The sequence below is a fragment of the Paenibacillus phoenicis genome, assembly GCF_034718895.1.
In the GTDB taxonomy this organism is placed as follows: Bacteria; Bacillota; Bacilli; order Paenibacillales; family Paenibacillaceae; genus Fontibacillus; species Fontibacillus phoenicis.
The window spans coordinates 3655817-3760000 of the sequence record NZ_JAYERP010000001.1; the positions used below are offsets into that span (position 1 = coordinate 3655817).

At 51.9% G+C, this 104184-nt stretch carries 101 protein-coding genes, 1 tRNA gene and 1 pseudogene (2 of these 103 only partly in view); 22 read left to right on the top strand and 81 right to left on the bottom strand.

Annotation, left to right across the window (positions count from 1 at the left end; genetic code table 11):
- The 7 genes from U9M73_RS17365 to U9M73_RS17395 all read right to left on the bottom strand — a co-directional run.
- A protein-coding gene (locus U9M73_RS17365; protein WP_260070433.1) for an ABC transporter permease crosses the window boundary here: on the bottom strand, positions 1 to 951 show its 5' portion. It extends 765 nt beyond the left edge of the window; only the first 951 of its 1716 coding nucleotides appear in the window; it begins with the start codon at positions 949 to 951; the stop codon falls past the left edge of the window.
- On the bottom strand, positions 948 to 1976 hold the full coding sequence (locus tag U9M73_RS17370) for an ABC transporter ATP-binding protein (RefSeq protein ID WP_036644087.1): 1029 nt from the start codon (positions 1974 to 1976) through the stop codon (positions 948 to 950). The genes U9M73_RS17365 and U9M73_RS17370 overlap by 4 nt, the downstream gene beginning before the upstream one ends.
- 83 nt (positions 1977 to 2059) lie before the next feature.
- A complete protein-coding gene (locus U9M73_RS17375; RefSeq protein ID WP_009223404.1) occupies positions 2060 to 3151 on the bottom strand; it encodes an extracellular solute-binding protein in 1092 nt (363 codons plus the stop codon).
- Positions 3111 to 4331, bottom strand: coding sequence for a GntR family transcriptional regulator (locus U9M73_RS17380; RefSeq protein WP_009223403.1), 1221 nt, complete (start codon positions 4329 to 4331; stop codon positions 3111 to 3113). The genes U9M73_RS17375 and U9M73_RS17380 overlap by 41 nt, the downstream gene beginning before the upstream one ends.
- A gap of 385 nt (positions 4332 to 4716) precedes the next feature.
- On the bottom strand, positions 4717 to 5304 hold the full coding sequence (locus U9M73_RS17385; RefSeq protein WP_323078282.1) for an MFS transporter: 588 nt from the start codon (positions 5302 to 5304) through the stop codon (positions 4717 to 4719).
- A 725-nt stretch (positions 5305 to 6029) separates the two neighbouring features.
- On the bottom strand, positions 6030 to 6902 hold the full coding sequence (locus tag U9M73_RS17390; RefSeq protein WP_323078283.1) for an aminoglycoside phosphotransferase family protein: 873 nt from the start codon (positions 6900 to 6902) through the stop codon (positions 6030 to 6032).
- A 103-nt stretch (positions 6903 to 7005) separates the two neighbouring features.
- A complete protein-coding gene (locus U9M73_RS17395; protein ID WP_415837177.1) occupies positions 7006 to 7299 on the bottom strand; it encodes a winged helix-turn-helix transcriptional regulator in 294 nt (97 codons plus the stop codon).
- A 170-nt stretch (positions 7300 to 7469) separates the two neighbouring features.
- Between U9M73_RS17395 and U9M73_RS17400 the strand changes: the two genes are divergently transcribed.
- Complete coding sequence (locus tag U9M73_RS17400; RefSeq protein ID WP_323078284.1) at positions 7470 to 7880, top strand: Rossmann-fold NAD(P)-binding domain-containing protein; 411 nt, start codon at positions 7470 to 7472, stop codon at positions 7878 to 7880.
- A gap of 263 nt (positions 7881 to 8143) precedes the next feature.
- On the opposite strand, the gene U9M73_RS17405 is transcribed toward U9M73_RS17400, so the two are convergent.
- The 7 genes from U9M73_RS17405 to U9M73_RS17435 all read right to left on the bottom strand — a co-directional run bounded on the left by U9M73_RS17405 (position 8144) and on the right by U9M73_RS17435 (position 15967).
- Positions 8144 to 8779 carry a TetR/AcrR family transcriptional regulator C-terminal domain-containing protein gene (locus U9M73_RS17405; RefSeq protein ID WP_009223398.1) on the bottom strand — a complete coding sequence of 212 codons (636 nt, stop codon included), beginning with the start codon at positions 8777 to 8779 and terminating at the stop codon, positions 8144 to 8146.
- Positions 8780 to 8875: 96 nt separating this feature from the next.
- Complete coding sequence (locus U9M73_RS17410) at positions 8876 to 10108, bottom strand: FAD-dependent oxidoreductase (RefSeq protein WP_323078286.1); 1233 nt, start codon at positions 10106 to 10108, stop codon at positions 8876 to 8878.
- A 281-nt stretch (positions 10109 to 10389) separates the two neighbouring features.
- Positions 10390 to 10869: a 23S rRNA (pseudouridine(1915)-N(3))-methyltransferase RlmH gene (rlmH, locus tag U9M73_RS17415; RefSeq protein ID WP_009223396.1), complete on the bottom strand. Its 480-nt coding sequence runs from the start codon at positions 10867 to 10869 to the stop codon at positions 10390 to 10392.
- Positions 10870 to 11008: 139 nt separating this feature from the next.
- A complete protein-coding gene (locus U9M73_RS17420) occupies positions 11009 to 11176 on the bottom strand; it encodes a CxxH/CxxC protein (RefSeq protein WP_009223395.1) in 168 nt (55 codons plus the stop codon).
- A gap of 201 nt (positions 11177 to 11377) precedes the next feature.
- On the bottom strand, positions 11378 to 12799 hold the full coding sequence (locus tag U9M73_RS17425; RefSeq protein WP_323078289.1) for a CAP-associated domain-containing protein: 1422 nt from the start codon (positions 12797 to 12799) through the stop codon (positions 11378 to 11380).
- A 98-nt stretch (positions 12800 to 12897) separates the two neighbouring features.
- The gene (locus U9M73_RS17430) at positions 12898 to 14595 is read right to left on the bottom strand and encodes a glycerol-3-phosphate dehydrogenase/oxidase (RefSeq protein WP_311202298.1); all 1698 of its coding nucleotides are present in this window, start codon (positions 14593 to 14595) and stop codon (positions 12898 to 12900) included.
- 103 nt (positions 14596 to 14698) lie between these two features.
- Positions 14699 to 15967 (bottom strand): S1C family serine protease, encoded by a 1269-nt coding sequence (locus tag U9M73_RS17435; protein ID WP_028539280.1) that lies wholly within the window; start codon positions 15965 to 15967, stop codon positions 14699 to 14701.
- A 404-nt stretch (positions 15968 to 16371) separates the two neighbouring features.
- On the opposite strand from U9M73_RS17435, the gene U9M73_RS17440 reads away from it, so the two are divergent.
- Together U9M73_RS17440 and U9M73_RS17445 are read left to right on the top strand one after the other, a co-directional pair.
- Positions 16372 to 16581, top strand: a complete 210-nt coding sequence (locus U9M73_RS17440) for a hypothetical protein (RefSeq protein WP_016314543.1) — start codon at positions 16372 to 16374, stop codon at positions 16579 to 16581.
- 173 nt (positions 16582 to 16754) lie between these two features.
- Positions 16755 to 17276 (top strand): annotated as a pseudogene (locus U9M73_RS17445) (family 4 glycosyl hydrolase); the annotation flags it as partial.
- Between the two features lie 42 nt (positions 17277 to 17318).
- On the opposite strand, the gene U9M73_RS17450 reads toward U9M73_RS17445, so the two are convergent.
- Genes U9M73_RS17450 through U9M73_RS17460 form a run of 3 tightly spaced genes read right to left on the bottom strand, consistent with a single transcriptional unit; the run spans position 17319 to position 20456 of the window.
- Positions 17319 to 18164 carry a carbohydrate ABC transporter permease gene (locus U9M73_RS17450; protein ID WP_050769681.1) on the bottom strand — a complete coding sequence of 282 codons (846 nt, stop codon included), beginning with the start codon at positions 18162 to 18164 and terminating at the stop codon, positions 17319 to 17321.
- Between the two features lies 1 nt (position 18165).
- Positions 18166 to 19056: a carbohydrate ABC transporter permease gene (locus tag U9M73_RS17455; RefSeq protein ID WP_009223388.1), complete on the bottom strand. Its 891-nt coding sequence runs from the start codon at positions 19054 to 19056 to the stop codon at positions 18166 to 18168.
- A gap of 35 nt (positions 19057 to 19091) precedes the next feature.
- Positions 19092 to 20456: an ABC transporter substrate-binding protein gene (locus tag U9M73_RS17460; protein WP_232228347.1), complete on the bottom strand. Its 1365-nt coding sequence runs from the start codon at positions 20454 to 20456 to the stop codon at positions 19092 to 19094.
- Positions 20457 to 20720: 264 nt separating this feature from the next.
- Here U9M73_RS17460 and U9M73_RS17465 point away from each other — a divergent pair, with 264 nt between their 5' ends.
- Complete coding sequence (locus tag U9M73_RS17465) at positions 20721 to 21482, top strand: response regulator transcription factor (protein ID WP_009223386.1); 762 nt, start codon at positions 20721 to 20723, stop codon at positions 21480 to 21482.
- The gene (locus U9M73_RS17470; RefSeq protein ID WP_323078293.1) at positions 21479 to 23251 is read left to right on the top strand and encodes a sensor histidine kinase; all 1773 of its coding nucleotides are present in this window, start codon (positions 21479 to 21481) and stop codon (positions 23249 to 23251) included. The genes U9M73_RS17465 and U9M73_RS17470 overlap by 4 nt, the downstream gene beginning before the upstream one ends.
- Positions 23252 to 23305: 54 nt before the next feature.
- Here the strand turns inward: U9M73_RS17470 and U9M73_RS17475 are convergent, their stop codons facing one another.
- Complete coding sequence (locus U9M73_RS17475) at positions 23306 to 24187, bottom strand: AraC family transcriptional regulator (RefSeq protein WP_051417006.1); 882 nt, start codon at positions 24185 to 24187, stop codon at positions 23306 to 23308.
- Positions 24188 to 24323: 136 nt separating this feature from the next.
- Here U9M73_RS17475 and U9M73_RS17480 point away from each other — a divergent pair, with 136 nt between their 5' ends.
- Positions 24324 to 25721 (top strand): family 4 glycosyl hydrolase, encoded by a 1398-nt coding sequence (locus tag U9M73_RS17480; protein WP_323078295.1) that lies wholly within the window; start codon positions 24324 to 24326, stop codon positions 25719 to 25721.
- Positions 25722 to 25965: 244 nt separating this feature from the next.
- On the opposite strand, the gene U9M73_RS17485 is transcribed toward U9M73_RS17480, so the two are convergent.
- The 25 genes from U9M73_RS17485 to rpsF all read right to left on the bottom strand — a co-directional run bounded on the left by U9M73_RS17485 (position 25966) and on the right by rpsF (position 54740).
- On the bottom strand, positions 25966 to 26772 hold the full coding sequence (locus U9M73_RS17485; protein WP_009223382.1) for an MBL fold metallo-hydrolase: 807 nt from the start codon (positions 26770 to 26772) through the stop codon (positions 25966 to 25968).
- Between the two features lie 9 nt (positions 26773 to 26781).
- Positions 26782 to 27531: a two-component system regulatory protein YycI gene (gene yycI / locus U9M73_RS17490; protein ID WP_260071655.1), complete on the bottom strand. Its 750-nt coding sequence runs from the start codon at positions 27529 to 27531 to the stop codon at positions 26782 to 26784.
- 109 nt (positions 27532 to 27640) lie between these two features.
- On the bottom strand, positions 27641 to 29002 hold the full coding sequence (locus U9M73_RS17495) for a YycH family regulatory protein (protein ID WP_323078297.1): 1362 nt from the start codon (positions 29000 to 29002) through the stop codon (positions 27641 to 27643).
- Positions 28999 to 30822, bottom strand: coding sequence for a cell wall metabolism sensor histidine kinase WalK (gene walK, locus U9M73_RS17500; protein ID WP_036644081.1), 1824 nt, complete (start codon positions 30820 to 30822; stop codon positions 28999 to 29001). The genes U9M73_RS17495 and walK overlap by 4 nt, the downstream gene beginning before the upstream one ends.
- 1 nt (position 30823) lies before the next feature.
- Positions 30824 to 31543 (bottom strand): response regulator YycF, encoded by a 720-nt coding sequence (yycF, locus tag U9M73_RS17505; protein ID WP_009223378.1) that lies wholly within the window; start codon positions 31541 to 31543, stop codon positions 30824 to 30826.
- A gap of 304 nt (positions 31544 to 31847) precedes the next feature.
- Positions 31848 to 33395, bottom strand: a complete 1548-nt coding sequence (locus U9M73_RS17510) for a peptidoglycan DD-metalloendopeptidase family protein (protein WP_009223377.1) — start codon at positions 33393 to 33395, stop codon at positions 31848 to 31850.
- 243 nt (positions 33396 to 33638) lie between these two features.
- Positions 33639 to 34331, bottom strand: a complete 693-nt coding sequence (locus U9M73_RS17515; protein ID WP_260071653.1) for a hypothetical protein — start codon at positions 34329 to 34331, stop codon at positions 33639 to 33641.
- A 176-nt stretch (positions 34332 to 34507) separates the two neighbouring features.
- The gene (locus U9M73_RS17520; RefSeq protein ID WP_009223375.1) at positions 34508 to 35794 is read right to left on the bottom strand and encodes an adenylosuccinate synthase; all 1287 of its coding nucleotides are present in this window, start codon (positions 35792 to 35794) and stop codon (positions 34508 to 34510) included.
- Positions 35795 to 36146: 352 nt separating this feature from the next.
- Complete coding sequence (locus U9M73_RS17525) at positions 36147 to 37814, bottom strand: methyl-accepting chemotaxis protein (protein WP_050769694.1); 1668 nt, start codon at positions 37812 to 37814, stop codon at positions 36147 to 36149.
- A 107-nt stretch (positions 37815 to 37921) separates the two neighbouring features.
- Positions 37922 to 39583 carry a pyridoxal phosphate-dependent decarboxylase family protein gene (locus U9M73_RS17530; RefSeq protein WP_009223373.1) on the bottom strand — a complete coding sequence of 554 codons (1662 nt, stop codon included), beginning with the start codon at positions 39581 to 39583 and terminating at the stop codon, positions 37922 to 37924.
- A gap of 461 nt (positions 39584 to 40044) precedes the next feature.
- The gene (dnaB, locus tag U9M73_RS17535) at positions 40045 to 41406 is read right to left on the bottom strand and encodes a replicative DNA helicase (protein ID WP_009223372.1); all 1362 of its coding nucleotides are present in this window, start codon (positions 41404 to 41406) and stop codon (positions 40045 to 40047) included.
- A 1-nt stretch (position 41407) separates the two neighbouring features.
- A complete protein-coding gene (rplI, locus tag U9M73_RS17540; protein ID WP_323078303.1) occupies positions 41408 to 41851 on the bottom strand; it encodes a 50S ribosomal protein L9 in 444 nt (147 codons plus the stop codon).
- Positions 41848 to 43830, bottom strand: a complete 1983-nt coding sequence (locus tag U9M73_RS17545; protein ID WP_036644078.1) for a DHH family phosphoesterase — start codon at positions 43828 to 43830, stop codon at positions 41848 to 41850. The genes rplI and U9M73_RS17545 overlap by 4 nt, the downstream gene beginning before the upstream one ends.
- A gap of 11 nt (positions 43831 to 43841) precedes the next feature.
- A complete protein-coding gene (locus tag U9M73_RS17550) occupies positions 43842 to 44762 on the bottom strand; it encodes a DUF2232 domain-containing protein (RefSeq protein ID WP_009223369.1) in 921 nt (306 codons plus the stop codon).
- Between the two features lie 6 nt (positions 44763 to 44768).
- Positions 44769 to 45071 (bottom strand): MazG-like family protein, encoded by a 303-nt coding sequence (locus U9M73_RS17555; protein ID WP_028539295.1) that lies wholly within the window; start codon positions 45069 to 45071, stop codon positions 44769 to 44771.
- An 88-nt stretch (positions 45072 to 45159) separates the two neighbouring features.
- Positions 45160 to 45585 carry a CBS domain-containing protein gene (locus U9M73_RS17560; RefSeq protein ID WP_009223367.1) on the bottom strand — a complete coding sequence of 142 codons (426 nt, stop codon included), beginning with the start codon at positions 45583 to 45585 and terminating at the stop codon, positions 45160 to 45162.
- Positions 45586 to 45754: 169 nt separating this feature from the next.
- Complete coding sequence (locus U9M73_RS17565; RefSeq protein ID WP_009223366.1) at positions 45755 to 46843, bottom strand: LCP family protein; 1089 nt, start codon at positions 46841 to 46843, stop codon at positions 45755 to 45757.
- A gap of 284 nt (positions 46844 to 47127) precedes the next feature.
- Complete coding sequence (locus U9M73_RS17570; RefSeq protein ID WP_323078308.1) at positions 47128 to 48168, bottom strand: ABC transporter ATP-binding protein; 1041 nt, start codon at positions 48166 to 48168, stop codon at positions 47128 to 47130.
- Entirely contained in the window at positions 48165 to 49193 is a 1029-nt protein-coding gene (locus U9M73_RS17575) for an ABC transporter ATP-binding protein (protein ID WP_323078311.1), read from the bottom strand. The genes U9M73_RS17570 and U9M73_RS17575 overlap by 4 nt, the downstream gene beginning before the upstream one ends.
- Positions 49160 to 50176: an ABC transporter permease gene (locus U9M73_RS17580; protein WP_323078312.1), complete on the bottom strand. Its 1017-nt coding sequence runs from the start codon at positions 50174 to 50176 to the stop codon at positions 49160 to 49162. Before U9M73_RS17580 ends, U9M73_RS17575 begins: the two co-directional genes overlap by 34 nt.
- Positions 50173 to 51144, bottom strand: coding sequence for an ABC transporter permease (locus tag U9M73_RS17585; protein ID WP_260071869.1), 972 nt, complete (start codon positions 51142 to 51144; stop codon positions 50173 to 50175). The genes U9M73_RS17580 and U9M73_RS17585 overlap by 4 nt, the downstream gene beginning before the upstream one ends.
- A gap of 128 nt (positions 51145 to 51272) precedes the next feature.
- Positions 51273 to 53012 (bottom strand): peptide-binding protein, encoded by a 1740-nt coding sequence (locus tag U9M73_RS17590; protein ID WP_323078313.1) that lies wholly within the window; start codon positions 53010 to 53012, stop codon positions 51273 to 51275.
- A 638-nt stretch (positions 53013 to 53650) separates the two neighbouring features.
- On the bottom strand, positions 53651 to 53920 hold the full coding sequence (gene rpsR / locus U9M73_RS17595) for a 30S ribosomal protein S18 (RefSeq protein WP_009223360.1): 270 nt from the start codon (positions 53918 to 53920) through the stop codon (positions 53651 to 53653).
- Between the two features lie 21 nt (positions 53921 to 53941).
- A complete protein-coding gene (gene ssb / locus U9M73_RS17600; protein ID WP_009223359.1) occupies positions 53942 to 54415 on the bottom strand; it encodes a single-stranded DNA-binding protein in 474 nt (157 codons plus the stop codon).
- A 40-nt stretch (positions 54416 to 54455) separates the two neighbouring features.
- On the bottom strand, positions 54456 to 54740 hold the full coding sequence (rpsF, locus tag U9M73_RS17605) for a 30S ribosomal protein S6 (RefSeq protein ID WP_009223358.1): 285 nt from the start codon (positions 54738 to 54740) through the stop codon (positions 54456 to 54458).
- Positions 54741 to 55053: 313 nt separating this feature from the next.
- Between rpsF and U9M73_RS17610 the strand changes: the two genes are divergently transcribed.
- Positions 55054 to 55251 carry a YjzC family protein gene (locus tag U9M73_RS17610; RefSeq protein ID WP_009223357.1) on the top strand — a complete coding sequence of 66 codons (198 nt, stop codon included), beginning with the start codon at positions 55054 to 55056 and terminating at the stop codon, positions 55249 to 55251.
- A gap of 1035 nt (positions 55252 to 56286) precedes the next feature.
- On the opposite strand, the gene U9M73_RS17615 is transcribed toward U9M73_RS17610, so the two are convergent.
- The 20 genes from U9M73_RS17615 to U9M73_RS17710 all read right to left on the bottom strand — a co-directional run bounded on the left by U9M73_RS17615 (position 56287) and on the right by U9M73_RS17710 (position 70109).
- Positions 56287 to 56577 carry a phBC6A51 family helix-turn-helix protein gene (locus U9M73_RS17615; protein ID WP_323078318.1) on the bottom strand — a complete coding sequence of 97 codons (291 nt, stop codon included), beginning with the start codon at positions 56575 to 56577 and terminating at the stop codon, positions 56287 to 56289.
- Positions 56578 to 56632: 55 nt separating this feature from the next.
- Positions 56633 to 57205: a hypothetical protein gene (locus tag U9M73_RS17620; protein ID WP_323078319.1), complete on the bottom strand. Its 573-nt coding sequence runs from the start codon at positions 57203 to 57205 to the stop codon at positions 56633 to 56635.
- Positions 57206 to 57275: 70 nt separating this feature from the next.
- Positions 57276 to 58484 carry a hypothetical protein gene (locus U9M73_RS17625; RefSeq protein ID WP_323078320.1) on the bottom strand — a complete coding sequence of 403 codons (1209 nt, stop codon included), beginning with the start codon at positions 58482 to 58484 and terminating at the stop codon, positions 57276 to 57278.
- 56 nt (positions 58485 to 58540) lie between these two features.
- Complete coding sequence (locus U9M73_RS17630; protein WP_323078321.1) at positions 58541 to 62596, bottom strand: phage tail tape measure protein; 4056 nt, start codon at positions 62594 to 62596, stop codon at positions 58541 to 58543.
- Positions 62593 to 62847 (bottom strand): hypothetical protein, encoded by a 255-nt coding sequence (locus U9M73_RS17635; RefSeq protein ID WP_240270381.1) that lies wholly within the window; start codon positions 62845 to 62847, stop codon positions 62593 to 62595. The genes U9M73_RS17630 and U9M73_RS17635 overlap by 4 nt, the downstream gene beginning before the upstream one ends.
- Positions 62848 to 62887: 40 nt before the next feature.
- Entirely contained in the window at positions 62888 to 63502 is a 615-nt protein-coding gene (locus U9M73_RS17640) for a hypothetical protein (RefSeq protein ID WP_323078326.1), read from the bottom strand.
- Positions 63502 to 64119, bottom strand: coding sequence for a hypothetical protein (locus tag U9M73_RS17645; RefSeq protein WP_323078329.1), 618 nt, complete (start codon positions 64117 to 64119; stop codon positions 63502 to 63504). The genes U9M73_RS17640 and U9M73_RS17645 overlap by 1 nt, the downstream gene beginning before the upstream one ends.
- Positions 64116 to 64574: a hypothetical protein gene (locus U9M73_RS17650; protein WP_323078330.1), complete on the bottom strand. Its 459-nt coding sequence runs from the start codon at positions 64572 to 64574 to the stop codon at positions 64116 to 64118. Before U9M73_RS17650 ends, U9M73_RS17645 begins: the two co-directional genes overlap by 4 nt.
- The gene (locus U9M73_RS17655; RefSeq protein WP_323078332.1) at positions 64571 to 64861 is read right to left on the bottom strand and encodes a hypothetical protein; all 291 of its coding nucleotides are present in this window, start codon (positions 64859 to 64861) and stop codon (positions 64571 to 64573) included. The genes U9M73_RS17650 and U9M73_RS17655 overlap by 4 nt, the downstream gene beginning before the upstream one ends.
- Positions 64858 to 65175, bottom strand: a complete 318-nt coding sequence (locus U9M73_RS17660; protein ID WP_323078333.1) for a cold-shock protein — start codon at positions 65173 to 65175, stop codon at positions 64858 to 64860. Before U9M73_RS17660 ends, U9M73_RS17655 begins: the two co-directional genes overlap by 4 nt.
- Before the next feature lie 2 nt (positions 65176 to 65177).
- Positions 65178 to 65384 (bottom strand): hypothetical protein, encoded by a 207-nt coding sequence (locus U9M73_RS17665; protein WP_323078335.1) that lies wholly within the window; start codon positions 65382 to 65384, stop codon positions 65178 to 65180.
- Between the two features lie 155 nt (positions 65385 to 65539).
- Positions 65540 to 65914: a hypothetical protein gene (locus tag U9M73_RS17670; RefSeq protein WP_323078337.1), complete on the bottom strand. Its 375-nt coding sequence runs from the start codon at positions 65912 to 65914 to the stop codon at positions 65540 to 65542.
- A 119-nt stretch (positions 65915 to 66033) separates the two neighbouring features.
- Positions 66034 to 66951: a hypothetical protein gene (locus U9M73_RS17675; protein ID WP_323078338.1), complete on the bottom strand. Its 918-nt coding sequence runs from the start codon at positions 66949 to 66951 to the stop codon at positions 66034 to 66036.
- 502 nt (positions 66952 to 67453) lie between these two features.
- The gene (locus tag U9M73_RS17680) at positions 67454 to 67684 is read right to left on the bottom strand and encodes a helix-turn-helix transcriptional regulator (protein ID WP_323078340.1); all 231 of its coding nucleotides are present in this window, start codon (positions 67682 to 67684) and stop codon (positions 67454 to 67456) included.
- A 375-nt stretch (positions 67685 to 68059) separates the two neighbouring features.
- On the bottom strand, positions 68060 to 68482 hold the full coding sequence (locus U9M73_RS17685) for a hypothetical protein (protein ID WP_323078341.1): 423 nt from the start codon (positions 68480 to 68482) through the stop codon (positions 68060 to 68062).
- A gap of 130 nt (positions 68483 to 68612) precedes the next feature.
- Positions 68613 to 68816, bottom strand: a complete 204-nt coding sequence (locus U9M73_RS17690; protein ID WP_323078342.1) for a hypothetical protein — start codon at positions 68814 to 68816, stop codon at positions 68613 to 68615.
- Between the two features lie 75 nt (positions 68817 to 68891).
- Positions 68892 to 69236: a hypothetical protein gene (locus U9M73_RS17695; RefSeq protein WP_323078344.1), complete on the bottom strand. Its 345-nt coding sequence runs from the start codon at positions 69234 to 69236 to the stop codon at positions 68892 to 68894.
- Positions 69229 to 69423 carry a hypothetical protein gene (locus U9M73_RS17700; RefSeq protein WP_323078347.1) on the bottom strand — a complete coding sequence of 65 codons (195 nt, stop codon included), beginning with the start codon at positions 69421 to 69423 and terminating at the stop codon, positions 69229 to 69231. Before U9M73_RS17700 ends, U9M73_RS17695 begins: the two co-directional genes overlap by 8 nt.
- On the bottom strand, positions 69401 to 69643 hold the full coding sequence (locus U9M73_RS17705; RefSeq protein WP_323078349.1) for a hypothetical protein: 243 nt from the start codon (positions 69641 to 69643) through the stop codon (positions 69401 to 69403). Before U9M73_RS17705 ends, U9M73_RS17700 begins: the two co-directional genes overlap by 23 nt.
- Complete coding sequence (locus U9M73_RS17710) at positions 69627 to 70109, bottom strand: hypothetical protein (protein WP_323078351.1); 483 nt, start codon at positions 70107 to 70109, stop codon at positions 69627 to 69629. The genes U9M73_RS17705 and U9M73_RS17710 overlap by 17 nt, the downstream gene beginning before the upstream one ends.
- Positions 70110 to 70280: 171 nt before the next feature.
- On the opposite strand from U9M73_RS17710, the gene U9M73_RS17715 reads away from it, so the two are divergent.
- Together U9M73_RS17715 and U9M73_RS17720 are read left to right on the top strand one after the other, a co-directional pair.
- Positions 70281 to 70490: a helix-turn-helix domain-containing protein gene (locus tag U9M73_RS17715; RefSeq protein ID WP_323078352.1), complete on the top strand. Its 210-nt coding sequence runs from the start codon at positions 70281 to 70283 to the stop codon at positions 70488 to 70490.
- The gene (locus U9M73_RS17720) at positions 70480 to 70977 is read left to right on the top strand and encodes a DUF3102 domain-containing protein (protein ID WP_323078354.1); all 498 of its coding nucleotides are present in this window, start codon (positions 70480 to 70482) and stop codon (positions 70975 to 70977) included. Before U9M73_RS17715 ends, U9M73_RS17720 begins: the two co-directional genes overlap by 11 nt.
- A 650-nt stretch (positions 70978 to 71627) precedes the next feature.
- Here the strand turns inward: U9M73_RS17720 and U9M73_RS17725 are convergent.
- The 5 genes from U9M73_RS17725 to U9M73_RS17745 all read right to left on the bottom strand — a co-directional run bounded on the left by U9M73_RS17725 (position 71628) and on the right by U9M73_RS17745 (position 74459).
- Positions 71628 to 72665 (bottom strand): tyrosine-type recombinase/integrase, encoded by a 1038-nt coding sequence (locus U9M73_RS17725; protein ID WP_323078356.1) that lies wholly within the window; start codon positions 72663 to 72665, stop codon positions 71628 to 71630.
- Positions 72666 to 72805: 140 nt separating this feature from the next.
- Positions 72806 to 72896: transfer RNA gene (locus U9M73_RS17730), tRNA-Ser, on the bottom strand.
- A gap of 70 nt (positions 72897 to 72966) precedes the next feature.
- Entirely contained in the window at positions 72967 to 73209 is a 243-nt protein-coding gene (locus U9M73_RS17735) for a DUF951 domain-containing protein (RefSeq protein ID WP_036644074.1), read from the bottom strand.
- A gap of 56 nt (positions 73210 to 73265) precedes the next feature.
- Positions 73266 to 74150, bottom strand: coding sequence for a mechanosensitive ion channel family protein (locus U9M73_RS17740; protein WP_009223355.1), 885 nt, complete (start codon positions 74148 to 74150; stop codon positions 73266 to 73268).
- Positions 74151 to 74204: 54 nt separating this feature from the next.
- Positions 74205 to 74459: a putative Se/S carrier protein gene (locus U9M73_RS17745; RefSeq protein WP_009223354.1), complete on the bottom strand. Its 255-nt coding sequence runs from the start codon at positions 74457 to 74459 to the stop codon at positions 74205 to 74207.
- Between the two features lie 129 nt (positions 74460 to 74588).
- Between U9M73_RS17745 and yyaC the strand changes: the two genes are divergently transcribed.
- Entirely contained in the window at positions 74589 to 75197 is a 609-nt protein-coding gene (yyaC, locus tag U9M73_RS17750) for a spore protease YyaC (protein ID WP_009223353.1), read from the top strand.
- On the opposite strand, the gene U9M73_RS17755 is transcribed toward yyaC, so the two are convergent.
- From U9M73_RS17755 to rpmH, 12 genes are all read right to left on the bottom strand, one after another.
- Positions 75169 to 75669 carry a DUF4446 family protein gene (locus tag U9M73_RS17755; RefSeq protein WP_009223352.1) on the bottom strand — a complete coding sequence of 167 codons (501 nt, stop codon included), beginning with the start codon at positions 75667 to 75669 and terminating at the stop codon, positions 75169 to 75171. The genes yyaC and U9M73_RS17755 overlap by 29 nt on opposite strands.
- A gap of 28 nt (positions 75670 to 75697) precedes the next feature.
- Complete coding sequence (locus U9M73_RS17760; protein ID WP_009223351.1) at positions 75698 to 76858, bottom strand: aminotransferase class V-fold PLP-dependent enzyme; 1161 nt, start codon at positions 76856 to 76858, stop codon at positions 75698 to 75700.
- 154 nt (positions 76859 to 77012) lie between these two features.
- Positions 77013 to 77858: a ParB/RepB/Spo0J family partition protein gene (locus U9M73_RS17765; protein WP_009223350.1), complete on the bottom strand. Its 846-nt coding sequence runs from the start codon at positions 77856 to 77858 to the stop codon at positions 77013 to 77015.
- Entirely contained in the window at positions 77851 to 78612 is a 762-nt protein-coding gene (locus U9M73_RS17770; protein WP_009223349.1) for a ParA family protein, read from the bottom strand. The genes U9M73_RS17765 and U9M73_RS17770 overlap by 8 nt, the downstream gene beginning before the upstream one ends.
- A gap of 281 nt (positions 78613 to 78893) precedes the next feature.
- Positions 78894 to 79718, bottom strand: a complete 825-nt coding sequence (gene noc / locus U9M73_RS17775) for a nucleoid occlusion protein (RefSeq protein WP_036644069.1) — start codon at positions 79716 to 79718, stop codon at positions 78894 to 78896.
- 314 nt (positions 79719 to 80032) lie between these two features.
- A complete protein-coding gene (rsmG, locus tag U9M73_RS17780) occupies positions 80033 to 80755 on the bottom strand; it encodes a 16S rRNA (guanine(527)-N(7))-methyltransferase RsmG (RefSeq protein WP_323078360.1) in 723 nt (240 codons plus the stop codon).
- Between the two features lie 3 nt (positions 80756 to 80758).
- Positions 80759 to 82645 carry a tRNA uridine-5-carboxymethylaminomethyl(34) synthesis enzyme MnmG gene (gene mnmG, locus U9M73_RS17785; RefSeq protein ID WP_009223346.1) on the bottom strand — a complete coding sequence of 629 codons (1887 nt, stop codon included), beginning with the start codon at positions 82643 to 82645 and terminating at the stop codon, positions 80759 to 80761.
- Between the two features lie 87 nt (positions 82646 to 82732).
- On the bottom strand, positions 82733 to 84112 hold the full coding sequence (gene mnmE, locus U9M73_RS17790; RefSeq protein ID WP_009223345.1) for a tRNA uridine-5-carboxymethylaminomethyl(34) synthesis GTPase MnmE: 1380 nt from the start codon (positions 84110 to 84112) through the stop codon (positions 82733 to 82735).
- 730 nt (positions 84113 to 84842) lie between these two features.
- Positions 84843 to 85580 (bottom strand): RNA-binding cell elongation regulator Jag/EloR, encoded by a 738-nt coding sequence (gene jag / locus U9M73_RS17795; protein WP_323078363.1) that lies wholly within the window; start codon positions 85578 to 85580, stop codon positions 84843 to 84845.
- On the bottom strand, positions 85577 to 86476 hold the full coding sequence (locus tag U9M73_RS17800; protein ID WP_036644066.1) for a YidC/Oxa1 family membrane protein insertase: 900 nt from the start codon (positions 86474 to 86476) through the stop codon (positions 85577 to 85579). The genes jag and U9M73_RS17800 overlap by 4 nt, the downstream gene beginning before the upstream one ends.
- 75 nt (positions 86477 to 86551) lie before the next feature.
- On the bottom strand, positions 86552 to 86902 hold the full coding sequence (rnpA, locus tag U9M73_RS17805) for a ribonuclease P protein component (protein ID WP_009223342.1): 351 nt from the start codon (positions 86900 to 86902) through the stop codon (positions 86552 to 86554).
- 171 nt (positions 86903 to 87073) lie between these two features.
- Entirely contained in the window at positions 87074 to 87208 is a 135-nt protein-coding gene (gene rpmH / locus U9M73_RS17810) for a 50S ribosomal protein L34 (RefSeq protein WP_009223341.1), read from the bottom strand.
- A gap of 379 nt (positions 87209 to 87587) precedes the next feature.
- On the opposite strand from rpmH, the gene gnd reads away from it, so the two are divergent.
- The 10 genes from gnd to gyrB all read left to right on the top strand — a co-directional run bounded on the left by gnd (position 87588) and on the right by gyrB (position 99464).
- Positions 87588 to 88487, top strand: a complete 900-nt coding sequence (gene gnd / locus U9M73_RS17815) for a phosphogluconate dehydrogenase (NAD(+)-dependent, decarboxylating) (protein WP_009223340.1) — start codon at positions 87588 to 87590, stop codon at positions 88485 to 88487.
- A gap of 128 nt (positions 88488 to 88615) precedes the next feature.
- Positions 88616 to 89287, top strand: a complete 672-nt coding sequence (locus U9M73_RS17820) for a GntR family transcriptional regulator (RefSeq protein WP_009223339.1) — start codon at positions 88616 to 88618, stop codon at positions 89285 to 89287.
- A gap of 166 nt (positions 89288 to 89453) precedes the next feature.
- On the top strand, positions 89454 to 90815 hold the full coding sequence (locus U9M73_RS17825) for a GntP family permease (protein ID WP_009223338.1): 1362 nt from the start codon (positions 89454 to 89456) through the stop codon (positions 90813 to 90815).
- 55 nt (positions 90816 to 90870) lie between these two features.
- The gene (gene gntK, locus U9M73_RS17830) at positions 90871 to 92421 is read left to right on the top strand and encodes a gluconokinase (protein WP_323078371.1); all 1551 of its coding nucleotides are present in this window, start codon (positions 90871 to 90873) and stop codon (positions 92419 to 92421) included.
- Positions 92422 to 92940: 519 nt separating this feature from the next.
- Positions 92941 to 94287, top strand: a complete 1347-nt coding sequence (gene dnaA / locus U9M73_RS17835; RefSeq protein ID WP_009223336.1) for a chromosomal replication initiator protein DnaA — start codon at positions 92941 to 92943, stop codon at positions 94285 to 94287.
- A gap of 355 nt (positions 94288 to 94642) precedes the next feature.
- Complete coding sequence (dnaN, locus tag U9M73_RS17840; RefSeq protein WP_009223335.1) at positions 94643 to 95785, top strand: DNA polymerase III subunit beta; 1143 nt, start codon at positions 94643 to 94645, stop codon at positions 95783 to 95785.
- Positions 95786 to 95857: 72 nt separating this feature from the next.
- Complete coding sequence (gene yaaA, locus U9M73_RS17845) at positions 95858 to 96082, top strand: S4 domain-containing protein YaaA (RefSeq protein WP_009223334.1); 225 nt, start codon at positions 95858 to 95860, stop codon at positions 96080 to 96082.
- 58 nt (positions 96083 to 96140) lie between these two features.
- The gene (gene recF / locus U9M73_RS17850; protein WP_009223333.1) at positions 96141 to 97253 is read left to right on the top strand and encodes a DNA replication/repair protein RecF; all 1113 of its coding nucleotides are present in this window, start codon (positions 96141 to 96143) and stop codon (positions 97251 to 97253) included.
- Positions 97254 to 97269: 16 nt separating this feature from the next.
- Entirely contained in the window at positions 97270 to 97518 is a 249-nt protein-coding gene (gene remB / locus U9M73_RS17855; protein WP_009223332.1) for an extracellular matrix regulator RemB, read from the top strand.
- A 41-nt stretch (positions 97519 to 97559) separates the two neighbouring features.
- Complete coding sequence (gyrB, locus tag U9M73_RS17860) at positions 97560 to 99464, top strand: DNA topoisomerase (ATP-hydrolyzing) subunit B (RefSeq protein ID WP_036644062.1); 1905 nt, start codon at positions 97560 to 97562, stop codon at positions 99462 to 99464.
- 78 nt (positions 99465 to 99542) lie between these two features.
- Here the strand turns inward: gyrB and U9M73_RS17865 are convergent, their stop codons facing one another.
- A complete protein-coding gene (locus U9M73_RS17865; RefSeq protein ID WP_323078379.1) occupies positions 99543 to 100334 on the bottom strand; it encodes a YheC/YheD family protein in 792 nt (263 codons plus the stop codon).
- A gap of 345 nt (positions 100335 to 100679) precedes the next feature.
- Here U9M73_RS17865 and gyrA point away from each other — a divergent pair, with 345 nt between their 5' ends.
- Positions 100680 to 103202: a DNA gyrase subunit A gene (gene gyrA, locus U9M73_RS17870; protein ID WP_323078380.1), complete on the top strand. Its 2523-nt coding sequence runs from the start codon at positions 100680 to 100682 to the stop codon at positions 103200 to 103202.
- 326 nt (positions 103203 to 103528) lie between these two features.
- Positions 103529 to 104184 carry the 5' portion of an HD-GYP domain-containing protein gene (locus tag U9M73_RS17875; protein ID WP_323078381.1) on the top strand. It continues 430 nt past the right edge of the window, so the window shows 656 of its 1086 coding nt (coding positions 1-656); it begins with the start codon at positions 103529 to 103531; its stop codon lies off the right edge, out of view.

Consider the following 104184-nt stretch of genomic DNA (forward strand, 5'->3'; position numbering starts at 1 on the left):
GTAAATCACAAATAACACATACCCGATCAAGTGAGTGATGAAGTTACCGAACTTATGATTAATCTTTTGTTTGACCAATACGGATTTGACTTTAGACACGGACATATAATTGCCTTGTTTCTCAAACCGGATCATGATCGATAGCAAGATAATCGTTGCTAGGCCTAGAACAAGGGCCAGTAATGCGGCCAGATCCTTAGACGTTGAACTCTTCGAGAACGTCAAGATCATAGGCGTAATCGTCTGGAATTCCGTACCGCCGAGAATAAGCGGAGCCGACATCGCCCCAAGTCCTGTAAGGAAGGTGAGGATCGTCAGAGCAAAGATCGTTGGCTTTAATACGGGCAGCACAACCCGCCGCAAAATATAAAAGGTAGACGCCCCCATGCCTCTAGCGGCTTCAATGGTTTGAAAATCCACCTTGCGGATGGCGTTCCCCAAAAACAAGATGTGATTCGAGGTACAGGCGAACGTCATTACAAAGAGAACAGCCCAGTACCCATGAAACCAGCCTGTGTTAAAAGCCGGAAAGAGAGCGGATAACACTTTCGTGATAAATCCATTTTCGCCATAAGCAAACTTGTAACTCGATGCTACAACAACCCCGTGGTACAACAAGGTGGTAAAGAAACCTAGCTTTAAAATTTTCGCTCCCTTAATCTGAAAATACTCCGTTAGCAGGACTAACGTAATCCCAACAACATTCACCGTAATCACTAGGGAGATCGCTAATATAAAACTGTTGGATAAGCTGGACATTGCACGTTTCGATGACAAGAGCTTGTGAACGGCATCCAGCGAGAAGCTTCCATTTTTGAAGAAGATCTCATAATAAATGTTCAGGTTCGGGTAAATGAGAAAAGCGATAATGAACCAGGCCAGCAGGACATATAATAGAAGCTGTCCATAATGAATGGATCGGAATCTGTGCTTTAACGTTTGTACGCTCAATTCCCTCCCTCCGTCCGATCATATTGCATAATATCCGCAAGTCGAATGTACACTTCGGTTTCCGTTCCGACCTCATGCCCCACATGACCGCTTTCCTTTTCGATCGTCTTTAGCAAACTGCCGCCCGCCATTTCCAGCACATACTTGCTATAGAGTCCGTAAAATTCACGATCCACGACCTTCGCCTTCAGGCGCACAACATCGCTGCCTGACACGGGCGATAGATTCACCTTCTCATTGCGGATATAGGCAACTTTGTTCCGTGGAACGAACTCCTTTAAGGGGCTGTTAGCGATCAATCCCGGATCCAACTTATTAATGTCGCCGATGAAATTACATACAAACTCGGTTTTAGATGAATTGTAGATCTCATAAGGCGTACCCACTTGTTCCAGAATCCCATTATTGAAAACGGCGATCCGGTCGGATAACGTTAACGCTTCCTCCTGATCATGGGTCACATAGATGGTTGTGATGCCAAACTGCTTTTGCAATTCCTTCAATTCATTTCTGAGCTGGACGCGCAGCTTCGCATCCAGATTCGACAACGGCTCATCCAAGGCCAAAATCGACGGCTTTAATACGAGTGCTCTGGCAATCGCTACACGCTGCTGCTGCCCGCCCGACAAATCCGAGACTCGCTTGTGCAACTGTTCTTCCTTTAGGTCGACCTTACGAGCAATGTCTCGGACCTCCTGATCGATTTCGGCCTTTGATGCTTTCTTGACGCGCTTACCAAATGCAATATTTTCGTACACCGTCATCGTCGGAAATAACGCATAGCTTTGGAACACCATACCGATTCCGCGTTTTTCAATAGGAGCATGTGTAATATCTTTGTCGTTTAATAGAATTCTGCCGCCAGATGGGGATATGAAACCTGCTAGACTTCGAAGAATGGTTGTTTTACCACAGCCTGAAGGGCCTAAAAAGGTGAAAAATTCCCCCTCGTTGATTTTCAGATTAAAGTTCTTAATGGCATGGAAATCTCCAAAATGAATTTGTATATCTTGAAATGTGATCATCACGTTCACCTTTTCTATTAGGTTGTTGTAAGAAAGAACTGCATAGCCTAAACTAGCGCTATGCAGTTCCCCATCCATGCTGTCTAGTTCATGATTTGCAATTCAATTTTCTCTGCCCAGGCATCCAGATGTTCTGCAATGAAGCTCCAATCCAACGGCTGCGCCTTCAACTGGGCAAACATTTCTTTAGCTGAATCAGGAGCTTGTTCGGCTGCTTCTGCGATAACGGGCATCGCATTAAATTCCTTCGCGAAGGCCCCTTGCATTTCTGCGCTGCCAAACCACTCCACAAACCGTTCTGCCGTATCCTGCTTCTTCGTGCCATTAACAATGGCGATATGTTCGACAACCATAGGGACACCAATTTCAGGAATCACATAACCTGTTTTGACGCCGTATTCTTGTTCTCGCTTGGCACGCTCGCCTGAAACGATCGTTCCAATTGGAACTTTTCCGCTGGCCATATTCGCATAAAGCTCCTCCCCTTCAATGACCGGAATCCCATTATCGTAGAGTTGCTTCAACGCGTCCCAACCTGCATCGGAAATGCCCAGGTCTCCACTGGCATCTTGATAGGGCGACAAAATCCCTGCGACAACCAGACGCATCGTGGCTCTATCAAGTCGTGTTGGCGCTTCATATTTCCCTTTAAACGCTTCGTTGGTATACAAGTCTGTCCAATCCTTCGGAGCCGTCTCCGGCGTATACATGTCCGCATTATAGCCAATCAAAATCGCTTGTTTTACGAGACCATGATAGTAGCCTTCCAAATCGTTTAAGCCCTCGTCAACTTGCGAAGCCCACTGCGGGACGTATTTCGTTAGAACTCCTTCTTTCTTCAGATTTTCGTAGAATATATTATTTAAGCCGAATACTACGTCCGCAATCGGATTATTCTTCTCCGCAATCAAGCGATTCGTTAGATCCGCGCCGCCTGCTCCCACGATTTCAATGTCAAATCCTGCTTTTTTCGCTTGCTCCGTCCACCACTCGCCGCGGCCGTCAGAATTTGAATTGGTGTATACGATCAATTTTTCATTTTTGACTTGGCTCCCCTGGTTTTCACTGGATGCCGCCGAGTTTCCACCAGCATTTCCACTGTTATTGCTTCCACAGGCAGTGATAACTAAACAGCTAAGCACCACCATTGCCAACGCTTTCATCATTTTCGACATCTCGTGCTCGCTCCTTATCAAGTGATAATAAATGACTTCGATCGAATACCGATTTTCTTTCAACAATGTTCGTTTTTATTTTGACAGTGAGATGTTGTTCCTTCGAATGATTGATACGCTTCATGAGCAGGTCTACGGCTGCCGCGGCAAGCCGATCCGTATCTTGGCGAACCGTAGTTAGTGGGATGGGCGTTAATGCTGAAAGATAAGTATTCGAAAACCCAACAATAGACAACTTCTCCGGAACGGATATGTTCATATGAAGTGCAGAAAACAATGTAGAAATCGCCACTTGGTCATCCGCACACATGATAGCTGTCATTTGCGGATTACTTCTAATAAATTCCCCTTGTTCGGCATCATACTCATGAAAGCGCCCCGGTTCACAGCGTTCTGTTCTAAAATGAATATATTCGCTCTTCACCGGAATCCCATGATCAAGCAAAGCTTGAATGTACCCCTGATATCTTTCCTCTCGACTTGTGATGTTCTCAATAATGTTAGACGAATATCCAATGTCCCGATGCCCCTTCGCAATCAAATACTGCGCCATTTCATAGGAGCCTTGAAAATGGTCGTGATAGACGCAATCGAACGGAATCTCACGAAAAATCCGATCGATGATCACACTGGGGATTTGTTCCATTTTTAATCGGAGCACCTGATCGCTGCAGGTTCGGCTTCCCCACGGAAATAAAATGATGCCGCTGATCCCCGCCGCCACAAGCTCCTGTAAACATCGGTCTTGGTCGTCTTGATCACTGCTAATTTTTAAAATGAGTTCAAATTGATGTTTACGTAACTCATGCTCGACTGCCGAAATGATTCTTGACGTATAATCGGACATGTGGGGAATGATGAGCGCAACTTGTTGATTGACTTTCTTCTCAACCGCAGGTTGTACCGGTTCCTGCAGTCTTTCACTGCTCCCTTCATACCGATTGCCTGAGAGGAACGTGCCTCGTCTCGGCAGACGATAAACTACCCCCTGCTCCACCAGTTGTTCCAAGGCCAATTTACTCGTCATTCGGCTGACGCCAAACAACTTGGCCAGTTCACCCTCTGAGGGTACAGGATCATGCGCTTGAAGTCCCCGGGTCTCGATGATCTCCAGTACTTTCTCCGCGACCTGCAAATACAGCTGTTGTTTCTCTTTCTTGGAAGTGCTTTCAGAACTCATGTCCGGACATTCCTTTATTATTTTTTAGTTGGTAAACCGCGCGTGATCTACCAAGCCATTAGCTTAAGCTGACATAACCATACAATATGTCACTGACACATTCAATGATATTGAGCAAAAGAATTTTGCGGGAAATTATTGCCATTTTGCAAAAATACAACTCTACTATTGTTCGAAAGCCTAGTTTGTTGAAATATGCTAGGGACAAAGTTTTACGATCAGTGACATATTTCAAGGGTAAAAAAAGTACCCTGCACAAAACACTTTGGTTTAAGTGTCCCGTGCAGGGTACCCGGTAATGTGGGATCCCCTTCACTTTTACTGTACGGGTTTACTTAGCGGCGCAGGAGTTCCCTTCTCCGGCTTCTCACTTTCATGACTGGTATCATAATAAGTTTTCATATTCCGCAGCACCGGGAACAGGTGCATCCAGAGCGCGGCCACAACGAGCGTCCCGATTCCGCCGATGACGGTGGCAACCACTGCACCAAGCCAATTGGCCATGGTGCCCGGATTCGAATTCGCCGAGCTGGTTCGACGTTCCGATAAACAGCATGTTGACAGCGTTGACACGCCCCTGCATTTCACGAGGCGTATTTAACTGAACCAGCGTAGAACGAATGACGGCACTGACCACATCCGATGCGCCGATCAGGAACAGGGCTACCAAAGATAATACGAGATTTTTGGAGACGGCGAACAGCACGGTAGCCAAGCCAAAGATCGCCAGCGAGCTGAACAAATACTTGCTGATCGAATTCTGAATCGAATACCGCGTAAGAACAAGTGACATCAGCAAAGCGCCAACTGCCGGAGCTGTCCGAAGCAATCCGAGTCCCCATGACCCTGTATGCAGGATGTCTTCGGCGAAGATTGGCAGCAGCGCCGTAGCCCCGCCGAGCAGAACGGTGAACAGATCAAGCGAGATCGTGCCTAGAAATCGCTTGATGGGTGTATCATAACCATGAATCATGTCAAAAGAGCCCAAATTGCGTTAACGAACTGTAAAAGCTACCGTTAATTTTGGACAATTTCATGGTTTTGTCCAAATTAGCGGTAAATCCTGCTGTTATTTTGATCGAAATCAGCAATTTGGCGAGGAAACATAAAATTTAACGGTAGGTTTTACTTGTAATTGGTGCGGAGAGATCTAACTTGCGAAATTAACGGTAGGTTTTGGAGCTAAATTTAGTTTATCGGAGGTTCGCGGCGGGCTTGCGGAGGAAAAAAGCGACAGAAAAGAGGGGATAAAGAAGTACCACTTCATTCGGCTATTACTACTGTTGGCGAAAAAGTAAAATTATATCTTCGAGGAATTGTAGGTTTAGGTGATGTAATTCTTCGAATTATTACTACTCGTGACTCAGAATTATTGAAATCTCAACTTGCTGAACAAGACTTTTTAAATAGATGGAAAAGTAAGCATACAACTACTCCGACGTTGAAATCAAAATATGTACATGAACGTAATGCCCATTTGAAAAGACTAATTCATCAAGTATATTAGTACAGTAGCCTTGCATGAGTTAAATGCTAACATATTCTGATAAAAATTTATCCCTATTTTGTGATACGGTTCGCCACGGCTTCTACGAGGGCAAGTTTTCGGCCATCCCATGTGGGATGGCCTTTTTCATCATACAACTATCAGATTCGCTCTCCATGACACACTTATACTTAACAGTAAATAATCAATCATCATTCCGACAATACGAGGTCAAGCCAGGATTGGGCCTCACGGTACAGAACGGGGTTGTTTTCTGGCGTATAGTAAGCCAGTATGGCCACTGCCTGGGATACAACCCATCCGCGGGCTCTCGCCCAGGTCGCGTCATCCGTCGGAAGATATTTGCGGAATGCGTCACGTGCCTCCGGCGAGTGTAACTTCCATGCGATCATGACATCGCATGCAGGATCACCCACGCCCATCGTATCCCAATCGATCACACCGGTAATTCGTTGATTACGCACGAGCCAGTTGCGCATATCAAGGTCGCCGTGATGCCAAACTGGCGGGCCGCTCCACGGAGGCGCAGCAAGCGCGGATTCCCACACCTTAGACACCGCCGCAACGTCGCCATCAAACCGTGCCAACCAGTATCGGAACCCCTCATCCCGCTCCGCCAAAGGAACACCGCGTCCCAGCGGCCCACCCGATGAATCGATTTGCTGCAGCGCTGCAACGAACCCCGCAAGATCACGCGCTGCCTGCATCGCGTCAATCTCCTCAATCGGCACCGACTCGCCCTCAACCCAGGTGTAAATATACCAATACCAAGGATATTCGCTGCTCGGATGCCCTAGAGCGATGGGTACAGGGACTTCTAGCGGAACCAACGGAGCAAGCTTGGGCAGCCAAGTAAACTCGCGGCTTTCTGGTGTCGCAGGCCCTTCCCGCCGCGCGAGCCGAACCGAATATTGGTTACCTAATCGAAAGATGGCGTTCACGGTGCCAGCTGGCTCGACCCGCCGCAGGGATAGATCTGACCATTGGGGAAACTGGGCAACCAGCAGACGGCGAACCAGCGCCTCATCCATTTCTATTTCGTCAACATGCATTTTTTCAGCCATGCGTCCCTACCTCCTTGGGGTTTTCCAAGAATTAAGGTATCAAAGAAATCACGAAATAAACAGATCATATCCAGTTATAGTTAAAAACCACCGCGTATTCTAATCAAAAAAAAGCCAGCCTCATCATGTGAGACCAGCTACACTTTCTTGATGATATTCCCCCCCACTTGACCATCATCTCTAAAACAGGGAGGAACGTCTTACCATGTTCGCTAAGTGAGTACTCCACTTTCGGGGGAACATGATTATAGACTGTTCGAATAACCAGTTTATCTCGTTCCAGGTCTCTTAGTTGTTCTGTAAGCATCTTACGCGTAATTTTAGAAATGGAGCGCTCGAGTTCATTAAATCGCTTGGGTCCTCTGAAACCGTCCGCCTGCTTGCAAAGCAACAACACCCTGCACGCACACTAGTTCGAGACTTATCTCGTACGCCGCGTGAGTTCTCCGAGAATGGGATTGATATCGCCGTTGGCAACTTCGATCGTCCTGAAACTCTTGATGCAGCCATGCATGGCATTGAGACGGTCGTTTTAATTAGTCCTGCTGTCCGGACCAGGAAATCGCCGTGATTGACAGTGCTGTTCGCAACGGAATAAAACATATTATAAAGATCACGAATCATAAGGCTACGGCAGATTCCCCTGTTGATCGACGGCGTGGCCATACGCGAGTTGAGGCGCATCTGAAGGCGACGGGGATCGACTATACTTTGCTTGCGCCGAATCTCTACATGCAGAATCTCTTCGCTGTCGCGCAGATGATTAAACAAACGAGAGGCTTCGTAATGTCTGCCGGTGATGGCAAGTTCGCCATGATCGACGCTCGCTACGTGGCCGCCACGGCCGCAACTATTGCCGTATCACGATCCACGCATGCAGGTCGTACTTATCTGCTCACCGGACCCGAATTGATTACTTATCACGATGTCGCACGTAAACTGTCTGACGCTCTGGGGTATACCGTCGAATACCGGTGAATCTCTCCCGCCGAGCATCAGAAAGCGATGATTCAGGCAGGGATTCCCGAGCCTGTTGCCACATCCAACGCCCAATTATTCGGTTTGATTGCCGAAGATGACGCCGCATGGATATCCGATGATGTGAAACGAGTTACGGGGATGTCCCCTCGTAATCTGGACCTCTTTCTCGCCGAGAACCTTCCCGCCTTCAAATAAGCGCAAAAACAGCACCAACTTAAAAGAAAAAAGGAGCGATCACCACGCGATCCGCTCCTAAAAACCTAGGGAGTTATTCTCTGCTCGATCCCATCGAGTAATAAGAGAATTCCCGAGTCAAAGAGTTCATCAGAACCAATTAAATTAAACATCCCTTCTTCGTACATCCGACGAAGCAGGTTGAATTGCGAGAAATCCCCGTGAATATCCTCCTTATTCCCTAACGATATCTGTACCATCCGTTGTTCATATTCTTCAACGACGAAGTTGATGACATAGTTAAGCAAATGGGTGATATATGAAAATTTTTGTTTATCCGTCAAGGAAGTAGGTTCGATCATCTGCAAGAGGCATTCGAGCAGTTCCATAAAATCAGCCTCTGGCTTCGACTTCATCAGAAGTTGACCCGAGCAGGGATACTGCTGGAGTTTCTTCCGAATCACCATGGCGCTGGTTTGAAGCCTCTCCCGCCAGTCACCTTGCTTGGGAAGATCACCTATGATCTCTCTTGAAACCAGGTTGGCTAAGGTTTGAATAAGGACCTGCTTACTCTCGAAGTACCAATAGATCGTAGGGGCTTGAACATTTAGCTCTTTACAAAGGCTTCTTATGGTAAAGTTTTCGATTCCTTGGTCGGAGAGAAGCCGCCACGAAGCTGCGATGATCTTCTCCTCGCTGATATGTGGCCTGCGTTGAGGCATAACAGACAATCCAACTCCATTCCATAGATTCTTATACAACTTATTATACTCGATTTAGAAAGGAGCCTAGTCAAGGATAAACGTAAAAACAAACCCCTATTCCTCCAACTCTACATCTTCCTCAGGCAACGGCTTCTGGTTGAACATGCTTTCCCCTGCTTTCGAGGAGAGGCGAACATCCCGCATCCCACGTTCAATCGCAGCCACCTCATAATCACGTAACGCTGACAAAAGTTCCTTTTTCCCGTCTTTGACGTTGATTAATTCTTTCGATAGCTCATAGGCATCAAAAAGTGCCGCGTTCCCGCCAATTCCAGCCGGTGTCATCGGATGCAAGGCGTCCCCCAGCAATACCAAAGAGGTGGTTTCTTTCCAAGGCTTATATGGCAAAACATTACGCAAGTGATAAACAGCCGTTTTCTCTGGCTCTGCGAGTTCCAACATCCGTTTGACTTGGGGATGCCAATGTTTGGTTTTCTCTTGAGCAAGGGACAACAATTCCGAACCATTCAATTGGAAAAGCTGCTCGTCAGGCATCCCAAACCACTCAGGCGAGCACGCAAACACAGCATACAAGTAATCCTGTTGTGGAGTAATTTTCACATTCAGGGACATGGATTCCGGCAATCGTTCCATATTCGGCTTGAAGGCCATTTCTTCAAGAAGCAGGGAAACCGGACCCTCTCCTTCCGGGCTAAAAAGGCCTCTCATGCTGCCGTCCCCAATGAGCTGATCGAGTTCTTTTCTCCGAGTATCATCCAGAAATACTTTTGTATAAAGAGCTCTTCCCAAGGTATCAAAAATTTTCACCCCAGGTTTATACTGTTGGCGAACCTTCGATCCTCCCCCGTCAGCGCCAACAAGGACATCCGCATCGATATACTCTCCATTCTCAAACCAAGCTCTCAAGCGGCCGTTTTCCAACGTTTCATAATGGGTAAACCGATATCCGTAACGGATATGGTCATTGAGTTCACCAAGCAACACTTCTCTGAAAGTAAAACGATTGACGCCAGGCGTGATTTTCGCCTTGTTGTACATTGGGTGCTGTTCTTCCATCAGCTCGAGAGAAATTGGATTTAAGAAAATCGGGTGTTCCGGTCCCATGACGGAGGTTTCCATAAAGAGATCGTAAAGCTTCTCAGGCAGACAAAACCGCAGCGCACTCATTCCGTTGTCATTGATTTTGATACGATAACCGGTTTGAAGAAATTGTCCTTCCTGCTCGCGTTCACAAACTACAAAGTCAATGTGATGCTTCTTCAGACTTTGCGCTAATGCAAGTCCTCCGAGACCGCCGCCAACAATAACTGCAGAGAGTGATTTCATACGAGTCCTTCTTTCTGTAACTTAGTTATATTTATATAACACCGTTATATTAAACCCGTTCTCCTCTGTTTGTCAATAGTTGTGTTCCTGGTATACTTCCCATCACCATGAGCATGATGATAAATATCGAAGTGACTCTTTTCACTGTATTTTTCATATCAGTCCTCCTCATCAACAAAAACAGACATCATATGCTAAAAAAATCAATCAATATAATACCACGGTTGAAAATCTATATATTGAAATGTAAAGAAAACTTTAAGTTTGTGCCTGCCTTCGCCTTATTTATGATACGGTTCCCCCCGATTGATCTTCACCGCGCGATAAATCTGCTCGGTGAGCACCAGGCGCATGAGCTGGTGGGGCAGCGTCATGCGCCCGAACGACAGCCGCTGCTGCGCGCGGCGGAGCACCGCATCGGCGAGCCCGTGGCTGCCGCCGATGACGAACACGACATGGCTCGTCCCGTAGGTGCCGAGCCGGTCCAAACAAGCGGCCAGCTCCTCCGAGCTCCAGAGCTGGCCGTCAATCGCGAGCGCGATAACATGCGCGTCGCTCTTGATGTGCGCGAGGATGCGTTCGCCCTCGCGCTCCTTGACGCCGATGAGCTCCGCCTCGCTCATCGTCTCCGGCGCTTTCTCGTCGGGGACCTCCACGACTTGAAATTTCACGTAAGGCGCCAGGCGCTTGGCGTACTCCGCAATGCCCTGGACCAGATATTTTTCCTTCAATTTGCCGACCGCCACGATTTGAATCTGCACCGTAACATCCTCCGTTATCGTCCGTCCGAAGTGTATACTTTCTGAAATCTAAAAAAACAGCGGGGCCAGCCATCCCATGCCGTCGCCCCGTTCTTCGTCTCTCATTCAGTTGTGTACCGCACCTGCATCTGCACCCGCACTACACCACCAAAAACCGCGCCTCCTGATCACATTCCTGACATTTCACCGGCGGCTCCCAATCAATAAACTTGGTGTGCTCCAAATCGACCACATCCGGGGCATCCTCAAACTCATCCACGAACATATCGATGGCCAGTTCCACATGATCTTTGCAAACGACGTACATAGTCAAAGCATCCTTTCTCTGTACCGCACTCCTGCGGCCGACTTACGTATTAACAGGTTATCCTTTATCTTTTCTACCATACTCCGTACAAAAAAGGAACCGCCCCGGTCACTTCCGGCAAGCGGTTCCTCCCCCTACTGGCCAAAAAAACCAACGATCTTACTCTGACAACCGAGCAGACCCGGCCAGGCTTAGCCAAGCTTACAGCGGCGTATAGAAGTTTTGCGTGTAGTACGTTCTGTAATCGCTGCTGCTAAGTCCGTCTACCGCACCCACACCCAGCATCGTAAACACGGGCTCCAGCATATTCTCCCGGTGGCCCCAGGAATTCAGCCAGCCATAGTGCCCGTCGATCGCATCCAGATAACCGGCGGCGATATTTTCGCCCCAAGCCCGGAACTGCGGAATCCCGCGAGCCATCATGCGGTCGCCGGCCGACTTCCCTTCAGGATTATCATGCTCAAAATAATTCCGTTCCGCCATATCCCGGCTATGCGCGCGAGCCACCTCAGCCACCGATTCATTCCAGCTCAGCACGCCTAAGCCTCGTTGCGCACGAAACGCATTGGTCAGGTCAAAAATCTCCCGCTCCGTCGCCTTCAGCGACTCCGGAGTATTCGGGGCGTACACATGGCTCTCCGTAAACTTCTTGTCCATCAGCAGCACCCCGTCCACGCGGTACTTCTCGTGCTTGTCCAGGTACAGATTGATGTACAACCCTCTCGGCGTATACGTCTCCACATACTCTCGCGGCGGGTGCTCGCTCTTGTCCCAGATTGCCGCGAGGCTGCTCCGCAACTTCTCCAGCCCTTTCTCGGCCTCGGGAGCAAACTGCCACTCGTCATGATTGCCAAACAAGCCAACGACCTTGCCGCCCGCTACGCCAACCTGCGTATAATGCTTGTAATCCTTATTATAGATGTACCATTCCAGTCCGTAGTTGGTCGCGTCCTTACGAGCCGGCTCGCCGAGCAGCTCGATCACGCGGTTCGTCGAATCGCCGATCCTCACGCCTTGCAGCTGGATCTCCGGCTTGATCAGATCCGGGCTTGTCGCCTTGGGCAGCGTCAGCTTGAGCCGATACAGGAACGTCTGCGCTTCCGCCCGCGACACCGCGTCCTTGGGCGCGAAGCCTTCTACGCCGGCACCGTTCTTCCCTTGGGCCAAGCCTTGAGCAAGGATCCACTGTACCGCCTCATCTTCACTCAAGCTCTGCCCGTAAAAAGCCGCCATCAACCGAGCCACCGATCCGCGCGTAATCGGCTCATTTGGCTTGTCGCTAACCGGCCACGCCAATTCGAAGGCCAAGTTGTAATAAGGCGTATACCAGGCCTCCTGCTCATTCACCTTATCCAGCTTGATCTCTGGATAGGCCCGCACCAGCATGCTCAGAAACTCCGCTTCCGTCACCGACTGTGCCGGGCGGAACGTGCCGTCCGGATACCCGTCGGTCACACCGTTGTTCTTCGCCCACATGATCTTGTCATAAGCCCAATGGGATGCCGGTACATCCTTAAAGTCCACCGCAGCCGCTTGAACCGCTGAGCCCGCAGCCAACCAGGCTGCTCCTAACCCCGCGAGAATCACCAATCCGCGAATCCCGCGCTTCCATCCATTCTTCATGAACCCCTGCCCTCTTTCCATCTTCGATCTCTTTGCTTGCTCTCTTGGATGTATTTCGACAGATCGAGGGCAAAATCCTTGCACCTGTAATAAACGATTTACTCTTCACTTACGGGAAAAACCGCCTCCGTCAACGCCTGCTCCAGCTCCTCCGCCCGCCGGCGCTTCACGTCCTCCGGCCAGTCGAAATACCGGGCCATCGCATCGACGACCGGCTCCTTCCACCGCCGCACCCATGCGATATCAAATAACAAAGCCCCTGTTCTCCGCACAAAAAAATCCACCGGCGTCATCGCCATCTCCGCTTCCAGGGCATACCTCAGCGGAACAGCCACCTCCAGCGGGAGCCGGGCTGCACCGGCCGAGTCGGCTGGCTCGCCCGTAGCCGCAGCATCGTCGGCCAAAGCCAACAGCCGGTCCACGTTGGATCCATATCTAGCCGCCCATTTAGCGGCAAGATCCTTCGGGATGCCACGCTCCGCCGCTTCCAGCGCCTTGCGTGCCACGAAGCCGAGCAGTCCCTGCGAGCCGCCCACCTGCCCGCCGGAGATCGGCAGCAGCCGGGTTGCGCAGGGCGTGAAGCTCCGGCCGTATTCCCGCATCAGCTTGGCGGCCACGCGGTCCACGACCAGCTCCGCCATCTTGCGGTAGCCGGTCAGCTTGCCGCCAGCAATCGTGATCAGGCCGGACGCGGACTCCCAAATTTCATCCTTGCGGGAAATTTCCGAAGGCGATTTGCCCTCCTCGTAGATGAGCGGCCGCACGCCGGCCCAGCTGGATTCCACGTCCGCCGCCGTGATCGCCAGCCCGGGAAACATGCCGTCAATCGCACCCAAGATATAATCGCGATCCGCCTCCGTCATCCGCGGATGATGAATCTCGCCGTGGTACACTGTGTCCGTTGTGCCCACGTAGGTCTTGCCATCGCGCGGAATCGCAAACACCATGCGGCCATCCGGCGTATCAAAATAAACCGCCTGCCGCAACGGAAACCGCCCCTGGTCGAACACCAGGTGCACGCCTTTGGTCAGCTGCAGCATTTTGCCCTGCTTTGACCCGTCCATCTCGCGCAGCGCATCCACCCACGGGCCCGCCGCATTGACGATCTTCCGGGCGCGCAACTCATATGTCCGCCCCTCGGCCAGATCCGTCACCTCAGCGCCCACCAGCTGCGCGCCTTCGTACCGAAACCCGGTCACCTTGGTATAGTTGACCGGCATCGCCCCACGGGCCGCTGCTTCCTTGAGCACTTCAAGGGTTAGACGGGCGTCGTCCGTACGGTACTCCACATAGTACCCGCCGCCCAGCAGACCGTCTTGCTTCAGCAGCGGCTCTTTCGCCAGCGTCTCCGCCGCCGACAGCATGCTGCGCCGCTCCCCGCGCTTCACCCCCGCGAGGAAGTCGTACACGCGCAACCCCAGCGACGTGCTGAACCGGCCAAACGTCCCGCCCCGATAAATCGGCAGCAGCATCCATTCCGGCGTTGTCACATGCGGGCCGTTCTCGTAGACGATCGCCCGCTCGCGCCCTACCTCCGCCACAACGCCGATCTCCAGTTGCTTCAGGTAACGCAAGCCGCCATGGACTAGCTTCGTCGAACGGCTTGATGTTCCCGCGGCAAAGTCCTGCATCTCCACAAGACCCACCCGCATCCCCCGCGCCGCCGCATCGAGGGCGATTCCAGCCCCGGTAATCCCGCCGCCCACGACCAACAGGTCCAGCGGCTCAGCCGGATTGGCCATTTGCTCTAACAGGTGACGCCGATCCTTACCCGAAAACGAATAGGTTCCGTTCATCTCCATCCTCCTTCAGCTCCCCGCAAAAAAAGAGATTCCTCCCCCACTCCAGTCGCTTCTATCTACGTCTGTCATGACTTCGGAATCTCTCCATGGAATATGTTTATTCGTTATCGTCTAATCCTTGTTCGATTTCCGCCTCCGACGGCTTATCGGTCAGCTCCAAGGTCACTTTCTCCAGCTTGCCGTCACGGTAGTACGTAACCTCCAACTCATCCCCGATCTTCTTATGCTCATACAAGTACCGGCGCAATTCCAACGTCGATTTGATCGGTTGCTTGTCGAGCTGGGTAATGACATCGTTTAATTTCAGTCCCGCTTTCAGCGCTGGGCCATGGGCCTCCAAGACGATCACCCCTGCGGTGACATGGTTCGGCAGGTTGAGATCCTCGCGCTGCTCGTCAGTGATCGGAGAATAGCGGTTGTTGAGGTCCAACGTGTACACGCCCATATATGGACGAACCACCTTGCCGTGCAGGAGCAAATCGTCGACCGTCTTCATCACTTCATTCACCGGGATGGCAAAACCCAATCCCTCAACGCCCGTATCGGAAATCTTCATCGTATTGATGCCGATCAGCCGGCCGTTCAAATCTACCAGCGCTCCGCCGCTGTTCCCCTCATTAATCGCCGCGTCCGTCTGGATCACTTCCTGCTCCCAGTCGTACACGCCATCCTGGTTCAGCGACACCGGAATCATCCGGCTGGTATAGCTCACGATCCCGGAGGTCAGCGTCCCTCCAAGGCCCAGCGGATTGCCGACGGCAATGACCGTTTCTCCGGCCCGCAGCTTCTTCGAATCACCTAGCTCGATCACCGTATCGATGCCTTGTCCGTCGATGGCCAGCACCGCAATATCGTTGATCGAATCCTGTCCGACAACCTCTGCCTTACGCGAGGCTCCGTCGCTCGTCACAATTTCCAGATCGCTTGCACCGCTAATGACATGCGTATTCGTTATAATGAAGGCCTTTCCTTTCTCCTTCTTAAAAATCACACCCGAACCCAGCGCCGCCTGCTCCGGATCGCCATCCGACAGCTCCCCATGATTGAGGATGCTCACCACAGCGGGCGCCACTTTGGCCGCCGCCGCGCTGATCCGGTCATAAGGATCGCCGGCATCCGAGAGCAACACCGCACTGCTGGTTGCAACATGGCGGTTCGATGAAGAAGGAAGCCCCGTAATGAAACTGAATAACAGCACGGCCACTACCGCACTAAGAACGGAAGAGATTAAAGAGATCTGCAGCGTGGACAGCTCCAGGCGATGCCTACGCGGCCTACCGCGCCAACGCCGCAAGCTGCCGCCTTCGGACAAGCGCATACGCCCCGGAACCTTGGTGGAATAAAAGTCATCGTCAAACCATCCCATCTCTATTCTCCCCCTCCATCATGCCTTCCCAAAAGGCCTGGCATCGACATGCCATCTGCCCCAGGCAAAGATCCCCTTCAACTTTATGCCATTACAGCAAAGCCATATTCATGCGTATCCTTAATTTTATTAACGTCATGAACCGAAGATAGGTTGCCTGAAATTTGAGAAGTTTACCGCTTTTTTTTCTGAAAACTGGAATGTTTGACCTTGCCCATGACTACACTATATTAATGCGATAGATTGATAGATTTATTTTACCATATTTTGATGGTTTAGAAGCAGATTTCTATCAGGGAAAAAACGGCAATTTTACCCACATCCCGTGGGCTTTACCCATCGCAGACCAAAAGAAAAATCATTCAACCGTGTGCCTTGCACGGCTGCCTGAAGGAGGTAATCAGATGGATTCCTATTATTCCACGCCGATGAACGAAGTGAATGTGCTCGCCAAGCTGGCGGATATGAAGGAAGAGCATTATCACCAGCTAGTGACCTTAAGCGCCATCATGGAGTTACTTATAGAGAAGGGCATCTTAACCCGGGAGGAGATCGAGAAAAAAGCGCTCGAAATCGACGGATTTATGACCCCGCCCCCCTATCCCACCGTTTAAAATGGATAACCAGCCAGCCCTGATCCGCCAAGCACGGCGAGATACGGGCTGGTTTTTCATTTTTTAGATGTGATCTTACATTACATAGGACAGCCGTAAATCCCCAACTCCTTCCTCTGACAACCCTGATTTGCGGCACCGGCACGAACGCGGCCAGCTGCAACCCGTGTCCCGTGAAGAGCATCGGCCTTTGTAACGCTCCAATCGGCTTAATCAAGCGAGTATCCAGTAAGTACGGCGTGACCCCGGACCGGGTGTATGCGGAATTCGTTGGCCTGAATCACCTGCACTGGTTGAAGTATTTTTACATGACGGACGAAATGCTCGAGGAGCAGTTGGAATCTCTGAAGAAAGGGGAAAACCGCGCCGAGGTCGTCAAGCGCGTTGAAGAAGAGCGGTTCAAGCTCTACAGCGATGTCGAGCTGAAGGAGAAGCCGAAGCAGCTGGAGCAACGCGGCGGTGCTTACTACTCGGAGGCCGCGGTAAACCTGATGTGTTCGCTGTATAACGGTAAGAACGAAATTCAGACGATGAACGTGGCTAACAATGGCATCCTCGATTTTCTACCGGACGACGCCAGCATCGAGGTTAACTGCGTGGTCACCCCGCTGGTTCCATCCGTCGGCGTCGCCATCAAGTTGCTCGATGAAATGCTGGAAGCGAACAAAGAGTATTTGCCGAACTTCTTTAAATAAGTCATTATCCCCTCCGGTTTTGGACGGAGGGGATTTTATTTTTTACCCCTTCAACCCCGTTGTCGAAATCCCCTCAACGAAGTATTTCTGAGCTAGGAAGAACAGCAGAATGCACGGTACGATGCTGACGACCGACATCGCGATGACCTGGTTCCAGGAGACCGCGGACGAGGCGTCCAGCGACAAGCGCAGCCCCAGCGACACGGTGAACTTCCGCACGCTGCTGATGTAGATAATCGAGTTGAAGAAGTCGTTCCACGTCCACATGAACTGGAAAATCCCCACCGAGAAGATCGCCGGTTTGCACAGCGGCAGCAGCACCCGGGTCAACACCGTAAACGAGTTGCACCCGTCGATCGTCGCCGCTTCGTCCAGATCCCGAGGCAAGCCGCGGATGAACTGGATCATCAGGTAGACGAAGAACGCGCCGGTGGCGAAGGCCGCCGGGATGATAAACGGCAGGTACGAATCCAGCCACCCTAGCTTATTAAACAAAATGTACCGGGGAATCATGATCGAAGCGTTGGGCAGCATCAAGGTGGCGATCATGATGGAGAACAGCAATGTCTTCAATGGGAAATGAAACCGAGCGAACCCGTACGCCACCAACACGCTGGAGAGGATCGTAAACAACACAGTTGGCACGACCAAGATAAACGTGTTCACGAAGAAGTCCTGGAACCCGTATTGGCCCGTGCCCTGCCAGCCCAGTGAGTAGGCATCCCACACGTAGCTGCTTGGCAGCAGCTTCGTTGAGCCAAAGATGTCCGCATTGGTCTTGAACGAAGAAGCGAACAACCACAGCAGCGGATACACCATGATGAAACCGAGCACGATCAGAAAGAGGTAGTTCGCCCATGTTTTTTTCAAACTAACGCCTGCTCTCATGTCATCGCCCCCCATCCTCATAATGCACCCAGCTGCCCGAGCTCTTGAAAATAACCGCCGTCACGCCCATGATGATCACGAACAGCACCCAGGACAACGCCGACGCATAACCCATGTTGAAGAAAGTAAAAGCTTCTTCGTACAGCTTCAACGCGTACAGATAAGTCGATTTCAGCGGTCCCCCTCCGGTAATGACAAAGGCACCGGTGAACTCCTGGAACGCATTGACCATCTGCATCACCAGGTTGAACAAGACGATAGGCGTCAGGAGCGGAATGGTGATTTTGAAGAACATTCGCGTTTTGGAGGCGCCGTCAATCGATCCGGCCTCATACAGTTCGCTCGGAATTTGCTGAAGACCGGCCAAAAATAACACCATCGAAGAGCCGAACTGCCACACGGTCAGCAAGCCCAGCGTATACAGGGCCACATCCGGGCTGCCCAGCCAATCGACCGGACCGAGATGGAGCCGGGCCAACATGGCGTTCACGACCCCTTCCTTCATGAACAGGAAACGCCAGAGGACGGAGATCGCCACGCTCCCCCCCAGGATGGAGGGGAGATAATACACCGTGCGGAAGAAGTTGATGCCCTTCAGCTTCGCGCTTAGCAGCATGGCGATAAACAAGGCGAAGGCGAGCTTGACCGGAACGGCCAGCACCACGTATATGCCAGTGACCTTCAGGGACTGGTAAAACTCCGGGTCCCCCGTAAAAATTTTGACGTAATTGTCCCAACCCGTCCATGTCGGGGCGCTAACCATGTTGTAATTCGTAAACGAGTAATAAAACGAAGACAAGAACGGATACAACTGGAACAGCAATAACCCGATGATCCATGGCGAAATGTACAGCAGTCCGACATACTGATAGTTCCGCTTGCGTTTAATCATGACGGACCCTCTCCCTCCTACCGCTTACGACCTGTTTATTGAGTACGGTCTTTAATTTCGGCCAATTTGGACGTTAAGCTGGCGATCAGCTCGTCGGCGGCCTGCTCCGGCGTGGCTTTGTTATAGCTGACCTTCTGAATGACGTCCTCAAGGATTTTTGCAACCTCCGAGTTGTTAGAGATGCTGTTGTCCACGAGACCCGCGTTCTCGAGCCCCAGCTCCACCGCATTCGTAATCGCCGGATCGATTTTGCCGGCTTCCACGGCAGCTTGCTGCGACGACTTCACAGGCGGAATCGAACGGACACTGCCCAGGATCACCGCCGCTTCTGGATCGTTCATCAACCAGTTGAGGAACTTCACGGCTTCTTCTTGATGTTGGCTTTTTTGGCTGACCGCGAACAGCTGCGACGGACGGACGACGACGCCGGTGTTTTTGGCATCCTTGGCGATCGCCGGGAGCGCCGTTACAATTTCAGTTCCTTCCGGCAGTACCGTCTTCAACGTGGGCAGCGTGCTGCTCATCGACGTGGTCATCGGCATTTCTTGATTGATCCATTTCGGGTTCTGATCGAGCTTCCCGAAGAACAGGTCGGCTTCACCCAGCGGCTGGTACACCCCCGCTTCCATCGCCTTCTGCAGCCACTCGAAGCTGGCTACCGCATCTTCCTTCGTAAAGCCTACGGTATAGTCCTCTTTGATCCATTGCTCGCCCGTACGCTGCTTCAGCATCGTCCGGAAATCCTGGGTTAACGCCGCGTGGTCGGCCAGCAGCAGGTATTTACCGCTGTCGGCTTCATGCAGCTTTTTGCCTTGCTCGTAAAGCGTATCCCAATCCCATTGAATGTCCGTCGGGATGCCTAACTGATCGGCCAGCGTCTTGTTGATGATCAAGCAGTAGGCGTTAACGCCGGTTGGCACTGCCACCAGCTTGCCGTCATAAACGCCGAAGTTGTCCAGGAACGTCGGATCGAACCCCGTGGCATCGAAATCTCCCACCGTCTTCAGATCGACGAAGAAGTCGCCTTTCGTCACCAGTTCCTGGACCCACGGCAGGTCGAGCTGCATGATGTCAGCCGAAGTGCCGCTGGTCAGCTGGGTTTTGATCTTTTGCTCGTATCCGTCAAAGCCCTGATATTCCGCCTCGATGGTGACATTGGGCGCGATTTTCTTATACGCCTCGATCGCCTCCAGCGTAGCCGCATGACGATCCTCGCCGCCCCACCAGCTGAAACGCAAGGTCACCGGATTCCCCGTATCCCCGGCATTCTCGCTTGATCCGTTATTGACTGAAGTGGAGGTGTTGTTTGCCGCCTCGTTCCCTCCGGATGAGCAGCCGTTCAGAAGTGCGAGAAGGAGTGCCATGGCCAAGCCCAGCGCCCAAACTTTTTTTCTTCCCATCATTCATTTCCCCCTTAGGACTCACTAAATTTGTAAGCGCTTTTATTATAAAATCGGCTTCGGCCCTTCGATAAGGTAGCTGTCCTTAGAAAAAGGTATCACATTTCGCGGAAATTTTACTCCAAGGTATCTTCTTGTTATAAAAAGAATCGTTTTTTCACATGTTTGCGGTCCGTTGTTTAAACGCTTACAACCAATTTCGGGCGATCTGCTATAATCGATGTATGCCATTACATTTGACTTCATAGAAGCCGGGGTGAGCGAATGTATAACCTGTTAATCGTAGATGACGAAGCGGAGACGCGCGAAGCGTTGTCGAGTTATTTTCCGTGGAACGAAGTAGGCTTTCAGGTCGTCGGCCAGGCCAACAACGGCCAAGAAGCGCTCCGTTTGATCGCCGAAGGCGAGCGCGTTGACATCGTGCTGACCGATATTAAGATGCCCGTGATGTCCGGGATCGAGCTGGCCGAGCAGCTGTACAACCACCGGCGGCAGATTAAGGTCGTCTTTCTCAGCGGATACCGGGATTTTGAATATGCCCAGCAGGCCCTGCATTTTCGCGTCATCAACTACATTCTGAAGCCGGCCAAATATCATGTGCTATTGGATGTTTTCGGCAAGATCAAAGAGGAACTGGAAGCAGAGGCTGCTGCGGAAAACCAAGATCTGGGGCCGAACCCCTCCGCACCCGGACAAGGCGGCGAAAGCCTCATTATCCAGAAGATCAAGGAATACGTCAAAGCCAACTATAAAAATGCCTCCCTTGAGGAGGTCGCGCGGCTTGTGCATATGAATGCCAACTATCTTAGCTTCTTTTTCAAGCAAAAAACCGGACAAAACTTCTCCGACTACGTGCTGCAGACAAAAATGGAAATGGCAGCCGCTCTGCTTCGGGACGTGAGCTACAAAACCTACGAAATCAGCGAAAAAGTCGGCTACAGCAACGCCAAAAACTTCACGCGGACGTTTAAAAGCTATTACGGTCAAACGCCCAGCGAATTCCGAAACGGTCCCTCGAGCCCATGAGAGATAAATATTTCGCCAAACAGCTGACCGCGTTTCTTGTTCCGCTGCTCGTGCCCATCGTCCTGCTTGGCTCGCTTTCCTTCCTGACGACACAACACGACGTCAAGCGAGACATCAACCAGAACAGCAGCTTCCTGCTTCATCAATCGCAGACCCAACTGGAGATGATCCTAAACGAAATCGATACGCTGTATCTGGCGCTTTACGATAATACCGCGATCTTCAACGAACTCTCGGCCGTATTGAAAAATCCGCATTACACCTACGAAAGCTCCACTTCATACCGGATTATCTCCAGCTTCCTCAACGGATTTACGAGCGCGAAACCGTATATCCAATCCTTTTACCTGTACGTCGACAACCCGTATCAGCGTTTCCTGTCGTCGGTGGGGGGACTGGTGACGCTGGATCATTTTTATGATACCGCTTGGTATGATGCTTTTATGGACTATACCGGACCGCCGGCCAAATGGACGTCGCGGCGGAACATCAAGTTTTACGATTTCGAATCGGACGCGACGCCGATCGTCACCTTCTATAACGTGCTGGTGCCGCAAAAGATCGCAATCATTCTGAACATTAAGCCGAAGTATATCGAGAGCATTTTGGACGACATCACCAAGTACCCGGACCAGCAGCTGTTTGTGTTGGATGAGGAGAACCACGTTATTTTCTCTAATCATCACGGCGATCGGCTGCAGGAGAGCGAACTCCGGTCCATTGCCGAAAATCCGGCGTCCTTCTTCGATATGGACACGCCCCAAGGCAAGGTGAACGTGACCAAAGTTGAATCCGAGCGGTACAAGTGGAAGTACGTCTCGGTGATCCCGCACAGCGAGTTATACAAAACGCCAACGCGTATTTTCAACTACACGCTGGTGTTCGCCGTGATCGCGGTCGCCTGCGGGTTTGCGTTGACGTTTTACCTGATCCGCCGCAACTATAAGCAGCTCAAGATGATTCGCACCTTGATCAAATCGGCCGACGACAGCTGCGTGCCGTTGAAGCCGCCTTTGAAGGTTCGGGACGAATACTCCTATATCATCCAGAACATGATCACCCATTTTATCGAACACCGGTACATCAAAACCCAGCTGCTGGAGAAAAAATACCGCCTCCAGGTCATGGAGCTGCTCGCGCTGCAATCGCAGATCAATCCGCATTTCTTGTACAACACGCTGCATTCGGTGTATTGGGAGTCCGTGGCCTTGACCGGCAAGCCGAACAAAGCCAGCGAGATGATCGAGGACTTGTCCGATATCCTCTCCTACTCGTTCAGCGACCCGACCAAAATCGTCACCTGGGGCGAAGAAATCGCTAACACCGTCAGCTACGTCAATATCCAGCGAAAAAGGTACAAAAACAAGTTCGACGTCCATTTCGACTACGAGGAGGAGATCACCCGCCTGTACACGATCAAGCTGGTGCTGCAGCCTTTGGTTGAGAACAGCATCTACCACGGCATTAAGGAAAAAGACGGACATGGCCTGATCAAGGTGAAATTCCGGCGGAAGGAGGATCGGCTGCTCATTACCGTAATCGACAATGGCTGCGGCATCCCGCCAGAGGAGCTGCGCCAGCTCGTGGAGCGGCTGCATTCCGACGAGGAGCGGACGGAGCATGTCGGACTGTATAATACGTGCAAGCGTTTGAGATTAACCTATGAGCACGAATTTACCTTCCGGATGCGCAGCAAGCCGGGATTGGGCACGATGGTGGAGTTAACCGTGCCCGCGGTAGAAGAGCGGCCGTTGACCGAGCGCGAGTGAAGAGCGGCGATGATGCGGGTTAAGGTCGTTACGTTAACCTGTACCACTCCCCTTTTACCGCACCCCCGCCCCGCCGCTGAGCATCCGCTGCTCGCGCCGGTAGCTTTGCGGCGACACCGCCTTGGCCTTCTTGAACACGCGGCCAAAGTGGGTGCCGCTTTGATAGCCAACGCGGTACGCGATCTCGGTCACAGGCAGCTCCGTTTCGCGCAGCAGCGCGCAGGCTTCCTCGATGCGGACGCGGTTAATGTAAGCGACCAGCGTCAGCCCGGTAACTCTGGGGAAGAGATGGCTGAGGTAATACGGGCTGAGATGAAATCGATTGGCGAGATCGCTTAAGCTGAGATTCTCATCGTAATGCGCATTGATGTAGCGGGCGACTTCAGCAATTTCCCGGTAGGGGCGTTTCCCGCCCCCTTCTTCCCCATCATGGTTTGGCCGAGCGTTCGCCAGGCGCAGCAGGTTAAGCAGCAACTCAGCCAGCAGCAGTTGGCAATATTCCTCATATCCGCCTGCCTGCTGCTTCTGCTCTGCCAGCATACGAGCTAACAGCTGTTGCACAAGCTGCTGCTCCTCGGCGCTTAAACGCAGAACCGGATACTTGGCAAAAAGTTGCTCCAGCTCTTCCTCCCTCCCGGGCAGCAGCGCGCTCACCACCTCCGTACGGAAATTCACCAGGATCCGCTCATGGGGCTGCGACAGCTTCCCCGATGGCGATGTCTTGTGCAGCACATTCACCGGGATCAACACCAGATCGCCTGCACCGATGCGATAGATTTGATCCTTGATGAAATAACACCGTTCCCCGGACACCAGATAATAAATCTCCCACGCATCGTGAAAATGCTCCCCATCCATCGAGAACCGCCCGGGCTGCTTCGCTGCCTCGATGAACAGCATCCGGCGAATCGGCGCTAACTGCCCTTCCAACGTCATTCTGCTCCCCTCCCAACACGCTCGTCTCTCGACAGCAAAAAATGTAGAATGCCAGCTCAAATTAACAAAATCCGTGCAGTAACTTTTCTATTTTTGCTCTATGTTTATTGTAACATCAATCAAGGGAGTGAACGATATGCAAGAAGCCACAATGGTCAAACATTTGAAGATCGCTTATATCGGCGGCGGTTCCCGCGGCTGGGCCTGGGGATTAATGAGCGACTTGGCTCTGGAACCGGCGCTTTCGGGACACGTGGCCTTATACGATATCGACTTTGAGGCAGCCCAAGCAAATGAGATCATTGGTAACCGTTTACAAGATCATCCTGATGCGGTGGGACGCTGGCGTTACGAAGCGGTGCAGACGTTACCGGAAGCGCTCAAGGGTGCCGACTTTGTCATCATCTCCATCCTTCCCGGAACGTTCGAGGAGATGCGCTCCGACGTGCACGCACCGGAGGCTTACGGCATCTACCAGTCTGTGGGCGATACCGTCGGCCCGGGCGGAGCGATTCGCGCGCTGCGCAGTATCCCGATGTACGTAGAAATCGCCGAAGCAATTCGCGACCATGCCCCCAACGCCTGGGTCATCAATTACACGAACCCGATGAGCGTCCTGACCCGCACGCTGTACGAGGTGTTCCCAGGCATCAAAGCCTTCGGCTGCTGCCATGAGGTCTTCGGCACGCAGGAGCTGCTTGCCGAGATGCTCGAGGACATGACGGGGGTAACCGGTGTCCGGCGCCAAGAGATCGAGGTAAATGTGCTGGGGATTAACCATTTCACCTGGCTGGACCGTGCTTCCTATCGCGGTACGGACCTATTCCCGCTATATCAGGCTTTTGCCGAGAAATATGCCGAAGAAGGCTTTAGTACCCATGGGCAAAAAGACCACTGGATGAACAACAGCTTTGCATCCGCGAACCGCATTCATTTCGACCTGTTCCGCCGCTTCGGCCTGATCGCCGCTGCCGGTGACCGACATTTGGCCGAATTTATGCCAAACACCTGGTATCTGCGGAGCCCCGAGCACGTAAAGCAGTGGAAATTCGGCCTGACGACCGTCGACTGGCGGATCAACAATCTGCAGAAGCTGCGGGAGCGCAGCCGCCGTCTTGTTGCCGGCGAGGAGACGTTCTCGCTCAAATCCAGCGGCGAGGAAGGGATCGCCATGCTGCTTAGCTTGACCGGTGCCAGCGCCCCGATGATCACCAACGTCAACCTGCCGAACCGCGGTCAAGTGGCTTCACTGCCGCTGAACGCCGTCGTGGAGACGAACGCCGTATTCGGTGCGAACAGCGTCCAGCCGGTGATGGCGGGCAGCTTGCCGGAGGACATCAACAATCTGGTTACCCGGCACGTCTACAACCAGGAGACGATTCTGAAAGCAGCCTTAACCAAGGATCGCGACTTAGCCTTCCGCGCCTTCCTGAACGACCCGCTGCTCTCCACCTTGACTCCTTCGCAAGCGGAGGAGCTGTTCACAACGATGCTGAACAACACCAAGGCGTATTTGCCGGGGTGGGAGCTATAATAAAAACGACCGCCTAGGGATCCCATCCCAACCAGGCGGTCTTCTTGTCTACGCGGTAAATGTATGCGAAAAATCGAATACATTTCGCCAGTTTCGGCGATTTCAACCCAATCTATTCGATTTTTCATACACATTCTTGCCTCGAAAGCTCAATCGGCCCGATTCTATATGAAAAATCGAATACAATTCACCGTTTTCCTCTATCCGCAACACATTATATTCGAAAAATCATATACAATATATGCTACCGCTCGCTCACCACATCCCACGGCGTCGGCCGGTCATAGTACGTATCGCATAGCTTGAACTCGCTGTCCTTGAAGAAGCAGCCGCGATCCTCCATGGCGCTGCGAACCGCCATCTTAGCCAGATCGAGCATATTGTGTTCGCGGCTGAGGTGGGCCAGATACGTCCGCTTCAGACGGCCGTTCAGAATCTCGCTCATCAGCTCCCCGGTCGCGTCGTTGGACAAGTGCCCCAAGTCGCCGAGGATACGCCGCTTGATGTTCCACGGGTAACGTCCCATCCGCAGCATCTCGATATCGTGATTCGCCTCAAGCACCAGCACATCGGCATCATATATCGCTTCCTTCACCTTGTCGCTGGCATAGCCCAGGTCGGTGCATACGCTCAGCTTCTCCTTGCCGTCGTAAAAGTTGTAGCCCACCGGCTCAGCGGCGTCATGCGAGATGGCGAACGACTCCACGCGGAGCGAGCCGAAATCGCGGGTTTCTCCGGTCCCCAGAATACAGCGTTGGTCGTCTGCGAGGTTCCCAATCGCCTTTTCCATGGCTGCCCACGTCTTTTCGTTAGCGTATACCGGCAGATTGTATTTTCGCGCCACCGCGCCTAAGCCCTTGATATGGTCCGAATGCTCATGCGTAACCAGAATGCCTGTCAAATCCTGCCCGCTCACCCCGCGCTCCATCATCAGTTCTTCGATGCGTTTGGCGCTAAAGCCGGCATCGATCATCAGTGTGACTTCCCCATTGGCCACCAGTGTTGCATTTCCCGTCGAACCACTCGACAGCACCGAAAATCGGATCCCCATAATCTCCCATTACTCCTTCGTTTTCTCTGTATTCGGACTAATGACATCACCGCTGATGCCCTGCACGTAATACTCCTTGCCGCTCTCCAGCATAAATCGCCAAGCCGGAGCAGCCGGCAGATGCGCGTCCGAATCGAACACCTCGCCGTAATATCCTAACTCGACCTCGGTCACAACCGAGCCTTCCGGCAGGAAGTTCTCGATCAAGTTGCCAAGCGCCTTGGAGGCCGAGAGCACACGCTGTGGCTTCTCTTCCTCCGGATAGCTGATCTCAATCGCACGGCGCTGGTACGAAATGATCTTCTGATTGCTGCCCAACAGCTTGAGCTCGATTTTGAAGAGCGGCCATTTCCCGTCCACCAGCGGGTGTAGAACGAACACGTCTGCGCTGCTCGCCACTTCATCATAGCGGTAATCCCCGATGTCCGGAATGCTGTCCTTCAACGCAGCCGTTAACTCCCGCGGTGCAAAAATCAGCCTGCTGTCCACCGGCACCGGCAGCTCGATCAGCTTGCCGCTTTGCGCATCGTCCAAGAACCGGTAAGCGATCTTGGGCAGCTCCGGCGTCTCCGTCGGAATTTTGGCGAGCACGCGAATGTTCTTCTCATCCATCGCCTGCTGCGTGTTATTTTCCAGGGCGGTGATATCCAGGTTGGAGTCGGCCTGCTCCCGCAGATCGTTCCACAGTTGATAGCCCAGCACCAGATTCAGCAGCAAAAAGGCGTAGATCAACACGTTTTTCGCCCGTCCCCAATCCATGGTTCACCCCCCTTTCGTTCAGATTAAGTCTCTCATTAAGAAGCACATTCAACGCCACTGCCTCGGCTCTAAGCCCATCCGCGCCAACCTTACGCGAGTACCACGCACACTACTTCGTAGCCGTTCCTGAACCTGCACCCGTGTCCACATCCGCTCCGGTCTTCTCCACCGCTCCCAAGCTCAGCACCCGGGTCGCGCCGTTGCTTAGCTCGACTACCCAAGTCGGCTTCAGCAGCAGCCCCTGCTCGGTGAGAGAAGGCAAGTACGCCGGATACAAGTTGGCAATCCGCGCCTCCGCATTAAGCGCCGCAATGCTCTCCCGCAACGCCTTGCCGCCGGGCAGAGAGACGACTTTCTTCTCCCAGCTGCCGCCGGAGCCGTAAATCAACGACCGTTCATAGCCGGTGATTGTGCCTTGACGCATTTCCAGCGTGATCGCTCCGTAATGGAACGTCGACAGGTCGATGATCGGGAAGGAGCCAAATTGCCCGGTTCCGTAATACTGCTGGAACACCACCCGATGCTGGTCTTCCTCAACGCCTTCGGTCGTTTGCTCCAACCGGTAATTGCCGTTCCAGCCGCCGTGCTGGTTCACGAAGTCAATCGCCGACAGCACGTTCTTGCTTGGGCTGTTCTCGCCCGCTGAAGGAGCCGCCGGATCGGTGTAGTTGATCCAGTTCCGGTTCTGCTTAACCTGAAGGCTGCGTTTACTGTCCGTGTAGATTTCGGAGCCGTCTTTTTCCCGGATGTACCGGGTGATGCTCGGATCAAAGAACAAGCTTCGCTGCATCTGCTCCGTCGTATACAACCCGATGTTCAAGCCGGTTTCGACCAAATCAATCGACTTCTCGGGGACATAATAGCCATCCGTTAACGTATACGGCACCCAATCCTTGCCAAAATCAACCTGTTGCTGCACGTCCTGCACCGTCAAATCGGCCTTGGTTGCCTCGTACACCACGTCGCCTCGCGAGCTAAAGAAGAACACGCGCACCTGATCGTCGCTTCCCGAGTTAAAGATCATCAGCCGGTTAACGCTCTCCGCGTCAAACAGCGGGTCCGGCGCGATCTGCATCACCTTCTGCAGCAGCTCCACAGGTACGCCTCCGCCAAAGTCCAGTTCCACACCGATATCCTTGCTGCGAATGTCCGTCCAATTCATATTATCGATGTCGTATCGCTGGAACCCGTCGAACTGGCGGCCCTTCAGCCGGTTGTAGATCAACTTGTAAAACGTCGAATCCGGATAAAACACGGTGTGCCGCTCCTCGCCCAAATGCACGGCGATTTGCGCCGGAAAGAGCATCACATCCGCTTCCAGGGTTGTCCCCATGTTCTCCGTACGGATATAGTCGCTCTCCGACTTGACCACCGGATTGCTGCCCGGCAACTGATAGATAAGAAAATAACTCTGTACCAAACTGCACGCGACCAGCAAGGCCAGCGTCAGCGATTTGACCTTCTCCTTCACCGCGCTTCGCCTCCTTGCTTCTCCGCCGGCAGCGTAAAGGTCACCTTCGTGCCTTTGCCCAATTCGGACTGCAGAGATATGGTCCCGCCGTGCGCCCGTACAATTTCCCGGGCAATGGATAGGCCTAGGCCCGTCCCGCCCATATTCCGTGAACGCGCCTTATCGACGCGATAGAAACGTTCAAAAATCCGGTCCAGATCCTTCTTCGGAATCCCGATTCCGGTATCCTGCACCGAAATGGCTAGCTGACGGTCTTCGGTCAAGCGAGCTTCCAGCGCGATGGCGCCGCCCTCCGGTGTATATTTCATCGCATTGGAGATCAGATTGTCCAGCACCTGGTCAATCTGGTCGCGGTCAATCCAGGCCGTATCCACGTCATTGGCGATAAACAGCGTGGGCTTGATCTCTTTCTCCTGCATTTGAAAAGAAAACCGGTCCACCACATCCTCCAGCATCTCCATCACGTTCGTCGGCTGCTTCCGCAACTCAGCCTCATGCGAGTCGAACCGCGACAGATGCAGCAGGTCGGTGACCAGGCGGATCATCCGCTCGGTTTGGCTCTGGATCACGGACACGAACCGCGGCCCAAGCTCCGGATCCTCCATCGCGCCATCCTCCAGCGCTTCGGTGTAGCTCTTGATCGTCGTCAGCGGCGTCCGCAGCTCGTGCGACACGTTCGCCACAAACTCCCGTCGCGACGCCTCCAGCTTCTCCTGTTCGGTGACGTCCTGGAGGACGGCGATCGTTCCAATGATCCCGATTTCCCGCCGATGAATCGGCGTAAACGTCACCCGGATCAAGAAGACGTCGCCGTCCGGCCCGGTATTCTCAAGGATCGTCGAGTGCATCGTTCCTTGCTCCAGCACGTCCCATTCCTCATCCGGCAGGTTCATCAGCGACATGATATCGGCCTGATCGAGATCCGTATCCGACGTCCCCAGCATCTCGCTCGCACGCCGGTTCATCAGGATGACTCGGCCTGTCTCGTCGGTGGCGATCACCCCGTCGCTCATGTTCGTGAGGATCGAAGCGAGCTTCTCCTTCTCTTCCTCGTTCTGCGCCAGCGCATCGCGCAGCCGGCTGGTCATGTAGTTAAACGCCTTGCTAAGCTGGCCGATTTCGTCATTGCCAAGCACCGGCATTTTCTGATGGAACTGCCCTTCAGCCACCGCCGTGGCGCGCCGGGTCAGCTCCTTAATCGGCGAGGTGATCGTATGCGCCAAAATCACGCCTAATACCGCCGTCAACCCCAACGCCAGCAAGATCCCGGATATAAAAATATTGTTGATCCGCTCCATCGTACTGTACAGCTCGCTCATCGACGCCGCAATGTAAATGGCGCCGACGATTTTCCCGCCGCTGACGACCGGCTTGGCGACGACTTTCTTCCGGACGTTGTCCTCGTCGATGATGTACTCCTCGTTATCGCGGATGCCCTGCAGGGCCCGGCTCACGACCGTCTGCGTGTTCTTCGTGCCCACGTAATCGGCGTGGGATGGCTTGGACGTCGTCAGCACCTTGCCGCTCGCATCGAGCACCTGAATCTCGGCCCCGCCGATATTAAACAGGTTGTTAACCAATACACGCAAATTCTCTAACGATTCCTCCGCCGACTCTCCAGTCACGCCCAGGTTTTGTGCCGCCAACACGGAGAGCAGCTCCGCCCGCTCCTGCAGCTCCTTGGTGAAGTTGCTGGTCAGCGAGGTCTTCATCGCGCTCACGAAATACACCCCGATCAGCTGCATGGCAATCAGGATGAGCAGCACGTAAATAATAATCAGTTTAGCCTGGATCGTGCGAAAAAAAGAGGGCAGATTCATTCTAGAGTCCACCCGCCTTGGAGCTCCGCATCATATACCCCAATCCCCGCCGCGTCAAAATGTATTCCGGCTTGCTCGGATCCTTCTCGATCTTCTCACGCAGCCGGCGAATCGTCACGTCCACCGTGCGAACATCGCCAAAATACTCAAAGCCCCACACCGCTTGCAGCAGGTGTTCGCGGGTCATCACTTTGCCAGAGTTCTTCACCAGGTAATGCATCAACTCGAACTCCCGGTGCGTCAGGTCCAGCGGCTCGCCGTTCTTATAGACCGTATACATATCTGTGTCGATAAACAGCTCGAACAGACTGATGCCCTGCTTCGTTTCCTCCGCACCTTCAGCCGCCGCAGCTGCCTTCTGTTGACGCCGCATTTGCGCCTTCACCCGGGCTAACAGCTCGCGGGTACTAAAAGGCTTGGTCACATAATCGTCAGCGCCCAGCTCTAAGCCCAGCACCTTATCGATCTCTCCGTCCTTCGCCGTCAGCATGATGATCGGCGTCTCAAGCTTCGCCCGCACCTCCCGGCACACGTCCATTCCATCCTTGCCGGGCAGCATCAAATCGAGCAGAATCAAGTCCGGTTGTTCGGAGAAGGCCAGCTGGGTCGCTTCAATCCCGTCGAAGGCAAGCACGACCTCGTAGCCTTCTTTCTCCAAGTTAAATTTTAAAATATCCGCAATGGGTTTCTCGTCATCCACGACCAGAATTTTTCCTTGCATGAATCAAGTTCACCCCAACTTTCAGCCATGGGCTTTTGCTCCCTCTATCTTACCATATCTGGCACCGCATCAGCTATCTTCAGAGACGGTAACGATTGGCAGCGCGCGTTCATCTCCTACCCTTATGCCCCTTTCTCACATCGCTTTGCATGATTATCCCTTTTGTTCAGAGACGAGGTTGATCGAGAAGGGGCTGTTCCACTTTTTTCACCTCCTGATGCAACGGGATAATCCTCAAAAAGGGAGCCGGCGACCAATGTCCCAAAAAAAAGCCCGCCTCCCTTACGGGTGGCGGACTCGCATCTTATAAATATTTTAACGGATTCTGAATGCTGCCGTTCTTATGGATCTCAAAATGCAAATGCGTGCCGGTCGAGCGCCCGGTGCTGCCCATGACGCCGATCTTTTCGCCCTTCTCGACGATTTGACCTTTCTTCACGCTGATCTTGCTTAAGTGGCCGTACAACGTTTCATAGCCATTCTTGTGGTCGATGATGATGCAGTTGCCGTATCCCGATTTCGTCCCAACGAAGGAGACGACCCCGTCATCGGCAGCCAGAATGCTGCGGTTGGAGGAGACCAAATCGACGCCTTTGTGGGTCCGTCCCCAACGTTCGCCGTAGCTGCTTGTCATTTTCGCGCTGGATACCGGCCAAGCAAACTGCCCAGTGCCCTCGCCCAGCACGACCTTCGTACCGCGTACGACGATCTTTGGCGAAGATTTCTTCGTGACTTCCTGTCCCAGCCACTCTTCATTCACAACGATGCCGTTTTCCTTCGTGATTCGGTACTCCATCGTCTTGAGGCCGCTGGAGCCGGGAGAAATCACTTTAGTCTCTCCTGCCCGCATACTTGCGTTCGTCTTAACGATGACCTGCGGTTCAGTAACAATTTCCTCCGTCACATGCTCCACCGTGCGAACCGTTAGGGCCGGCTGCACCGCCTTCACGTTGAGCAACGTTCCAATTTGCAGCGTCAGCTCTTCAACCCCGGGATTGTTCGCAAACAACTCCTTCTGAGACACACCAAAACGGGCCGCGATCGACGAGATCGTATCCCCTTCCTGTACCTCATATTGAATTGCTTCTTCGTCCCCTTGAAGGATCTTTCGTACCGCTTCCTCCGGGCTCAGCACCTTGTTCGGATCGGCCTTGACCTCTCCTTGATTCACCTCTTCGGCGATTTCCACCGTTTCCAACGTCGCGTTGGAAGCCTTCGTCTTCACTTGAGCTGACTTGCTGCCGCCGGTTCGTTTCACTTTGGCGGCCAGCGTGCTGGCAGCCACATCCGGTGCATATGTCGATTTCACCCGGTCCAGAACCTCTCGGGCGGCCGCCTGGTCCTTCACCACGGCGATCACTTTGCCGTCCACCTTCAGCTCCACACCTTTGGCGTAGCCGGTTAGCATCCCGTACAGCTCGTCGAGCGTGGACTCAGCATCCACTTCGGCTTTGTAGGCCTGCTCCGGCTTAATGGTGATGCCCTCGGTATTCACCGCCATCTCCACATCCGGATATTTTTGCTTATATTCCTGCTCCTTGCGTTCAATCAGAGCTTGTAATTGCGCTTCGCTTGCGATCGTGCCAATTTCCTTCCCGCTGACGTAAACCCGGTAATAGGATACCGTATTCGCCTTGACGTATTGCTGCCCTCCCCAATAGACCACTCCGGCAATGACTACCACGGCGGCTCCGGCTAAGACAAGCTTGCGGGGCATAAGAAGATCACGCCATTTTCGCCCGCTCTCTGGTTCGGATATCTCTGAATCGTTTTCCGGGCGGCTGTGTTGCTCTTGCGTCCGAGAAGCGTTCACGCGCCACAGCTGCCAGCGTTTTCCCGTAAAACCTTTCATACCGATCTCCTTTTATCCATCGACTCGATTCGACTTGAAATGGTTTCAAAATTTTAACCTTTTGTCGCTATTGTTAACTTTAACACAGCGGGGCGAAGATTTTCAACTTTGGGTCAAAAAGCAAACAACCCGCTTAACAAGCGGGTTCTCACGGTTTTGGCAGCTGAAAGGCCGGTTCATTGAATTTACAATCCTGTGAATGTTAACGCTGACATTCCCTTTGGATCAGGCAATTGAAGCAAATTATTTTTTTAACAATTCCATGACCTTGGCGTATTCCGTTTTATCCAAATGCTTCGACAGGACCTGCTCGATGTTAATCATTTCCGTTTCCGTCAAACCACCTTCCAGGGCGACGGTCAACATTTGCATCTCCTCCTGCGGCAGCTTCTTCATGAGAATCGCAAAGATTTCCTCCTTCTGCTGATCAGGCAACTCCTTCTTCTTGGCCACGAGATCATCCGGCGTCACCACCACCTGCTGATCCTCGCCTAACGCCTCTCCGGCACTCATCCCGCCCATCACCGGCAAAGCATCCTCCGGTGCATCTTCATCCGTTGCGTTGGTGTCCTTCCCCTCCGTACCTGTCCCGCTAGCCGGGGTTCCGTTCGTCTCCGTTGCCGTCCCCCCGGAGGAGCCGCTCTCCCCGCTACCGCCAGACGAATCTGCCAATTCGTCCTTCGTTTTGTCCCCAGTGCTGTCTACCACATCGTCTTCACCTTTCGCCTGATCCGTACGGTCTGAGGCACCGCCTAGTCCCAGCATGCCCTTCATGATCCCGCTGAAGCTAGGGGTCTGTGCGGTGATCGGCAGGTTATAACTGCTGAGTAAAGATTGGATGTACGAATTGACGATGTATCCCGTTGTGGCCACGGTTAATAAACTAACCGCTACGATCGTTACGCATAATTTCAAGATCCATCCGAGCCATTTCATCGTTTGTTTCCTCCTACTGCCTAAGAATCTAGTCTCTCAACCTTCAGTATGGACGGCAAAACCAGATTTCAACCTAAGCTAGGAGGCTAAACTAGAAAAAGAAACCGCCTACCCAAGGATGAACACATCGCTCGTTCGGCGGCTTAGAGATCGTCTGAATCGTCTACCCTATTGGATTATTCGTAAATCGGCAACACCTGATTGGTTTGACTGCGGTTACGGCCAACCGAGAAAATCGCGATAGGCACACCGGTCAATTCCGAGATCCGGCGGACGTAATTCCGGGTTGTTTCCGGGAGATCCTCCAGCGTTTTCGCACCCGAGATATCCTCCGACCAACCTGGCATTTCCTCATACACCGCTTCGCATTCAGCAAGCACCTTGAGACTAGCCGGATAGTGAGTGATAATCTCACCGCGGTATTTATAGCCAGTGCAGATTTTGACGGTCTTGAGACCGGTCAACACGTCCAAGGAGTTCAGCGACAGCCCGGTCAAGCCGCTGACGCGGCGCGTATGGCGGACCACCACGCTGTCGAACCAGCCTACCCGGCGCGGACGCCCGGTAACCGTTCCGTATTCATGGCCCGTCTCACGAATCATGTCGCCCACTTCGTCGAACAGCTCGGTCGGGAACGGACCGTCGCCGACACGGGTGGTGTACGCTTTCGCCACCCCGATGATCTGATGAATTTTCGTAGGTCCTACGCCGCTGCCGTTGCAAACCCCGCCGGCCGACGGATTGGACGATGTCACGAACGGATAGGTCCCTTGGTCGATGTCGAGCATGACGCCTTGCGCGCCCTCGAACAACACCTTCTGTCCGGCATCGATCGCATCGTTCAAAACCACCGACGTATCCGCGACGTACGGACGCAGGATTTCCGCATATTCCAGATACTGCTGCAGCACTTCCTCTACGTCCAGCGGCTGCCCGCCGTAAATGGTCTCGATCAGATGATTCTTCTCCTTCATGATGTGACGCAGCTTCGTTTCAAACTCCTCGGCATCCATCAAATCAGCGATCCGAATCCCGCTGCGGGAGGCTTTATCCATATATGCCGGCCCGATCCCTTTCCCGGTCGTTCCGATCTTGTTCTCTCCCTTACGCTCTTCCTCCAACTTATCCAAGACCAAATGATACGGCAAAATCACATGAGCCCGATCGCTGATCACGAGATTCTTCGTACTAAAACCGTTCTCTTCCACGTAGTTGATTTCATCAATCAGGGCAGCCGGGTTGATAACAACCCCATTGCCGATGACACAACGTTTATTTTGATTAAAGATGCCTGACGGAATCAAGGTGAGTTTGTACTTCTTGCCGTCGATAAGAATGGTGTGACCGGCGTTGTTACCGCCTTGATAACGGGCCACCACATCGGCGCTTTCCGCCAAGAAATCCGTGATTTTACCTTTACCTTCGTCTCCCCATTGCGTTCCTACAACGACTACCGTTGACATGTACATTCCCCCGCTTGGTGCGTCAAGCACCTGTATTTGAACATTGCAAAAGACAGCCTTCGTCTTGCGGATGGCTTTCCGCCAACCTTAGGCTGATCCGACACTTCCTCCAAATTGTACGCGCTAACAAACGCGCCGCTAACGTCAACCCGACCATCTATCGCTTTAACGCAGCAATACCAGTTTAACAGGCTCCATTTTTAAAGTCAAATTGAAAAGCGAACGATGTTTCTGTTTAATTTTACAAATGTTCGGAATTACTGTTTCCAAAAAAAGAGGATGCCTCGCCGAATCCAAGCGAAGCCCGGATTGGCAATGGCACCTCAATAGCTAAACGAAACACGAATCTTGCTTATAATTTAAAGATCGCCACGGCCTGCTGCAAATTCTCAGACAATGCCGAGAGCTGACGAATCGCCCCCGCGATTTCCTGCATGGCTGCGCTTTGTTGTTCGGACGCTGCAGCGACTTCCTCAGAAGAAGCAGCCTGCTCCTGCGTCACGCCGGAAATTTGCTGCACCGAGGCGGAAATGCTTTGATAGGAGTTTTCCACCAGCAGCAGCGACTGCAGCAGTTGATCGGTCCGGGCCGAGAAATCGCTGATGCCTTGGAAGATCTCCCGGAAATTTTGATGCGTCTTGCTCATCCATTCCTGGCCCTCTTCGATCGCCCGGCTGCCTTCGCCGATGCTTTCGATAACGAGCCGGCTATTTTCCTGCGTCCCGGCGACCAGTTCGGTAATCGACGAGGCGGCTACAGCCGATTGTTCGGCCAGCTTGCGGACTTCGCCGGCGACCACGGCAAAGCCGCGGCCCAATTCACCGACCCGTGCCGCTTCAATGGAGGCATTCAGCGCCAGCAGATTCGTCTGCTGAGCGATCTCCGTGATCATGTTGATCACTTCGCCAATCTCCCGTGAGTGCTCCTCCAGCTGTCCTGCCATCGTTTCCGAGTGTTGCATCACCTGTTCGATCTTATTCATGTGACGCAGCGTCTCATCCACCATGGTTTGCCCCTCGGACGATTGCTTGCTGACCTTCTCGGCGATCGACTGCATCGTGTTGACATCGGTGACGACGCCGTTTAGTTGTTGTTGGATTTCCTGCACCGACGCCGAGCTGTGAGCGATCGATTCCACAACTTCGTTAATGCCTTCGCTCATATTGTTCATCGAAACCGCCACCTGCTGCGCGCTTTCGCTGGATTCTTTGGCGACTTGCATCAACTGGGCGCTGGTCCCCGATACCTCGAGGGACGACGCGGAGATATGTCCGATCAACTGTTTCATATTGCCGCTCATCTTCCCAAACGCCTCAGCGAGCCGGCCGACCTCATCGCGGCTGCGAATTTCGATCTCCTGGGTCAAATCGCCGGTCGCCAAACGTTCCGTCACATGCACCAGTGTTTTGATCGGCTTCGCAATCGTTCGGCCCAGCAGATAAGCGAACAGCAAGCCGATGACGAGAACGAGAATGGTGATCACGGTGCTGTACCGCAGCACCGCAGAGGCGGTTTCCGGGATGACAGAGGCATCAAGATCGATCCCCAGCAGCCCTGTGGTCGTACCGTTTGCATTTTTTAATGGAACAAATATCGATTTATGTACGCCAAACTCATCTTTATAAATGCTGCTGATCGTTTTTTGATCGTGTGCAATGGCCTGCTTCATTTCTTCGGAGAACGGATACTCCATATTATAGTCGCCTTCGGTGTCAGACAAAGCGATGATACGCTCCGTGCCGCCGTCATTGGACAAAATATACACGTTCTCCAAATTGTATAATTCCTTCAGCCGGTCCATCGCTTCACGGGTTTCTTGATACAGCGGGCTATCGATGCCGTCGATTTCCAGCTTATTGCCTTCAATCCGCTCCAATTCGCTTTGTACGATGCGGATATTGCTCTCCAGCCGGTGATCCAGCTCGTTCTTCAGCTTGCCGCTCAGCGTGGAATTCACGATGGTGAGCAGCCCGATGAAGCAAAGCACCGCGATCAGGAGCAAACCTGTCGTACCTAACATGATCTTTGAAGAGATATGTCCGAACAGTAAACGTTTTATTTTATCTTTCACTGCGAGTTCATCTCCTGGATTGATTAATATGTTGCGGTCATTGTTTAGGTCATTGCTTAGTTCACTGCCGGTACGCCAGATGCTTCACATACCTCAGTTATGCATTCCTTCAAATACTGCACGACTTCATGCACATGCTCCGGCCGGGTATGCGGCGAAATCACGAAAAATTTGCTCACGTACAGCGGAATCTCCCGCCCTTCGGACGAGCCCACCAACAGATGTTTCTTCGTATCACCAAAGAACATCCGGTCGCGACGTTCCCCCAGTTTCTCGAACAACCGCTCGTTAAGCTGGTTGCTGCGCTCGATCTCCCGTGCGGAGCACGTCCCCTCGATTTCGTCGGCAAACCTCGGGCTTCCCGGCAAATAGATGCGAATCAGCGTAGAGATGCCCGGATTGTCTGGATTCGCAATGTCTGCCTGCGGAATTTCTGCTGTCAGCTGCTCGCGGAACACCCGGTTTACTTCCAGGAACTGCCCCAACAAGCGCTGATACCCTTCTGTACCAAAGGACAGCAACAAGCTGTACATGCTGATCGAACTTGCCATACGGGAGCATTCCAACGTATAGCCGGTATGGTATTCGCCATATCCCCGGTGACCTACGTACGGCGTATCCTCCGCATCCAGATCCATGAGCTTGAGATCGGCCGCATTTTTCAAGAGGAACAAACTGGAGACATACGGAGCCTGGCCCAGCTTCTGAAAATCAAAGCACAGGGAATCCGCGAGCGAGAGCATCTGCATTTTACGCCGGATCGGCTCCAGCATGGCGAGAACGCCTTCACTGAACCCCAGCGGATTTTGTTCCATATCGTAGTCATTAAAGAAGGCAAAGAAACCGCCAAGGGCAGAATCCGCATGGATATGCGGGCATGGCAAACCAAACCGTTCCGCGTTTTCCTCCGCGGCGGCACGAATTTGGCTGATATCGTCAATCCCAATGGCATCCGTCGTTCCTGTCGTAGCTACGATATATACCGGCACGCCTCCCATTCGGGCGACCGTCTCCAGTTTCCGTTTCAAATCGGCAATATCCATGGAGCTGTCGGGTAAGGTTTTGACCTTCACCAGTCGATCGCTGCCGAGCCCGGTGGCTTCCACCGACTTGAGCAAGCTGTAATGAGCTGCCTCGGAACAGAACGCGAACAGGTTGTTGGGAACCCCCTGCTTCATCGCATTCGGTGCTGCTTTGGCGATCGCAATACGCAGGCCGGAAAAGACGGCCCCCTGCCCGCCCCACGTGGTATATCCCCCGCTGGTTTCAGCATCGTAGCCGACCAGCTTGGACATCATGGCGATGACCCGAACCTCTGCCTCGGCGCCGGCTGGCCCATAAACATCCCATAGGTTATTCCCATTCACCAACATGGCCGTCAGCGTCCCAAGCATGCCGGGAATTGAAGCCATGGGCAAAATATTCGTAAAAAAGTATTTCGTATGATAGGGATGGCCGTGCAGCAGCTTGAGCAACTCCTCGTTGACATTTTCCATCGGAGCACCTTCTTTGGGGATCACGCTTTCCGCCGCCAGCCGGCCGTAAAAATTGGCATCCCGCCGTTTCTCCCCTTTCAGGTTAACGCCATCGGGATCCTTCAACTCATCCACGCCGCGAACCAGTTGTTCGATCAGATCTAACATTCGCTTCCGCTGTGCCGGATTTCCGTCTTCACTTGGGAACCAATCCCGCACATCTGGCTTGCCGTTCATTTCCATCTCCATCCTCTCCCCCATTTTTATTTTTCTACTGGATTACGAGCCCCAAGAAGCTTGACCGATCAGTGAGTTGAAACTTATAATTACACCCTCTTTCCGCAATTTTCATTTCCTTACAGTTCTAAATTATACAGACATTCCTTAACGCGTACAGATAAGTCTCAGGCATATATTCCATGATATGGAATGTGTCGAAAATTGTTAAGATTTCTGGTTTGATGTCCTAGAATGCCCCATAATTGTCCCACAAATGAGAACGGGACGATGATCGAGGGCTTCGATTTCTATTAAAAAACATAAAAAAAACGTCTATCGACGTACATTCAAAGTAGACAGACCGCGTTTAGCGGAAGTTTTTCTTGCGATATCAGGATGCTAATGCCCCGAAGTTTATACTTTCTGATATCTTAAAAAAGGACTGACGCATATCGTCAGTCCTTAATTCCTGTATTCAGCTAAAGCTAGCCAGCAAACGCATCCGCATGCGCCCGCTCATAATTGGCGAACTTGTTAAAGTTCTTCAAGAACACCAACTCAACGGTCCCAACCGGGCCGTTCCGCTGTTTGGCAATGATAATCTCGATGATGTTCTTCTTTTCTGTCTCTTGGTTGTAATAATCGTCCCGGTATAAAAACGCCACGATATCCGCGTCCTGCTCGATGGAACCCGATTCCCGAAGGTCAGACATCATCGGACGCTTGTCCTGCCGCTGCTCGACGCCCCGGCTTAACTGGGACAAGGCGATTACCGGCACTTCGAGCTCCCGCCCGATCTGCTTAAGCGTCCGGGAGATTTCCGAGACCTCCTGCTGCCGGTTCTCGCCGGGCTTGCCCCGGCCTTGGATCAGCTGCAGGTAGTCGATCACGATCATGCCTAGGCCGCGTTCCTTCTTGAGGCGGCGGCATTTCGCCCGGATATCGGCCACGGTCACCCCCGGGGTATCGTCGATATAAATCTCCGCTTCCGACAAGGCGGCAATGCCCATCGTTAGCTTTGCCCAATCATCATCGCTCTTGAAATCCCCGGTCCGCATCACGCTGGCGTCGAGGTTCGCTTCGGCGCAGATCATCCGCTGCACCAACTGGGCCGCGGACATCTCCAGACTGAAGATCGCCACGGTTTCTTTGGCGCGTACCGCCACATTTTGTGCAATGTTCAGAGCAAACGCCGTTTTACCTACGGAAGGCCGCGCCGCAACGATAATCAAGTCACTGCGCTGGAAGCCCGCCGTCATTCGGTCCAAATCAACGAACCCGGAAGGAATCCCGGTGGTCGTCCCGCGGTTCTGATGCAACGTCTCCACACGCTCGAACACTTCCATCAGTACATCGCGAATGGGGATAAACCCGCTGCCCGAACGGCGGTTGGAAATCTCCAAAATGCGCCGCTCGGCATCGCTCAGCATGTCGGCCACGTCTTCGCCGCCGGCATAACCGTCGCTGACGATTTGCGTTGCCGTGCGGATCAAGCGCCGCAGCATCGATTTCTCTTCGATGATCCGCGCGTAATAATCCACGTTGGCCGCCGTCGGCACGGCATGGGCCAGCTTGGCCAAATAGCTGACGCCTCCGATTTCCTCCAGCTCACCGCGGTCCTTCAGCTTGGCGGTTAACGTCACGAGGTCGATCGGCTTGCCTTCCTCGCCGAGTTGAACCATCGCTTCAAAGATTAATTGATGAGGCTTATCGTAAAAATCCTCGGTCCGCACCCGCTCCATCGCGGTAATGAGTGCTTCCGATTGCAGCAGCACTGCCCCGAGTACCGCCTGCTCAGCTTCTAGATTTTGCGGGGGGATCCGGTCAAAAAACAGATCGCCGCTCATCTTATTCCTCCGTCACTTGAACCTTCAACGTCGACTTCACTTCGGGATGCAGCTTCACCGGCACTTGCGTCACACCCAGCGTCCGGATCGGATCATGCATTTCGATTTTGCGCTTATCCAGCTTCACGCCGGCCTTCTCCAGCGCTTCGGCAACCTGCTTGCTCGTAATCGCACCAAACAGACGGCCGCCTTCACCGGCTTTCGCTTTCAGCTGCACGGTCATCTCCTCCAGCTTCTTGCCAAGCTGGATCGCATCTTCCTTCTCCTTCTGTTTCCGCTTCTGCTCCGCAGCCGTTTGCTGCTCCAGCGTCTTCACATTACCTTCGGTTGCCGGACGCACCAGCCCGCGCGGAATCAGGAAGTTTTGTGCATACCCTTCGGAGACGTTTTTGATTTCTCCCTTTTTCCCTTGACCTTTAACATCTTGCAAAAAGATCACTTTCATTCGAACAACCCCTCTTCCTTCTCTATTTCATCCAGGACGGCGAGCAGCTTCTTCTCCGCTTCCGCCTGGGTTCCTTCCAATTGAACAGCCGCATTCGTCAAATGTCCGCCGCCGCCCAGCCGCTCCATGACCACCTGCACGTTCATGCTCCCCAGCGACCGGGCGCTGATTCCAATTAAGCCGTCCGGCCGCTCGCTGATGACAAAGGACGCCAGGACGCCCGTCATATTCAGCAGCGTATCGGCGACTTGCGCGATCAACAGCTGTGGAATCTTGCGGTTGGGCTCCGTCACCGCCAAGGCGATATGCCCATGGATCATGCGGGCATGCTTGATGATATCGGCCTTGGCGATGTACTCCTGCAGATCTTCCTTCAGCAATCGCTGTACCATCACCGTGTCCGCCCCGTTTCGGCGGAGGAAGGCTGCGGCTTCAAACGTCCGCGAGCCGGTATGGAGCGCGAAATGCTTCGTATCGACGGTGATGCCCGCAAGCAGCGTCGTTGCTTCAAGCGGACTGAGCTCCACCTTCTCGTGAATGTACTGCAGCAGCTCGGTGACGAGCTCGCAGGCCGAGGAAGCATAAGGCTCCAGATAGACGAGCACCGCATCGGTCACAAATTCCTCGCCGCGGCGGTGGTGGTCCACGATGACGACGCGGCTCGCTTCTTCAACGAGCCGAGGCTCCATCGTCATGGAAGCCTTATGCGTATCGACGAGCACGAGCAGCGTGTGCTCGGTCATCAAATGCATGGCCTGCTCCGGCGAGATAAACCGCCGGAGCAAGGCTTCTTCTTTGTTGATGCGCTCCATCAGGCGCTCAATCGCCGGGTTCGGGCCATCCAGCACGATGTGGGCCTCGACCTTGTACATATCGGCGGCCTTCAGCACGCCGATGGAGGCGCCAATCACGTCGAGGTCCGGTACGCGATGGCCCATGATGATGACGCGGTCGCTCTCCTGCATCAAATCGCGCAAAGCATGCGCGATGACGCGGGCGCGGACGCGCGTCCGCTTCTCTATGGCGCCGGATTTGCCGCCATAGAAAGAGAGCCGCTGACCGGCCTTGACAGCGGCCTGGTCGCCCCCGCGGCCGAGCGCCATATCCAAGCTGGACTGGGCGAGTTCGCCCAGCTCACTGAAGCGCTCGGCGCCAAAAGCGAGGCCGATGCTGAGCGTAATCGGCACCTTCAGGTCCGCGGTCATTTCGCGGACCTCGTCCAGAATGACGAACCGGCTCTGCTCGAGTTCGTCCAGCGATTTCTGATTCAGAATCATCAGATATCGCTCGGAGGACAGTCGCCGCAGGTACACGCGGTACTGTTTGGCCCATTCCGTAATCGCCGTCGCCACGCGGGCGATCAAGGCGGTCCGCTGCTGGTCGTCCATGCCCTGGGTGGCTTCATCCAGATTGTCCAGCAGCACGATGCCCAGCGCGGCCCGTTCGTCTTCATACCGTCTGCGCAGCACCGCCAGCTCCGTCATGTCATGGAGATAAATAATCCGCTCGTTCGCATCGATGGTAAGCTCATAGTAACGATCCCCAACCATCACTTCGACCGTCGTCCGAGCGCCCGCCCCATCCTTCTTGTCGCGGCTTGGCAAGGGGAGCTGCGGCAGCAGCTCGGACAGCGGCTGGCCCACGACGGAATCTTTGCCGTACATGCCAGCCACGAAATGATTATGCCATTCGACCGTCCGTTCTTCGCTGTACAGGATCAAACCAAACGGAAGCTTACTGATCGCCTCACCTTCCACCCGCTTGATCCGGTAGTTTAAATCGGTCACGTATCGAATCAGCTCTTGGCGGAACTGCCGCTCCGCCCGCAGCATGCTGTAGGTCAGCACACCCACGAGGCATAAGCTCACCAGCCCCAAAATCCAGTTGAAGTAGGAGACGAAGATGACGAGCAGCAACTGAAGCATGAACATCCATACGGTCTGGTAACCGTACCAACGTTTTTGCAAAACATTTGGCATGCCTTCTCACCCTATCGTCTTGGTCTCGTAATCATATCCCGCAGCGGGAATGCAATGTCCAAAATCCCCACGATTCGAAGCGGCGGAATAAACAACAGCGCTACAATGAGCAGAATCGGAATCACCGGATTCCACTTGCGATGATAGGCGGCAAAGAAGAAGAAGCTTGCCGTTTGCACCATAAAGAGAAATTGCAGCAGCGGCATCAGATTCAGCACAATCGTGCCCAGGAATCCTTGGCTTACCGCGTCTCCGCCAAACCACTGCAGCAACACGCCGATCAAATAGTACCAAATCAGCGAACGCGGCAGCCGCCAATCGCGGATCGGCGGCAGCTTCGGCACCGCATGACCCAAGCTGGACAACGTAGGCCGGGAGATCGCATGGGCTACCGCAGCCATAAGCAACGAGCAGACGATCATCGTAAAGGGAATCATCCGCACCGTCAGGCTGGAGAATTGCTGGCTCATCTCCGGCGACCAGACAATGGTGCCGGTCAGCGAGCTATCGGCGACATTCGTGAACGGAGCCATGGCCGCATTCACCAGGTCCTCAATCGCGTTAGCCAGATTAAAGTCGAAGAAGACTGTGCTGATCAGCAGAACCAGCAAAAATTCCAGCAAAATGGTGCCGGCTCCCGCCATGACCGTGCGGAACGCCGGGCTTCTTTTCTTATATAAATAGCCCATCACGATCGAAGGAATGATAAAATAGACGGCCTGCAGCAAGATCAGCGGGCCGAAGATCAACGCAACCGCCAGCCAGACCGCCGCCACGTGCACAAGAAACACTCTTGTTGACAAGGTCGTATACAGCAAAATGCCCGGCACGATCAGAAAAAACATCGTGATCACGGTCAGCGGAGTTGCAAGTGACAACAGAAGCAGCAAATATGCGGCGCTCCAGGCCACCGATGTCCAGCGTAACTTCAAATGGGTTCACCTCTTAGACATATGTTCTTCCAGGGTAGAAATATCTTGATACCAATCCTCGAGCTGGTGACCCTCCTGCTTATGTTTTCTCAGTTTCTCCAAGATGCTGTCATCCATATCCCGATAGGAAACACCTAGTCTCCGCCCCAAAATATAACTGCTGACGATCAGGCTGGCAAGACTGTCCGTTACCCGTGTCGTGCTGCCTTCCCATAATGCTTTAAACAAACGGGATACGTGATCGACTACTTCCGTTTTGAGCCATTCAATCACTTTGGCACGTTTGGCTACATCCATTTCCCTTTGCATCGCGGACAGCTTCGACCCTCCCCGAAAAAAGCTTTATTCTTCATTATAGCATATAGCAAACGCCACAAAAGACGCAAACCTTTAGGATTTATTGGGTTTGTGCCGTATTGCGGGTCACGAACTTCTCGCAATATTCGATGATCTGACTGCGCCGCACGATCCCAATAAACCGGCACCGGTCATCGACGACCGGTACGAAGTTCTGCACCTTCGCAAGATTAATCAAATCCTCCATGTCGGCATCAATCCGCACCGGCTTGATGTCCATCTTCAGCGGCACGTCCTTCAGGAGAAACTTTGAAGCGGTCTCAAAATTAATCTTGCCGTTCGAATTTTTCATGTGCCATAACAAATCGCCTTCCGTTACCGTACCGACGTACACCCCATCGTGATCGATGATTGGCACGGCCGTATAACGGTGATACTCCATGCGCTCCAGCGTCTGCCGTAACGTGGAATCCAGCGTCATGGTGACCACGTCATTTTTCGGAAGTAGAAAAAACGCTATATTCATGAGAACGAAATCCTCCTCATCCTTTCATTCAGACTCCCCTAATGGATACGTTTCGAAACCGAAGTTGTTCCAGAGCCGGCGGCATGAAAGCGGCAGCCGGAACACCGGACTGCCGAGGTCTGAAATCAGGGTATATTAACACTATAATCTAAGGTATGATGCCCCACGATCACTCATTCTTGCTCGTGTTTGCCGCCGTTCCTTGATCGCCGTTTTGCTCCGTATCCGCCTTCTCCGCATCACGGGATTCCGGCAGAATCAAATCGGATGCCTCCGTATCCGGGTTTAGCCAGTTGTCGATCATCTCTTTGGCGAAATCGACATCCTCTTCATTCGCTTTATCATAATAAACCCCATTGATCCGCATGCCTTCGCCCATAATCGTAAAGCCGCTAATTTGCGGAGAAGCATCTCCCAACAGGACCTTCTTGGACAATTCGATAATTTGGCTAGGCGGCAGGTCGGTCTTAAAATTATCACCCATCAGGTTGATTAATTCAGGGATTTTTGTCACTTGGTTCAGCTTTAACATCCGATTAACCATGGCATTCAGAAACACCTGATGCCGTTTCGTTCGGTTAAAATCACTGTCTTCGCGGTAACGTACGAAGTTGAGCGCCTCCGTACCGTCGTACAACGGTTTATTCGCCTTAATCGTAAACTTCTCATGATCCGCTTGTTTATTCACGATATCCTTGGTAATCGGCAGCTCTACGCCGCCCAGCGCGTCCACAATGTCACGCACCCCTTGGAAGTTAACAGCCGCATAGTAATCAACCGGATAGCCGATGAAATTCTCCACCGTATCCTTAGCCATCTTCTCCCCGCCAAAAGCATACGCATGATTAATCTTGTCTTCATCACCCTTGCCAACGATCTCGGTGTAGGTATCGCGCGGAATAGAAATCAACAACACCTTGGCATCCTCCGGGCGCACCACCGCATAGATCATCGTATCGGAACGGGCAGGCTCGTTATTCCGTTGATCCACGCCCAGCAGCAGGGTGCTGAACGGCTTCATCTTCTCTTCCGCCGGCTCCACCGGACGGGTCTCTTCCCCTTCCAGCGGGGAATACGAGCGTTCCAACGTCTCCTCGACTTTGCCTGACAAGAACAAGTCAAAGGCCATCACAGCAAGCGGTTTGCGGAACAAATATCCCCCTGCTCCCGCCACCAACAGGATTATGAGCACAATCCATGCGATTTTCTTGCGTTTATTCTTTGATTTCATCTTCTGCCTACTTCGACGTTCGATCATGATTTTACGCCTCCATCGCCAATCTGGTTGATTTCCTTCTCTATCTGCAATTGCACTACGTTTCTGCTCATTCGCGCTTCTCTTGTCTAGCATTCTTCAAAACAACTCTACCGCTTTGTACTATAACACATCGGGGAAATCGGGTACAACAATGCGGCATATGCAGATGCTGGTCAACCAACCAATGAAGCTTGGGATGAAAAGAGAAGAGAGGCCCGCTCCTTCCGGAGATCGGGCCTCTGCCGTAATCAACCAGCATATTTTGCTTACGAGAAGGCGTCTGTTTAGGCCAATACGGTCCCCGGTTGCAGCGGGAAATGACAAGCCACCTGACGTCCGGGAGCCGCCTCAATCAATGGCGGTTCCACCTTGGAGCATTGCTCCTGGGCAAACGGACAGCGGGTGTGGAAGCGGCAGCCGGAAGGCGGGTTCGCCGGAGAAGGAACATCCCCCTGCAGCACAATCCGTTCCCGCTTCTGCCCAGGCACCGGCTTTGGAATGGCCGACAGTAAGGCAGCCGTATACGGATGCAGCGGCGAAGCGAATAACGTCTCCGTCTCTCCGACCTCTACCAGCTTACCCAAATACATGACTCCGACCCGATCGGAGATGTGCCGAACGACGTTCAGGCCGTGGGCGATAAAGAGGAACGTCAATCCTAGCTCACGCTGCAGCTTCATCAACAGGTTAATTACCTGTGATTGCACGGACACGTCCAACGCCGATACCGCCTCATCCGCTACGATAAACTTCGGGTTCAGCGCTATTGCCCGGGCAATACCGATCCGTTGCCGCTGACCGCCGGAAAATTCATGCGGATAGCGATTGCGCCGGCTGGCGTCCAGCCCTACCAGCTCCATCAGTTCAACAACTCTAGCATCCACTTGCTTGGCAGTGAGGTTGCGGTGGACACGTAAAGGCTCGCCGATGATATCCTTCACTAGAAAACGAGGGTTTAAGGAACCAAACGGATCCTGGAAAATAATCTGCATCTCTTCCCGAAGCTTCCGGAGCTCTTGCCCCCGCAAAGAATGAATATCCCGCCCCTGGTAGATGACTTCCCCTTCCGTGGCGCCTTGCAAGCGAAGAATAACGCGCCCCAACGTCGATTTGCCGCAGCCGGATTCGCCGACGAGCCCGAAGGTTTCTCCTTGGCGAATCGCTAAGGATACATCATCCACCGCTTTCACTTGACCAACGACCCGGCTGAGCAGGCCTTTATGAATCGGAAAATACTTCTTAATCCCGCGGATATCTACTAAAACCTCTTCGGACTTCAAACCGCCCGGTTGCTTGACCTCAACATTTACCGTTTCCGTCGTCATGCGAGTTTCACCTCATCTCTGCTGCTGTGGTCATCGCTCTTGCTTACTGGCTTATCCTCATAAAGCCAGCAGGACGCGCGATGATCTGCTCCGACCATAAACTCTGGCGGTTCCTTCTGCCGGCAAACTTCCGTCGCATGCGGGCAGCGGGGGTGAAACCGGCAGCCGGAAGGCAGTTGACCGATCGGCGGTATCGTCCCTTGGATCGTGTACAGCTCGCCTCCCCGTTCCCCTTCAAATCCCGGGATCGATTGAAGCAGCCCCGAAGTGTACGGGTGGCTAGGCTGATTAAAGATATCCTCCACCGGCCCCTCCTCGACGATCGCCCCCGCATACATGACAGCGACCCGATCTGCCATTTCTGCAGCTACGCCCATGTCATGGGTAATTAGCAGAATGGACATGCCAAGTTCGGCCTGCAGCTTCCGCAACAAATCAAGGATTTGCGCCTGTACCGTCACATCCAGCGCAGTGGTTGGTTCGTCGGCAATCAGCAGCTCCGGATTGCAGGCTAAGGCGATGGCAATGACGACCCGTTGGCACATCCCGCCCGACAATTCGTGCGGGTATTGCTTAGCGCGAATTTCCGGGGCAGGAATCCCCACGAGCTTCAGCAGGTTAACGGCCATGCTCCAAGCCTCATCGGCGTTCTTGTTCTGATGCAGCCGCAAGCTTTCGGCAATCTGGTCCCCTACCGTAAATACCGGGTTTAACGCTGACATAGGGTCCTGAAAGATCATCGCAATTTGGTTGCCGCGAATCTGCCGCATCTCTTCCTGTTTCTTAGCGGCTAAGTCCTGGCCGCGAAACTTAATGCTGCCCTCCATGATCGTTCCGCCGGCGTAATCGATCAGCCGCATGATGGCGAGCGAGGTGACGCTCTTTCCGCTTCCCGATTCACCAACCAAGCAAACCGTCTGTCCCTTGTCTATGGATAACGAGATCCGGTCCGTCGCTTTGACGACCCCATTTTCCGTTAAGAAGCCCGCCGTCAGTTTCCGGATTTCGAGAAGTTTCTCCGCCATTTTGCCAGCCTCCTCCGGGATTTATTCAGATTCTGTCTTGGATCCAGCGCATCGCGGATGCCGTCCCCGATGAAATTCACCGCAAGAACGACGATCAAGATGCATAAGCCGGGATAAACTGCCTGCATTTTATCAACGAGCATAAATTCTTGCGCATTGCTTAACATCAATCCCCAGCTTGTCGCCGGCGGCTGGATGCCTAAGCCAAGGTAAGACAGCGCCGATTCGCTCAAAATCGCCGAACCGACCATCAAGGTAGCGTTCACGATAATCGGAAACGTAGAGTTTCGCAATAAATGACGGAAAATAATGCCTGTATTGGATACCCCGATAGCACGCGCGGCTTCAACATACTGCATTTCCCGTAATTGAAGGAAGTTCCCGCGCACCAACCGTGCGATACTCATCCAGCTGGTGAAGGCCAATATCATAATCATATATTTCATGTCTGATCCGAAAATCGCGAGTACCAAGATGTTCAGGAACAACGTAGGTACCGAGTTCATCACGTCGACGATCCGCATGAAGACCGTATCGACCCATCCGCCGAAATAGCCGGATAGCGCGCCGATAATCGACCCGATCACAACCGAAGCCAAAGCGACGGAAAAACCAATGATTAAGGAAATTCTTGCACTGTACAGCAGCCTTGTGAAAACGTCACGACCTAATTCATCCGTGCCCAACAGATGCCCATCGGTCCCTGCCGGCAGATTCGGGTACATCAAATCGATCTTTGCCGGATCATACTTGGTAAGCCAAGGCGCAAAAATCGCAGCCAAAATAAAGATCAGTAACAACACTAATCCCGTCATTGCGTAGGGATTATGCGAAAACTTTCTCCATAATAACCCCCAAGGACCAAGCGGCTTCTTGGCAGAAAGTGCATCTACCGCGTTTCGGGGGTCCAGCGCATGATTTGGCTCAGGAGTTGGCACGTTGGGAGACGCTCCTGGCGATATCGTCACCTTTAGATCACTCATGCTGCTTTCGTCCCCTTTCCACCCAATTTAACCCGCGGGTCTACGATCGCATACAGAATATCCGCGAGTAAGCTTCCGAGGATAACCATAACCGAAGTAACGATCGTAATCGCCATTAGAACGGAGTATTCCCGCGCCGTAGCCATCTCGACATAGAGGCGCCCCATCCCCGGCCAGTTAAATACGTTCTCCGTAAGAGCAGCGCCGCCGACGAGCAGCGGTAAATCCAGTCCTAAAATGGTGATGATCGGAATAAGCGCATTACGTAAAGCGTGTCGGAACACGACCTTTCTTTCCTTAACACCCTTCGCCCGAGCCGTGCGGATGTAATCCATTTCGAGGACCTCCAACATACTTGCGCGGGCATATTTAATATAAGAAGCAAGGAAACCTAACGACAATACGGTGACCGGAAGCACCAGATGCATGAATAGGTCGACAAGACTGTCTTCTTTCCCCCTAGAGTGCATGTCCGATAGAGGCAGCCAATCGAGGCCCAACGAGAACCATTGTTGCAAAAGAATACCGAACCAGAAGGTTGGCATAGCAAAACCTAAATAAGAAATAAAGGATGCCGTCTGATCAGATAATCCATATTCTTTCGTACTGTTATAAATGCCCCAAGGGAGCGCGATAATCAAGGTTAACAACCAAGCAGAGCCCATTAAAATGAACGTATTTCCGATGCGGGGCCACAGCAAATCCCCAACTGGCAAATGGTTTTTGAATGTGTACCCTAAGTCACCCTGCAGCAAGTCCCCAACCCACCGGAGATATTGAACCGGCAAGGGTTTATCCAGACCGAGATTCTGTCTTTGCTGCTCGAATGCCTCCGGAGATAACCCCGGTGCAAGCATCATTTGGGTCGGTCCCCCCGGAGCGGCATGGATCAGCAAAAACGTCACGACGGTAATCAAGAAAATTACCAAGACCGATTGCAACAAGCGACGGATCAGATATTCTGTCATCTTTTATCCTCCTAAGATTAGATAGGTATAGATCCGCAGGATCAAAAATTTATCTTGAAAGGGAGAAGGAGAAAGAGAATACTCCCTTTCCCCTCCTGCGGTTCTATTTCCTGTATCCGTTCTTCTCCTTATTCCGTTACCCACCAGTTGATCAGATGGAAGTAGTATCCGTATCCCAACGATGGCTCCGGACGGTCTTCTTCTTTCCAATGAACTCTCGGACCGGTACCGATGGCGTTACCATATTGATAAAGGAATACATATGGCAAGTCTGTAGAAATTTCCTTCGCCAGTTCCTTATAGATCGCTTGACGTTCCGTTTGATCGACCGTGGAGTAGCCGTCTACCCACAATTGGTCGAGCTTTTCGTTCTTGTACCAGCCGGTGTTTTGCCCTGCCGGCGGGAAGTACTTCGAGGAATAAATGCTTTCTGCATCCGGATCCGGATTGTTCAGGGACCATGCCAACAAAATGGCTTGATATTTACCTGGGTTTACGTTCTGATCGATCCATGCAGCAAAGTCGATGCCTTTTGGCGTGACTTCGATACCAACATCACTCAAGTTTTGTTGGATAATCGCAGCCACTTGTTCACGGCGGCTGTTGCCGGCGTTATATTGCAGTTCGAAGGAGAAGCGGTGACCATCTTTCTCGAGGATCCCGTCTTTGCCTGGAACCCAACCGTCTTCTGCCAGTAATTGTTTTGCTTTCTCAGTGTCATAGTTATAATTGACAGCGGCATCCTTCGGATCTGCCCAAGTGTCCGGCAGGAACGGAGCGTTCATCAGCGCACCGACGCCTTTCAAGACATTGTCAACCATCCCTTGACGGTTAATCGCGTAGGCAATCGCCTGTCTTGTCTTTTGACTTTGGAACAGTCCGTAATTGTCCGGGAAGTTCTTCGGATCGAAGTTAAACCCGACGTATTCGTAAGTCGGACCTGGTTTTTGAATAACATTAATATCCTTGTTCGCTTTTACGGCCTCAACTTGTGTGACCGGAATCGCGCTGACATGGTCTGCGTCGCCTTTCAACAAGGCTTGGACTTGGGTATTTTGGTCAGCGTAGATTTTATAGATGACTTGATGGATATGCGGCTTCTGTGCACCCCAGTAGTTTGGATCCAGATCCAATGTGTGGCTTTCGCCTTGTTTCCATTCCGTCCACTTCCAAGGTCCGTTCGTTACGGTTTTGGATGGATCCGTACCATACGGGTGTTGTTGAAGCTCCTTCACAGGAACATCCTTCAGGATATGATAAGGAACCAAGTCAGTTACCAGCGTGTATAAGAACGGAGCGTAGATTTGTTTCAACTTAATGTTAACCGTCAAATCATCCACTTTCGTGACGCTCTCTACCTTATCGAAGGAACTGATCGCTGGGGAACCCGTTTCTGGGTTGCGAATCGTATCAAACGTAAATACGATGTCGTCGGCCGTTACCGGCTGCCCGTCATTCCATTTTGCGGTATCCTTCAGTTTCACGGTATACGTTAAACCGTCCTCAGAAATTTGCGGTGGCTCGGCGGCCAAAGACCAAGGCTCAACAACCACATTCCCTTCACGGTCAATATCGTACAGCTTGGCGAAAAGGAACTGCTCCACATCTCCGGAAGAAGTATCACCAATAAAAATAGGATTTAAAGTAACAATATCCGAAAATGTTGAAAGCACAATCGTACCACCATCCACCGGCTCATCTGCCGTTGGTTCTGTTTCCGGTTCCGTTGTATTCTCTGGAGTTGTGTTGTTCTCTGTCGGAGTCGGCGTGTTGGAAGCTGTGTTATTGGTACTGCAGCCTGCAAACAAAATACCTACGAGGGATAAAATAAGTAAGATGGACCATAATCTTCTCTTCTTTGCCACCATGTGAGTTGACTCCTCCTTGTTAATTGTTGAGAACGTGCAGTTCGTCTTGCTTTCCTCTTGCCAGGATGTTCCTTCCGACCTCCCCCTTCATCACTCTCTAGTTGTTTCTCACAGTGCTTAATCCTGGATAAAACAACTTACTTGCGCTCCCTATGGTTCTATCTCCCCATGACTACATACCCTAAAAACAGAGACACAACGTCAGCCGTTTGTAACAAAGTGTGACATAGGTTTGATATAAACCATCGGTTAATAAGTGTCTTAAGCCGGTCCCTATCAGGGGATATGCACCAGTTCAATTATTGATCATAATACATGTGAAAATATCTTACGTCAATAATTTTTTAATTGTTTATCGGCCCTTTTTCACCCTTCAATTACTAATATTTTATAGAATTTATTAATATGAAGCGTTTGCAAAAAGTTAAATGTTAATTTTTCTTACTCACACTTTACTGTTAGTGTTAACAAATTTCGAGTTTATTCTCTCTTTCTCGCCATATATCGACTTTATTCTTTATCGGTTTACTTGGAATTTGTCGTAAGCGCACTAATCTCCATGACTTAAGTCCTTTTCGTATAGAAACAAAAAAACAACCGAACCTAATGGGTTCAGTTGTCGCTCTAACAGATTACGCTTATTCCGTTGTGTATGGAAGCAATGCGATTTGACGGGAGCGTTTGATTGCAATCGTCAAAAGGCGTTGGTATTTCGCGCTGGTGCCAGTTACACGGCGAGGCAAAATTTTGCCGCGTTCGCTGATGAATTTCTTCAACAGCTCCGTATCTTTATAGTCAATGTGAGTAATTTTATTCACAGTGAAGTAGCACACTTTACGACGTTTGTTGCGTCCGCCGCGGCGAGCCGGTCTTTTGTCGTCTCCGCCTTCTCTTTGCTTGAAGCTCATGCTTTTCAGTCCTTTCCGTTGTTAAAATGGCAAATCGTCATCCGATATATCGATCGGTTTCCCGTCGTCGGAGAAAGGATCGTTCTGATTGCTGCGCGAGAATCCGCCGCCACGGCTGCTGCCGCCTCCGAACGGTGACTCTTCCCGCGTACCGCCGCCACCTGCACCGCCCTCGCGGTTCGATTCCAAGAAACGGACATTATCGGCAATAACTTCGGTTACGTATACACGCTTGCCTTCGTTATTTTCGTAGTTCCGTACTTGAATACGTCCTTCAACAGCCGTTAACCGCCCTTTACGCAAATAGTTAGCGCAAGTCTCGGCAAGCTGTCTCCAGGTGACAACCGGGATGAAATCCGCCTCACGTTCGCCCCCTTGCGAGGTGAACGGTCTGTCCACAGCAAGCGTAAACTGAGTTACCGCTACGCCAGCTGGCGTATATCGTAGCTCCGGATCCCGGGTAAGACGTCCGATGAGAATGACACGGTTCAACAATCAAATCCCCTCCTTCGGGCAATGGTTACTCAAACTTGAATTAGGCTACGTCTTTCGTAATGAGATAACGGATAACCTCGTCGGAAATCTTCAAGATGCGTTCCAGCTCAGCAACAACTTCTGGAGCAGCGGTGAAATTCACGAGAACGTAAATTCCATCACGAACCTTGTTAATCTCATACGCAAGCCGGCGTTTGCCCAAAACTTCATGTTTGGTAATTTCACCACCGTTTTGGATGATGCCTTGGAATTTTTCGACTGTAGCTTGAACAGCTTCTTGTTCAACGTCAGGACGAATAATGTACATCACTTCGTATTTGCGCATTCTGATTCACCTCCTCTTGGACTATGGCCCCCAATACGTATTCCGTTCAGGAGCAAGGAGCGAGAGTAAACTCGCACCATTGTAGTATATCAAATTGGACGTGGGTGTGCAAGCAGCCAATCTTTTCTGTAACTGCGGGTTTGATATGCCTTTCCCTTTTCATCCGTTCGTACGGTTTCCTCTAAGCCCCAAAATCGGCTTCATTTCATTTATGCTTGTCAATAATTATCGGGCCCCTGCCGTACATGATTCCATCCCTTCGACAAACAATAAGCATGGATTCCAAGCTAAAGTTCGAAAGGAGGAACGCTGTATGGGTGAACAAACAGAATATGAAGAAGGCATGCGCGCTCCAAACCCAGGGGTATATGTGGAGGTTGGTGAGGCGCGGAGCTTTCATACGCAAATTCAAAATCCAAAGCGAATTAAGTTGAAAAAGGGCGATAAATTCCCTGAGACGTCCAACAAGAACCGCAAGTGGAAAAAAGAAGAGAAAGCCCGCGTCCATTAACCAATTCATTCCGTTTTACTCGGCGTGTATAAAACCGCGAATCCTGCACATAATACAATCGACGGCGAGCAAGAGAGGTGTGGTTCCGTTGGTCCAGTTAAAGGGTTCCGCGAGAAACAAACCGCAAGGAGATCTTGTTCACGACTTGTAGAAGCGTCAGATCACGAGTTAGTGAAGACCCCTCTTCCCTAATTCGTGCTTGCTAAGGCAAACATCGAATGTTTCTGTTTGTCGCTGAGAAGAGAATTTCCAATAAAGTTCGCCGTCAACCACAGGAAGGACCCGAAAGGGTCCTTCTTGCTTTTGCATAAGTTTATACATAAAACAAAAAAACTCCTACGCATACGTAAGAGTTCGTCTCTAGGCAATATTTAGATGATGGCGGAGAGGGTGGGATTCGAACCCACGCACGCCTTGCGACGCCTAGTTGATTTCGAGTCGCATATCTGCGCATTGATTTCGGAAATGTCCCGTAATATCAACGTTCAGTTTACGGACACATACCGGACTGACTCCGATACTTCTACGTTGTTTCGATTATCTACTATTATAATAGAAGCGCGCTAGGAGTCAAGTTCATACTTACAATTATTACCATACGAGTTTATTTTGCTACGCGTATTGTGCAGGGGCCTGTCGGGCGGCCAGCGAGGGGGTGCCATGGGGGTCAGCGCTCGGCCTTCGCGATCAGTACATACCTAGGTGATTGGTAATCACGTAGGCCCTCCGCCCATAACCGCAATCCCGCGCCCCGCTTGCGTTCTCGGCGTTTACTTGCGCGAACACTACGCAGGATCATCGCGTTATTTGCACTATTGTACCGAAATCTACCGCTGAACCCCCCGAGTTTTGCGCGGCCGTCCGCCCTGCGCCGCCAGCCCGCGAAAAGTTTCCGGAGGGGCACGCGCCTCGACCCCCGCGCAGGAAAATCGCCCATAAAGCGCAATTTTGGGAAGCTAATTCTCACGCCATTTATCGTATCTAATCCGCGCCATCTCAACGGTTTAGCGATCGCCATCCGCAACGTAATCAACTTTACGCAATCAATCCGCACATGCGAAACGTCTCCTCGATATCCTGCGCGGTCATCACGTATTTAATCTTCGCTTTAACCCAACGCCGATGAGCTTCCGTTTTCCTGCGCTTAACCTTTTCGAGCTCACGCGTAAAGTCCTTGCGCTGTCTCCACGTATAAAGTTGGCGTCGACTCACTCCGCAAGCTTGCGCAATCTCTTCGAGGTTCGGCGTCGGTACTGTCGTAAGCAGTTCTATCGCGCGGTAATGGCGCTCATCAAGCGGTGATGCCGGCCGGCCCCGCTTCGGCATTTCCGTCCACCTCCGTATACAAAAATAAGGCCGCCCCGAAGGACGGCACGCTATGTTACTTGTTCAACTGTTTTTGCAGCTCCGCAATCTCCGCGTTCGCTGCGTCGATTTTCGCCTGGTATTCGGCAATGCGCGCTTTCGTTTTCTCGATATTTGCGTCGATGCCCTCGACGATAGAAGGCGCTTCGCTGGCGTGCTCTGCTGCTCTCGCGCGGCTTTCCTCGTACGTTTTCAATGTTGCCTGCTCGATACCAATGAGATTCTGCCACGATGCAATGTCCGCTTTCTTCCGCCCAATTTCGTTCGTTATCTGCAACTCTTCCGGACTCAACGCGTCACTCTCTCCTATTACCTCTTGCGCTTTACTAGCTTCGACTGTAATTGTCTTCCCCTCCACTTTTAGCGGTATCCCAACTGCTTCGGAGACGGCACGAACGGGGACGTATGCTGAACCATTAATTACGGCCCCGTCCGCAATCTTAGTCCCGTCTGAATTTTTAACAGTGTACAATCCAGTAACCTTCGCGCCGATTAGCGATTGAACCGCGGCGACCGCCGAGCTGCCACCGAAGATAATCGCGCCGGCGAGCAGTCCGGACAAGGCCCCTGCAAAAAATCTATTCTTCATAAAAATATCCCTCCATGGAAAATACTTGTTTCCTATATTATCGTCTGGAAGGACTATAAGTTTCAATCGCTTATTGAGTGCTATGCGAGTGTGTGTCACCTGCATACACACGATACGTAACAGTACCACCGTCAGCGGTACGCAATACAGTACCGTCCGGAATACCGTGGTTATGCGCGGCGACCGTAGTTGACGTCGTAGAGACCCCGCGATCCGCCTTTTGCGATAAGGCTGACGACAGTCCGTTGATGCTACTCATTGTAATCCCGATGACGCCGCTAGAGTTTGAAAAATCGACGGTTCCGTTAAAATAAACCCGACGACCGGGCGCGGCAAGCAACATGTCCGAAAGTGAAGTGATTTGGAATAGATCATCACCGCCATTAATATACCCGAGCGCCGATCCGTTCGACCGTGCAAAGGAGATCGCACTCATCCCGTACGTATCATTCGCGTTGATTGAGATTCGCTCGCGGCCAGCCGCATCATAAGTCCGCCAGCCCCGATAATCCATTTCTACGCGCGCTCCGCTCGCCGCGGTTCGAATAAGCGCGCCGGTAATCGTACCGGAAACGATGTCCGAGTTCTCGACTGTTCCCGTCAGCGTAATCTTCCGCGCGACAACGTTCCCCTGCATATCCGCATGTAATGACGCGCCTCTAACCGACCACATCCGCAGCGGTTTCGTATCTCGGATCGGACGAACAAGACGCTCAACCGCGCTAGGTGATACCGTATAGCGCACGAGCTTTCCGCCTATAAACTCGTTAGCAAGGTGCTCATACGTCCGCATAATTGCGTCATCGATCGGCACCCCTTTCCCGGCGAGCTTTGCGATATATGCGAGTGCCTCCTCCGATCTTCCGGCCACCGCGAATAACTCCTGATTGTTCGGGACCCGGCGCTCTACTTTAAAATCGTCGATATAGCGGAGTTGGTAATATACAGGTACGCCGTCCTCGATTGCGTGAACATACGCGCCAAACTCGATACCATATTTACCGCCGTCATAGTCCGGATTCGCGCGTTTGAAATCGTTATAGACTTTGCGGGCGGCCTCCGCAATATCTTCGACCGTACTCCGCTCATCAATAGCCGCGAAAAGGTTGTCGCAAATCTCAAGCTCTCCGGACGTGAATACTACTTTGTCGCCTACTTCGCGCAGTTTATTGTAATTGTCGTGGACATAATAACTCCGGCCGTCCGTATAAGCCGATACGCGGGAGTCTGCATAAACGTAAATATTGCCGTCAAGAAAGAATGAAACGCATAAACTCAAATGAACCCCTCCGTTATTTAAGAGCCAGCGCACCATGTACGCCGGCCCCCGTTATATTATCGCGTCTTAACACCTTCCGTTTGCAACCGCTGAACAACGCGCGCACGTTCGTCGAAGAATTGGCGAGCCGTCGCCGAGTCCTCTATTACGATTTCTTCCGCACCCATATCGATGTTGTACGTGTTTTGCGTAACGGCTCCGGCCGGTTGCGATACTGGCCGCGTAGAAACACCGGACAGCGCCTCGAAGAGTACCGCCTGTTGCTGCGCATTGAGTACCATCTCGCCAGCGTGCGCCTGTACGATAACCGGCTCGCCGTTCTTTCCGCGCACAATACCGCCAGTTGCGAACGATTGCAGGCGGCCCGTATCCTGCGTAATCCCGTACTTATCGCGGATCGCCTGATTACGCGCACGCAGCCGCTCCATCTCCGCCCGGTCGCCCCGTGCCGCCGCCGCGTCGTATGCATCCTTATTAGCGTTATACTCCGCAAGGTCGGCCGCCTGGTTCGCCGCTGTGACTGACGCCATTTTAGCGGTATATTGCGCGACGAATGCGTCTAGGTCTGCGAGGATTGCCGCGTTAGCCTTCGCGGATTCGGATACGCGGAAATCGGCAATAGCGGCTTCGATTGTTTTAATGTCGCCGCCATATGCGTTGAATGCGTCAATGAGGGCGTCATACTGCGCCTCAGTCCGCTCAATTTCGCGATTGAACTCCGCCTCCTGTGCATCGCGTTCCTTTTCTAACGCGGATTTTTGCTCTTGGAGACTGCGCTTCTGCAATTCGCGCTCATGTTCGAGCTGCATCCGTTCGATTTCCTTGAGCAAGTCTTCGCGCTCTTGGATGCCTTCGGGGCCTACCGCGGACGCCAGAAGGTCAGCGCGCGCCTGTTTCTCGCGAAGTTCCGTCTCGTAATCGACATCCGCGTTGAGCTGGTCCTGCTTCGCCATTAGTTCGTCGATCGCGTCAATTTCCGCTTTATACTTGTCGAGCACGGCTTCCTTGCTCTTTTTGATGGCGTCGAGCTCGCGTTTTTTCACGTCGTCGATGCGCGTTTTCTCCGTTTTGACGAGGTCCTCCGTAAGCTTGAGCGTGCGCTGCGTCAAATCCTTACGCGCCTGGTACACCTGCTCGTCCGCCTGTTTATAAAACTCGCTGTCTTTCGCGTAACGGTCACGCACCCGCGTCCAGGCGTCGAGTTTCATTTTCGCGATGTCGCTTTCGGATTTGCCGGACTCCTCCATGCGCCGCTCCTCTTGCTTGATCCATTCCGCGCTAAAATCAAATTGCGATTTAATCGTATCTTCGTTCAGCCGCTTAATTTGCAGGTCGAGCGTGCGCCGGTCCTCTACGGACTCTTTCAAAAACTTCGCGTGATTCTTACGCAGTTTCTCGTACGCCGCGATTTGCTTTTCGGTCGACCAATCGTACATTTCCGCCTGAAACTGGATTGTCGCAAGGTCCGCCTGATACGCCTTTTTACGCGCTTCGGCTGCGAGTTCGGCCGCGGATTTGCCTTTCTTTGTTTTCGCCTTTTTCTCTTTTTCCGGCTTTGTTAAGTCGATTCCCGTTCCGCTGCTTCCCTTGAAGTAATCGAGGTTGCCGCCTTGTAACGATGCCCGCGCACGTTGAGCCTCTAAGAGCGTCGCGTCCAGGACTGCTGCCTGCTGATTCGCCGCGGAGATACGTTTTTTGGCTTGGATGTAAATCTTCTCGTCCTCAAGCCCGTCCGGAGAGGTCAGAACCGAATCGGCCTGCGCCTTATTTACTGCGACAATCGATTGAATCAGCGCGATATTATTGTCGATCTGCGCCTGTACCGCTTTACGCTGCGCCTCTGTGGTTTTTTCAATCGCAGATATTCGCTCAAGCTCGGCGGACAACGACGTACTAAGCAACGCCTTCTCCGCGCTAATCTGGCCGTCAATGATGTCGATGTTCTCGATCCGGAGCCGGCCCTCTTTGTCCATCTGCGCATGGAGTTCCGGATACTGCTTTTGGAGCGCATTCGCGATGTCGACAAGTTCCTGTTTCTGCGCGGAGTCAAGAGTTTGGAGAGCGTTCAGTTCCTTGTAGCGCGCCGATAACTTCTCCATGCTCGTAATTTGATCGTTCTTGGTCGCGAGGTCCGCAACTTCCGCTTTGTTCATTTGGAGCAACGCCGGCGTAGATTTGTTGATTTCCTCCGTATACCTCGCCATGACCCGGCTGGCCTCTTCTACACCATCCACCCCGAACGCTTTAAGCGCATCCTGCGCCTCTTCCAGTGCGTCCCGCAGCTCTTTCCGCCGTTTCCGCGCCTTAGCGTCCTGGATATCGTACGGCTTCGCATATTCTTCCGCGAGTTCCTGTTCTGCTTTACGGACATTATTAACGAGTTGCTCTAACGTTTTCATGTCCGTTTTCATTTGCTCGATGTCGGACGTTGTTCGCGACAAGGGCGAAGCATTCAGCGTTTCATTGAGTTTTTTCTGCGCCTCATCGAACTGTCTTGCGGCCTCTGCGGCTTCCCGGTTACGCGCGGCCAATCCGGCAACGCCTGCGGAGAGAACGCCAACCGCGACGGAAAGTGCGCCAATAATCGGAATGCTCGCGCTAAACGCCGTCATCTGCACGCCGGCGGCCGCGGCTGCTGCACGCATCGTATCAAACGCCGTTTTGAGCGCAATCACCGCAACAGTCGCGCCAGCTACGAGCGGTGTAACCGTTCCAAACACGATAATCATCGTACGGAGCTCCGGGTTCATGTTGTTGAATCCGGCTAGGAGCTTCGTTACCTCTTCCGCCACGCCACGGATCGCCGGCGCGAACGTATCCCCTACCGCAATTCCCGCGCCTTCGAGGGCGGATTGCATCTCATTAATCGCGCCGTTTAGCGTATCCATCTGCGTGCCAGCAACCTCTTCCGCCGTTCCCCCGGCGTTCTGCAGCGACCGAGTGTACGCGTCGAATGCGGCCTGCCCCTCATTAATGAGCGTGATAAATCCGGATGCGGCTTCGCGCCCAGCCAATGTCGCGGCGACATCCGCCTGCTGCGCCTGTGTGAGCCGGGTAAATGCGGATTGCAACTGGCCGATAATTTCGGAAAGTGGGCGGATGTTTCCGGCCGAATCGCTAATACTGACGCCGAGTTGTTGCATGTAATACGCGGCCTCCTTCGTAGGAGAGGACAGCGCAAGGAGGATCGCCCGAAGCTGCGTACCGGCCATTTCGCCCTTGATGCCTGCGTTAGATAATTCACCGATCGCGGCCACCGCTTGTTCAATCGAAATTCCCATATTCGCGGCGACCGGGGCGACGTACTTGAGCGCCATTCCTAAGTCCGTCACGTCAGCGTTGGTATCGATTGCGGATTTTGCGAGGACGTCTGCGACTCTGGCCGCCTGGTCCGCCTCCAATCCGAAGCCCCGAAGCGCACTCGACGTGATATCCGCCGTTGTCGCGAGATCCGTTTGGGATGCGGCCGCAAGCGATAACATACCGGGCATCGCGGCAATAATCTCGTTCGTCTTAAAGCCCGCCTGTCCGAGTTCGGCCATCGCGTCGGCGGATTGTGATGCGCTGAATACCGTCGATACACCGAGTTTAATCGCGTTCTCCCGGAGCACCTCGAAGTCCCGCCCGGTGGCTTCCGTAATGGCTTTGACGTTTGCCATCGACTGTTCGAACGTCTTCGACGTCTCAATCGCCTTTGTGATGACGATCCCCATCGCGACGGCAAGCGCACTATACGCGGCTCCGAGTGCTTTTGTTTCGCCTGTGAGTGCGCCGGCCCCTTTCGCGGATCGTTCGAGTTCCTTCGTTACCTTTTCGATGTCCGCGTCCGTTGCGCCCAGGCGCTTCATTTCTGCGGTCGCGTCTGCGATTTGCTTCGTTAATAGCGACGGGTTCGCTTTGCGGATGGCGGCCGTCACCTTATCGATCTGCGCGGAAGACATGCCGAGCTCCGCCAATTTCCCCTTTAACGCAGAAAAAGACGCCGACGCTTCCTTCCCGGCTTTACCGAGTTCTGCCGCCTTCGCCTTCGCTTTATCCATGTTCGTGGTGTATCCGGAAATATCTGCAATTACGCGGGCCCTAACAGCCCCGACGTCTACCGCTTCACTCATTTAACCACCGTCCCGACGGCATCAAGAACCTGCTCGCAAATCAGCGAAATAAACGCCTCTCGCATTTCTTCCGGGATATTAACGTCGCCCAGCAATCCGGACAGTTCAATCTTTTCTAGGATAGCCGACGCCCCTTCACGTATACCTTGAGCCTTTTCCGTTGCATCCCCATCGATTGCCATGATTTCAAACATATGCAGAATGTCGCGGATGACGTACGTAACCAGTAACCCCATCACTTCATTATTCAAATGTTTCTCCCCCTCCGAAATTAAAAAGAAGCCAGCGCAGTTACTCGCCAGCTTCCTCGACTGCCTGGTATTGTCTTTTTAGGACCGCGTAATCAGCGATGTCCCGCGCTGAACTCGTCCTTTGCGCCTTCAACCGCGCCGCTTCCACGTCCTCGGCCGTTACCTTCGGCGGTTCCGGCGGGGTTAGCGGCGTATATGTTCCGTCCTCTTGCGCCTGTTTGACGGATTTCAGCCGCGAATATAACGTGACCACTTCCGCAGAAGGATTGTGGCGAGCGAGTTTATACGCCTCGTCGATATCCCGCTGTGTCACCTTAGCGCCGGAGTCTATCAACCCGCTTAAGCGTTCGCGCGATCTGCGCCAGTCGAGATGCTGCGTCTTTTCAAGCTCGTAATGGTTGAGGCGGTCGCGCATAATAACCGCTCGGGCCTTGTCGCCGGGGTCTCCGGATTCTTTCGCTTTGGCCTCGAGTTGTGCGACAAAAGACTCCATCGGATGCGCGATGAACTTGACGCCGGACTCCTCGTTAAAATACTCCGCAATCATTTCGTCGTAACGCTTTTGGGCGAGTCTATATTGTGCCATTCTCTCCGGATGACCGGCGGCCATCTTTTTCATCTCTTCAAGTTGCGCTAGGGTTGTTCCGAGTTTCATTATTTTTTACCTCCGGTTTTCGGTAATTTTGCCGGACGGATGCCGCTGGCGAGTTGTGACAAATCACTAGGAGTTAGTCCCGCCTTAGCAACCGGGTTATCTACATGCTGCAGCTCCTGTTTAAGATTGCGCAATTTATACTCATAGCCATGCCCTAACGTGGTTTTAGCGTCGTAGTAAATCGCGTCTACTTCATCAACAATGGATAGAACATTCTGGTACTCATCCGCATATGCGCAAGCGGCGGCATTCAGCCTTTCCAGCGCCGGCTCTAACGTTTCGCGCATTACGGTGTTTGGGTAATACTCCGTGTTCCACGCGGTAACTATGTCGTCTTTTCCGCCCACTCCCACGAACGCGGTAAGTCCTACGTCAGTCTCCGCTTCGACCCGTCTTAATGTGCGCTCTGCTTGCTCGATCTTTTTATCGATCTCCTCGATCTCGGCTGCGTTGTCGGCGCCCTCAACAACGGACTTCCGAACAGCCTCGGCGTACGCTGCTTTTAAAGACTGAACCTCCTCCTGTGCCGCCCGTAGACGCGCCTGCAACTCCGATCGACGTTGTCCAATTTCAGCGCTCTTTTGCTTATACGTCTCAAGCGCTTCAAATTTCTTCATTTACTCAATTCCCCCGTTGATTCAATTTTTGTTATCAAATACCGCAAGAAGGTAACTACCTTTGCGCGCCAGCCTGTGAGTACCGGACGTATTCCCTCGCTGACCGACGGCGGAGTCGGCGGATCATCCGGATACAGTTCCCGGTAGACTTCCGCGTGATCTGACGCCATGCGCCTAACGTGAGCGGTGTCTGACGGATGTAGGATCTCCGCGTTAAGGTCGGGCTCCGCCATCGCTGCCGCAAAGATGGCGCGATCCGACGTCTTGAAATCGATAATCTCGTAATAGCCCGCGAACTCCGCCATCTCTAACGCAACCTGGACGGCCAAAACGGCATTATCGCAGGGCGCGGCAATAGCGGTCTGATAATCACCGTGTCTATCGTAGAGTTGCGCGACGAGCAGCGGTTTCACGCCGTCAATCCGGACAAAATCCGCGAGAATGATCGGCCTCATACTCTCACCGCATACCCTTCCGCGGCCAGCCCGTCAACAAAGTCCTGCTGTCGCGGAATTATCGCGCTCAACATGACCGGCTGCCGGGTCCGTAGTGACTCCGCGCGAACAACGGCTCCCGCCTGGTCTAACGCCTCAAACGTAACCGTCGCGTACATATCGCCCGGACTCGTTGTTACCCGGCGGCGCACCGTTAACGTCTGCTGCGGTTGTTTCGCTGGTTGCGGCGTGATCCGTCGCGTCGTAATACCGGAATCTTCACCGATTAATCCCCGCGCGGTAATCATCGCGCCAACCTCACGTTCTTTGCCGTCAACCTTCCGCGCGCGTCCTCGCCGACTTCGAACGTTACCCGGTCTCCGGTACGCAATTTGTCCGCCCCTTGTACAGCGTTGATATGAAAATGAACGTCTGAACCATCCTCGCGCCCAATGAATCCGAAGCCGCGATCGTCATAATACCGTCGGACATAGCCGCTCAGGCGCTTCTCTTTTGGCGGCGCGACCGGTGATTTGCCGAGGCTCGGGCCGATGCGCGAATAAACCTCTGCCATCTCCTCGCCTTTTAGTCCTTGCCACGTAATCGCTACTGGATACGACATACTTATTCCTCCATCTCCTCTTCGTCTTCTTCTTCCGGTTCCGGCTCCGCCCATTGCAGGCGCACGTTATCCGCCTTGTCCATGCGCGGATGATACGTCAATTTACCGCTAAACCCGCTCTCCGTCGCCGTATATTCGACGCGGCCCCGGATATTACAGTCGTAAATGACGCGATCCGGCGATAGGCTGCGCTTTAGGACGCGGAGCATGTACTTCGCGTGCTCGTCGGCGATTTGCTTGAGCGGGTAAGCAGCGTAATTTCTCGCGGTAAAAGTTGCAGCGCGGTTGTCCGTTAGGTTCGAGTTGGCAACCGTTAGTGCCGCAGAAGTTAGCGCACTGATTACGCGCGAGTGTCTTAATTCGGTTATTCATCGTAACGTCCTCCGAATCTCACAAACGTCTCCTGCGAAACTTCGTATGACTCCGGCCAGGTCCCGGCAGCAATGGCGGCCTTTAGCGTAAATAAGACGATGCCGCGGATCTCCGCTTTGGTGACGCCCCATTGCGCCATCGGCGAGAACTTGCGGCAGGCTAACGTTGATAGGCGCTCGACTAGCGCGTAGAATTTCGACTCTTCCATTTTCGCGAGGTGATGCGGAGCGTTTGCGTTCGCCTCTACAAAGGTGAGGATCTCCCATAATACTCCGCGGTCGCCGTCGTTACGCACAATGTACGGCACGATCTTGAGCGGGCGCTTGTCCTCAGCGTACTTAACGATTGTTACGTGCTTATCTTGCATCTACTACTCATCCATTCAGCGGCCTAGCAGTTTTGCCTTTGGATTTTTTCCTGCGTGTTGCCCGGCTAGTTTAACGTCATACCGTGCGGACAAAAATAAAAAAGCGCTATGGCTGCGCCTTAATTGAAGAGTACCTTTATAGCGGCTAACTTTGCTGGATCGGTTCCCGCAAATACAACGCGCGGATTAACGATGATACGGCGCTTTCTTTTGTCGTTGACGTCCGGTACTAACAAGAACACCGGCTTCCCGTCAAGTTTAAGCGAGCCGAGCGCAGTGCGCAGTTTTTGCGTATCCTTATAATTGAGTAACGCGGCTAACCGATCCAAGTCCATCGGCGATACACGGTCCTCGTTTTGTTCCTCTGGGTTAAAGCAAACAACGTTGAACGAAAAATTTATAAACGGAAGTACCGCGAACACAATCGCCAGTTGTTTGATTGATCGGCCATTATACCGCTCGTACAAATCGCGCACCGTTCTCCGAAATAACCGTGTATGCCGATATTCATCTAGTTTATACTCCGCGTCATCAAGTGATCCCCGGTAGAATATCGACGGGTTAACGTAGATGTCGCCGTGTTCGTTGTCGTCGTTTACGATCCCATCCGCAAGCAGCTTGCCGTAGAACTGCGAGAACCTAGCGCGGCTCATGCTCAATAACGAGCCCAACGCCTTACGATTAATCGGACGACCGTTATCGTATTGAAGGCGGCCGTCGTAATTGGTGTACGTTCCGATAAACATTAGCCGCGCAAGGTCCGATTGATTGAGTGACGGGAACCGCTCGGACATCGTCATACAACTATGGAATAACGCGAATACAAATCCTCCGTTCTCGTCTGAGTGCGTACGTAGCTCGTCAAGCGCCTTTTTTCCGCGAACTTGGGGCTCTGTCATTTTTGGTACAATCTCGAAATAAGCTAATCTCTCGCCTAATTCCGACTCAATCGCTTCTTTCTGTGCAAGGACACCGCGCTTTGTTTTTGGCGTGAGGTTCGCCCAATGCCATTGTTCTCGTTTCCTATCGATTGCCATTTGACCCCTCCTCAAAAAATACCATGCTTTTCAGGAACAAAACTGCCGAAATACCATGCTTTTCAGGAACAACACAAAAAGCCGAAATCCTGCGCCTGGTGCGGCATTTAGCGTTTTCGGCCGTGTCTATCCTTATTTATTAGTCTATTTATTTTGTATTCTTTGAACGCGCACAGAAACTATCACGCCATCATGAACTACTTCATTGATGCGCTCCATGAGTAAACGTGAGATTGTACAATGATGTGTCGCCGTCGCCTACCGGCCCCGTCGGCCTTGTTGCTTCGCACCTTCGGCACCATATCTATTTCTAACCGCGGATAAAGATCATCAACTTCTCTGACGCGGCAAAAGATATATAATAATCCCACAAGGCCCGGTTTTGGCCGCAGTGGTGAGGAGCGTAGCGACTCAACCCTGTTCGCGCTCGTTCATTTGAACGTACGGGAACATACGCAAAGTATCCGTTCAAACTACACTTTAGCCCAGTCTTTGTAGCGTCTTACCCGGCGCGGTTGATTCTGCGGTTCGCGGCAACAATATCCGCAATCTGCTCGTCTGTAAGCGGAATTGCTTCGCGGATTTTTTTAGCAACGTGCGGCAATAGCGCTCTGTCCTCGCGTTCGATTGCGCCAAGCAGCGGGCAGGAAATTTCCGCCTTTTTTGCGAGTTGTCCCTGCGACATCCCAAGATTTACGCGGCAAATACGAATTACTTCCGGAGTCAACGTCATCAGAATAACCTCCTTTGTGTAGTAGAGTTTAGTTCCTACATAGATGTAAATAAAAAAGAACCGCTCCCGCGCCGCCGAGCATCCGGCACGTTTGCAGTTTTGCGTTTAATTTCCCGACGAAAATAAAATAGCCGTGGCTCGCAGGTGTCGGAGTATCCTGCTTTTCGGACCGCGAATCCTAGCCACGGACAAAAGGCCGGCTCTCCGTCGGCTTCATAACCCGTAGGCACATATTGGCGCAAAATACAACCATAACGCAAAAAATCTTTACTCATTATCAGGGGCACATATCGTCGCAAAATATACGTATGAACGTAAAATAAAAAGAGCCCAATTAGGCCCTCTCACTTATGTATTTTGTCGCCAGCTAAATTTTTAGTACTCTACTTTACGGATTGGCTTCCTCCGACCGCCTCCCATGAGCCGCGCCCGTTCCCGTGCCGCAGCAATTTGCGCCAGCTTGTCCGGATCGTACGGTTTCTCGTAGTTCCACAACCGCCGCATGAACGCCTCCTGGTCGTACCGACGCTCCCGTTTCGGCTTGTTTACGTCTTTCCGCGCTCGTTGCTCCGCCCGTTGGACCGTTTTCCGCGTAGTTTTGCACGACGGACCGCATACTTTCGCGTTGCCAGGCCGTGTCTTATCGCGGAATGGGTATCCGCAAATTTCACACCGTTTAATGCGCGGATCGGCGCTGGGCTCCCGCAATAGCTTACGTATTATTGCCGCCGCCTCTTCCCGCGTGAGCCCTTCCGTTAATTCTGCCGCGTATTCGACCGCGCCCTCTCCCGGTTGCACGGCGATCGCCTCCTCTCAATATAAGGATAGCCCGTAACCCCGTTTTTGTTAACGAGAACTTTCAAAAAAAAACGAAACCATGCGAACGCACATTCGTATTATCCTATATAAAACGCAAACGAGCGGTGCCCTATACCGGATTTTCACCGGCCGCCCGCTTGCGATAATCGCGGTGTTTACCGCAGGAATTTACGTACCCGGCCGGAACTGTTGGCGCAGAACCGACCGGATAAATCCGCCGAGCATTTGGCGCTACTCGGCGATAATCCCCCGAATGGCGATCCCACCGGTTGGCGGCCGGCAGGTACGGGTTTAACGCGCATCTCCTCCCCATTCGGTGTTGGCGCACCTTGAGCCGCGGCAACGGCGTATAGGTTCATCGGAGAGCTACTCGCTCATTTACGCGGAATCAACGGTAATAAATAGCGTGGTCGCCCGGAGTACGTACCAAAGCGCGCATGAAATCGAGCGCAGTCATACTCCGGAGCTTGCCGGCGATCTCCGCAATAAGGGCGGAGGGATCGCGCCCGGCATCGATATAAAAATCAACGCAGTTCGATTGCGTATTCACAACGTACAGCGAGTCGCGCAGCTTGTCCGCAAGCGTGAAGTATATCGCCGCCCCCTCCGCGTACATAACAAAGACCGGATCGCTACCGGACGGTTTATCGACGAGGTAACCGGTAGTGATCTCGTAATCAAACGGCGTATCATACGGGCCGCGAACGAGCGCAACCTGCGTCAGATCACCCATTAATAGCGCCCCTTTCGGCGAGGATTCTGCGGTGTACGGCCGCCTTGTACGCCAGCAACCGCTTATAGCGGAGAGCCGGCGGTCTGGATGCGGATCGGCCGCGAAGGAAATCGTATCGGCGTGCCCCGTATTGGTTAGCCTTACGTGTGAAATATGCGATCCGGCTAGCTGTTGATTTCGTCGACATAAACAGGCACCTCCCGAAAACCAATCGGCTCAAACTCGTCCGGCTGCGCGTCAATACCAGTTATCGCTAAGTGCTCAATTGCGCGATCAATCGCAAGGCCACGCAGTTCCTCTTTCGTGACTGGTCGCGGAGTAAATACGTTGACGGTGATCCGCCATCCGTCGCGGTCGAGAACGCAGATATAATGGTACTCAGTCGCAGACTTAGGCCGATAGTTCATCTGCCGCCACCTCCTCTTGCGCGATAATGAAGCCGAGGGCCCGCGCCTGGTCCGCCGTTAACGATATGGAGCCGAGAACCGCGCGATTAGATACACCGGTCACATGGCGAAAGTGCCGCGCCCCGGACGATAACTCTTGGCGCGTTCCAAGCAGGCGCGCAATATAGCGGTCGATCTGCGGCGCGTAGACATAGCGCACTTGGTACGGCATGTCGGCGAGCTTGACCGTCATCTCTTTGCGCGGTTTGGGGCCGAGGCCGAGCGCGTAGAGTTGCGAAGGGTTTGCGTCGATCGTGCCGCCGGTCCAGCGCCGGTCTACGTCGGGAAATACCGCGATGAATAGCGTTGGGTGTACGGCGGCGCGCTTGGCGGTGCGGCCCATTCCGAGAGTGACTTCGATAAGTTGCGTGCGGCAATTGCGGTAGTAGCCGAGAGTAACGGTCGGGATGATGATAGCAGATTTCATATTGCGATAACCTCCTAAATTGATAAAAATGAATCTTTTTGGTATGATAAGCGTATTGAATAGTAAACTTGCTAACATGTCAGCTAGTTGACTTGTTATCTTGTTTACTAGTTTAAACACAACCAGTCTGCTTGTCAACTAGTTTACTTGTTTATTTTGGAGGAATTTTTTATGATCCGCTTCTCGTTGGATAAAATTATGGAGGCCAAAGGATTAACGCAGAAAGATGTGGTCGAAATTACAAAGATAAGTCGAAATACTGTTAAAGCACTCGCAACAAACGCTAATGCACGAATCGATTTTCCAACATTGGACGCATTATGTAAGGGTTTGAATGTGAAGCCTGGGGATTTAATTGAGTATATAGAGGATGAGAAATGAAAAAACTAATAGCCACCGCTGCCGCATTGTTTACTGTCGCAATAATACTCTCTATTATATGGAATGCTGTCCAATAGCTGACCGCCGACCGTTGAGTCCGCGGTCTTTTTTACCAACAATCACCGCCGAAATCAACGCATACAAGCGCGTCGCCGGCGAAGCCATATTCGAAATCGGACGCCGCCTCAAATCGGTACGCGACGCAAAAATAGATAGCAGTAGGGCCGACGAGAGAAATCTTGCGCGACAACGCGAAGAGGCCGGCGGTTGGATACGTTGGCTGGAAGAACACGTTGATTTCGATCGAAGTCAGGCACACCGATTCATAACCGTTTTTGAGGAATTAGGCGATGTTGGTACGTACCAACGTTTTGGACTACGCGCCCTCTACGAAATCGCAACGCTTCCGCCCGAAGAACGCACGCGAGAACACACGCTCAAGTCCGGAGTCACAAAAACGGTAGATGAGATGACCGTACGCGAGTAACGCGCACGTCCGACGGACGATTAATTTCGTCATAAAACGCAAAAATGGGGCGCAAGCCAAACGGATTTTACTCCGCCAAGCCTGCGCCCCTCTTTTCAATCGGTGCGTTCTTTTGCGCCCCTCTTACGTACTATTATCGTGATTTTTACGTGAAATTAGCGCTTATATACGCCTGCCCTACCGTTTGTATTCAGACGCGGCCATAGCGGCTAATTTCGCGGTAAATGAGCGGAAAACAGACGATAAATGTTCTAATATATGTTCCGTAGGCCAGCAAAAAATAATATCAAATTACTTTACTTTTGTAAACACCCAGTTTAGAATGAAGATAGAAAGCCGCTAACGTTACCTGCGCTAGCGGCCGATCGGTAGGGCAAGGGTTATAAATACAAAGTGTAAGTAAGGCCAGAGGTAGTCGATTTCTCCACCACAGAGATCGGCTACTTTTTCTTTTCCATTGCCACAATTAAATCAATTATGAATTTCATTGCTGCTAAAGTAAAAGTCATTGCTGTAAAAATGAGCATGATCACCTGATACGTATCAATAATACATCACCACCGGGCCGCTCACCCTACCTACCCATATTATAGCAGATAATTTGTCCAGTGGGATATAAAAGCAATTTTCAACACGAGCAAATGTTCTCGTCATACACCTCCACGCTTCAAAATCCGCGCAAGTGGCGAGTGCTTCCGGTGTTCGTCCGCAATACTCTCCTCGCTGATCTGGACGTATTTTCGCGTCGTAGCTATATCCGCATGGCCCATAATCTTTTGAAGGTGAAATATACTCATGCCATTCTCCGCGGCCATTGTCGCGAAATTGTGGCGCAGAACGTGCGGCGACACACTACGCCCGAGCTTCGCCTTTTCCGCGTACTTATCAAACGCCTTTTGGATCGTCTTCTCGTTCAGCGGCTCCCCGTAGTTCGTCGTAAATACCCGCGTAGTCTCAAAATGCCGCTCCGTTTCCGCAATAAGCTGTTTCAGCAGCCGTACTGTTTCCGTAGACAGCGGTAATACGCGGGATTTCCGGTTCTTATTCTTCGCGGCCGGAAGCACGATTAACTTCCGTACGAAATCAACCTCCGACTTTTCCAGCGCGCAGATTTCGTTCAGACGTAGACCTGTATCCAGGATCAACGTCATAATTACGTAATCTCTCCACTGCGCCCACTGCTGCCGGTCCGGAGCCTTTAAGAACCGCCGCAGCTCCTCCTCGGTCAATGGCGTAACTGTATCGACGTCCTGGCGCATTAGAGATAAGTTTGCGGCCGGATTACGGTCGATTACCTCCTCGGCATGGAGAACGTTAAAGAACGTCCTTAAAACGCGGATACGGACGTTAACGGAAGCCGGCGAGAGCCCGCGCTGGTCCTTCTTGTATTCGGACTTGAACGGGTGCCCGGCGTAATACTCCTTTTCATTGGCGCACCAGATCACATAGTCGCGCAGCATTTCCGCCGTTACGTCTTGGATCGTAATCTCTCCGTAGTGATCCGCGACCCATTCGATGAAATAGCGCATATTCTTAACGTAGCCCTCAATCGTACGCTCCTTGAGGTTGTTCGCGCGCTTCACCTTTACAACGAAGTCGACCGCCTCCTCAAGCGTAAACGACGGCAGGCCGACCTCCGCAATGGGCGTCCGCTGGGTTAACGTTTTCTTTCCAGTGCGTTTATCCATAAACAAAAGACCTCCTACGCGTTTCTAACGTAGAAGGTCGGAATCATTCAGGTATGTACGAATCATCTAGCGCTCGTTTGCGTCCAGTTTTCGTACACATAACGTACTGAAAACGTGATAATGACGCGGTTTACGAGTGATGGCGGAGAGGGTGGGATTCGAACCCACGCACGCCTTGCGACGCCTAGTTGATTTCGAGTCAACCCCCTTGGGCCTCTTGGGTACCTCTCCACAGCAAGAATGATTGTACCATGAATTCATTCCGATTGCAATAGAGAGTACCCTTCATCCCATAAATTACTTATTCTCCAGGTGGTGATTGCCCGTCCGACGCCGTATTTTCTGGTGCTAGAGCCGCCGACCGGAGCACTTTGCGCATATTCTTCTCGAACTTCGCCCGAGGCACCAACACGCTGTGTTTGCAGCCGATACATTTAATGCGGATATCCATGCCCATCCGGATAATTTCCATTTCGTTGCTCCCGCAAGGATGGTTTTTCTTCATTTGTACAATATCGCCTAATTGAAAGGATTTCCGCTCCATCACACAATCCCCCGATCTTTTCTTGAATTTTTAATTTATTCCGAATAAATTGAACCCTAGATCTCTGCATGCCCGCGTTGGTTCTCCAACTCCTCCTGCTCCAGAGCTTCTTTGGCATAAGCGTGGATCTGACGTTCCACTTCCGATCGAATGGCTGGAGGACACTCCACCGCAATTCGAATCACGTACTCGCTCGCTGTTAACGACTGAATGCCCAGCACATTCGGAACCTGAGGGATCCCCTCCTTCTCCTCTTTCAGGCGCTGCATGGCCCTTCTGAGCAGCTCTACGCTGTCCTCCAGCTTCCTTGAGTTGCTAAACGGCAAGTCGACCACCGCCAATGCGGTTCCCACGGAGTAATTCGTTACGTTCGTGATCATCCCGTTAGGGATGATGTGGACCTCTCCCGTGTAGCTCACTAACCGAGTGGAGCGCAGCCCAATCATCTCTACCGTCCCCTTCAGACTTCCGGTTTGAATGACATCACCAACAGCAAACTGATCCTCCAGAATGATAAAAAAGCCGGTAATAACATCCTTCACCAAGCTCTGGGCACCAAAACCGATTGCAAGGCCAAGAACTCCGGCACCCGCTAGCAACGGCGCCAGATCAAACCCAAGCTCCCCCATCACTAACATGACCATAATAAAATTGCTGGTGATGGTGGTGACATTCTTGAGCAGTTCACCAACCGTAACTAACCGTCGCGGGTTCATCTGCAACCGGCTCTTCTCCCTCTTCTGCAACGATCGATCGATTAAGCGGAATACGATATGAACGAACAATCGGGTGAGGGTGAAAATAATGATAATTTTGATCCCGGCATAAAGCACGTTCATCCACATATCCATATCTGTAAACCAATTCCATATCTTATCTTTCCAGGTCGTCACCGTTTCGGCAGCATCCTGGATCACTTCCGGTTCTTTTGCCAGTAACATATCTATCAATCCTTTTTGAGATTTCATCAATGTATCATCCATGGCCGTCAAGCCCTAAAGCTTGATGCTATGATAGCCCATCCCGTCGTGGGAGTAAATCCCCCGTATCTCTACCGATTCCGAAGTGATGATCTCTTTAACTACCTCCAAATCGTTTTGGGGAAAACGAATCGACAACGCACATCCTGCGGTGATTTCTTTGGGAGTAGGAAATAAATCGATATCTACCTCAGCATACTCCAGCAGCATCTCCGCACGCAGCGCCTGCTGTGTTGAATCAAACGCCATCACCAGCCAGTCCTCTTCCATTCAGATTCCTCTCCTTTTGTCCATTAAGACTTTTGTACGAGTATATAATACGCATTTCTTCCATATACTATCTACTAAATCTATAAAGTGCAGCATGCGCACTTGATCTTCAGCGGAAAGGAAGATTCCATGTCACAGATTCAACCGACCATTCCAGGACAAGAAATTCCTTATTTAAAAATCCTTCATACCGAACCCGGCATTCATTCGGCCATCATTCACCGGTTGCTTCTGCATTTTGGACAGGTTACCCCAGGACAAGACATTGTTGTCGTTTGCATTGGAACCGATCGTTCCACCGGAGATTGCTTAGGCCCCCTGGTCGGCAGCGCGTTGGCGAAGTATCAATGCCCGTATTTTCACCTTTACGGCACACTCGATGAGCCTGTACATGCCATGAATCTAAGAGAAACCTTAGATGAAATCCACGCTCGGTTCGCTAACCCTTATATTATCAGCATTGACGCCTGCCTCGGTCAGACATCCAGCGTTGGATCCATCCAAGTGGTGCAAGGCCCCCTCCGCCCTGGAGCAGGGGTGAATAAAGAATTACCGCCGGTCGGCGATATCCATCTTACGGGCATCGTCAATGTCGGCGGCTTCATGGAATACTTCGTATTGCAAAACACACGTCTCAGTCTAGTTATGCGTCTTTCAGAGATTATATCAAAATGCTTGTATACCGCGATTAAAGAGTGGACTCAAGGGTCTATTTCCTTAGCCCGGCGAGAGCTATAGCTTCCCGTTCTTCCGGAGAAAGCGCATGCGGTGACTCCCCTTTCTCCAAGCCCTTAGCATAAACAAAAGAACCATCACGGTTATACAGGCCAGTGAGGACCACGCCATCTTGCTGATCATTAACGATCGCAATGGAGAAGCTCAGGTCGTTTCCCTTTTCACCGAAAGCATTGTAGCGTTTGATACCAATTTTAGATTTTTGCATAGGCATCCATTTTTGGATTTGTGCAAGCTGTTGCTTCTGTTCTTCCTGGACGTCTTCGATTTTGTCCTGCTGCATCTTCAAATCGATCAGCAAGGTCTCCAGATCTTGTACGCCAGTACCTTTCATCATCAGTTCGTATCTTTGCTTCATCTTGCGAAGCTTACTTCCCTGAATCAGATTCCAGATCAACATCCAAAGGATCAGGAGAACCAAACCTCCAACGATCCAGCTTAGTTGCTCAAAGATGAGATCATTCCATTCCCGCATGCGACTTTCTACTCCTCTGTGCTTGAGATCAGTTCACCATTTTATGAATTGCATCAATTAATGTTTGAAGATCTGCCTCGGTCGTCAGATAACCTACGCTGGCGCGAACCGCTCCGCCCTCCAGCGTGCCGGCAGTTTGATGGCCTAACGGTGTGCAGTGATACCCTGCACGAACCGCGATGCCATATTCCCGATCCAGCACAAACGCGACTTCCGAGGCATCCCGTCCTTCGATTGTAAACGAGACGATACCCGTTCGAGGCTGACCGATCTCCGGACCGATCAGACGAACGCCAGGAACCTTTTGCAGTTCCTTCATTAAAAACTGGGTTAACTCCCACTCGTGACGATGAATCTGTTCCACGCCACGTTCAAGCACCATTTCTACCCCAGCACCTAACCCGGCAATCCCTGGAGTATTCACAGTGCCCGCTTCATACCGGTCAGGACGAACAGACGGCTGCTCGATTTCTTCGGATTGACTGCCAGTTCCTCCATGCATCAGCGGCTCCAGGTCAATATCCGGGTGAATATATAATCCTCCTGTACCTTGAGGTCCAAGTAGCCCTTTATGCCCTGGAAAAGCAAGCAAGTCGATCCCCATCTCTTGAACGTTTACCGGATAGCACCCTGCCGTTTGCGCAGCATCCACCATTAGAATCGCTCCGTGCGCATGAGCCATCTGGCTTAAAGCTTGAACTGGCAAAATACATCCCAACAAGTTCGAGCTGTGGGAACATACAAGTAAACGTGTGTGGGGGCGGAAAAGATTCTCCACCTGCTGCAAATCTAATTGACCGCGTGGATCCACCTCAGCATAATCCACTTCGATACCTGCGGTCCGCTTCAAGAACTCAAGTGGACGCCTTACCGAATTATGTTCAACGGTTGTCGCCACCACATGATCCCCTGGTTTTAGCCATCCCTTGATGGCTAAATTTAAAGCTGAAGTTGTGCTGGAGGTCAACACAATATCATTGGGATTGGAGACCCCAAATAGCTGGGCAAGCTTGACGCGCGTGTTGTACAGCACCCTCCCCGCTTGGAGCGCCATCCCATGATTTCCACGTCCTGCATTGGCAGCTGGTCCGTTTAGTATTTCCAACATCGCTTCTCCTACCCTAGGAGGTTTTGGCCAAGATGTAGCCGCATGATCCAGATAGATAACGGATTTCTTCTCGTGCAACACGTTCCCCTCCTTAGGATCAGGTATAAGTTTGATTTGGATTTCAGTTCTATGATCCGTTCCAGTTCAATCGGATGCCAGACCAAGAAATGACATACCCTCCTTCTGAAGCCCCCCACTTTTAGGAGCTGTCCAAAAGTTGGATATGTCATTTCATTTATCCCGAAGTCAACATATCAAGCAGCCGTTGCAAATCCTGCTGGCTGTAATAGTTAATTTCGATTTTACCCTTGTCTTTATTTGCTTTAATTTTGACTGTCGTCTTATATCGTTCACGCAGACTCTCTTCTACTTCTTCGATATAGGGGTCGCGTTTCTTCCCAGCCGGTTTTGGTTTTTCCTGCTTTTTGCGATCCAGTTGTTGCACCGCATTTTCCAGATCACGAACGCTCCATTCATGATCGATACATTGCTGGGCCAACTGCTTAATCGTATCTGGATCCTTCAACCCAACCAAAGCTCGGGCATGTCCCATCGATAATGTTCCACGTGAAACACATTCCTTCACTTCATCCGGCAAGGAAAGCAACCGCAAAAAATTCGCGATATGAGAACGAGACTTCCCTACCTTCAACGAAAGCTCTTCCTGTGTTAGCTGGAATTGATCCATCAACCCTTGGTACGCAACCGCTACTTCCATCGCGTTTAGATTTTCCCGCTGCAGGTTCTCGATGAGTGCAATTTCCATGACCTGTTGATCTGAAAAACTCCGAACAACGGCCGGGATGGTTGCATTACCGCAGTATTGCGATGCACGGAACCGGCGCTCCCCTGCGATAATTTCATAACCTTTGAGTACGCTGCGTACAATAATCGGTTGAATAACCCCATGTTGCCGAATCGATTCGGCCAACTCCCGTATAGCCTCCTCATCAAAGGTCTTGCGTGGTTGATACGGGTTGGCACGAAGTTGGTTAAGTGGGATCTCTATAACCTTATCATCATCCTGAATAGACAGTGCCGGGATCAGAGCATCCAATCCTTTGCCCAATCGTTTACTCATAAGATACCACTTCCTTTGCCAACTCAAGATATACTTCCGCACCCTTCGAACGAGGGTCATACGTAATAATGGATTGACCATGGGACGGCGCTTCACTTAAACGCACATTACGTGGAATCACTGTTTTATATACCTTCTGCTGGAAGTACTTCTTAACCTCTTCAATGACTTGAATCCCCAGGTTTGTCCGAGCATCAAACATCGTTAATAAGACCCCTTCGATTTGCAGCGAAGTATTTAAATGCTTTTGAACCAATCTCACCGTATTTAATAACTGGCTAAGACCTTCCAAAGCGTAATATTCGCACTGAATAGGAATGAGTACGGAATCAGCGGCGGTCAAGGAGTTGATGGTTAGAATTCCAAGCGAAGGCGGGCAATCAATCAAAATATAATCGTATAAGTTCCGAATAGGCTGTAACGATTTCTTAAGTCTCACTTCACGCGAAATGGTTGGAACCAATTCGATTTCAGCCCCAGCCAGTTGAATTGTAGCCGGGATGATATGCAAATTTTCAATCTCCGTATGTTCAATTGCTTCCTTTGGATGAACCTCATTAATCAGTACATCATAAATGCAATTCGCAACATCCGCTTTATTAATGCCAACACCACTTGTCGTATTCCCTTGGGGGTCAATATCGATCAGCAGCACTTTCTTTCCGATGGCAGCTAGTCCCGCTCCCAAATTGACAGAAGTCGTCGTCTTCCCGACGCCCCCTTTTTGGTTCGCTATGGCGATGATTTTAGACAATCCAGTTCACCTCAATATAATAGAAGAATCTCTTTGTAGTACTCATGTACGCATTCTAGGCTGCAGCTACAAAAAGACCTATAGCAATGCGTGGTGAATACACCTGCCGGTCGATATCGATAGATGAGTAGCTATGAACCGATGTATCCATCCCATGTACATTAGGAAAATAATTATCCACATGTGCATAGAAAGTTCAGCAATCACATGTTCACAACCAATCAAGAAAGACCGAAAAAGAAGCTGACCAGAACCTCGCGGTTAGGGTCAGCGAGAGAAGTTTATGAACGTTTCGGGATCTGAATCACAATTTCATAATGATCCTCATGATCCTTTTCTTCCGTTTTAATTTGCAAACCAGAACCCGTAACCATATCAATCGACTGGCGAATCGTATTTAGAGCCAATCGAACATCCTTGGTAAAGGAGATTCGTCTCGAAGGAGACTTTTTGTTTTTGGCTACTTCCTTATAAAAGGCAATTCGGGCTTCCGTTTGTTTTACATTCAGCTCTTTGCTGATAATTTCACCCAACACCTTCAGTCGCAGCTCTTCCGAGTCCAAGGACAGCAAAGCACGCGCATGACGCTCTGTAATTTTCCGTTCCATCAGCGCATTTTTTACTTCATCCGGAAGTTGAAGCAGCCTGATCTTATTGGCGATCGTGGATTGGCTCTTCCCAAGACGTTGAGCCAAGCTCTCTTGTGTCAACTGATGCAAATCAATCAAATTTTGGTAAGCCATCGCCTCCTCAATCGAAGTCAGCCCTTCCCGTTGGAGATTTTCGATCAAAGCGATAGAAGCGGCTTGCGAATCATTGAAATCGCGCAAGATCGCAGGAATGGACTCCAAGCCCAGCTTTTTGACGGCACGCCAGCGACGCTCTCCGGCAATGATCTCATACTTCTCATTCCGGTACCGTACGACAATCGGTTGAATCACGCCATGAGTACGAATCGTTTGGCAGAGTTCATCGATTTTCTCGTCGTCAAAGATCGTCCGCGGCTGATAAGGACTGCCGACAATTTCCCCCACCGGAATTTGTCTCACTTCATCTCCGCTATTTCGTTCGGTTAGCCCAAACAATTTAGAAAATTGTTCTTTCATTCCGTCGATTACCACCTAATTTCAAAGTGACATAAGGCCAAGCCTTACGGATCATCCCCGTGGGATGACATTGCTCTAAACGAAATGCACGTTCGTTAAGGGTTTGTCCACCAAGATAACCGTGGCCTCGGAACGTCCATCCAACCCTCAACCAACCCGATATATCTATTCTACCACTTTTTCCTCTATAATCCTATTCTCTAATTTAGAGAAGTTATAGAAAAGAAGTAAGATTTGCCTGCAAACGGACAAAAAGCCCCCTTAGCGATGTTTCACGTGGAACATTTTGCTAAGGGGGAAATTACTATGGTTGTTTAAACCAACGGCATTTTCGCTGGAATTCCCGCTTTTCGCGGATATTTTTGGGGCGTAGGGGCTGTTTTTTGAATCAGCACCAAATGGCGTTCGGAGTTTTCCAACGGGAGAGAAAATGCCGGTGTGCTGACCCATTTCCCTTTCAGCTCGGATAAACTACGGGCCGCTTCCTTCACTTCATCCTCCGGATTACTCCCCTTCATGGCTACAAATAATCCACCTGGCTTCACAAACGGTAAACAAAACTCGTTAAGTATCGCCATTCGGGCAACAGCCCGGGCTGTAACCAAATCGAAAGCGTCACGAAGATCTTCCTGGCGTCCCAAATCCTCTGCACGTCCATGAAGCAGACGCACCTGGTTCAACCCTAATTCATTCACCACATGCTGCAAGAACTGAATCCGTTTGTTTAACGAATCCACGATCGTGAGCTGTAAATGCGGAAAACAAATTTTCAGGGGAATGCCGGGGAAACCTGCTCCGGATCCAATATCCGCCATGGACTCGATCTCCCCCATCGGGACATGAAAAGCCAGGCTAATCGAATCATAAAAATGCTTGATATAGACCTGCTCCCGTTCGGTGATCCCGGTGAGGTTCATTTTTTCGTTCCAAGAGACCAATTCTTCATAATAACGTTCAAATTGCTTGAGCTGCTCCTCCGACACCTCAATGCCATGTTCCTGTAGCAGCGAGCAAAACTGGGCTTGTATCGAATCCAATGGTTACCCTCCCGCAGCCGTGACCCGGTTATAGTGCTCCAAATACACCAACAAGATGGAAATATCCGCAGGCGTAACCCCCGAAATCCGCGAGGCTTGCCCGATGGAGATCGGACGGATTTTGGACAGCTTTTGCCGCGCCTCGATGGCCAGGCCTTGAATATCGTCATAGTTGATATTTTCAGGGATCTTTTTCTTTTCCATTTTTTGTAATCTTTCAACGTGGATCAATTGCTTCTCAATATAACCGGCGTACTTGATTTGGATTTCAACTTGCTCTTGCATTTCTTCATCGAGCTCAACCTCAGATGGAGAAATCGAAGCGATATGCGCATACGTCACTTCCGGACGCCGCAAAATCGTCAGCAAATTGCTTCCGTCCTGAATCGGAGCGGAACCAATCGACTCCAGCAATGGATTGATTTCAGTTGGTCGAATCTTCGTCGTCTTCAACCGCTCAATCTCCTGCTCAACCTTCTGCTTTTTATCCAAAAACCGGGCATACCGCTCTTCCGAAATCAATCCAATTTCATACCCAAGCGGGGTCAAGCGCAAATCTGCGTTATCGTGACGGAGGAGCAACCGGTATTCCGCCCGTGAAGTCAGCAAACGGTACGGCTCGTTAGTTCCCTTGGTTACCAGGTCGTCGATCAAGACACCAATGTAGCCTTGCGAGCGGTCAAGCACAATCGGCTCTTTGCCTTGCACCTTACGCGCTGCATTAATCCCGGCCATGATGCCTTGTCCCGCCGCTTCCTCATAACCGGAAGTCCCGTTGATTTGCCCCGCCGTGAACAGACCCGGCAATCGCTTCGTCTCCAGCGAAGGCCACAGCTGGGTTGGCACGACCGCATCGTATTCAATTGCATAGCCGGTCCGCATCATTTGCACATTTTGCAAGCCAGGAACCGAACGCAGCATCTGCAACTGTACCTCTTCCGGCATGCTGGTGGAGAAGCCTTGCACGTAATATTCGGACGTATTTTTGCCTTCCGGTTCCAAGAAAATCTGATGCTTCGGCTTATCGCTGAACCGTACGATTTTGTCCTCGATGGAAGGACAGTACCGCGGACCCGTACCTTCGATGACACCCGAGAACATCGGTGCACGATGCAGGTTATCCGTAATAATCTTGTGGGTTTCCTCGGAGGTATACGTCAGCCAGCAAGGCAACTGCTCATTGTCCGAACTCTTTGTCTCATAGGAAAAAAACTTCGGCTTCTCATCCCCCGGCTGAATCTCCGTTTGCGAGAAATCAATCGAATCCTTATGGACCCGCGGCGGCGTCCCCGTCTTGAAGCGAACGAGCTCGAAGCCCAGCTCCTTCAAGTTTTGCGCCAAACGCACCGATGGCTGCTGATTGTTTGGACCACTTTCATACATCAGCTCGCCCATGATGATTTTCCCGCGCAAATACGTACCGGTTGTCAGCACCACCGCTTTCGCCCGATATTCTGCCCCGGTCTTCGTAATGACGCCCACGCACTGGCCGTCCTCTACGATCAGCTCCTCCACCATCCCTTGGAGCATCGTCAGATTCGGCTCCTTCTCCAGCGTTTCCTTCATCGCGTGCTGGTACAAGAATTTATCCGCCTGCGCGCGCAGCGCATGAACGGCCGGACCTTTCCCGGTATTCAACATCCGCATTTGGATGAACGTCTTGTCGATGTTACGGCCCATTTCGCCGCCCAGTGCATCAATCTCACGGACGACATGGCCTTTTGCCGGACCTCCAATCGAAGGATTGCACGGCATGAAAGCAACCATATCCAAATTAATCGTAACCATCAGCGTACGACAGCCCATCCGCGCTGCAGCCAATGCCGCCTCACAGCCCGCGTGCCCTGCGCCAACCACGATCACCTCATAATTTCCGGCAGCGTAACCCATCTATCGTCAACCTCCTTTACCTTACACCATTCAAACGCTATCCGTATCATCATACCATGAACAGGCGCTGCTGATACGAAAGCCTCCTTATTTCCCCAAACAAAATTGCGAAAAAATCTGATCAATCAACGCATCCGGCGCCGAATCCCCAATCACTTCACCTAATTGCTCCCAAGCCAGCCGAACATCGATCTGCAAAATATCGATCGGGATGCCGCTGTCCGCCGCTTCATAAGCGTCCGCCAGCGACTGCTTGGCCTTCTTCAGCAAGGCGATATGCCGCACGTTGCTGACATACGTCAGATCGTTGGACTCCAGCTCCCCGCCAAAGAACATCCGGGCAATGGCGTCCTCCAGATGATCCAGCCCTTCCTCCGTTTTGACCGACAATTCGACGATCGATTCCTCGGGAAAATAACGCCGGACCACCTCCCGATCCAACTGCTGCGGTAAATCAATCTTATTTAAAAGCACGATCGTGGACCGCCCCTTCAGTTGCTCCATTAAGGCGATCTCGTCCTCATGCAGCGCTTCGGCACTGTTGAGGACGAGCAGAATCAGGTCCGCTTCGCTCACTGCCGCTTTGGAGCGCTCCACGCCGATCTGCTCGACGACGTCCATCGTCTCGCGGATCCCCGCCGTGTCGAGCAGCTTCAGCGGGATATTATTGATCGTCACATATTCTTCGATCACGTCCCGGGTTGTGCCCGGGATGTCGGTGACGATCGCTTTATTTTCGCGAGCCAGGGCGTTCATCAGCGAGGATTTGCCGACATTCGGGCGGCCAACGATCGCCGTCGTAATCCCCTCGCGTAGAATCTTGCCCTGATTCGCCGTCTTCAGCAGCGCGTCGATGCCTTCCGACACCTCCGCGCACTTCTCCTTGATAAATGCCATCGTCATCGATTCCACATCATGCTCCGGATAATCGATATTCACCTCAATATGCGCCAGCGTCTCAATTAACGTGTGACGCAGCTTGCTGATTTGGCGCGACAGCTGGCCTTCGACCTGCTTTAGCGCCACGGAGAACGCCCGATCCGACTTGGAGCGGATCAGGTCAATGACCGCCTCCGCCTGCGACAGGTCGATCCGCCCGTTCAGGAACGCGCGTTTCGTGAACTCGCCCGGCTCGGCGAGGCGAATGCCGCGCTGCTGGAGCAGCAGGTCCATCACGCGTTTGACGGAGATGATCCCGCCGTGCGTACTAATCTCCACCACGTCTTCCGTGGTGAAGGAGCGCGGCGCGCGAAAGACGCTGACGAGCACCTCTTCCAGCTTCTCGCCCGTCGCCGGGTCCACGATAAAGCCATAGTGTACCGTATGGCTTTCCGCCTCCGGCAGCGCCGTCTTGGAGCGGAACAACCGCCCCACTTCGGAGATCGCCTCCGGCCCGCTGACGCGGATCACGGCGATGCCGCTTTCGCCCACCGCCGTCGATATCGCAGCAATTGTATCACTAAGCATTGGTTTCACCTCGCATGATAAATATCAAAACTATTCGTGAATTTCATAGCTCCGCTGGTCGTATGATCCTACGATCGAGGTTGCCATTGGATTGTTCTGAATAGAGAACACCCTACAAGGCTACAATCCAATAGCAAAGGCGACCACTACGTTTCTTCATACGCCCCATTCCGCTCCCAATTCACTCACCATCCAGCATCCCGCCCACATATTTCTGCTCTAACGTGAGCACATCTCCGCAGGAGACAGCGCCTCCTTGCTCGTAGTCTCTCCTAAACCGCCTGCGTCTCTTCACGCTCCCCTTCGTAGCATTCGCCTTCAAACTGGAGGAGATCTAAAAGTAGAGGCGGGCCCCGAAGGGGCGAGAAGCGACTCACACAGCCTCTGCCACACGGGTGAGCCGAAAGCAGTAGTCATGAGCAGCACGGTTTTCCAGGTAGCCCGGGTGCTCCCCAAGTAAGACGTACCTGAAGGGGGGAAAAGCGTTCCTTGCACCAACGTAGAACGCATCCCCGAAGGGGACAGCGAGCAGGAGCGACTCATTACCTCCAACGTTCTTCTCCTTTGCGGGAGACCAGAGGGCGGCAAGCCCTCGGGCGCCCTCCCTTACGGTAAGGGAGGGGTGGGGAGGGTTGAGTCCGGTAAGGGAGGCTCCCCTGGGGAGGGGCGAATCCAATATAAAAAAATGACGTCCCCCAGCTTACGCCGAGCAAACGTCATTGCGTCTCATTCATTTGCTGTGCTTCAGAGTAATAACGACCCTCCGGTTGGGCTCTTCACCTTTACTATAAGTTTTGACCTCCGGGTGATCCTGAAGTTTGGAATGAATCACTTTGCGCTCCTGCGGCGACATCGGCTCGAGCGTAACCTCTTTACGCGTTCGAACGACCCGTCCGGCCAATCTGACGGCAAGGTCCTCCAGCGTTTTCTTCCGGCGTTCCCGGAAGTTCTCGGCATCGAGGACGATACGAATAAAGCTGTCCGAATAACGATTAGCGATGATATTCGCCAAATATTGCAGAGCGTCGAGGGTTTGTCCTCTGCGCCCAATCATTAAACCTAAATCCTGGCCCGAAATGTTAAGCACGGTATGGTCTTTGCTATGGGAGACTTCGACTTTGACATCCAAGCCCATATTCTCCCCGACCTCCCGAATGAATGACGCCGCCTCCGCATAGGGATCCTTCTCGCCGCCCGCACTCTTCTCCTCCACCACGGAAGCAGATGAGTGAGGCACCGAAGGGGTCCTATTTGAGGAAGGTACTGATGCAGGTTCAGGTGCAGGTGTAGGTGGTTCAAGCAAAGTCAGCTCAACCTTCGCTTCCCTCACCCCAATCAGCCCCAGGAATCCTTTTGACGGCTGCTCTAACACGTTCACGGCGACTTTATCCTCGGTGGTGCCGAGCTTGGCCAATCCTTGTTTAACAGCATCTTCAATGGTTTTTCCCGACGTCACAATTTTATTCATTTCGATTTTTTGGCCTCCTTGGCACCTCTACCGGGATGACCGGCTTTTAGATTGGAGCCGCCCCGCTTCTTCCCTGAACTGGAAGAAGAACCGCTGCCTCCGCCTGCCGTAGCGGCAGCTGCGGACAAAGCTGGATCTTTCTTGCGGTAGATAAAGTAGTTTTGCGCGATCGTATACAGGTTACTGAAGATCCAGTACAACGGCAACGCAGCGGCGAAATTGTACGCCATCACAAAAATCAAAATCGGATAGACCCACATCATAAACGCCATCGGGCCTTGCATCCCTTGCGGGTTCATGCTCGACATCATCTTCGTTTGAATGAATGTCGTAATGGCAGCGATCGCCGGCAGGATGAACAATTTGTCAGGCTCCCCGAGCTGCAGCCACAAGAAGGAATGCTCCCGGATCGCCGAGTTGTAATAAATCGAGTTATACAGCGCAATGAACACCGGCATTTGAATGAGCAGCGGGAAACAACCCGCCATCGGATTCACCTTGTGTTCCTGAAAGAGCTTCATCGTCTCCTGCTGCTGCTTCTCTGGATTATCCTTATATTGCTCCCGGATTTTCTGGAGCTGCGGCTGAATGGCCTGCATCGCCTTGGAGCTCTTTACCTGCTTCAATGTGAGCGGGAGAATCAAAGTCCTCACGATCAGCACCATAATCAAAATCGCGATGCCATAAGCCCCGTTAAACCATTCTGCAAACGTATCCAACGCGAGCGAGAAATAGTAAACCACATTGGAGGTCCACCATGATCCGTTTGTCCTCATATCAGCCGTCGTGGTTGCCTGATGTGCATTCTGAGGCGCACAGCCTGCGAGAACCGCAACCATCACGGCCGCCAGAAGGAGAAGAAGCCATATTCTTCGGTTAGTCATCAATCGCGACACTTCAAAACCCCTCTCTTAACCTATCCATTCACCGTAAATCATAACATATTTGAAGAGACAAAGAAACAAGCCTGCCTAACGCCCGGAATCCCGCAGCAGCGAAGCTTTCCGCAGCACATGGAGCACGCTTTTTTCGAGGTCCTTATATTCCATTCCGACGGCCCCGTTCCGCACGATCAAGATCAGGTCGACATGGTCGCGAATCTCCGCTTCATGCAGCCGGACGATCTCCTTCAACATCCGCCGCATCCGGTTGCGAACGACGGCATTTCCGATTTTTTTACTGGCCGAAACCCCCAGCCGAAAACGTTCAATCTCCGGTTTATTCGACCAGTACACCACCAGTTGGCGATTCGCAAAGGATTTGCCAAACCGGTAGATCCGGTTAAAATCGGCGCGGTTTCTCAAACGAAGTTGTTTATGCACGAGCTATCTCCTTGATTCAAACTTCTACTAAGAGGTGGTTAAAAAATCAGCTGCGGCTCTACGATCACCTGATTTTCTAACAAATAGTATAGACCAAACATCGCCGCAACGATCGCACAAAGATCGAAATATAAAAAAAAAAAGACCACCGCGGTGGTCCTTACGCACGCTTTACGCACTCAGTACTTTTCTGCCTTTGAGACGACGAGCAGCGAGAACCTTGCGGCCGTTTTTCGTGCTCATTCTTTTACGGAAACCGTGAACTTTTTTACGTTTGCTCACATTCGGTTTGAAAGTTGGTTTCATCTATCGCACCCCCTTACAGGAATATCATCATTATCTTTATGTTACCCATTTTCATATCCACAGAAAATGCCTTCATACATTTAACCATACCGCCTGGGAAAAGTCAACCGAACTTCCCCCTTCCTCCATTCTCCTTTTCCGTTATACACAATCCACAGCTTCCGTTTTGGAACCTCAACGTCCCCAGTTTTCCACAGGCTTGCCCGAGAATCACTTCGTATAGAAGTTATGCACATGTGGAAAAGTAGTTTCAACTTGATCGGACATCTTTTCACCAAAGCGCTTTCATTTTTGTAGTTTACAGCCGAATCGAATCGGAGTATAGTCAAATTGTAAGTTGTATACAAGTATACAATAATGATAGCGAGGTGTTTTATAGATGAAATTAGGCATGGTTGGGCTTGGAAAAATGGGCTTCCATCTCGTTCTGAATCTGCTGGAGCATGGACATGACGTGGTCGCCTACGATATGAATTCCCAATCCGTAACAAACGCAGCGGAGAAAGGCGCGGTTCCCGCCGCCAGCCTGAAGGAGCTCGTCAAATCATTGGAAGCACCGCGGGTCGTTTGGGTCATGGTTCCGGCCGGTCCCCCGCTGCGATCGGTTGTCGATCAGCTAACCCCGTTGCTGGAAGCGGGCGACGTCCTTATCGACGGAGGAAATTCCCATTACAAAAATTCGCTGGAACTCGCTCAGCAACTGGCGGAGCATGGGATTCGCTTCCTGGATGTCGGAACTTCCGGCGGTGTGGAAGGTGCGCAGCAAGGCGGCTGCTTTATGATTGGCGGCGAGGAAGAAGCCTTCCGTCTGGTTGAGCCCATCTTCCAGGATATCGCCGTATCTGGCGGTTATCTGTATACGGGTCCGTCCGGCAGCGGCCATTTCCTCAAAATGGTCCATAACGGGATCGAGTACGGCATGATGCAAGCAATCGCCGAAGGCTTCGAGTTGCTTGACAAGAGCCAGTACAACTACGATTTCGAGCAGGTCGCCCGGGTATGGTCGAACGGTTCGGTCATCCGCAGCTGGTTGATGGAGCTGACGCAGAACGCTTTTGCCAAGGATCCGAAGCTGGAAGGCATTCGCGGCGTGATGCACTCCTCAGGTGAAGGCAAATGGACGGTAGAGACCGCGCTGGATTTGCAAGCGAACGCGCCGGTGATCGCCATGTCGCTATTTATGCGATACCGTTCACTCCAGGAGGACACTTTCCATGGCAAGGTTGTTGCAGCGCTGCGCAACGAATTTGGCGGCCACGCGGTTGAATCAGCGAAATAACTGCTGAAAAATTGCCGAAACCTAGCGCGAGTTTCCCCCATCTTTACGATTTTCATGCTATGATCGAAGTATTTAAAACTTCACGATCATTAAGCGGGATCATATCCCTTGGATAGGAGAAATATCGCATGCAATACCCTTCTTCTTGGTTAAAAGGCAGCTCGCTTGGCGAATCGATCGCAGCGGAGCTTCGCCTGCAGATCATTAACGGTACGATCAAACCGGGCACCGTTCTGTCAGAGAACCGCATTGCCGCGGATTTCGGCACGAGCCGTTCCCCGGTTCGCGAAGCGCTGAAAACGCTCTCTAGTGAAGGGCTGATCAGCCTCCAACGCATGGGGGTGGTGGTGAATGGCCTTTGCCTGAAGGACGTCGACGAATTGTACGATGTTCGTTATTTGATCGAAAGCTTCGCCTCGCAGCGGGTGGCGGAGAATCCGGAAGCGCTGCTCGCCCCGCTCGCACAAATCATCGATAAAATGGAACTGGCCGGCAAACACCGGGATATCGCGGAATTTGCCTACCAGGATCTCTGTTTTCACGAGACAATTATTGCTGGAGCTAACCATACGCGCATCATGCATCTATGGACCAGCATCCGCCATATTGTTATGACGGTGATGCTGATTACGACGCGAGAGGTGTTGTCGCAAAGCGATGACAAAATTAACTATGTTATCGGCAAGCATCGCAAGCTGCTGCAAGGCTTGGAATCGCGTGACCCCGGGATTATCGCGCGGAACGTGGAAGAGTACTTCGCCGACTCCCACCGCACGCTGCATACGAGCCTTCCTCAATAACTAACAGAAGTGGCCTATCGGCCCTTTGCACCGGATTTATTGTCGACAAGTATACAATAATCAAATTCTGTTGGTTTTGATCATAATAAGAACAATTTCCAGCATGATCATTTATGAAAGCGCTGAACTGAACACATCAAGATGACCCTAAAGAGGAGGAATCACTTTGGATACCCTGTTTGGTATGAGCCATAATGCAACGCTTCTTTTTTGGACGCTGCTCACCATCGTATTTTTAATCGTGTTGATCTCCAAATATAAATGGAACCCCTTCGTCACGCTGCTGATCTCCGCGCTGCTGCTTGGACTTCTGGCTGGAATGAAACCGCTGGACGTCGTCAGCTCCATCACAAGCGGTCTCGGCGGAACGCTGGGCACGATCGCGATCGTCATTGGTCTCGGTACGATGCTGGGGAAAATGATGGCCGAATCCGGCGGCGCGGAGCGCATTGCCACAACGCTGGTGAATCGGTTTGGCGAGAAGCGGGTGCATTGGGCGATGATGCTCGTTGGTTTTATCGTCGGTATCCCGGTATTTTTTGAAGTTGGCGTCATTCTGCTTATTCCGATTGTTTTTACAGTTGCCAAGAAAACAAAAATGTCCCTGCTCCAAATCGGTATCCCGATTTTAGCTGGTTTGTCCACTGTACACGGACTCGTCCCGCCGCACCCGGCGCCGATGATCGCTATTGACGCGTATGGAGCAAATCTGGGCAAGACTCTGTTGTATTCGATCCTGATCGGCTTGCCGGTAGCGGTCGTAGCCGGTCCTCTGTTCGGTAAATATATCGGTAAGCGGATTGTGCTGGAACCTCCGGCCGAGCTGGCGGAGCAATTTGCCGTCAAAGGGAATCGCAAGCTGCCGGGATTCGGTATCACGCTGTTTACGATTTTGCTGCCGGTCATTCTCATGCTGATTGGTTCCATTGCCGATATCCTCGATCCAGAAGCCACTCGTCCGATCACGCTGTTCTGTGAGTTTATCGGACACGAGATTATGGCGCTGCTGATCGCCGTCGTGTTCTCCTTCTTCTCGCTGGGCTACAGCCGCGGATTCAGCAAGCAGGATATCTCCAAATTCACAAGCGAATGCCTGGCGCCGATCGCCGGGATCGTGTTGATTATCGGTGCCGGCGGTGCGTTTAAGCAGGTGCTGATCAACAGCGGCGTCGGCGAAGCCATCGCGGAAATCGCCACCGGCGCGAACGTGAACCTGATTCTCTTCTCTTGGTTCGTGGCGGCCTTGATCCGTGTAGCTACCGGTTCGGCAACGGTCGCGATGACGACGGCAGCCGGCATCGTAGCTCCTGTATTGGCCATGACCCCTGGGGCCAACGTCGAATTGGCCGTGCTTGCCACCGGCGCCGGGTCGATTGTGCTTTCCCACGTTAACGATGCCGGCTTCTGGATGGTGAAGGAATTCTTTAATATGTCGGTGCCGCAAACCTTAAAGTCGTGGACCGTGATGGAAACGCTTCTGTCCGTCGTGGGATTGTTGTTGATCCTCGTGTTGAGCTTTATTTTCTAAGGTAAACCTCATTACAATGGAAATACGAAATTTTGAAGTAGAGAGAAGGTAGGTTATGGGTACCGTAACACATATGATCGGCCTCGATATCGGAACAACCAGCACGAAGGCGGTATTGTATGAACGCAACGGCCAAGTCATCGCTACGGCCAATGAGGAGTATCCGCTGTATACCCCTTCCGCTGCCGTGGCGGAGCAGGATCCGGAAGAGATTTTTGCTGCAGTGATCGCCGCGGTGGGAAAAGTGATGAAAACAGGCGGCATCGCTCCGGATCAAATCGGCTTCGTCTCCTTCAGCTCCGCAATGCACAGCGTCATCCCGCTGGATGGCGAGGGCAAACCGCTGATGCGCTGTCTCACCTGGGCGGACAACCGCAGTGCGGATTGGTCGGAGAAGCTGAAGAAGGAGCTGGGCGGACACGAGATTTACCTGCGCACCGGCACGCCAGTTCATCCGATGTCTCCGCTGACCAAGCTGCTCTGGCTGCGCCATGAGAAGGCTGACATTTTTGCACAAGTCCGCAAATTCGTCTCGATTAAGGAATATGTCTTCCTTAAGCTGTTTGGGGAGTACGTCGTCGATTATTCGATTGCGTCGGCCACCGGACTTCTGAACCTCGAACGCTTAGATTGGGATGAAGAAGCGCTGAGGATCGCCGGCATTACGCCGGAGCATCTGTCCAAGCTCGTGCCGACGACGCACGTCCTGCAAGGCCTGGCGCCAGACTACGCCAGTGCCATGGGACTCGCTCCCTCCACCCGCTTCGTCATTGGCGCCAGTGACGGCGTCTTGTCCAATCTCGGGGTCGATGCCATCGACCCCGGCGTTGTCGCCGTCACGATCGGCACCAGCGGTGCAATCCGCACCGTGGTCGACCGGCCGAGAACCGATCCCAAAGGCCGGATCTTCTGCTACGCGCTGACGGATAAGCACTGGGTGATCGGGGGGCCGGTCAACAACGGCGGTGTCATCTTCCGCTGGGTGCGGGACGAATTCGCCGCTTCCGAGGTCGAAACGGCGAAACGGCTGGGGATCAGCCCGTACGACGTGCTGACCAAAATTGGCGAGCGCGTCGCTCCCGGCGCGGACGGCCTGCTCTTCCACCCCTACCTGGCCGGTGAACGAGCGCCCCTCTGGAATCCCCACGCGCGCGGCTCCTTCTTCGGGCTGACGCTGCATCATCAGAAGGAGCACATGATTCGTGCCGTGCTGGAAGGTGTCATTTACAACCTGTACACGGTGCTCCTGGCGATGGAGGAACAGATCGGGCGCCCGCAGAAAATTCAGGCCACGGGCGGCTTCGCCCGCTCCCCGTTATGGCGGCAAATGATGGCTGATATCTTCGACCAACAAGTCGTCATTCCGGAGAGCTTTGAGAGCTCCTGCTTAGGGGCCGTGGTACTTGGTCTGTATGCTTTGGGAGAGATTGATTCCTTCGAAGTCGTCAAGGAAATGGTTGGCGGCACCCACGAACACTCGCCCATTCCGGAGCATGCGGCGATTTATAAGCAGCTGCTGCCGATCTACATCCGCATCTCGCGGAAGCTGGAGGAAGATTACGAGGCGATTGCCAAGTTCCAGCAACAACAACAATCTGAGCAGTAAGACGCTCTTACATCCATATAAAACGAATCCGACCGTCCCTATGGGGCGGTCGGATTTTTATTTTCTATATAATAAGCAAAGCTTGCTCTCTATCCCGGACGGTTGAATTATTCACAGCCGAAACTCGAAGATTGATGAGAGATCAGAATAAGTTGTGAATATTTTTTATGAGATTTTGCAGCTGTCTGTCGAATTTTAAACAATTTATAAACAATATGTAGTGGTGTGAATGAGAATTATGCACAAGTTATTGAATTTGTGGATAAAAGCCGAGAGCTCATTGAAAAACAAGCCTTCTTTTGCTATGATTATATTGTTTTCGTTGTGAATATCTCTGTTTATCCGCTGATTTATTAACAGGTTGTGGATAACATTGTGAACAATTCGAAGATAATTTATTTTATAATGATGATACTTTACTGAACATTGGGGATAAAATTCCCCTTTATTTATGTTTATTTCGACTTCTTTCTGCATGGCTTAAGCCACAATTGGAAGATTTAAAAGGAGTGACAGTCTGTGGACAGCCATACTTCGGAAATATGGCAACATATTTTATCTATTATTAATACGAAATTAAGCAAACCGAGCTTTGACACCTGGTTTAAGGCGACGAAGGTAGTCTCCTTAACCGATCAGTCGATTGTGATTTCCGCTCCGACCACGTTCGCTGTAGAATGGCTCGAAAGCCGCTACACCAAACTGGTGGCGACGACGGTTTTTGAGGTGATCGGCAAGCAGGTGGACGTCTCGTTCGTGATCGAAGAGTCGGCTCCCCCCGAGCAAGCTCAGGTTTACAAGGAACCCCCCGCTCCCGTCCCAAGCGAGGAAAGCGTTTCCCATATGCTTAACCCGAAGTATACGTTCGACACCTTCGTTATTGGCTCCGGCAACCGGTTTGCTCATGCCGCGTCGCTGGCGGTCGCCGAGGCACCGGCGCGGGCGTACAATCCGCTGTTCCTTTACGGCGGCGTGGGACTTGGCAAGACGCATCTGATGCATGCGATTGGCCATTACATTTTGGAGCACAGCCCCAGCAGTAAAGTCGTGTACATTTCCTCCGAGAAATTCACGAACGAATTCATCAATTCCATCCGGGACAACCGCGCGGAAAGCTTCCGTAACAAATACCGCAATATCGACATTTTGCTGATCGACGACATTCAATTTCTGGCCGGCAAGGAATCAACCCAGGAGGAGTTCTTCCATACGTTTAACGCGCTGCATGAAGAACGCAAGCAAATCATTATTTCCAGCGACCGTCCGCCAAAGGAGATTCCGACGCTGGAAGAACGGCTCCGCTCCCGGTTTGAATGGGGACTGATCACCGATATCCAGCCGCCGGACCTGGAGACCCGGATCGCAATTTTGCGGAAGAAAGCTAAAGCGGAAAACCTCGATATCCCAAACGAAGCGATGATGTACATCGCCAATCAGATCGATACGAACATCCGCGAGCTGGAAGGTGCACTGATCCGCGTCGTCGCCTACTCTTCCTTGATCAATCAGGACATTACGACTCATTTGGCCGCCGAAGCGCTCAAGGACATTATCCCATCCAGTCGTCCGAAGATGATCACGATTCAGGACATTCAACAGAAGGTTGGCGAGTATTACAATTTGAAGCTGGACGACTTCAAGGCGCGCAAAAGAACCAAAGCGATCGCGTTTCCGCGGCAAATCGCCATGTATTTGGCCCGGGAGCTCACCGATTTCTCGCTGCCGAAGATCGGCGATGCGTTTGGCGGAAGGGACCATACGACAGTCATCCATGCGCATGAGAAAATCACCCAGCAGCTCAAAACGGATCAGGAGCTATATAAAATCATCAACAACATAACCGAAAAAATAAAAAGTGCTACCTGAATAAGGGATAAGCCTATGCACATGATATGCACATGTGGATAGGCTTCATTTCATATTTTTTCGGTTGTTATCCACATATTCAGTGCCCCTACTACTTCTTCTAATCTATAAAGATATAAACATCTTCATAAGTAGCGGCAAGCCGCTCGCTTCAGCCAGTCGCTGCAACGCTGCGCTTGTCCAGTTCAACGAAGAAGATCATAAGGATGGCTGCATGAACCGCCTCAAAACCGTACATACCTCAAGGTTATGCTTCGGAGGCGAAGAATATGACTGTTCCCTTTCGAGGCAGTGTTCAATGTGAAGTATGCCCTTAGAAGCTTTATGCTTCATAACACTTTTAGGAGTTGAATTTATGAAAATCCGTATTTTGAAGCATGATCTCAATGAATCGATCCAACACGTATCCAAGGCGATTTCGAGCCGGACAACGATTCCGATTTTGACCGGGATCAAGCTAGATGTGAACTTTCAAGGGATGACCCTGACGGCCAGCGATACGGACATTTCGATTCAGGCCTTTATTCCGGCGGAGGATCAAGAGAAGCAAATCGTACAAGTAGAGCGTCCGGGGAGCGTTGTGCTGCCTGCGAAGTTCTTTGTCGAGATCATCAAGAAGCTGCCTTCCTCCGAAATCGAAATGGAAGTGCAGGACGGATTCCAAACCTTCATCCGTTCCGGATCCACCGATATCCAAATGGTAGGTCTGGATCCGGAGGAATTCCCTGTACTGCCTAGCATCGAAGAAAATCAGGTCATTTCGATTCCCGGCGATTTGTTGAAGAACATGATTCGGCAAACGGTATTTTCCATTTCGACGAACGAAACTTCGCCGATCTTGACCGGAGTGCTCTGGAACCTGGCAGATAACCAGTTCAAATTCGTAGCGACGGACCGCCACCGCCTGGCCAGCCGCATTGCCGGTCTGGATGACGCGGAGGGCGTACGGTTCAGCAACATCGTCATTGCCGGCAAAACGCTCAATGAGCTGAGCAAAATTATCCCGGATCAAAATACGCGCGTTGAAATCGTCGTTGCCGACAACCAGGTGTTATTCAAAATCGATCGCGTGTTGTTCTATACCCGCATTCTCGACGGAACTTATCCGGATACTTCCAAGATTATTCCGACTACGTATAAAACAGAACTCATCTTGGATACGAAGAAGTTAAGCGATTCGATCGACCGCGCTTATTTGCTGTCTCGCGAGGAGAAAACGAATATCGTCCGCCTGCAAACGATGGAAGACGGAACCATTGAAATTTCCTCTAGCTCCTCGGAGTTGGGTAAGGTTACGGAGCAGTTGGATGTGGCTCATTTTTCGGGGGATCCGCTGCGCATTTCCTTTAACTCGAAATATATGCTGGACGTTCTGAAGGTCGTGGAAAGCGAGCAGCTGCACATCGGGTTTACAGGCGCGATGAGCCCTATCATCATTAAGCCGGTGGACGACAGCCAGAGCCTTTATCTGATTCTGCCATACCGGACAACGAACTAGATCATTGGCGTCCAAAGCATGTTTCTAGCGGAAGCATTTTGGCGATACCAACAGAAAGGAAACCGATTCCTCATGAAAATAATTCCCATCTCGAGCGAATATATTAAATTAGATTCTTTCCTGAAGCTGGCGGATTGCGTGCCAACCGGAGGAATGGCCAAGGCGATCCTCCAGGAAGGTGCCGTGAAGGTGAATGGCAAACCGGAAGAGCGGCGGGGCCGGAAGCTGTATCCGGGCGATAGCGTTGAGGTGGAAGGTTGCGGCTCTTTTCAGGTGGCGGGAGAACAGGCTCCCTGAAGTGGCCTGCCTGTGGCCAAACGGCCGGGGACTGGCGGAGAATGAGGGGGCTTAGAACGTGTTTGTAAATCGTTTATCGCTGCAAAACTACCGGAATTACGGTACCCTTACGCTGGACGCCTTCGGCGCCGTGAACCTGATCATCGGACGGAATGCCCAAGGGAAAACGAACCTGCTAGAGGCGTTGTTCGTCCTTGCGCTGACAAAGTCGCACCGGACCGGCAAAGACAAGGAGCTGATCGCGTTTGGCAGCGACCATGCGCTGGTGTCCGCGGAGGTGGAGAAGAAGTACGGCCCAGTCCAACTTGAGCTTCGTTTATCGCCGCAAGGCAAGAAGGCGAAGCTCAATGGCCTGGAACAGAGGAAGCTGAGTGATTTTATCGGGGCGATGAATGTCGTGATGTTTGCTCCCGAGGATTTGGAAATTGTCAAGGGAACTCCTGGGGTACGGCGCCGGTTTCTTGACATGGAGATCGGGCAGGTACAGCCGAGCTATCTGTATCATTTGCAGCAATATCAGAAGGTGCTGATTCAGCGCAATAATCTGCTTAAACAGGCTTGGGGCGCCGGTCCCGAAATCAAGACCATGCTGGAGATTTGGAACGAACAGCTGGTCCAACACGGTGTTAAAATTATTAAAAAAAGGAAACAATTTATAAGTAAACTGCAAAAGTGGGCAGAGCAGATTCACGAGGGAATTACCGGAGGCGGTGAAACCTTGAAATTGGCTTATCTCCCCTCTTTTGGCACAGCCGAAGAAGAAGATGAAGCTGTCCTATTGCAGCAATTTATGATAAAGTTATCACAAATGAAGGATCAGGAGATTCGCCGCGGCATGACGCTGTGTGGACCACATCGCGATGATCTGTCGTTTATCATCAACGGCAATGAAGCGCAAGTCTACGGGTCCCAAGGCCAGCAGCGGACGACGGCATTATCGTTAAAACTGGCGGAAATTGAACTCATTCATGAGGAAATCGGCGAATACCCGATTCTCTTGCTGGATGACGTGTTGTCGGAGTTGGATCCGTACCGCCAAACCCAATTGATCGAAACGTTTCAGAGTAAAGTGCAGACGTTCATCACGGCTACAGGGATTGAGAGCATCAATGCAAGCCGATTACAGGACGCCAGCATTTTTCATGTTCAGGAAGGACAAGTCCAAGGTTAAGGACGGAGGGAAACGGATGTATATACATTTGGGCGGAGAAAAGGTGATCCTCTCTTCGGAATTGATTGCAATTTTCGATATCACGATCGAGAAGTCTTCAAAAATATCCAAGCAATTCCTCAGCCATGCGCTGGAGACCAAGAACGTGGTGCGCATCGGCGAGGAGGAAGCGAAGTCTATCGTCGTGACCCAAAACGAGATCTATTACTCGCCGATCTCCTCCGCTACGCTGAAGAAGAAAGCGAACGTGATTTTGACGGTTTAGCCTTGAATTTGATTCTAGAGAAGTAGGTGAAGGCATTGTCAATGAACGAACAAACATATGACGAGAGTAATATTCAGGTGCTTGAAGGCTTGGAAGCGGTGCGCAAACGCCCGGGGATGTACATTGGGTCGACCAGCGTACGCGGCCTGCATCACCTGGTATGGGAAGTCGTAGACAATAGTATCGACGAAGCGCTGGCCGGCTATGCGAATAAAATTGATGTCACGGTTCATCCTGATAACAGCGTAACGGTTGAGGATAACGGCCGGGGGATTCCGGTTGGGATGAATGAGAAGCTGCAGAAGTCGACGCTGGAAGTCGTCATGACTGTGCTTCATGCCGGGGGGAAATTCGGCGGCGGCGGATATAAAGTATCCGGGGGCTTGCATGGTGTAGGTGTCTCCGTCGTTAATGCCCTGTCGACGAAGGTGATCGTCGAGGTCAAGCGCGACGGTCATATCTATCAGCAGGAGTATCACCGTGGCACACCTCAATACGACGTACGGGTGATCGGTGACACGACTGAAACGGGGACCAAAACGACTTTTTATCCGGATCCTGAAATTTTTACAGAGACCACGGTCTTTGATTATAATACGCTGTTGACGCGGATTCGCGAACTCGCTTTCTTGAACAAAGGGATTAACATTTCGCTGACGGACGAACGGACAGGTCAAAGCGAGTCGTTCCACTACGAAGGCGGCATTATGGAGTATGTCCGCTTTCTGAATCAGAACCGCGAAGTGCTTCATGAGGAGCCGATTTACGTTGAAGGTCAGCGGGATATGATCCAGGTGGAAATCTCGCTGCAGTATAACGATGGCTATACGGAAAATATTTATTCTTTCGCAAACAACATTCATACTCACGAGGGCGGGACGCATGAGTCTGGCTTCAAGAGTGCATTGACGCGGATCATTAACGATTATGCCCGCAAGACCGGCATGATTAAGGAGAACGATTCGAACCTGACCGGGGATGATGTGCGCGAAGGGTTAACAGCGATTATTTCCGTCAAAATTCCGGAGCCTCAGTTTGAGGGTCAAACGAAAACCAAACTGGGCAACAGTGAAGTCCGCGGTATCGTGGAATCGCTCTTTGCCGAGAAGCTGCAGGAGTTCATGGACGAGAATCCGTCCGTGTCCCGGCGCATTCTGGAGAAATCGCTTCAAGCTTCGCGGGCGCGGGAAGCTGCTCGGAAAGCGCGCGAACTGACGCGGCGCAAGAGCGCACTGGAAGTCAGCGCCCTGCCGGGCAAGCTGGCGGACTGCTCTTCGAAGGACGCCTCGATCAGCGAACTGTATATCGTCGAAGGGGACTCGGCGGGCGGGTCGGCAAAGCAAGGACGGGATCGTCACTTCCAGGCGATCTTGCCGCTGCGTGGGAAGATCCTGAACGTCGAGAAAGCACGGCTTGACCGCATCCTCGGCAATGCGGAGATTCGGGCGATCATCACGGCACTTGGCACCGGAATTGGTGAAGATTTTGATATTTCGAAGGCGCGGTACCATAAAATTATCATCATGACGGATGCTGACGTCGACGGGGCGCATATCCGTACATTGCTCTTAACCTTCTTCTTCCGGTACATGCGCAAAATCATTGAAGCAGGCTATGTTTACATCGCGCAGCCGCCGCTGTTCAAAATCGAACGCAACAAAGTCGTTCGTTACGCCAACTCCGAGAAAGAACGTGATCAAATCATCGCTGAATTTGGCGAGGGCGCTAAAGTGAACGTGCAGCGGTACAAAGGTCTAGGCGAGATGAACGCCGAACAGCTCTGGGAAACCACAATGGATCCGGAGAGCCGTGTGATGCAGCAAGTCTCGATCTCTGACGCCATCCAGGCGGATGCGATCTTTGATACACTGATGGGTGATAACGTCGAACCGCGGCGCGAATTCATTCACGAGCATGCGAAATACGTTAAGAATCTCGATATCTAAGCGATATCGGGAGCCAATAGATAAGGCTGTTCTATACGATCCGGACTTGCATCCGGAAGGATGGGAACAGCCTTTTTCCTATTTCGCTTTGGCGGATTTGGCCTTCAATCGGCCGTAAGCGATAGCGTAGCGCCGGATCTTTTGGTAAACCTCTTTGGGATGAAGTATTTTGAAGGGGAAGAGAGCTGGCTTCGTATTGATTTCCAAAATCCAGATTTGGTACTGTTCGTCGATGGCGATGTCCAACCCGATTTCCTTGAGCTGCGGAAATTTCCGAGCCAGTTGGATGGCTGCCTGGACGCCGATGGATTTCATTTCCTTGTACTTCTCGGCAAACTCTTTGGGGGTCATATAGGAGCTAAGCAGGTCCTCAATGAGCATGACGCTGCCGCCGCCGTGATAGTTGGTGATGACCTTCTGCTGTGCAGCAATCCGTCCGATAAATCCAGTCGTCTCCCAGGACTTACGCGGGGTTTGCTGGACGAGGGCGCGGATATCGAACCTGCGGCGGCGGTAGGTGAGCAGACGGATGCCTTTTTGGATCAGATAAGGTTTAGACCCCATCTTGGCGACAAGTGCGTCGTGAAGCTCCTCTATCGTCGGGTACAGCTCGTATTCAATTCCGTACCTGAGCTTATACTGAAGCGGGCTGCCTGGGCTAAGGTCATCCGTCCATTTCTCAATGCTCATCACGCCGATGCCATAGGTGCCGTGATCCGGTTTGACGAAGACATAGTCGTATTCCTCCAGCATATCCCGAAGATGCTCAAAGGAATATTTTCGCGTATCCGGAATGTAGGGACGAAGGGATTCCTTCTGGTAGATCACTTTCGTTTTCTCCCACTTGCTTGCAATACGTTGGATCGTCAAATCGTTTATCCTTCCTTTCTTTCGGACCGGAACCGGCCCGTTGTCATCTATGCGATATGCGAAAAACATAGGACAGAAGAGAAAAACAATGGTATAATTATAAGATATGGGGATTTTATAAGCTTTTTCAGCGATTCAAAGAAAATGCCTATATCCGTAGTGTATGAACGTTCGATTCGATGGGAGTGGACACATCCCTAATTTTTTGCTGTCTATATGGATCGTGTTACAAGGCCGGTCACGTTTAATTGAGCTTGATTTGTGAAAGTAATATAATGAAAGTGGCGGTTTTTCGGGCTTTTTCCCATACGAAGGCACGTGGATAGATTATGAAGGAGGTCCAGCATGGCGGAAGAAAAATTCTCTCAAATCATAGATCGGGACATTAATGTGGAAATGCGCGAGTCCTTTATGGACTATGCCATGAGCATTATTGTCAGCCGTGCGTTGCCGGATGTGCGGGATGGTTTGAAGCCGGTGCATCGTCGCATTCTCTATGCGATGTCGGATTTAGGAATGCATCCGGACAAACCATTTAAGAAGTCAGCGAGAATCGTCGGTGAAGTCATCGGTAAATATCATCCTCACGGTGATTCCGCCGTTTACGAGACGATGGTGCGGATGGCGCAGGATTTCTCGATGAGATATATGCTTGTCGAAGGCCATGGCAACTTTGGTTCCGTCGACGGGGATATGGCCGCGGCGATGCGGTATACGGAAGCGCGTTTATCCAAAATCGCCATGGAAATGCTGCGTGACATCAACAAAGAAACAATTGATTTCATGCCGAACTACGACGGCGAGGAGCAGGAACCGGTCGTGCTGCCTTCCCGCTTTCCGAACCTGCTGGTCAATGGGGTGTCGGGGATCGCAGTTGGGATGGCGACGAATATCCCTCCGCATAACTTAGGGGAAGTCATTGACGGGGTTCAGGCGTTAATCAAGAATCCGGAGATCAGTTCGCTGGAATTGATGGATTATATCAAAGGCCCGGATTTTCCTACGGCTGCTTATATCTTGGGCCGTTCGGGGATCCGCCAGGCGTATACGACGGGACGCGGCTCGATTACGATGCGGGCGAAGACCACGATTGAGGAGCACAACAACAAAGCACGGATCGTCGTGGAGGAGCTTCCTTATCAGGTCAACAAGGCCCGTCTGGTTGAAAAAATCGCCGAACTGGTACGTGAGAAGAAAATTGACGGGATTACCGACTTGCGCGACGAGTCGGATCGCACCGGCATGCGCGTGGTTATCGAGCTTCGGCGGGACGTCAATCCGAACGTCGTGCTGAATAACCTGTATAAGCATACGGCGCTGCAAAGCACTTTTGGCATTAATATGCTGGCGATCGTAAACAATGAACCGAAGATTCTGACGCTGAAAGATGTCTTGAGTCATTATCTACAGCATCAGGTTGAAGTTGTTCGCCGGCGCACCGAATTTGATTTGAAGAAAGCCGAAGCCCGGGCGCATATCCTGGAAGGTTTGCGGATCGCCTTGGATCACATTGATGAAGTTATCGCTTTGATCCGGGGATCAAATTCGGATGAAGAAGCCCGTGAAGGCTTGATGACCCGTTTTGGTCTGAGCCCTGAACAAGCACAAGCGATTCTCGATATGAGACTCCGCCGGTTGACCGGATTGGAGCGCGAGAAGATCGAAGACGAATATAACGAATTGCTCCAGAAGATCGCTGAATATCGTGAGATTCTGGCCAATGAACAGCTCGTGCTGAAAATTATCGGTGAAGAGCTGCAGGAAATCCGTGAGAGATACGCGGATGAACGCCGTACGGAAATTACGATCGGTGAAGAAAGCATCCTCGACGAGGATTTGATTCCTCAAGAGGAAGTGGTCATCACGATTACGCATACCGGCTACATCAAGCGGTTGCCGGTGACAACGTACCGCAGCCAGAAGCGCGGCGGGCGCGGCGTTGTCGGGATGGACACCAAGGATAATGATTTCGTGGAGCATCTGTTCGTGACGAACTCCCATCATTATCTGATGTTCTTTACCGATCGCGGCAAGGCGTATCGCCTCAAAGCGTACGAGATTCCAGAGCTGGGACGTACGGCTCGGGGGACGCCAATTATTAACCTGATTCAGATTGAGCAGGGCGAGACGGTCAATGCGGTTATCGAGGTCGAGCGTTTTGACGATAACAAGTATTTGTTCTTTGCTACGAAGCAAGGGATCGTCAAGAAGACGCCAATCGAAGACTATATCAACATTCGCAAGGGCGGATTGATTGCCGTCAACCTGCGCGAAGACGATACGTTAATCGACGTGAAGCTGACCGATGGCAATGAAGAAGTGATCATGGGTACAGCACAAGGCATGTCGATCCGGTTCCCAGAAAGCGATGTACGCTCTATGGGCCGGGCAGCTACCGGTGTTAAAGGGATCACGCTGGATGAAGGCGACTCTGTCATCGGCATGGACGTTGTGGTTCCGGGGCAGGATGTCTTGATCGTAACCGCGAATGGTTACGGCAAGCGGACGCCGATCTCCGAATATCGCACGCAAAGCCGCGGCGGTAAGGGGATCAAAACGATCAATGTCACGGAGAAGAACGGTACGGTTGTCGGACTCAAGGTCGTTAAGGATGAAGAGGACCTGATGATCATTACCGCGAGCGGTACGCTGATCCGAACGAGCATGGAGGGGATCTCCACCATGGGCCGGAACACGCAAGGCGTGAAGCTGATCAACATCCGCGAAGACGATACCGTAGCGACGGTTTGCCGCACGGACAAGAGTGAGGAAGAAGACCAAGAGGGAGAAGCTGAGTCCTCCCAGGACCAAGGGCAAGCGGTTGAAGGCCATGGTTCGGAACCTGGGCAAGATCCTAACGAAGAATAATGATTCCCCTGTTTCGAGACCGCAGCAATAGTCGCGTGTTTGAAAATCTAACTAGGTTGGGAAGTCGTAAATGACGGCCCAACCTCGGGAGCAAGCGAGCCTTAGAAATCGAGTCTAAGGCTCGTTTTTTTTTGGAGTTAAGCACGTTTTTGGCTGTCTAGTTTCGGAGGCTCTTGTGGCGTTCTTTTCCTACGAAAAAGAAAGATTGCTTGCTATTTTAGCAGCGTACTATAATAAGATTAGTGCTCAATAGTTCTTTATACCTAGAAAATATTGGGTTTGTAGTGACTTGGAATCCTAGTCTTACCCTAAGGAGAGAATAAAGGATGGTTAGTATCTCAATCGAGGATGTCAAACCGGGAGTTAAGTTGATGAATCACGTATATAGTCCATTGGGCGGTCTTTTGCTGCAGAAGGGCAAGGTTTTGCTTCCGAGAGATTTGGATATCCTGCGCGCCTTTATGATCCGTCAGATTGAAGTGGAAGACTTTGTGGTTCCTGAGCGAAAGGCGACAGAGGTTCATGAATCTACCAAGTTAGCTTCGGCAGGAGCAGCGGGGGCGGCGATTAGTCCATTAACTTCGTTGCACCTTGAATACGACCGGATGCTGCATTTAACGAAAAGCGCGTTTCAATCCGTGTTGGCTGCAGAGCTGCCGATTTACGAGCTCCGCAATCAATTGGAGGTGCTCGTCCGCCAGTTGAAGCATTACAATGTGCTGACGTTTATGCCGCGCAATATGAACGAATACGATTATATGTACCATAACGCCATTCTCTGCTCTATCACGTCCTATTTGCTGGCGCAATGGCATGGGTTGCCCCAGAAAGACTGGATGCAGGTGGCATTTGCCGGATTGCTGCACGATATCGGAAATACGAAAATCGATCCGTTGATCCTGTATAAGCCAACGCAGTTGACTGCGGATGAAGCTGAGGAAATGCGGATGCACACGACCTATGGCTATCAGCAGCTGCGCAA

What these genes read in the sequence shown, in the direction of transcription:
- U9M73_RS17370 (WP_036644087.1), bottom strand. Translation starts at nt 1,976, where the DNA reads ATGATCACATTTCAAGATATACAAATTCATTTTGGAGATTTCCATGCC.
- yaaA (WP_009223334.1), top strand. Translation starts at nt 95,858, where the DNA reads ATGAAAATAATTCCCATCTCGAGCGAATATATTAAATTAGATTCTTTC.
- U9M73_RS17570 (WP_323078308.1), bottom strand. Translation starts at nt 48,168, where the DNA reads ATGACGACGGAAACGGTAAATGTTGAGGTCAAGCAACCGGGCGGTTTG.
- U9M73_RS17555 (WP_028539295.1), bottom strand. Translation starts at nt 45,071, where the DNA reads ATGCAAAGGGAAATGGATGTAGCCAAACGTGCCAAAGTGATTGAATGG.
- U9M73_RS17430 (WP_311202298.1), bottom strand. Translation starts at nt 14,595, where the DNA reads ATGAACGGAACCTATTCGTTTTCGGGTAAGGATCGGCGTCACCTGTTA.
- U9M73_RS17640 (WP_323078326.1), bottom strand. Translation starts at nt 63,502, where the DNA reads ATGAAACTCGGAACAACCCTAGCGCAACTTGAAGAGATGAAAAAGATG.
- U9M73_RS17560 (WP_009223367.1), bottom strand. Translation starts at nt 45,585, where the DNA reads ATGAATATAGCGTTTTTTCTACTTCCGAAAAATGACGTGGTCACCATG.
- U9M73_RS17590 (WP_323078313.1), bottom strand. Translation starts at nt 53,012, where the DNA reads ATGGTGGCAAAGAAGAGAAGATTATGGTCCATCTTACTTATTTTATCC.
- U9M73_RS17630 (WP_323078321.1), bottom strand. Translation starts at nt 62,596, where the DNA reads ATGAGTGAAGCGGTAGACGTCGGGGCTGTTAGGGCCCGCGTAATTGCA.
- walK (WP_036644081.1), bottom strand. Translation starts at nt 30,822, where the DNA reads ATGAATCTGCCCTCTTTTTTTCGCACGATCCAGGCTAAACTGATTATT.
- U9M73_RS17545 (WP_036644078.1), bottom strand. Translation starts at nt 43,830, where the DNA reads ATGCCAAATGTTTTGCAAAAACGTTGGTACGGTTACCAGACCGTATGG.
- remB (WP_009223332.1), top strand. Translation starts at nt 97,270, where the DNA reads ATGTATATACATTTGGGCGGAGAAAAGGTGATCCTCTCTTCGGAATTG.
- U9M73_RS17745 (WP_009223354.1), bottom strand. Translation starts at nt 74,459, where the DNA reads ATGGAAGAGGACTGGCTGGTGATGGCGTTTGATTCAACACAGCAGGCG.
- rpmH (WP_009223341.1), bottom strand. Translation starts at nt 87,208, where the DNA reads ATGAAACCAACTTTCAAACCGAATGTGAGCAAACGTAAAAAAGTTCAC.
- U9M73_RS17485 (WP_009223382.1), bottom strand. Translation starts at nt 26,772, where the DNA reads ATGGGGATCCGATTTTCGGTGCTGTCGAGTGGTTCGACGGGAAATGCA.
- mnmE (WP_009223345.1), bottom strand. Translation starts at nt 84,112, where the DNA reads ATGCTTAGTGATACAATTGCTGCGATATCGACGGCGGTGGGCGAAAGC.
- U9M73_RS17620 (WP_323078319.1), bottom strand. Translation starts at nt 57,205, where the DNA reads ATGAAGAATAGATTTTTTGCAGGGGCCTTGTCCGGACTGCTCGCCGGC.
- yyaC (WP_009223353.1), top strand. Translation starts at nt 74,589, where the DNA reads ATGTCACAGATTCAACCGACCATTCCAGGACAAGAAATTCCTTATTTA.
- noc (WP_036644069.1), bottom strand. Translation starts at nt 79,718, where the DNA reads ATGAAAGAACAATTTTCTAAATTGTTTGGGCTAACCGAACGAAATAGC.
- U9M73_RS17675 (WP_323078338.1), bottom strand. Translation starts at nt 66,951, where the DNA reads ATGGCAATCGATAGGAAACGAGAACAATGGCATTGGGCGAACCTCACG.
- U9M73_RS17455 (WP_009223388.1), bottom strand. Translation starts at nt 19,056, where the DNA reads ATGATTAAACGCAAGCGGAACTATCAGTATGTCGGACTGCTGTACATT.
- U9M73_RS17725 (WP_323078356.1), bottom strand. Translation starts at nt 72,665, where the DNA reads ATGGATAAACGCACTGGAAAGAAAACGTTAACCCAGCGGACGCCCATT.
- U9M73_RS17705 (WP_323078349.1), bottom strand. Translation starts at nt 69,643, where the DNA reads ATGAACTATCGGCCTAAGTCTGCGACTGAGTACCATTATATCTGCGTT.
- U9M73_RS17755 (WP_009223352.1), bottom strand. Translation starts at nt 75,669, where the DNA reads ATGCGGGAATGGAATGATCTCATCTTTGAGCAACTAAGCTGGATCGTT.
- yycI (WP_260071655.1), bottom strand. Translation starts at nt 27,531, where the DNA reads ATGGATTGGGGACGGGCGAAAAACGTGTTGATCTACGCCTTTTTGCTG.
- U9M73_RS17410 (WP_323078286.1), bottom strand. Translation starts at nt 10,108, where the DNA reads ATGAAATCACTCTCTGCAGTTATTGTTGGCGGCGGTCTCGGAGGACTT.
- U9M73_RS17460 (WP_232228347.1), bottom strand. Translation starts at nt 20,456, where the DNA reads ATGGGAAGAAAAAAAGTTTGGGCGCTGGGCTTGGCCATGGCACTCCTT.
- U9M73_RS17680 (WP_323078340.1), bottom strand. Translation starts at nt 67,684, where the DNA reads ATGACGTTGACTCCGGAAGTAATTCGTATTTGCCGCGTAAATCTTGGG.
- U9M73_RS17655 (WP_323078332.1), bottom strand. Translation starts at nt 64,861, where the DNA reads ATGATTACCGCGCGGGGATTAATCGGTGAAGATTCCGGTATTACGACG.
- U9M73_RS17700 (WP_323078347.1), bottom strand. Translation starts at nt 69,423, where the DNA reads ATGTCGACGAAATCAACAGCTAGCCGGATCGCATATTTCACACGTAAG.
- U9M73_RS17610 (WP_009223357.1), top strand. Translation starts at nt 55,054, where the DNA reads ATGGGTGAACAAACAGAATATGAAGAAGGCATGCGCGCTCCAAACCCA.
- U9M73_RS17650 (WP_323078330.1), bottom strand. Translation starts at nt 64,574, where the DNA reads ATGAGGCCGATCATTCTCGCGGATTTTGTCCGGATTGACGGCGTGAAA.
- U9M73_RS17720 (WP_323078354.1), top strand. Translation starts at nt 70,480, where the DNA reads ATGAGAAATGAAAAAACTAATAGCCACCGCTGCCGCATTGTTTACTGT.
- mnmG (WP_009223346.1), bottom strand. Translation starts at nt 82,645, where the DNA reads ATGGGTTACGCTGCCGGAAATTATGAGGTGATCGTGGTTGGCGCAGGG.
- gyrA (WP_323078380.1), top strand. Translation starts at nt 100,680, where the DNA reads ATGGCGGAAGAAAAATTCTCTCAAATCATAGATCGGGACATTAATGTG.
- gyrB (WP_036644062.1), top strand. Translation starts at nt 97,560, where the DNA reads ATGAACGAACAAACATATGACGAGAGTAATATTCAGGTGCTTGAAGGC.
- U9M73_RS17405 (WP_009223398.1), bottom strand. Translation starts at nt 8,779, where the DNA reads ATGCCTCAACGCAGGCCACATATCAGCGAGGAGAAGATCATCGCAGCT.
- U9M73_RS17530 (WP_009223373.1), bottom strand. Translation starts at nt 39,583, where the DNA reads ATGGAAATGAACGGCAAGCCAGATGTGCGGGATTGGTTCCCAAGTGAA.
- yycF (WP_009223378.1), bottom strand. Translation starts at nt 31,543, where the DNA reads ATGCAAGGAAAAATTCTGGTCGTGGATGACGAGAAACCCATTGCGGAT.
- U9M73_RS17425 (WP_323078289.1), bottom strand. Translation starts at nt 12,799, where the DNA reads ATGAAGAATGGATGGAAGCGCGGGATTCGCGGATTGGTGATTCTCGCG.
- U9M73_RS17660 (WP_323078333.1), bottom strand. Translation starts at nt 65,175, where the DNA reads ATGTCGTATCCAGTAGCGATTACGTGGCAAGGACTAAAAGGCGAGGAG.
- U9M73_RS17380 (WP_009223403.1), bottom strand. Translation starts at nt 4,331, where the DNA reads ATGAGTTCTGAAAGCACTTCCAAGAAAGAGAAACAACAGCTGTATTTG.
- U9M73_RS17525 (WP_050769694.1), bottom strand. Translation starts at nt 37,814, where the DNA reads ATGTTAGGTACGACAGGTTTGCTCCTGATCGCGGTGCTTTGCTTCATC.
- U9M73_RS17390 (WP_323078283.1), bottom strand. Translation starts at nt 6,902, where the DNA reads ATGGCTGAAAAAATGCATGTTGACGAAATAGAAATGGATGAGGCGCTG.
- U9M73_RS17695 (WP_323078344.1), bottom strand. Translation starts at nt 69,236, where the DNA reads ATGGGTGATCTGACGCAGGTTGCGCTCGTTCGCGGCCCGTATGATACG.
- U9M73_RS17480 (WP_323078295.1), top strand. Translation starts at nt 24,324, where the DNA reads ATGCAAGAAGCCACAATGGTCAAACATTTGAAGATCGCTTATATCGGC.
- U9M73_RS17735 (WP_036644074.1), bottom strand. Translation starts at nt 73,209, where the DNA reads ATGGAGCGGAAATCCTTTCAATTAGGCGATATTGTACAAATGAAGAAA.
- rpsR (WP_009223360.1), bottom strand. Translation starts at nt 53,920, where the DNA reads ATGAGCTTCAAGCAAAGAGAAGGCGGAGACGACAAAAGACCGGCTCGC.
- U9M73_RS17665 (WP_323078335.1), bottom strand. Translation starts at nt 65,384, where the DNA reads ATGCTCCGCGTCCTAAAGCGCAGCCTATCGCCGGATCGCGTCATTTAC.
- U9M73_RS17470 (WP_323078293.1), top strand. Translation starts at nt 21,479, where the DNA reads ATGAGAGATAAATATTTCGCCAAACAGCTGACCGCGTTTCTTGTTCCG.
- U9M73_RS17575 (WP_323078311.1), bottom strand. Translation starts at nt 49,193, where the DNA reads ATGGCGGAGAAACTTCTCGAAATCCGGAAACTGACGGCGGGCTTCTTA.
- U9M73_RS17375 (WP_009223404.1), bottom strand. Translation starts at nt 3,151, where the DNA reads ATGTCGAAAATGATGAAAGCGTTGGCAATGGTGGTGCTTAGCTGTTTA.
- rpsF (WP_009223358.1), bottom strand. Translation starts at nt 54,740, where the DNA reads ATGCGCAAATACGAAGTGATGTACATTATTCGTCCTGACGTTGAACAA.
- gnd (WP_009223340.1), top strand. Translation starts at nt 87,588, where the DNA reads ATGAAATTAGGCATGGTTGGGCTTGGAAAAATGGGCTTCCATCTCGTT.
- U9M73_RS17520 (WP_009223375.1), bottom strand. Translation starts at nt 35,794, where the DNA reads ATGTCAACGGTAGTCGTTGTAGGAACGCAATGGGGAGACGAAGGTAAA.
- gntK (WP_323078371.1), top strand. Translation starts at nt 90,871, where the DNA reads ATGGGTACCGTAACACATATGATCGGCCTCGATATCGGAACAACCAGC.
- U9M73_RS17670 (WP_323078337.1), bottom strand. Translation starts at nt 65,914, where the DNA reads ATGCAAGATAAGCACGTAACAATCGTTAAGTACGCTGAGGACAAGCGC.
- dnaB (WP_009223372.1), bottom strand. Translation starts at nt 41,406, where the DNA reads ATGAGCGGCGATCTGTTTTTTGACCGGATCCCCCCGCAAAATCTAGAA.
- U9M73_RS17510 (WP_009223377.1), bottom strand. Translation starts at nt 33,395, where the DNA reads ATGAAAGGTTTTACGGGAAAACGCTGGCAGCTGTGGCGCGTGAACGCT.
- U9M73_RS17690 (WP_323078342.1), bottom strand. Translation starts at nt 68,816, where the DNA reads ATGGGGAGGAGATGCGCGTTAAACCCGTACCTGCCGGCCGCCAACCGG.
- U9M73_RS17765 (WP_009223350.1), bottom strand. Translation starts at nt 77,858, where the DNA reads ATGAGTAAACGATTGGGCAAAGGATTGGATGCTCTGATCCCGGCACTG.
- U9M73_RS17465 (WP_009223386.1), top strand. Translation starts at nt 20,721, where the DNA reads ATGTATAACCTGTTAATCGTAGATGACGAAGCGGAGACGCGCGAAGCG.
- U9M73_RS17645 (WP_323078329.1), bottom strand. Translation starts at nt 64,119, where the DNA reads ATGAAGAAATTTGAAGCGCTTGAGACGTATAAGCAAAAGAGCGCTGAA.
- U9M73_RS17615 (WP_323078318.1), bottom strand. Translation starts at nt 56,577, where the DNA reads ATGCCGAAGCGGGGCCGGCCGGCATCACCGCTTGATGAGCGCCATTAC.
- U9M73_RS17475 (WP_051417006.1), bottom strand. Translation starts at nt 24,187, where the DNA reads ATGACGTTGGAAGGGCAGTTAGCGCCGATTCGCCGGATGCTGTTCATC.
- U9M73_RS17435 (WP_028539280.1), bottom strand. Translation starts at nt 15,967, where the DNA reads ATGGGATGGTTTGACGATGACTTTTATTCCACCAAGGTTCCGGGGCGT.
- U9M73_RS17585 (WP_260071869.1), bottom strand. Translation starts at nt 51,144, where the DNA reads ATGACAGAATATCTGATCCGTCGCTTGTTGCAATCGGTCTTGGTAATT.
- U9M73_RS17820 (WP_009223339.1), top strand. Translation starts at nt 88,616, where the DNA reads ATGCAATACCCTTCTTCTTGGTTAAAAGGCAGCTCGCTTGGCGAATCG.
- U9M73_RS17515 (WP_260071653.1), bottom strand. Translation starts at nt 34,331, where the DNA reads ATGAAATGGCTCGGATGGATCTTGAAATTATGCGTAACGATCGTAGCG.
- rplI (WP_323078303.1), bottom strand. Translation starts at nt 41,851, where the DNA reads ATGAAAGTGATCTTTTTGCAAGATGTTAAAGGTCAAGGGAAAAAGGGA.
- U9M73_RS17710 (WP_323078351.1), bottom strand. Translation starts at nt 70,109, where the DNA reads ATGAAATCTGCTATCATCATCCCGACCGTTACTCTCGGCTACTACCGC.
- U9M73_RS17740 (WP_009223355.1), bottom strand. Translation starts at nt 74,150, where the DNA reads ATGTTACTGGCAAAAGAACCGGAAGTGATCCAGGATGCTGCCGAAACG.
- U9M73_RS17420 (WP_009223395.1), bottom strand. Translation starts at nt 11,176, where the DNA reads ATGTACGTCGTTTGCAAAGATCATGTGGAACTGGCCATCGATATGTTC.
- U9M73_RS17385 (WP_323078282.1), bottom strand. Translation starts at nt 5,304, where the DNA reads ATGATTCATGGTTATGATACACCCATCAAGCGATTTCTAGGCACGATC.
- U9M73_RS17715 (WP_323078352.1), top strand. Translation starts at nt 70,281, where the DNA reads ATGATCCGCTTCTCGTTGGATAAAATTATGGAGGCCAAAGGATTAACG.
- U9M73_RS17440 (WP_016314543.1), top strand. Translation starts at nt 16,372, where the DNA reads ATGGATTCCTATTATTCCACGCCGATGAACGAAGTGAATGTGCTCGCC.
- jag (WP_323078363.1), bottom strand. Translation starts at nt 85,580, where the DNA reads ATGAATAAAATTGTGACGTCGGGAAAAACCATTGAAGATGCTGTTAAA.
- U9M73_RS17580 (WP_323078312.1), bottom strand. Translation starts at nt 50,176, where the DNA reads ATGAGTGATCTAAAGGTGACGATATCGCCAGGAGCGTCTCCCAACGTG.
- U9M73_RS17450 (WP_050769681.1), bottom strand. Translation starts at nt 18,164, where the DNA reads ATGAGAGCAGGCGTTAGTTTGAAAAAAACATGGGCGAACTACCTCTTT.
- U9M73_RS17565 (WP_009223366.1), bottom strand. Translation starts at nt 46,843, where the DNA reads ATGATCGAACGTCGAAGTAGGCAGAAGATGAAATCAAAGAATAAACGC.
- dnaN (WP_009223335.1), top strand. Translation starts at nt 94,643, where the DNA reads ATGAAAATCCGTATTTTGAAGCATGATCTCAATGAATCGATCCAACAC.